Here is a 112611-nt window from a genome sequence, read left to right as displayed (position 1 = left end):
TCGCTGCCGGGCTATGCCGTGAACGGCTCGGGCGGGGTGCTGGCGCCGGCGCGCACCCCGGCCGCCACCATCGCCGCGTTGCATGAGGGCTTCGCCGCGGCCATGGCCGATGCCACGGTGCGGGCCCGCGTCACCGAAGCCGGGACCATCCCGCTGGCGGAGGGGCCGGAAGCCTTCGGCCGCTTCATCCGCGACGAGCGCCGCAAATGGGCGGAGGTCGCGCGGCGGGGCGCCATCCGCATCGAGTAGCGCCGGTCGGGGCCGGGCTATTTGAGCGCCCCTGTCGGGATCGCGGATCGTGGCCCGCGCGGCTCTTCCGCCGTCGTGATGACGTGTGTCCCGAGCAGGATGGCGAAGACCAACATCGGGATGGCCCAGAACTGCAACGGCAGACCCCAGAAGGAGTGCCGTGCGGGCTCGCTGGGCTTGCCGCCGCGGTTCCAACGAAGGCCGAGCCAGGCAATGACGAGAGCCGCGAGCCCCACGGCCAGGCCGACGCCCCGGTCCACCTCGGGCCCGTCGATCTGGCGAAGGACGATCATCGGCAGGAACATGCCGAGCGCCAGCAGGCAAGGCGCGCACCAGCCGCGGCCCGCCCAGAAGATCCATATCATCGCTGCCTCCGGCGCGCACCGTCCTGCCTTATGGTTCGGTACACGCAGCCTGTCGAGGGATCGGCGATCCGATCTAGCCGGCCTCGGGCTGCGCCAGCAGGTGGTTGAGCAGCAGCCGGGCCGCTGCCGGCAGGCCGGGCGCGGGCCGCGCCACGATCCGCAGCCGGCGCCGCGCCCAGTCCTCGGCGAGCGGCACACCCGCGAGGCCGAGTGCCGCCAGATAGGGCCGCGCCACCCCATCCGGCATCACCGTCGCGCCGAGGCCCGCGGCGGCGAGGCGGCGCGCGGAATCGGTGGTGGCGACGCGGAAGCGGTACTGCGGCGCGCGGCCGAGGCGCCGCGCCTCTTCCTCGAGCAGGATCGCCAGCGCGCCGCCGGCCTGCACGCCGATCAGCGGCTCGTCGAGCAGCGCCGCATAGCGGAGCGAGGCGCGGTCGGCCAGGCGATGGCCGGCCGGCATCACCGCCAGCAGCGCGTCGCCGTGCCAGCCATGCGCCTCCAGCTCCGTCGGCAGCGCGGCGGCGCTGGTGACGATGCCGAGATCGACGCGCCCTTCCAGCACCTCGTGCAGGATGGCGAGGCTGGTCTCCTCCTGCAGGGTCACGGCGATGCCGGGCTGCGCCTGCGCGAAGCCGGCCAGCGCTTCGGCCAGGCGGTGGCCGCTGAGCGCCGAGGTGGTGGCGCCGAGCCGGACGCTGCCGGTGCCGCCGGCGGCGAAGGCGCGGAGGTCGTCCTCCATCCGGCTGCCGAGCTCGAACAGCGCCCGTGCGTGCCGGATCAGCCGCTCGCCGGCCGCCGTCGCGCGTACGCCCTTGGCGCCGCGATCGAGAAGCTGCACGCCGTGCTGCTGCTCCAGATCCTGGATCCGCTTGGCGGCGGCGGAGATCGCGATGCCGCAATGCTCCGCCGCGCGCGACAGGCTGCCGAGCGCGTCGGCCGCGAGCAGGATCCGGAGCGTCACCCAGTCCGGCGGCGATGGCATGGCGGCGGTGTGTCCTTCCCGGCGTGGCCTCCGTCGGGCCGGCGCCATTCTAGGCCGAACCAGCATTTGGCGCGGGGAGGCGTGTGGCGGGGTTTTTTCGTCCCTGGCGTGTCGGTCGACGCAGCCGATGCTGGTGGCATCGGCGAGGAGATCGGCGCGCCAGGGGCGGAAAAGACCCGCTACACGGCGGGCAGGATCTGCGCGCGGCACTCGCCGAAGCCAATGCTGACCGCACCGGGCCGCGCCGCGCGGGCGCGCAGGATCACCGCGTCGCCATCCTCCAGGAAACGGCGGGTCTCGCCACCCGGCAGCACCACCGGTGCCTGGCCGCCGCGCGTCGTCTCCAGGAGGCTGCCGAGGCCCGCCGGATCGGGCGCGGAGAGGGTGCCGGAGCCGAGGAGGTCGCCGGGGTTCAGGTCGCAGCCGCCGCTGGTGTGGTGCGCGACCATCTGCGCCACGGTCCAGTACATGTGCCGCGTGCCGGAGAGCGACAGGCGATGCGGCGGCAACCCTGCCGCCCGCATCGCGGCGGTCTCGATCAGCACCTCGAGCGCGATGTCAAAGGCGCCGCCCCGCTGGTCGGCAGCGTCGAGCAGGTAGGGCAGCGGCGCCGGATCGCCTTCCGGCCGCGGCGGCTGCGCGATGCGGAAGGGCGCCAGCGCCTCCGGCGTGATCACCCAGGGGGAGATGGTGCTGCCGAAGCTCTTCGAGAGGAAGGGGCCGAGCGGCTGGTATTCCCAGGCCTGGATGTCGCGCGCCGACCAGTCGTTGAGCAGGCAGAAGCCGGCGACATGCGTCTCCGCCGCGCCGACCGGCACCGGCTCGCCAAGCGCATTGCCGGGGCCGATCCAGATGCCGAGCTCCAGCTCGTAATCGAGCTTCTCGCAGGGGCCGAAGCGCGGCGCCGCGGCGTCCGGCGCCTTGAGCTGCCCCTTCGGCCGCCGCAGATCGGTGCCACTCACGCGCACCGAGGACGCACGGCCGTGATAGCCGATCGGCACGTGCTTGTAGTTCGGCAGCAGCGGATTGTCCGGGCGGAACACCCGGCCGACATTGGTCGCGTGGTGGATGCCGACATAGAAGTCGGTGTAGTCGCCGATGCGTGCCGGCAGATGCAGGGTGCAGCCGGCGGCAGGGTGCAGGCAGGCTGCGGCCGCGTCGCGCTCGGCGCTGCCCTCCGCGAGCAGTGCGGAGAGCCGTGCCCGCAGTGCCCGGCGTGGCCCCGCACCCAGGGCGAAGAAGCCGTTCAGCGTGTCGGATGCCGCTGCCTCCGCGGCCTCCGCCGCCGCGCCGGCGAAGAGCCCGGCGGCGAGCGCCGCCTTCAGGTCGAGGATGCCGTCGCCGATCGCGACGCCGCTGCGCCGATCGCCGCCGGGCGGCGAGACGATGCCGAAGGGCAGGTTCTGGATCGGGAAATCCGGATGTCCGTCGGCACCGGGCACCCAGGAGCGGAGGGCGGGATCATGAGTGGCGTCGATCTGGGTCATCGGGTCGGTGCCGGTCCTGCTCATGGCCGCGACGGGTCGAAATGCTTCCGCAGGCCCTGGCCGTATTCGGGGTAGTCGGCCTGGAGCTGCGGCGCCTCGGCGGCGAAGCGGGTGACGCGTTGCGGGAAGCGGGTCTCGAACATGAAGGCCAAAGTCCCTTCCAGCTTGTGGGGCTTGAGCACGGCATGGCTTGCGGCTTCGAAGGAAGCGGGGTCGGGGCCGTGCGGCAGCATGGTGTTGTGCAGGCTGAAGCCGCCGGGCACGAAGCCGCCGCCGGTCTTGGCGTCGTAGACGCCGTAGATCAGGCCCATGAACTCGCTCATGACGTTCATGTGGTACCAGGGCGGGCGGAAGGTGTTTTCCGCGACCAGCCAGCGGTCGGGGAAGATCACGAAATCCACATTGGCGGTGCCGGGTGTTTCCGAGGGCGCGGTCAGCACCGTGAAGATCGACGGGTCCGCATGGTCGAAGAGCACCGGCCCGACCGGTGAGTAGCGCCGGAGGTCGTATTTGTAGGGCGCGTAATTGCCGTGCCAGGCGACGACATCGAGCGGCGAATGGCCGATCGCCGCGCGCCAGAGATTGCCGCCCCATTTCACCGTCAGGGTCGATGACGCGTCGCGGTCTTCGTAGGCGGCGACCGGCGTCTGGAAGTCGCGCGGGTTCGCCAGGCAATTGGCGCCGATCGGGCCGCGCTCCGGCAGGGTGAAGGCGCCGCCGTAATTCTCGCAGAGATAGCCGCGCGCCGGCTGTTCCTCCGGCAGCTCGACGCGCAGCTTCACGCCGCGCGGGATGACCGCGATCTCGCCCGGCTCGATGTCGATGATGCCGAACTCGGTCCAGAGCCGGAGCGCGCCCTGCTGCGGCACGAAGAGCATCTCGGCATCGGCGTTGTAGAAATACTCGTCGCGCATCGAGCGGGTGGCGAGATAGATGTGCGAGCCCATGCCGGCCATGGCGCCGGCATCACCCGCCGTGGTGACGGTGCGGATGCCGTCCAGGAAGCTCAGCGGCGCCTCCGGCAGCGGGATCGGGTCCCAGCGCAGCGGCGCCAGCGGCATGTCGACCTCGGCCGCGGGCGCGGTGCGCCAGAGCCCGGCATCGACCTTCTCGAAACGGCCCCAATGCCCGACGGTCGGGCGGATGCGGTAGAGCCAGGAGCGTTCGTTGCTGGCGCGCGGGGCGGTGAAGGGGGACCCGCTGAGCTGTTCGGCATAGAGGCCATAGGCGCAGCGCTGCGGGGAGTTGCGCCCGACCGGCAGGGCGCCGGGCAGGGCCTCCGTTTCGAAGCCATTGCCGAAGCCCGACATATAGGCGGCGGCGTTGCGCGCCTCGGCCGGCGCGGCGGCGGGGCCGGGTCTGACGGAGAGGTTCATCGGCGGTGCTCCCGTGGACGAGGGCTCTGGATCGTCGGGCGTCCGCGCCGATCATATATCGTCTCATCTGAGATGAAAAGTGGCACTGACACCGACTTGCAGCGGCCATTCGCGTCACGACATCGTGGCGCGCGCTGGCTATGCTGCAGGCCAGGATCGAACGGGAATCGAGAAGGACGCCCATGCACCTGCCCGCGACGCGCAAGACCATCGAGGGGCGTGGGGTCCAGTCGATCGAGGTCGGGGGCCGCCTGCTGCAGGCGATGGTGGAGCTGGCGCAGCCTTCCATGCTGCGCGACCTGGCAGCAGCGGCGAAGGTCACGCCGGCGCAGGCGCATGCCTATCTCGTCAGCTTCCGCAAGCTTGGGCTGGTGGAGCAGGATGCGGCCAGCGGCCGCTACCTGCTGGGCCCCTTCGCGTTGCAGCTCGGCCTGGCGCGCATGCGCGGCTTCGACCCGCTGCGGCTCGCGAGTGCCGCGGCGATGGAGCTGGCGCTCGAGATGGGGCTGATGGTTACGATCTCCGTCTGGGGCACCCATGGCCCGACGGTGATCCAGGTGACCGAGGCGGTGCAGCCGGTGCATGTCAATCTCCGCGCCGGCGCGGTGTTCACGATCACCGGCACCGCGACGGGGCGGCTCTTCGGCGCGCTGCTGCCGGAGGCGCTGGTGCGCCCGCTGGTCGAGGCCGAGACGCGCGCCGGCGGCAGGTCCCAGGCGATCGGGCGCGGCACCTCGCTGGAAGCGCATCGCCTCTCCGTCGCCGAGGTCCGCCGCCTCGGCCACGCGACCACCGAAGGCGTGCCGGTGCCGGGCGTGAACGCGGTCGCCGTGCCGGTGCTGGACCACAGCCGGCAACTGCAGTTCGCGCTGACGGCGATCGGCCATGCGGAAGCGCTGGACGTCGCCGAGGGTAGCGCGCAACTGGCGCAGGTCGTGGGTTTCGGCCGGAAGGTCTCCGCGCAGCTCGGCTACCAGGCGCCGCCGGCCGCGGCCGGCACGGTCACGCCGCTCCGCCGCGCCGCGCGGCGTAGCCGGGCCGGCTGACGCGTTGGGTAGAGGCTTTGTTTGGCGCGCAGCCGCCACACCAACCCTGCGCGCTGATGCCCGGCTCCGAAAGCCAGGGCTTTCTCCACCGGGCATCAATGCCCACCGCCGAGATAGGCCGCCCGCACCCGGGGATGCTGCAGCAGCTCGGCGCCGCTGCCTTCGAGCGTGACGCGCCCGGTCTCCAGCACATAGGCGCGGTCGGCGACGCCGAGCGCGAGATTGGCCATCTGCTCGACCAGCAGCACGGTCACGCCGCGGGCGCGCAGCGCGGTGATGATGCCGAAGATCTCCCGGATGATCAGCGGCGCGAGGCCGAGCGAGGGCTCGTCGAGCAGCAGCAGCCGCGGCTCGCCCATCAGGGCGCGGGCGATCGCCAGCATCTGCTGCTCGCCACCCGAGAGGGTGACCGCGGGCTGGTCCTGCCTTTCCCTGAGGCGCGGGAAGAGTTCGTATTGCGCCGCCATCGCGCGGGCGAGATCGGCCTGGCCCAGCCGCCGCGAATAGGCGCCGAGCTCGAGGTTGTCGCGCACGGTCTGGTCGGGAAACACCTGCCGCCCCTCCGGTGAGAGGGCGATGCCGGCGGCGACGCGGCGATGCGCGGGCAGGGCGGCGATGTCGCGCCCTTCGAAGCGGATGCCGCCGGCGGCGAGCGGCACCAGCCCGGCGATGGCTTTCAGCAGCGTGCTCTTGCCGGCGCCATTGGCGCCGACGATGGCGACGATCTGCCCCGGCTCCACCGCGATGGTGGCATCGGCGACCGCCTGGATCGGCCCATAGGCGATATGCACGGCGTCGAGCTGCAGCATGGCCATGGCCTCAGCCCCCCGCCGCCGCCGGCAGACCGGCCGCCCGCGGCGCTGCGTCCGGCTCCGTGCCGAGATAGGCGGTCATGACGCGCGGGTCGCGCTGGATCGCGGCCGGCGCGCCCTCCGCGATCTTCTCGCCGTAGTCGAGCACGATGACGTGGTCGGAGATCGCCATCACCAGGTCCATGTGGTGCTCGACCAGCAGGATGGTGATGCCCTGATCGCGGATGCGCCGCAGCAGCCCGCCGAGCTCCGCCGTCTCCTGCGGGTTGAGGCCCGCCGCGGGTTCGTCGAGCAGCAGCAGATGCGGCTCGGTCGCCAGCGCGCGGGCCAGCTCCACCCGCCGCTGCAGCCCATAGGCCAGGCTGCCGGCGGGCAGCGCCGCGAGGTGCGACAGGCCGAGGAAGGCGAGGATGGCGTCCACGCGCTGCCGCGCCTTCCGCTCCTCCCGCCGGGCGGCGGGCAGGCCGAGCAGCGAGGTGAGGACGCCGTTCCGCATCCGCGCGTGCTGGCCGAGCAGCACGTTGTCGAGCACCGAGAGCTCGCGGAACAGCCGCAGGTTCTGGAAGGTGCGGGCGATGCCCTTGCCGCAGATCGCGTGCACCGCGGCACCGCTGAGATCCTCGCCGAGGAAGGCGATGCGGCCGGCATCCGGGCGCACGATGCCGGAGAGCATGTTGATGAAGGTGCTCTTGCCGGCGCCGTTGGGGCCGATCAGCGCATGGATGTGCCCGGGGACGAGGCGGGCCGCCACGTCGCGCGCCGGCTGCACGCCGCCATAGGATTTGCAGACCCCTTCGGCGGTCAGCAGCGGTGCTTCCCCCGGCTGGCCCTCGCGCACCGGCAGCGCGACCGCGGCCGATGCCGCCGGCGCCGCGCCCTGCGGCCGATCCGGCCTGCGCCGGAGCCGGGCGGCCGCGCCGGCGATGGCACCGGCCAGGCCCTTCGGCATGGCGTAGAGTGCGAAGAGCAGCAGCGCGCCGTTGACGAAATGCTCGATCCAGGTCCAGCGCGCGACGAGGGCGGAGATGACGGTGAGCGTCACCGCGCCGAGCAGCGGCCCGGCCAGCGATCCGCTGCCGCCGAACAGCACCAGCAGCAGGATGAAGACCGAGAGGTGGAAGGTGATGAAGTCGGAATTGATGTACTGGTTCTGCTGTGCCACCAGCGCGCCGGCCAGGCCGCAGGTCACGGCGGCGATGACGAAGGCCAGCACCTTGGTGCGCAGCACCGGCACGCCGACCGCCCCGGCCGCGACCTCATCGGCCTGCAGCGACAGGAAGGCGCGGCCGTGTCGGCCGGTGAGCAGGTTGGCGAGCAGCAACTGCGTGACCAGGCAGAGCGCGATGCCGAGCCAGACCCATTGCGCCATGCTCAGCGGCTCGCCCCAGATGGTGAGCGGCTTGATGGCGTAGATCCCCATCGCCCCACCGAAGGGCTCCGCCTCCGTCACCAGCTTCTCGACGACGATGCCGAAGGCGAGCGTCACCATGGCGAGGCTCGGCCCCCGCACCCGGAGCGAGGGGGCTGCGATCAGCACGCCGCAGACGCCGGCGATCCCGACCGCGAGGATCAGCGCCAGCCAGGGGTCGAGGTCCCATCGCGTGGTCAGCAGTGCCGCGCCATAGGCGCCGGCCGCGAAGAGCCCGGCCTGGCCCAGCGATTTCTGGCCGGCATAGCCGAGCAGCACGTTCATCCCCTGCGCGCAGAGCAGGTAGACGCAGATGTTGAAGAGGATGCGCAGGTGGAAGTCGTTGCCCGCCGCCAGCACCAGCAGGGCGGCGGCGAGGGCGATGCCGGTCGCGATCAGGGCGTGGCGCATGTGACGCATGGCGTCAGACCTTGTCGAGCGCGCGTGCGCCGAAGAGGCCGTTGGGCCGGATCGCCAGCACCAGGATGATGAGCAGGAAGATGACGATCTCCCGCCACTGCGCCTCCCACAGCGCGACGCCGGCTTCCAGCAGTCCGAGCGCGAAGCCGCCGAAGATGCAGCCGCGCGGGTTGTCGAGCCCGCCCATGATCGCGCCCGAGAAGGCCTTGAGCGCGATGCCCATGCCCATGAAGAGCGAGGCCGAGGCGATCGGCGCCACCAGCAGCCCGCCGACCCCGGCGAGTGCGCTCGACAGCGCGAAGGCGCCGAGCATCACCGCGGCGACGTTGATGCCCATCAGCGCCGCGACCTGCGGGTTGTGCGCCACCGCGCGCATCGCCTTGCCGAGCCGGGTGCGGCGCATCAGCAGGTCGAGCGCCGCCATCAGCACGACCGCCACCGCCAGCACCAGGATCTCCTGCGGCCGCACCCCGGCGCCGGCTAGGCGCATGACGTCGTCGCCGAAGGGGGAGGGCATGTTGACCGGCGCCGGCCCCCAGACCGCGAGGCCGAGGCTCTGCAGGATGATGCCGAAGCCGATCGTGCTCATCACCCAGGACATGCCGGGCTTGCCGGCGAAGGGGCGGATGGCGGCGAGGAAGAGCAGGATGCCGAGTGCGCCGAGCACCGCGCCGACCACGGCGGCCGCCAGCGGATAGCGGGCGCCGCCCGCGGCCGCAGGGGCGAGGGCCGCGAAGCTGCCCTCGCCCGAGACCAGGTAGAGCACGGTGACGCCGAGAAAGGCGCCGACGCCGATGAACTCGCCCTGCGCGAAGTTCAGCGTCTTCGTGGTGGTGAAGGTGATGCTGAAGCTCAGCGCGATCAGCGCATAGACCCCGCCGATGGCGAGGCCGCTGACCAGCACCTGGAGATAGGTCGCGAGCACCTGGTTCCCTCCGCGATCGGGCCGGCGGATGCCGGGATCAGCCCCGGAAATCCTCGGGCCGGAGGCCTGCGACCACCGCGTCGTCGAAGGCCGCGAGCCGGCCGCCGCGCCAGCAGGTCCAGCGCTGGTCCGCCGCGGTCAGCGCCTCGTGCTGGTCGCGGGTGAAGGGGCGCTCATAGGTCTTGGCATAGCCATCGAGGCGGCCCTGCAGATCCTCGAGCGCCGCGCGCACCGCGGGCCCTTCGGTGTTGCCGGCCTGCTGCATGGCGCGCGCGAGCAGCATGGTGCCGTCATACCCATGCACCGCGAAGGAATAGGCGGAATCCGCGTCGAGCTGCGGGCGGATGCGGTCGAAGAAGGCCTGCTGGCGCGGCGTGCGGTCTTCCGAGACGGTGCGCAGGAAAATCGGCCGTTCGGCGAGGGTCGGGCCGGCGGCGTTGATGAAGCTGAGATTGTCCGCGGCCCAGCTCGTCAGCACGGTCGGGAAATAGCCGATCTTGTCCATGCTGCGCATGAGCTGGCCGATCGGCGTGCCCTGCGCCCAGACCAGCGCCGTCTCGACGCCGGCGGTCCGGAGCTTGGCGAGCTGGGAGGTCATGTCGGTGTCATTGACGTTGAAGCGCTCATTGGCCGCGGCCGTCAGGCCCTGTGCCTGCGCGACCTCCTGCAGGTCGCGCAGCCCGGCCTGGCCATAGCCGGTGGTCTCGGTCAGGAAGCCGATGCGGCCGCTGCGCGGGTTCTTCTTCGCATAGGCCATCAGGGCGATGACCTGGGTGCGGTCGACGCTGCCGACGCGGAACATGTAGTTGTCGGCGCCGGCGCGGATCGGCCGGGTGATGTCGGTCGCCGAGCCGATGCAGCCCATCACCGGGACGCGCTTCTGGTTCGGGATATGGCGCCAGGCCAGCGCATTGCCGGAATTGGTCGGGCCGAGCACCGCGACCACGCGTTCGTTGTCGATCAGGTCGCTCATGTTCTGGATGGATTTGGGCGGCTGCGACAGGTCGTCCCGCACGATCAGGGAGAAGGCGCGGCCGAGCACGCCGCCTTCGCGGTTCAGATCCTCGATCGCCGCCCGGATGCCGACCACCGCGGCGCGGCCGGACTGGGCGGAAGGCGAGGCGGCGAGGTCGCCGTTGAAGCCGAGGCGGATCTCCTCGCGGGGTTGCGCGCGGGCGATCGCCGGCGCCGCCAGCAGGGCGGCCAGCGTGCCGCGGCCGAAGCCGCGCCGTGTGATGTCGTCGCTGATGCTGGGCACCTTGTCCTCCTCCCCAGTCGTCGCCGTTACGGCTCTTGTCGGCCTTGGGTGCCGATGGCGCGGAGCCTAGGATTCGACGAAGTGATATGCAATCAGCAAAATGTCTCATCGGAGATGATTTGGTTCTTGCGAACGAGTTCGTCCTATGATTGGCTCCGCGCCATTCGACGACCCGCGCCCAAGCGGGCTGCCCGTGACCCGGGCTTCAGGAGGAATGACCGCCAGATGCTGCTGCACGGACGCCTCGCGCTCGTCACCGGTGCCGGACAGGGCAATGGCGCGGCGATCGCGCTCGGCCTGGCGCGGGAAGGCGCACGGGTGGTCGCGACCGACATCGCGCAGGACGGCGCGGCGCGTACCGCGGCCGCGATCCGTGCGGCGGGTGGTGAGGCTTTCGCCCATGTGCTGGATGTCGCCGATGCCGAAGCCACGCGCGCGCTGGCGGCTGACATCGCGGCGGAGGCCGGCGCGGTCTCGGTGCTGGTCAACAATGCCGGCATCTGCCCGCGCCACACGATCGACAGCCCGGATCTGATGCGGGCCTGGGACGCCGCCATGGACGTCAACTTGCGCGGCACGCTGAACGTCTCGCTGGCCTTCCTGCCGGCGCTGCGCGAGACCAAGGGCAGCATCGTCAACATCGCCTCGATCGCGGCTTTCGTCTCGACCGCGACCTCGGTCAGCTACCCGACATCGAAGGCCGGAGTGCGCGCGCTGACCCAGAGCATGGCGCATGAGCTCGCGAAGGACGGCGTGCGGGTCAACGCCATCGCGCCCGGCACCTTCGCCACCGCCATGACCGAGGCGACGCGGCTCGACCCCGAGCGCTCGGCGCGCTTCCTCGCCCGCATCCCGATGGGCCGCTACGGCGAGCCGGAGGAGCTGGTCGGGCCGGTCGTCTTCCTCGCTTCCGCCATGTCCAGCTACGTCACCGGCACCACGCTCGTGGTGGACGGCGGCTATCTGGCTCTCTGAGGAGACCGCCATGATCCTCCGCATGGGTCTTCTGACCCGCCGGCCGGACCTCACCCAAGCCGCCTTCCGCACGCATTGGCGCGAGGTGCACGGGCCGCTCGCTGCTGATCTGCCGGGGCTGCTCGCCTATCACCAGAACCCTGTCGTCGATGCCGCGCAGCGCGGCATCGATCATGCGCGCGGCGCCTGGACCTTCGACGGCATCTCCCAGCTCTGGTTCGCGGATGTGGCGGCGATGCGGGCCGCCATCGCCTCCGGCCGCTATGATGCGGTGGCGGCGGATTCCCCGGGCTTCGTCGCCGACACCAGGGTGGTCGCGGCGGAGCAGCATGTGGTGGTGCCGCTGCCCGCCGACCCCGGCCCCTGCATCAAGCGCATGTCGATCCTGACGCGGCTGCCCGGCATGTCCGCCGAGGATTTCTCCCGCGAATGGCGGGAGGTGCACGGGCCGCTGGTGCGGCGCTTCCCGCATCTGCTCGGCTATACCCAGAACCACGTCGTCCTGCGGGAATCTGCGCCGGGCACCGCGGCCACGCATGCGGCGCTGCCGATCGATGGCGTCGTCGAGATGTGGTTCCGCGACCTGGACGGGCTCGGCGCCGCCTTCGCCTCGGAGGCCGGCGTCGCCGCCATGGCGCATGCGCAGCGCTTCATCGCTGAGATCACGACCTTCCTGGTCGAGCCGCATGTGGTCCGCTGAACAGCACGGGATGGAGCAGCCTGCATGACCGAGAGCCTGACCTGCGACGTGCTGGTGGTGGGATCCGGGGCCGGCGGGCTGGCGGCGGCGGTGGCCGCGGCGGCGCGCGGCCTCTCCGTCATTGTCGCCGAGAAGGACCGCCATGTCGGCGGCACCACCGCGCTTTCCGGCGGCTTCCTCTGGGTGCCGAACAACCCCGTCTCCCGCCGCGACGGCATTGAGGACAGCGCCGATGCCGTGCGCACCTATCTGCGGCATGAGGCGGGCAACCACTACAACCCCGAGACCGTCGAGGCCTTCATCGCCGCGGGACCGGAGGCGGTGGAGTTCTTCGAGACGAAGACCGCCGTACAGTTCGAGCCGGCCTCGGCCTTTTCCGACTACCACCCCGATGCGCCGGGCGGCAGGCCCGGCGGCCGCTCGATCAAGGCGCAGCCCTATCGCGCACAGGGGCTGGGGGCGGAGCTGAAGCGGCTGCGCCCGCCACTGCCGGAGCTGACCTTCGTCGGGCTGATGATCGGCTCCGGCCCCGAGCTGAAGCATTTCTTCAACGTGACGCGCTCCGTCACGTCAGCCGCCTATGTCGCCGGGCGGCTCGCCGCGCATGCGCGCGACCTGCTGCTGAACGGGCGCGGCATGCTGCTGACCAATGGCAATGCCCTCGCCGCGCGGCTGTTCCGCAGCGCGCTCGACCTCGGCGTCGACGTCCGCACCGAAGCGCCGGCGCTGCGGCTGCTGCGGGACGGCGCCGCGGTCACCGGGGCGATGCTCGGCGCCGGGGCCGGCGAGGTCGCGGTGCAGGCGCGGTGCGGCGTGGTGCTCGCCGCCGGCGGCTTCCCGCAGGACAAGGCGCGGCGCCGGCGGATGTTCCCGCATGACCACGACAATGCCGGCCATTTCTCGCCCGCACCCGCCGGCAATACCGGCGACGGGCTGCGGCTGGGCGAGGCGGTCGGCGCCGCGGTGGAGGATGGCTATCCCAATGCCGCGGCCTGGGTCCCGGTCTCCCGCGTGCCGCGCAAGGATGGAAGCTGGGGCGTCTTCCCGCACTTCATCGACCGCGCCAAGCCCGGCCTGATCGCGGTGCTGGAGAATGGCCGGCGCTTCGTGAACGAGGCGAATTCCTATCACGACTTCATCCAGGCGCTGTTCGCCGCGACCGGCAAGGGCAAGCCGGCGAAGGCCTGGCTGGTGGTCGACCAGCCCTTCCTGCGCCGCTTCGGCCTCGGCTTCGTGAAGCCTTTCCCGGTGCCGGTCGGGCCGCAGATCCGCTCCGGCTACCTCAAGAGCGGCCAGACGCTCGCGGCGCTGGCGCATGCCGCCGGCATCGATGCAGGGGGGCTGGAGGAGACGGTCGCGGCCTGGAACCGCGACATGGCGGCCGGCGAGGACCGCGCCTTCGGCAAGGGTTCGACCGCTTATAACCGCTTCAACGGCGACCCGGAGTTCCAGCCCAACCCATGCCTCGCACCCATCGCGCAGGGGCCCTATTATGCGGTCGAGGTGGTGGTGGGCGATCTCGGCACCTTCGCCGGGCTGCGCTGCGACGGCCATGCCCGCGTGCTGGACGCGCAGGGCGCGCCGATCCCCGGCCTTTACGCCGCGGGGAATGACGCGGCGAGCATCATGGGCGGCAATTATCCCGGCGGCGGCATCACGCTCGGGCCCGCCCTGACCTTTGGCTACATCGCGGCGCGGCACATGGCCGGCGCCGCGCAGCGGACGCCGCATCCGGCGGAAGCGGCCTGAACGAACAGGGAAGGGGAGGTCCATGCGCCTGCACGGCTATTTCCGTTCCTCCGCCGCCTGGCGCGTGCGGATCGCGCTCCATCTCAAGGGCGTCGCCGCGGATCCCGTGCCGCATCACCTGCGCCATGGCGGGCAGCGTGCGCCGGATTATCTCCGCCTCAACCCGCAGGGCCTGGTGCCGACCTTGGAGACCGACGACGGCGCGGTGCTGACGCAGTCGCTGGCCATCATTGAATGGCTGGAGGAGACGTATCCTTCACCGGCGCTGCTGCCGGGCGATGCGCTGATGCGGGCGCGCATCCGCGGCTTCGCCCAGGCGATCGCCTGCGACATCCACCCGGTGCAGAACCTGCGCGTGCTGGCGCGGCTGCGCCAACTCGCCTTGCCGGAAGAGGCGGTCACCGGCTGGGCGCGCTGGGCGATCGAGGAGGGGTTGGCGGCCTGCGAGGCCCTGGTCGCGGATACGCCCGGCCCCTTCTGCTTCGGCGCGGCGCCGACGCTCGCCGATCTCTGCCTGGTGCCGCAGCTCGGCAATGCCAGGCGCTTCGGGGTGGATCTCGGCGCCGTGCCGCGGCTGTTACAGGCGGAGGCCGCCTGCCTGGCACTGCCGGCCTTCATCGACGCCGCCCCCGAGCGGCAGGGCGACGCCGAATGAGCGCAGCATCCGCGGACCTCATGGAGCCGGACTACCAGCGCCTGGACTTCGCCTATCGCCGCAGCCGGGATCAGGATGCACCGGAGCCGCCGCGGCATCCCGTGGTCATCGCGGGCGCGGGGCCGGTCGGGCTCGCCGCCGCCATCGACCTGGCGCAGCGCGGCATTCCCGTGGTGCTGCTCGATGACGACAACCGCCTCTCCACGGGATCGCGCGCCATCTGCTTCGCCAAGCGCACCTTGGAGATTTTCGACCGGCTGGGCCTCGGCGAGCTGGTGGCCGCCAAGGGCGTGCGCTGGAACCTCGGCAAGGTCTTCCTGCGGGACGCGCTGCTCTACCAGTTCGACCTGCTGCCGGAGCCAGCGCATCACCGGCCCGCCTTCGTGAACATCCAGCAGTATTATGTCGAAGGCTACCTGGCGGAGCGCGCGCTGGCGCTGCGGGGTCTCGATCTCCGCTGGAGCAACCGCGTGATCGGCCTCGAACAGGCAGGCGACGGGGTGCTGCTGGCGGTGGAGACGCCGGAGGGCAGCTATCGGCTGCGGGCGGACTGGGTGATCGCCGCCGATGGCGGGCGCAGCCCGATCCGCGCCATGATGGGGCTGGAGAGCAAGGGCCGCGTCTTCCGCGACCGCTTCCTGATCGCCGATGTGCGCATGGCGGCGGACTTCCCGGCCGAGCGCTGGTTCTGGTTCGACCCGCCCTTCCATCCCGGACAGTCGGTGCTGCTGCACCGGCAACCGGACAATGTCTGGCGCATCGACTTCCAGCTCGGCTGGGATGCCGATCCGGCACTGGAGACGGCGCCGGAGCGCGTGCTGCCGCGCATCCGTGCGCTGCTCGGCCAGGATGCGCGGTTCGAATTGGAATGGGTGAGCATCTACACCTTCGCCTGCCGGCGCATGGAGCACTTCCGCCATGGCCGGGTGCTGTTCGCCGGTGACGCCGCGCATGGCGTCTCCCCCTTTGGCGCGCGCGGTGCCAATAGCGGCGTGCAGGATGCGGACAACCTCGCCTGGAAGCTCGCCGCCGTGCTGCGCGGCGAGGCGCCGGAGGCGCTGCTCGACAGCTACGCCGCGGAACGGGAAGCGGCGGCGGATGAGAACCTGCTGAACTCCACCCGCGCCACCGATTTCATCACGCCGAAGAGCGAGATCAGCCGCCTGTTCCGCGACGCGGTGCTGGACCTCGCGCGCGAGGCGCCCTTCGCCCGGGCGCTGGTGAACAGCGGCCGGCTATCGACGCCGACGGTGCTGCGGGATTCCGCGCTGAACACGCCGGATGCCGATGGCTTCGAAGGATCGATGGTGCCCGGTGCGCCGGCGACCGATGCACCGATCCGCATCGATGGCGCGCCAGGATGGCTGCTGGAGCAGATCGGTCAGGGCTTCACCCTGCTCTGCTTCGGGGTGCCGCCGGATGCGGTGCCGGAGGAGGCGAGGACCCTGCTGGTCGATCCCGCCGGCGCCGTGCCGGAAGGCGTCATCGCGATCGAGGACAGTGAGGGCCTGCTCGCCCGGCGCTACGACGCGCGCCCCGGCACTGGCTACCTGCTGCGCCCCGACCAGCATGTCTGCGCCCGCTGGCGCGCGCCTTGCCTGGCCGGCATCCGCCACGCCATGGCGACCGCGCTGGGCTGGGAGATGGCGTCATGACTGCGACCCTGAATCTCGCGCCGAACCTCGATGCCCCCGACGCCTTCTACGAGGCGCTGATCGAAGCGCATCGCGACCTGACGCCCGAGCAGAGCCATCGGCTGAACGCGCGGCTGATCCTGCTGCTGGCCAACCAGGTCGGCGACCTCGCCGTGCTGCGCGAGGCGCTCGCGCAGGCGCGCGCCGGCCTCGCCGCCGCCTGACCCATCACGACGGAGAACAAGAGCATGTCCGGTTTCGCGAGCACCAAGGATCTCACGGAGAAGACGATCTCCTTCGACGAGCTGGGGCCGGGGCTCTACGGCTATACGGCAGAGGGCGATCCGAATTCCGGCGTGGTCATCGGCGATGACAGCGTCCTCGTCGTCGATGCACAGGCCACGCCGATCATGGCGCAGGACGTCATCGCCCGCATTCGCGCGGTGACCGACAAGCCGATCCGCCATGTCGTGCTGAGCCACTACCACGCCGTCCGGGTGCTCGGCGCCTCCGCCTATGAGGGCGCCGAGATCATCGCGAGCGATGCGACCCGTGACCTGATCGTCGAGCGCGGCCAGCAGGACATGGACAGCGAGATCGGCCGCTTCCCGCGCCTGTTCCGCGGCAGGGAGAGCATCCCCGGCCTGACCTGGCCCCATATCGTCTTCCACAAGCGGATGACGCTCTGGCTCGGCCGCCGCGAGGTGCAGATTATCCATATCGGCCGCAGCCACAGCGCCGGCGACACCGTGGTCTGGCTGCCCAAGGAGAAGGTGCTCTTCGCCGGTGACACCGTGGAATTCGGCGCCACGCCCTATTGCGGCGATGCGCATTTCACGGACTGGCCCGGCACGCTCGACGCGCTGCGCGCGCTGGGTGCCGAGAAGCTGGTGCCGGGACGCGGGCGCAGCCTGGTGAACGCGAAGGAGGTGGAGGACGGCATCGCCGGCACCGCCGCCTTCACCTCGGACCTTTTCGCCCTGGCGAAACAGGCGGTCGCGAAGGGGCAGGAGCTCGGCGCCTTCTACCGCGACGCCATGGCCGCGATGGCGCCGAAATACGGGCACTGGGTCATCTTCGAGCATTGCATGCCCTTCAACGCCTCTCGCGCCTATGACGAAGCGAAGGGGCTCGACCGGCCGCAGATCTGGACCGCCGAGCGCGACCTCGCGATGTGGCGCGCGCTGGAAGGCCAGCAGCCGATGAAATCCGCCGAGGTGCATGGCTGATACCAGCGGCCAGTGAGAGAACGTCCAGGAGAAGCAGGAAATGCCCGTCACCACCCTGAAGCGGCGACCCTTGCTGGCCGCACTCGGCCTCTCGGCCCTGCCCGTGGGGAAGGCGCTGGCCGCCTTCCCGGAGCGGCCGATCAAATGGATCGTCGCCTATGCGCCGGGCGGCGGCACCGACACCCTGGCGCGGCTGATCGGCGCCTCGCTCGGCGCGCGGCTCGGCCAGCCGGTGGTGGTCGACAACCGCCCGGGTGCGGCCACCAATATCGGCGCCGAGGCCGCGGCCAAGTCGCCCGCCGATGGCTATACGGTCTTCACCGCGGATAATGGCACGCTGGTCTTCAATCCCGCGCTGTTCCGACGCCTGCCCTATGACCCCGATCGCGACTTCCGCCCCTTGGGTCTTTTCGCGCGCTTCCATCTGGTGCTGACGGTGAAGGCCAATTCCACCTTCACCACCGCCCGCGCGCTGATCGAGCGCGTGCGCGCCGCGCCGGACAGCGTGGATTATGCCTCGCCCGGCGTCGGCTCCCCGCATCACCTCGCGATGGAGCGGCTGCTGCGGGAAGCGGGAGGCCGGATGAGCCACGTGCCCTATCGCGGCGCGGCGCCGGCGCTGAACGACCTGCTGGCCGGCACCGTCGAGGCGATGGTGCTCGATTTCGCCTCCGGCGCCGAATACCTCCGCGCCGGCCGGGTGCGGCCGCTGGCGGTGCTCTCCGCCGCGCGGCTCGAGGCGCTGCCGAACGTGCCGACCCTGCAGCAGGCGCTCGGCCTCGATGGCTTCGAGGCCTATGCCTGGCAGGGGCTGGTGGCACCGAAGGCGACGCCCGATCCGGTCGCCGAGCGGCTGACGACCGAGTTGCTCGCGGTGATGGGCGAGCCCGCCGTGCGCAGTCGCATGCAGGAGATCGGGCTGGAGCCGCTCCGCGGTAGCCCGGCCGAGATGCAACGGCTGATCGAGGCGGAGCGGGCGATCTGGGTGCCGCTGATCCAGGCGCTGAACGTGCGGCTGGATTGAGTGGGGCGGCTTGCCGAGGGGAGCAGCGTGGCCCTAGGGAGAGAGCATGCCGCCCAAAAAGCCCGATGCCGACGCCGCGCCGCTGATCCTGCAGGAGTTCCTGCCCTATCGCCTGTCCGTCGTCACCGAAGGGGTCAGCAGCCTCTTCGCCACGCGCTACCAGGAACGCTTCGGCCTCAGCATCCCGGAATGGCGGGTGGTCGCGGTGGTGGGACAGCAGGGCACGCCCACGACGCAGGAGGTGATCGAGCGCACCGGCATGGATCGCGTGCGGGTCAGCCGCGCGGTGATCCGCCTGGCGGACAAGGGGCTGCTCGACCGTCTCGCGCATCCGCGCGACCAGCGCGCGCAGATCCTGCGCCTCACCCGCAAGGGGCGGGACGTCTACGCGAAGATCGTGCCGCTGGCGCGCACGCTGCAGGCCTCGCTCGCCAGCGCGCTGAGCGAGGCGGAGCAGCGCCAGCTCTCCACCATCCTCGAGAAGATCGGCGCCCGCACCCAGGAGCTCATGGCCGAGGGCGACGACGCAAGCGGCTGACGCGCTCACGTCTGATCGCGTGATTCAGACTTTTCGGCCGAGCCGGCCTCAAGTCATCACGCTCATTTCGCCGGCTGTGCCGCGCCTTGCTTCGCGCCGCCGATGACGCCGCGGCGGAGCTGGTCTTCCTCGATGCTCTCGAAAAGGGCGCGGAAATTGCCCTCGCCGAAGCCGTCATCGCCCTTGCGCTCGATGAACTCGAAGAAGACCGGACCGATGACGTTGCCGGAGAAGATCTGCAGCAGCAGCCGCGCCTTGCGGTCCTCCACCACGCCTTCGCCATCGACCAGGATGCCGTTCCTCTTCAGCCGTGCCAGATCCTCGCCATGGCCGGGCAGGCGGGCATCGACGCGCGCGTAGTAGGTGTCGGGCGGCGCCGGCATGAAGGCGAGGCCGGCTTCGCGCAGGCCTTCGATGGTGGCGTAGATGTCGGTGCAGCCGCAGGCGATGTGCTGGATGCCCTCGCCCTTGTAGGCGCGCAGGTATTCCTCGATCTGGCTCTCATCGTCAGCGGATTCATTGAGCGGGATGCGGATGCGGCCATCGGGGCTGGTCAGCGCGCGGGAGAACAGGCCCGTGTACTCGCCCTTGATGTCGAAGTAGCGGATCTGCCGGAAGTTGAAGATCTTGTTGTAGAATGCGTACCAGGTGTCCATGCGGCCGCGGAACACGTTGTGCGTCAGGTGGTCGATGTAGAAGAGGCCGGCGCCTTTGGGTGCGGGATCGCGCTCGCCAAGCCACTCGAACTCCGGCTCGAAGGCCGAACCGGTCTCGCCGTAACGGTCGATGAAATAGAGCAGGCTGCCGCCGATGCCCTTGATGGCGGGGATATCGAGCACCGGGCGTCCCTCCGCCGGGTCCGCGGGCTCGGCGCCGAGTTCCAGCGCGCGGCGCCAGGCATGGGCGGCGTCCGCGACCCGGAAACCCATCGAGGGCACGCTCGGCCCGTGGCGCTCCGCAAAGCGGACGGCCTGGCTCTCCGGATCCTCGTTCAGCAGGTAGTTGATGTCGCCCTGGCGATAGAGGGTGACGGCGCGGCTGCGATGCCGGGCGACCGCGGTGAAGCCCATCTGCCGGAACAGCGCGTGCAGCTTCTTGGGCTCCGGATGGGCGTATTCGACGAAGCCGAAGCCGTCGGTGCCCATAGGGTTGTGGTCGCTGATGACAGCGCGCGGCGCGTCATGCGGGTAGGGTCCCATCGGATGCCATCCTCCTGCTCTGGCCTGCAGGATAGGCGGCGTGCGGCGCAGCATGTGTGCAAAGCGCGCGCGTTTTCCGGCTAGGATGCACGGACCATGCATGGAGTGGCGGTTCGATGCACAATGCAGCTTCGCTCGACAGCTTCGACCTGCGCCTGCTCATGGCGCTGCAGGAGGATGGGCGGCTGACCAATCAGCAGCTCGGGGACCGCATCGGCCTCTCCGCCTCGCAATGCTCGCGCCGGCGCTCGGCGCTGGAGGCGGCGGGGCTGATCAGCGGCTACCGAGCGGAGCTGGCGGCGGAGGCGCTTGGCCTCAGCGTGCTCGCCTTCATCCAGGTCACGCTGGCCGCGCATAGCGGCGACAATTCCCGCCGTTTCCGGGAAATGCTGGCCGGCGTCGACGCGATCCAGGAAGCCTATGCCATGACCGGCGACACGGATTACCTGCTCAAGGCCCGGGTGCCGGACCTGAAAGGGCTGTCGCGGCTGGTGAATGACACGCTGCTGGCGCATGCGACGGTCGCCCGCGTCCGGTCGTCGATCGTGCTGGAGCGGCTGAAGGATACCGGCCGGTTGCCGCTGGCGGGGCTAGAGCAGATCGCCGGAGGGCGGAATCGCCCGGAGGCGTGAATCTGCTCGCCAAAACAAAATGCTCTAACGGTGGCCGGCTGAGCGGGCGGCGGCGTCAGAGCAGGAATTTCAGCCGCGGCCCCACTTCGGTAAAGCCTTCGCGCAGGTAGAATCGGAAGCTGCGCTCCCAGGCGGGCTGGTGCGGCGCGCCGACCTCGACGCGGCCCCAGGACCGGCTGCGGCCGAAATCCAGCGCCGCCGCGACCAGGCGCTTGGCGACGCCGGCGGAGCGCTGTTCCGGCACCACATAGAGCTCGGTGATGACGCCGAAGGCGCCCCCCGCATAGATCGCGACACTCTCCGCCAGCATGATGACGCCGACCGGCGCTTCGCCTGCGAAGGCGAGGAAGCCGAAGACGCGGTCATCCCCGGCGAGCAACTCGGCGGCCATGCGGAGCCGCGCCTCGGGGCGCGACGGCGCGCCGCTGAGCTCGACGAGCAGGGCATCGACGAAGCCGGCAACGATGCCGGCATCCGCGGCGCTGGCTGGACGGATGATCATGGCGGTTCCCCTCATGCCGCAACGCAGCCTAGGCAGGGCGCCCCGATAGCGATATGGCTGGCTTGATATGCGCATCGAGAATGCGCATCAATGACCCCATCTAAAATGGGGATAAACATGCCCAGGAACCCAGCTTCCCACATCCCAGATCCACCCGCGCCACCGCGGCGGGCGACGAATGTCACGCTGCCGGAGGCGCTGCTGCGGGAAGCCAGGGAACTGGGCATCAACCTGTCCCAGGCTTGCGAGCGCGGCCTGGTCTCGGCCGTGGCGGAGGTGAAGGCCGAGCGCTGGCTGCGGGAGAACCGCGCCGCCATCGATGCCTGGAACGACCATGTCGAGCGGCATGGCATGCCGCTGTCCGAGTTCCGTCAGTTCTGATGCCGCGCTTCGACGTTCATCCGATGCCCAGCGAGGGCCGGCGCGGCTATGTCCTCGACGTGCAGGCGGATCTGCTGGCGCCGCTCGCCAGCCGCGTCGTGGTGCCGCTCATCCCTCAGGCCGTGGCCCCGCCGCCGATCAGGGACCTCAACCCGGTCTTCGACATCGGCGGCGAGCCGCATCTCATGCTGACGCAGGCGATCGCCGCCATCCCGGGCAAGGAACTGCGGCGACCGGTGGCGTCGCTCGCCAGCCGGCATGACGAGATCACGCGGGCGCTCGACATCCTGCTGGTCGGCTACTGACCGCCTTCGGGACCCCAGCCTGCCCCTTTTGGGACATGCCATCCGCCCAAATTCGCCCTTCATGCCCCGTATGCGGATGGATCGGCGCCAGCTTCGGCTGACGAACCGGGCGCTTGCTGCCTGCAAAGCTGGGAAGGGTTGAACATGATCGGGTTGCGGACGTCGCTTTGGATCGGGCGTCTTGGTGCCGCTGCTCTGCTCGTCGCCGGGAGCGTTCTGGTGCCGCTGCCGGCATCGGCACAGGCCCCGGACCTGCCAGGGATCGTGGGCCAGGCATTGGACCAGATGCAGCGCCGGGACGACGACCAGCGCGACGAGCGCCAGTGGCGCGACGACCGGCGTGAAGAGCGCCAGTGGCGCAATGCCGAGGAGCGTCGCCGTTGGGAGGCGCGGGAACGCGAGCGCATCCGGATGGAGGAGCGTCAGCGCCTCGAGGCCGAGCGGCGGCATCGCTGGGAGGAGCGCCGGCACCGCGCGGAAGAGCGTCGCCGGCATGAGGAGGAGGAGCGTCGCCGCCGCGCCGAGTGGCGCCACCGTCACGGCGATGGCCGGCGGGGCGACGACGACCGCCATCGGCGTTGAGTTCAGTTCGCGAATCGCGGCGGCCAGCCGAGGCCGCCGCGTGAGGCCGCTGACCTGCTGTCATGGGCCTGGCGGCCTGATGGCGCGCTGGCTGGGGAACCTGGATTCGAACCAAGACTGCCCGAGTCAGAGTCGGGAGTTCTACCGTTAAACTATTCCCCATCGCGCCGGCGCTCCGGAGAGCGACCCTTGCGGGAGGCGCGTGCTAGCATGGCGCGCGAAGCGGGGCAACCGCTCCCATATGAGTGATCGCGGATAATCTCCTTGCCCCCCAGGCAGGGATCACCGGATCATCTTTTTTGGCCCTTTGGACTGGGCCGCACGGACCCGTCATGCCAGAGGATGCCGCCTTCGCCCTGGGGCCCAGCCCCCCCGCCGCCGCCGCGCCGTCGTCGCGCGGCGATTGGCCATCCCTGACCTATGCGGCGCTCGATCTCGGCACCAACAACTGTCGGTTGCTGGTCGGCTCGCCCGCCAATTGCGGGCAGGGCTTCCGGGTGATCGACAGCTTCTCCCGCATCGTGCGGCTGGGCGAGGGGCTGGCCGGCTCCGGCAACCTCTCGGATGCCGCCATGGACCGTGCCCTCGGCGCGCTTCGCGCCTGCGCCGACAAGCTCTCCCGCCGCCCGGTGCGCCATGTCCAGGCGATCGCCACCGAGGCCTGCCGCCGCGCCACCAATGGCGCCGCCTTCCTGGCCCGCGTCGAGGCCGAGATCGGCCTCAGGCTCCGCATCATCACCGCGCGGGAGGAGGCGGAGCTCGCCATGGAGGCCTGCGGCCCGCTGCTCGGGCGCGAGGACCGGCGCGTCCTGCTCTTCGACATCGGCGGCGGCAGCACCGAGATCGCGTGGATCCGCGTCCGGCCGGACGCGGCGCCGGAGATGATCGGCTACACCTCCCTGCCGCTCGGCGTCGTGACGCTCGCCGAGCGCGCCGGCGATGACTGCTTCACCGAAGCCGGCTTCTCCGCCGTGGTGGATGAGGTCGCGGCCCGGCTCGCTTGTTTCGATTCCGTGCACAGCATCGGGCGGGAGATCCGCTTCGGCGGCGTGCGGCTTATGGGCACCTCCGGCACCGTCACCACGCTGGCGGGCGTCGCACTCGCCCTGCCGCGCTACCGCCGTCCGCTGGTCGATGGCCAGACGCTCGATTGCCACACCGCCGATGCGGCGCTCGGTGACCTGTTCGCGCTGGGGCGGGAGGGGCTCGCCGCGCACCCCTGCGTCGGGCCGGACCGGGTGGATTTCGTGCTGCCCGGCTGCGCCGTCTATGCCGCAATCCGCCGGGTCTGGCCGGCGCCGAGGCTGACCGTTGCCGACCGGGGGCTGCGCGAGGGCATGCTTCTGCGCATGATGCGCGCCGACCGCACGGCGCTCCGCCGCCGCGAATCACGGCAGCACCACGCGACGCACGCCTGAAGGACCAAGTTTTCCATGGCCACCAAGACGCCCCCGGGTTCGGGGCGCTCCCTGACCACGCGCCTGAAGACCGCCAAGGGCCGCACCACCGCGAGCCAGCTCTGGCTGCAGCGCCAGCTCAATGATCCTTACGTGAAGGCGGCGCGAGAGCGCGGCCTCCGTTCCCGCGCCGCCTTCAAGCTGATCGAGCTCGATGACCGCTTCAAGCTGATCCGGCCGCGGATGCGGGTGGTCGACCTCGGCGCCGCGCCCGGCGGCTGGACCCAGGTGGCGCTGGAGCGCGGCGCGTCGCATGTCGTCGGCATCGACCTGCTGCCGATCGATCCGATCGCGGGCTCGACCCTGCTGCAGGGCGATTTCCAGGACCCGGAGGCCGAGCGTGCGGTGCTGGACGCGCTCGACGGTCAGGCCGACCTGGTGCTGTCGGACATGGCGCCCAACACCACCGGCCACAACGCGACCGACCACCTGCGCATCGTGGCCCTCGCGGAGTTGTCGCTCGACTTCGCGCAGAAGGTTCTGGCGCCCGGCGGCGGCTTCGTCGCCAAGCTGTTCCAGGGCGGCACCGAGAAGACCATGCTGGACGCGCTGAAGCGCGATTTTGCCGTGGTCCGCCACGCCAAGCCCCCCGCGAGCCGGAAGGACTCGGCGGAGCTGTATGTGGTCGCCACGGGATTTAGGGGCGGGAAGGCCGGCTGATCCGCGGCCGCAGGCCGCCACTGGAAAGGCTGGACTGCGAGGCGCCAGCCGATGCAGGCCGAGGCCGCGAATGCGGCCCGCGCGCGACCGACCGTCGCGTCGGGCGCGCCCCGACAGCGCGAAAGCCAAGCGACCGGAGGTCGCGCCGGCGATTGAGGCCAAGGACAGACTCGGCGCCGGCGCTTGAGGCCTGCACATACAACATAGCTGCGCGCTGGACGCGCAGCGCCAAAAGGGTTTAAGGGGGCGCGCCAAGGTCGCCTCACGGCGACAGCAGACGCGAAGGGATCCCCCGCATGCCGTCCGACTTGGCCCCCCCCAATCCGCGCAGCCGTTTCGAGGAGGCCTTCACCTTCGACGACGTGCTGCTGGTCCCCGCCTATTCCACCGTCCTGCCCAACGCGACCGACACCCGCACCCGCATGACGCGGGAGATCGCGCTGAACATCCCGCTGATCTCGGCGGCCATGGACACCGTCACCGAGGCGAACATGGCGATCGCCATGGCCCAGGCCGGCGGCATCGGCGTGATCCACAAGAACTTCACGATCGAGGAGCAGGCCGCCCAGGTCCGCCGGGTGAAGAAGTTCGAAAGCGGCATGGTGGTGAACCCCGTCACCATCCACCCCGACCAGACGCTGGCAGATGTGCGCATGCTGCAGCAGCAGCACCGGATCAGCGGCATTCCGGTGGTGGAGCGCGACAGCGGCCGCCTGGTCGGCATCATCACCAGCCGCGACGTGCGCTTCGCGACCGATCCCACGCTCCGCGTCTATGAGCTGATGACGCGGGAGAACCTGGTCACCGTGAAGGGCGACGACGTCCGCCCCGACGAAGCCCGCGCGCTGCTGCACAAGCACCGCATCGAGAAGCTGCTGGTGGTCGACGAGACCTATCGCTGCGTCGGCCTCGTCACCGTCAAGGACATGGACAAGGCGGAGACCAACCCGAACGCGGTGAAGGATGCGATGGGGCGGCTGCGCTGCGCCGCCGCGACCGGCGTCGGCGATGACGGGCTGAAGCGGGCGGAGGCGCTGGTCGCCGCCGATGTCGATGTCGTCGTCGTCGATACCGCGCATGGCCATTCCGGCGGCGTGCTGCTGGCGGTCGAGCGCATCAAGCGCCTGTCGAATTCCGTGCAGGTGGTCGCCGGCAACGTCGCGACCCCGGAAGGCGCGCTGGCGCTGATCGAGGCCGGCGCCGATGCGGTGAAGATCGGCATCGGCCCGGGCTCGATCTGCACGACGCGCATCGTCGCCGGCGTCGGCATGCCGCAGCTCACCGCGGTGATGGAAAGCGCGCTGGCTGCCAAGGAGAAGGGCGTGCCGGTGATCGCCGATGGCGGCATCCGCGCCTCCGGCGACCTCGCCAAAGCGATCGCCGCCGGCGCCGATTGCGCCATGATGGGCAGCGTCTTCGCCGGCACCGATGAGGCGCCGGGCGAGGTCTTCCTCTACCAGGGCCGGTCCTACAAGTCGTATCGCGGCATGGGCAGCCTGGGCGCCATGGCGCGCGGTTCGGCCGACCGCTACTTCCAGGCCGAGGTGCAGGACAGCCTGAAGCTGGTGCCGGAAGGCATCGAAGGCCGGGTCGGCTACAAGGGCCCGGTCGGCACCGTGGTGCACCAGATGGTGGGCGGTCTCCGCGCCGCCATGGGCTACACCGGCAACGCGACCATCCCGGAGATGCAGACCAACGCGCGCTTCCGCCGCATCACCAATGCGGGCCTGCGCGAGAGCCATGTGCATGACGTGGCGATCACCCGCGAGGCGCCGAACTACCGGCAGGAATAGCCTGCCGGTGTGTGATGACTTGAGGCGGAACCGCCGAAAGTCTGAATCACGCGATCAGAGAATGGGGCGGTGCGCCGCGCCGCCCCGCTTCACGCGCCGCCACAGCGCAGCCCTCCTCCCTCGAGGCCTTCATGACCCAGGCGCGCTTCGACGCGGTCGTCTTCGACGCTTACGGCACGCTGCTCGACGTGCAGGCCGCCATGGCCCGGCACGCGCCGCGCCTCGGTGAGGGCTGGCGGGCGCTCGCCGCCGAGTGGCGGGTGAAGCAGCTCGAGTATTCCTGGATCGGCAGCCTGACCGCGCAGGGCACGCGGCGGGACTTCGCCGCCTGCACCGCCGATGCGCTGGACTACGTCCTGGCGCGGCACGCGATCGGCGACGCCGGCCTGCGCGCCGATCTGCTCGCCGCCTATCAGCGGCTGGATGCCTATCCGGAGGTGCGGGCGATGCTGGCGGCGCTGCGTGCGCATGACCTTCGCCTCGCGATCCTCTCGAACGGCACGCCGGCGATGCTGGCCGCGGCCTGTGCGGCCGGCGGCATCGTGGACGCGCTCGATGCCGTGATCAGCGTCGAGCAGGCCGGGATCTTCAAGCCGGCGCCGGCGGTCTACGCGCTGGTGCAGGAAGCGCTTGGCGTCCCGCCCGCCCGCTGCCTCTTTGTCTCCGGCAATCCCTGGGACAGCCAGGCGGCGCTGGCGAACGGCTTCGCGGTGCTGCGGGTCAATCGCCAGGGCGATCCCGACGAATACGGCCTGCGCCCGCATCTGGTGGCCGAGCTTTCCGACCTCGCGACCCTGCCGGCGCTGCTGGCATGACCCCCGCCGCCCGCCTCGCTGCCGTCGCCGAGCTGATCCAGGCGATCGAGGAGACGCCGCGCCGCCCGGCCGACGCCACCGCCAACGATTTCTTCCGTGCCCGCCGCTTCATCGGCGGCGGCGACCGGCGCGTGGTCGCCGACACGCTCTGGGCCATCATCCGCCAGCGGATTCGCCTCGACTGGCATCTGCGCCACGCCGGCGCCGCGCCCTCCGCCCGCTTGCTGTTGGCCGCCCACCTGGCGCTCGCCGAGGGTCGCACGCTGCCCGCGATCGAGGAGGTCTTCGCCGGCGGCCGCTTCGCGCTGGAGCCGCTGGACGCGAAGGAGCGGCGGACGGTCGCGGCGCTGACCGGCAAGCCGCTTCGCGACCCCGCGATGCCGGAGGATGTCGCCCTCAATATCCCCGGCTGGGCGCTGCCGCTGTTCCGCGAGCGCTTCGGCGCCGCGCTGGAGCGGGAGGCGGCCGCGATGGAACGCGCCGCGCCGCTCGACCTTCGCGCCAACCTGCTGCGCACGACGCGCGACGCCGCCGCCATCGCCTTGGCGGGCGAGGGGGTGGCGACCGCGCCGATGCCGTTCTCGCCCTGGGGCCTGCGCGCCGAGGGCCGCAGGCCGGTCACCGGCACCGAGGCCTTCAAGGCCGGGCTGATCGAGGTGCAGGACGAGGGCAGCCAGCTCATTGCGCTGCTGACCGATGCGCAGCCGGGGATGCGGGTCGCGGATTACTGCGCGGGGGCGGCGGGCAAGACGCTGGCGATCGCCGCGGTCATGCAGAACAAGGGCCGCATCACCGCCTGCGACACCTCCGCCACGCGGCTCGAGGGCGCGGTGAAGCGGCTGCGCCGGGCCGGCGTCGACAATGCCGAGCGGCATTTGCTGGCGCCGGGCGACAAATGGACCAAGCGCCGCGCCGGCAGCTTCGACCGGGTGCTGGTGGATGCGCCTTGCACCGGCAGCGGCACCTGGCGGCGCAACCCGGATGCGCGGCTGCGCACCCAGGCGAGCGACCTTGCCGAGTTGACGCAGTTGCAATCTGAAATCCTTGGGAGGGCGGCGGAACTGGTGCGCCCGGGCGGCAGGCTGGTCTACGCTACCTGTTCTCTGTTCAGCGCCGAGAATGAGGGCCAGATGGACCGCTTCCTCGAACGCCACCCGGACTTCGAGCCACTCCCGCTCGCCACGCTGTGGCCGGCGCTGCGCCCCGGTGCCGAGGCGCCGGGCGAGGGACCCTGGCTCGCCACCAGCCCGGCCAGGCACGGCACCGATGGCTTTTTCGCCGCGGTCCTGGTGCGACGGCCAGCATGATCAGCATCCGCCGCGCCCGGCCTTCGGATGCCGGCGCCATCGGCAGTGTCCATGCCGAGGTGTGGCGGAGCACCTATCCCGGCATCCTGCCCGACGACTACCTGGCCGGCCTCTCCTCCTGGCGACTCGGGCTCGGCTACGAGCGCAGCATCCTCGACCGGCGGGAGGGGCATGCGGTCTTCGTCGCGGTCGCGGGCGGTCCCGACCTGCCCTCCAGCCTGGCGACCGAGTCCGGCCAGCAGGTGATCGGCTTCGCCTCCGGCGGCCGCGCCCGCCGCAAGGGCCTGGCGGATGGCGAGGTAGAGACCCTCTATCTGCAGGAGGATTGGCGGGACCGCGGCGTCGGGCGCCGGCTGATGCGGGCGATGGGCGCGCATCTCCGGGTGGTCGGCTGCCGCTCGGCCATGCTCTGGGTGCTGAAGGACAACCCGACCCGGTGGTTCTACGAGCGGCTGGGCGGCCGCCCGGCGGCGCATGAGACGGTGCGCGTCGCGGGCCAGACGCTGGAGCAGATGGCCTATCTCTGGGACCCGATCGAGGCGCTGCTGGCCGCGACCGCGCCGGCGCCGGAGCGCTGAGGCCAACGGACCGGCTTGCCGGTCCGAGGCCGCGAATGCGGCCCGCCGGTAGTCCGGCGAAGCCAAGGGCGGCGGATGCCGCCCGCCCGGCGTCTGAGGGGGCCTTGATCAACGATCAAGGCCATTCGCCCGAAACTTGCAGGCTGCGATCAGCCAGCGCCGGAAGGCGGCGAAGCCGGGCTCCGCCTCCCGTCCGGCGTGATGCACCAGGTACCAGCGCATGTCCTTGGAGACCGATCGGGGGAAAGGCGCGACCAGCCGCCCGGCGGCGAGGTCGTCGTCGATATAGGGCCTGACGCCCATGGCGACGCCGATGCCGTCGAGCGCCGCCTGCAGGGCCTGGCCGTAATAATCGAAGACCGGGCCGCCGGCGCGGATGCCCGCCGCGCCCATGGCGGCGAGCCAGCGCGACCAGTCATCGGGCGCGTGGGCGACGCGGATCAGCGTCTCCCGCGCGAGGGCAGGGATGTCGCCGATCCGCGCCGCCATGGCCGGCGCGCAGACCGGCAGCAGGTCCGCGGGGAAGAGGGGCGTCGCCTCCAGCCCCGGCCAGTTGCCGTCTCCCAGGCGGATGCCGCAGCTCCAGCCGTCGCTGAAGGGCACGGTCTGGCCGCCGGTGACCACGCGGACCTCGATCTCCGGCTCCTGCCGCTGCAGGTCCAGCAGGCGCGGGATCAGCCAGCGCACCGCGAAGGTCGGGCCGACGCCGACGGTCACCACCTTGGCGCCGGCCATGGCCACCACCTGCCCGGTCAGGCGCGCGGCGTCGTCCAGGATGCGGGTGAGCCCCGCCTGGTAGGCGAGGCCGGCCGCGGTCGGCACCAGGCGATTGGCGTGGCGGGCAAAGAGCGCGATGCCGAGCCGGAGTTCCAGGAGCCGCACCAGCCGGCTGATCGCGGCCGGGGTGACGTTCAGCTCGGCCGCCGCCGCGACGAAGCTGCCGGTGCGGGCGGCGGCTTCGAAGGCGCGGATGCCGTTCAGCGAGGGCAGGCGGCGGGGCGCGAGCATGTTCGGGAGCATCAGGAAAACTCAGGCTGAGGCTGAGCTAACGCCGTTTGATGGCGGTGCGCAACGGGCGCAGACATCCCGCAGGAGAACCCTGCATGCCGCCGCTGCTGTTCCTCGCCATCTGCGCCACCATGGTGGGCACTGCCTTCCTGTCCGGGATCTTCGGCATGGCGGGCGGGCTGATCCTGGTGGGCGTGCTGCTGGTCATCATGCCCTTGCCGGACGCGATGGCGCTGCATGCGATCACCCAGATGGCGTCGAATGGCTGGCGGGCGCTGCTCTGGCGGCGGCACATCCGCTGGCGGCCGATCGGCGCCTATGCGGTCGGCTGCTTCCTGGCGCTCGGCCTCTGGTCCGTGTTCGTCTTCGTGCCGCCGACCCCGGTCGCGCTGCTGTTGCTCGGCATCAGCCCCTTCCTGGTGCAGATTCTGCCCAAGGATTTCCGGCCGGACCCGAACAGCGCGCTGCAGGCCGCGAGCTACGGCGCCGCCTGCATGTCGCTGATGGTGCTGACCGGCGTCGCCGGCCCCTTGCTGGACCGCTTCTTCCTGGGCGGCGGGTTCGAGCGGCGGGAGATCGTGGCCACCAAGGCGGCCTGCCAGGTGCTCGGGCACCTGCTGAAGCTGGTCTATTTCAGCGGCTTGGCCGCGGCAGTGGTGGACCCCTGGCTCGCCGGCGCCGCGATCCTCGCCAGCATGCTGGGCACCACGCTGGCGAAGCGGGTGTTGGAGGCGATGAGCGACCTTCAGTACCGGGTCTGGGCCGGCCGGCTGATCACCGTGATCGCGCTGGTCTATGTGGCCCGCGGCGGCTGGATGCTGGTGACGACGGGATGGGAGGGTACGCCATGACGACCGCCTTGATCCTCGACCTCGTGCAATGGGTGGCGGATGCGCCGCGCCCCTATGGCCCCGCCCAGGAGGCCTGGCGCACGAGCTGCCCGCGCCTGACCATCTGGGAGGATGCGGTGGATGGCGGGCTGATCGGCTTCCGCAAGGATGGCGACGGGGAGGTGGAGGTGGTGGCCACGCAACGTGGTCTGGCTGCATTGGCCGAAGCTGGCAGGGTGGCGCAGCCAGCAGGGTAGTTCTGCCTTTCCTACGCTTGCTTCGCACCACAGTCTGTGGTGGATGCACCCGGCATGGACAAGCCCATGCACGACCGCATCCTGATTCTCGACTTCGGCAGCCAGGTGACGCAGCTCATTGCGCGGCGCCTCAGGGAATCCGGGGTCTATTGCGAGGTCTGGCCGTTCACGGCCTCGGCCCAGCGCATCGCGGCATTCGCCCCCAAGGGCATCATCTTCTCGGGTGGTCCGGCCAGCGTGACGGAGGGCGCATCGCCCCGCGCGCCGGACGCGGTCTTCGGCATGGGCCTGCCGATCCTCGGCATCTGCTACGGCCAGCAGACGCTCGCGGCGCAGTTGGGCGGCACGGTCGAGGGCGGGCATGCGCGGGAATTCGGCCGCGCCTTCGTCGATGTCACCGCCGAATGCGCGATCACCCAGGGCGTCTGGGCCAAGGGTGCCCGCGAAGAGGTGTGGATGAGCCATGGGGACCGCATCACGGTGCTGCCGCCGGGCTTCCGCGTGGTTGCCGAGAGCGAGGGTGCGCCCTTCGCGCTGATCGCCAATGACGAGCGCCGCTACTACGGCACCATGTTCCATCCGGAGGTGGTGCACACGCCGCATGGCGCGGCGCTCCTGAAGAACTTCACCCACGGGATCTGCGGCTGCACCGGCGACTGGACCATGGGCGCCTTCCGCGCCGAGGCGATCCAGCGCATCCGCGACCAGGTGGGCAGCGGGCGGGTGATCTGCGGGCTGTCGGGGGGCGTCGATTCCTCTGTCGTCGCGGTGCTGCTGCATGAGGCGATCGGCGACCAGCTCACCTGCATCTATGTCGACCACGGGCTGATGCGCGCCGGCGAGAGCGACCAGGTGGTCACGACCTTCCGCGACCGCTTCAACATCCGCCTCGTGCATCGCGATGCGTCGGACCTGTTCCTCGGCCAGCTCGCGGGCGTGACCGATCCGGAGGTGAAGCGCAAGACGATCGGGCGGTTGTTCATTGAGGTGTTCGAGGAGGAGCAGCGGAAGATCGGCGGCGCCGATTTCCTGGCCCAGGGCACGCTCTATCCGGACGTGATCGAGAGCGTCTCCGCGACCGGCGGGCCGTCGGTCACCATCAAGTCGCACCACAATGTCGGCGGCCTGCCGAAGGAGATGCGGATGCGGCTGGTGGAGCCGCTGCGCGACTTGTTCAAGGACGAGGTGCGGGCGCTGGGGCGCGAGCTCGGCATGCCGGAGGCGATCGTCGGCCGGCACCCGTTCCCGGGGCCGGGCCTCGCGATCCGCATCCCCGGCGACGTGACGCGGGAGAAGGCGGACCTGCTGCGGCTGGTGGACACCATCTACCTCGACGAGATCCGCAAGGCCGGCCTCTACGACAAGATCTGGCAGGCCTTCGCGGTGCTGCTGCCGGTGCGCACGGTCGGCGTGATGGGCGATGGCCGCACCTATGACCAGGCCTGCGCGCTGCGCGCGGTGACCTCGACCGACGGCATGACGGCGGATGTCTATCCCTTCGAGATGAGCTTTCTCACCCGCGTGGCGAACCGCATCGTGAACGAGGTGCGCGGCATCAACCGCGTGACCTACGACATCACCAGCAAGCCGCCGGGCACGATCGAGTGGGAATGATTTTCGCCTATCCCGCAGTATCCGTTTGTACGCTCCGGTGCGACATAACCGACTGAAATATAAAGATAACTGTATCGGCGTCTATCGTCGGCTATCGAGGGGTAGTGCTCCAATTTGACGGTATAGCAGACGGTATGGGGGAACTTGTTCGATCGGCGATTTCGCTATACCGTCAAGGCTAAGAGAGCTGCTGACGGTATCGTTTTTGGCCGTAACTGACTGTATAAAAAAGGGAATTTCGCTTCCAGCGCCCCCTGTTTTGGCCTGACGGTATAATCGGTGCCTCTCTGCTGTTTTTAAACGGCTTTGGAGGCCCCCATGCTTACTGACACGGCGATTAAGGCGCTGAAATCACAAAAGAAATTGTACAAGGTGAGCGATCGTGACGGTATGTACGTGGTGGTGCAGCCGTCGGGCGCCATCGTGTTCCGGTACGACTACCGCCTCAACGGACGTCGCGAGACTCTGACGCTCGGCCGATACGGCCCAGACGGCCTCTCGCTTGCCAGGGCTCGGGAGAAGCTGATCGATGCAAAGCGGGCCATTTCAGAGGGACGTTCGCCTGCTCAACAGAAGCAGCACGACAAGCGACGATTGAAGGAGGCGAAGAGGTTCGGCGAGCTCGGCGAGAAGTGGTTCCAGGAGTCGCGCATGGCCGACAGCACGCGCGCCATGCGGCGCTCGATCTATGAGCGCGACATCCTGCCAACGTTTCGAAATAGGCTTCTGACGGAGATCACGCCTGACGATCTCCGCATGATGTGCGGGAAGGTGAAGGATCGCGGCGCTCCAGCGACGGCCGTGCATGTACGGGATATCGTGAAGCTGATCTTTGCGTTCGCGATCTTGCACGGCGAAAAGGTCGCCAACCCAGCGGATGAAGTTGGGCCCGCGTCTATCGCGACCTTCGTCCCGAAGGATCGTTCGCTGTCACCTGCGGAGATCCGCGTTATGCTTGGGCAGCTCGAGCATGTACCGACCCTGCCGACTATACGGCTGGGAATGAAGCTCTTCCTCCTAACCATGGTCAGGAAAAGCGAGCTGCAGGACGCGACGTGGGATGAAGTCGATTTCGAGAACGCCGTCTGGTCGATACCCAAGGAGCGGATGAAGCGGTCGAAGGCACACAACGTCTATCTGTCACAGCAGGCCGTCGACATCTTCATCGCGCTAAAAACCTGCGCAGGTAACTCGCGCTATGTCCTCCCGTCTCGATATGACGCTGACGCGCCGATGTCGCGGGCGACGTTCAACCGGATTACGACCGCAGTCGTTGTCAGAGCGAAAAAGGAGGGGCTACCACTCGAACCCTTCACTGTTCACGATCTTCGACGCACAGGCTCGACCCTGTTGAATGAGCTCGGCTTCAACAGTGATTGGATCGAGAAGTGCTTGGCGCATGAGGGCGGACGGTCATCGCGTGGTGTCTACAACAAGGCGGAGTACGAGCATCAACGCCGCCATATGATGCAGGAGTGGTCCAATCTGGTGGACGCGTGGGTCACCGGACGAAAGTATGTACCGACGTTGCTTCCGCCAACGATGGAGCTGCTTGAGCTGGAGCCTAGTGTTTGACGGGCCGCGAACGGCGAAGCCTTACATCGGGGCTGGGAGCACGCTTGATCACATTGGCTCGCGAATTACGCCGTCGAGCATCCAGCCAGGCTTCGACCTCGGCCAAGTCCCAAACGACGCAACGTGTCGTCAAATAGAATCGCTGCGGGAATTCACCGCGCTGTTCCATTTCATAAATGGTACTGTCGGCCAGCGGGACCATCTCGCGCAACTGTTGGCGTCGAATGGTCCGCCGCATTGCGACGTCAGACGATACTACTGTCATGCTCTGCCTCCTATCGCTTTGATGTCCCGAGATAGAAAGCGATAGGTCCGGAAAGATGGAAGACCTCCGATGTCTGCGGGCGGGAATATCGCAGCATAGCGTGCAGATCGGAGGGTTGATGTGCTGCGGTGCGTGTTGGAATGACTCGGGGGAACGGGCCGAGTACTGCACTCAGCCAGCGAACCGCCTCAGCTGGGTGACAGCCGCAATTCCGAGGGCATGACCGCGCTCACAGCCCCGGCATAGCGCCGGTATGACCGACGCCACGAAGACAAAATGCCACGATGGACCTCGCATGGGATTCGCGTTCGGCATCGGTTCGATGACCATTGAGCGCGAGTGGACCGACGAGTCCCTCGAAAAGCGAACCGACGATGCAAGCGGCGGAGGCCTGCGCATCTTGCGGCGGAAAGTCCTCGTCCCGGATACCTTGGTCGATGACCGTCTCAAAGACGCGAGCAAGCTTGCGCCGATAGGCTAGGCGCGCTGTCTCGATTTCGGGTTCAACAGGCTCTGCCACCAGAGCATGCGCAAGCCGGCGCCCGCGGAGTGCTCGGCTGGCAAAGGTCCACGCCGAGGCCCAGAGACGGTCCGCCGCTGACCCATCACTGACAGCCATTCCGGCGGCCGCGTCGACTTCGCGTTGAGATACGAGGCCGACGACCTCGACCATGAGCTCGGCCTTCGACGAGAAGTTCCGGTAGAGCGTCGCGAGCGCGACGCCGGCTTCCTCGGCAACCGCATTCATCTGCGCCTCTCGAAACCCGACCCTCGTCACCAGGTCGCGGGCGGCGCGCAGTATCGCGAGGCGCCTGTCGTTCGCGACCTGCGCGCTCCGACCTTTTCGTTCGGTCTGCGAAATAGCCATCTGTCGCCCGCCGGTCAGTTTGGCGTCAAAGCTCCGTCCGAAGAGCTCAACCTGATTTCGTTTCTATCGGCAGTGCCCGTCAGAATCCAGGCGCCCAGAGAGCCTCAACTCCCCGAATCGAGGGTTGGGGTAGCTTGACATAAGTAGAATCAAGATTCTACATTGCCGCCCAACAAACATGAGAAGAGCGCGCGAACGTCAGCCGTTTGTTGGGCAGATGGCGCGATTAGGGGAGAATTATGATTATGCTATCAGCTCGATCGTGCCAGATTTATGGGTCGCCACGCCTTGGTGCGCGGGCCTGACGTCGGCGCTCTTCCGCCCGGTTGAGCGGTGGGCTTCTCAAAAAAAAACAGATCACAGGGAGTGACCGAGATGGCAGTTGAATACGCGTCGGCGCTCGTGCGCGTGCAGCAGCTCGTGGACCTGTATAGTGCTCCCGACCTAAGCGTCGCGACACAGCTTTGCGACAGGCGACCGGCGGGGGCCGTCGCCTACAAGGTCGTCTCCGGCGATCTGACGTCCGTCGATTTGACCTATGGCGAGCTGCGGCAGCGCTCTGAGCAATTCGCGGCGTCGCTCTACGACCTCGGCGTGAGGCCGGGTGACTGCGTTGCGACGCTGATGGGAAAGAGCGTCGAATACCTCGTTGCCCTGATGGGGATTTGGAGATTGGGCGCCGTTCATGTGCCGATCTTCACCGCCTTCGCCCCGCCGGCGATCGCATTCAGGCTCAGGGGCAGCGAAGCCAAGATCGTCATCTGCGACGAGTCACAGCAGGCGAAGCTGGCGCCGGGTGACGACGTTCCGTTCGGTGCGCCGTGGCAGGTGATCAGCACGGCGCCTGCCGAAAAGCTGCCGCTCGGCGCGCTCAAGTTCTCCGCGGTTCTCGACGCCTCGCGTCCGGGGTTCGAGGCGGCGGCGCTGGGCGGTGACGCGCCGATCATCCAGATTTTCACCTCGGGCACGACAGGCACGCCGAAGGGCGTCGCCGTGCCGGCCAAGGCGCTCGCCGGCTTCCAGGTTTATGCCGAGTACGGGCTCGGGCTCACGAAGGACGATCTCTACTGGTGCGCGGCCGATCCCGGTTGGGCATACGGGCTGTATTTCGGCATCCTGGGATCGTTCACGACCGGCGTGCCCAGCCTTCTGCTGCAGGCGAATTTCGATCCTGCCACGACGTTTGCGGTGCTCGCCAAATTCGCCGTCACGAATTTTACGGCAGCACCGACCGTCTATCGATCGCTCCGCGCCTTTGCCGGCCCGATTCCTCCGATCACCAAGCTGCGTTGTGCTTCCAGCGCAGGTGAGCCGCTGACCCCGGAGGTCAACGAGTGGGCCGGCGGCGTCCTGGGCGTCGCCGTCCACGACCACTTCGGTCAAACCGAGGCGGGCATGCTGTTCAACAACCACCATCATCCCGATCTCGCATGCAGCCTGAAGCCCGGATCGATGGGCATTCCCTTGCCGGGTTGGTCCGCCCTCATCCTGAAGGAGCGCGACGACGAGCCAGCCGAGATCGGCGAGCTCGGCCGGGTCGCGATCGAGCTCAAGGACAGCCCGCTCGCGTGGTTCAGCGGCTATCTGAACGATTCGAAGAAGAGCGCCGAGAAATTCGCCGGAAACGGGCGCTGGTATCTGACCGGTGATGCCGGGCGGAGAGATCAGGACGGCTACTACTTCTTCTCCTCGCGCGATGACGACGTCATCATCATGGCCGGCTACCGGATCGGCCCGTTCGAAATCGAGTCGGTCATCGTCACCCATCCGGCGGTGAGCGAATGCGCCGTCATCGCGGTGCCGGATCCGACCCGCGGCGAAGTTCTGGAAGCCTATGTCGTCCTGAAGAGCGGCCAAGCTCCGTCCGCGGAGCAAACCAAGGACATTCAGAACTGGGTCAAGGTGCGATACGCGGCGCACGCTTACCCACGCGCCATCCACTACGTCGGTGAACTGCCGAAAACCGCGAGCGGCAAGATCCAGCGGTTCGTCCTGCGGCAGGAGCGCCGCGCGCAGCCGTCCGTCGCTGCCGTGGAGTGACCAGGCATGTCAGATAATCGACTCGCCGTTCAGCTCCTGACGGGCCCGGAAGCGCCCGAGCCGAATGGCGTCGGCGAACCCGGGCTGTCGGTCCTCGACGCGGTCGAGAGCCGGCGATCCATTCGCCGGTTTTTGCCAGATCCGGTCTCCAACGACACCATTACGCGGATCCTGACCGCTGCGGCCAGGGCTCCGTCGGGCACCAACTTCCAGCCCTGGAACGTGCATGTCGTCGTCGGCGAGGCCCGTGATCGCCTGTCACGGGCCGTGATCGCTGCCGCTGAAGCCGGTGAGCGGTCGGACGAGTATGCCTACGCACCGGCGCCCATACCGGAACCCTATCTGTCGCGTCGTCGGCAGGTCGGATACGCGCTGTACAATCTCTACGGCATCGAGCGTACCGACTACGAGAGCCGCAAGCGCGCAATGCTCCGGAATTTCGAGTTCTTCGGAGCGCCGATGGGCCTGTTCTTCACGATGGAGAACAGCCTGCTTCATGGCTCATGGCTCGACTGCGGCATGTTCATGCAGAACGTCATGATCCTGGCGCGTGCATTCGGCCTGGAGACTTGCCCCCAGCAGGCCTGGTGCGAGTACGGCCGGGTTGTCCATGAGCAACTCAATATTCCGGACACGCATGTCGTTCTGTCCGGAATGGCGATCGGCAAGTCCGATCCGAGCGCTCCCGAGAATTCGCTGATCAGCGAACGGGTCGAGGTTTCTCAATTCACTCAGTTTCACGAGTGAATTCATCAGCCCCTCCAGCGAACAGAGGCTTTCGAGATGACCATTGATGGCGGCGTCTTTCTCGTCACCGGCGCCGGCTCTGGCCTCGGGGAATCTGTGGCGCGTACCTTGGTCGAGCGAGGGGCGCGGGTCGTCGCCGCCGACGTAAACGCCGAGGCTGGCGACGCCGTAGCGCGCGACCTTGGAGCAAACGCGAAATTCGTCCGCACCGACGTCGCGAAGGCTGACGATGCCGCCAGTGCCGTGAGCGAGACGCTGGCTCAGTTCGGACGGCTGGATGGGCTTGTGAACTGCGCTGGCGTCGCGCCTGGGGAGCGCATCCTCTCGAGGAGCGGGCCTCATCGCCTGGAAAGCTTCGCCCGGGCCGTGGAGATCAACCTCGTCGGCACGTTCAACATGCTGCGCCTGGCTGCGGAGGCGATGGCGACGAACGAGCCTGCCGGGGCAGACGGCGAGCGCGGGGTTATCGTCAACACCGCGTCCATCGCCGCCTTCGATGGCCAGATCGGACAGGCTGCCTATGCCGCTTCGAAAGGAGCGGTCGCGGCGCTGACGCTGCCCGCCGCTAGGGAACTCGCGCAATTCGGGATCAGGGTCGTCACGATCGCACCCGGCATCTTCGAGACGCCGATGATGGCCGGGATGCCCGAGACGGTGCAGGCCGCGCTAAGCGCAAACATGCCGTTTCCCAAGCGCCTCGGGCGCCCGGGCGAGTACGCCGCTCTGGTCGCCCACGTTTGCGAGAACGCGATGCTCAACGGCGAAGTCATTCGCCTCGACGGAGCGTTGCGCATGGCCCCTCGGTAAGCAGTTCCACAGGAAAGCGGGTTCGATGTCCAAAGATCCGATCGTCATCGTCGGTGCTGCCAGGACGCCGATGGGCGCCTTCCAGGGCAGCCTGAGCAAGCTCACCGCGGCGGAACTCGGTGCTCACGCCATCGCAGCGGCAATCGCACGATCCGGCCTCGACCCAGAGAGCGTCGAGGAAACGGTCTTCGGATGCGTTCTGACGGCGGGGCAGGGACAGGCACCGGCGCGCCAGGCTGCCATCAAGGCGAACATCCCCGTCCGATCGGGAGCGACAACCGTGAACAAGATGTGCGGGTCCGGCATGAAGGCGGCAATGCTGGCGAACGATCTGCTCGTAGCCGGCAGCGTGGATGTCGCTGTGGCCGGCGGCATGGAAAGCATGAGCAATGCCCCATACCTGCTCGATCGTGCGCGGTCCGGCTATCGCATGGGGCACGGTCGGACCATCGATCATATGTTCATAGACGGCCTCGAGGACGCCTACGAGAAAGGCAGCCTCATGGGCGTCTTCGCCGAACAGTGCGCCGAGGAATTTCAGTTCAGCCGCGAACACCAGGACGAATACGCGATCCGATCTCTTGTCCGGGCTCAGAGCGCGATCGCCGAAGGCCGTTTCGCTGCCGAGATCGCTTCGATCACGCTGCCCGACGACAAAAGCGCTTCGCAGGTCATCTCGATCGATGAGCAGCCCGGCAAGGCACGGCTGGAGAAGATCCCGACGTTGCGCCCTGCGTTTCGCGCGGGAGGAACGGTCACCGCCGCCAACGCATCGTCGATTTCGGACGGAGCGGCCGCTTTGGTTCTCATGCGCCGATCCGAGGCCGACAGACGCGGGCTGGCGCCGCTGGCCGCCATTGTCGGGCACGCGACCCATGGCGACGCTCCCGATCGCTTCCCCACGGCTCCCGTTCAAGCCATTCGCGACCTTCTCGGGAAGGTCGATTGGCAGGTCGACGATGTCGATCTCTTTGAGATCAACGAGGCCTTCGCAGTCGTTCCGATGGCCGCGATGCGCGAACTGGGACTGCAAGCGGAGCGTGTGAACGTCAACGGCGGTGCCTGTGCCCTTGGGCATCCGATCGGTGCTTCCGGCGCGCGCATCATGGTGACCCTTTTGTCTGCCCTTCGAGAAGCGAAGCTGAGCCGCGGCATCGCTTCGGTCTGCATCGGTGGAGGTGAGGCCACTGCTGTTGCCATCGAGATTTGCCAGTAAAGGCGGGATCGCGTGGCTATCCGCGAATACAGAGCAAATAATGATCGCAGCGAACGTCACAAAAAAATGACGTCGTAATTCTTTAACAAGGTGGGGGAACGCATGACCGCTTTAGAAGCTGTGACAACAAAGCGAAGAATATCGGCGAGAGATAAGCAGGTCATCGTCGCCGCGTCTCTCGGGACGGTTTTCGAGTTTTATGATTTCTTCCTGATCGGACTCTTGGCGTCCGAGATCGCGAAAGCGTTCTTCTCAGGCGTCAACCCAACGGCCGGGTTCATTTTCACGCTGCTGGGCTTCGCTGCGGGCTTCATGCTGCGCCCGTTCGGAGCCCTGGTGTTCGGTCGTCTCGGCGACCTCGTCGGTCGCAAGTACACGTTCCTCATCACGATCCTGCTGATGGGACTTTCGACCTTCATCATCGGTCTGTTGCCTGCCTACGCAACCATCGGCATGGGAGCGCCCATCCTGTTCATCTCGATGCGAATGTTGCAGGGGTTGGCACTCGGCGGAGAATTCGGCGGCGCCATGATCTACGTGGCCGAGCATGCGCCCATGGGGAAACGTGCGACCTGGACCGCCTACGTCATCCTGACGGCCGCGTTAGGCTTCCTGCTTGCGGTTGCCGTCATCATCCCGCTTCGGCTGTCGATCGGCGCGGATGCCTTTACTAACTGGGGATGGCGCGTCCCGTTCCTGATCTCCATTGCACTACTGGGTATTTCCCTCTGGATTCGGCTGAAGCTTGACGAATCGCCCGAGTTCAAGCGCATGAAGACCGAGGGCAAGGCCTCCAAGGCTCCCTTGGCGGAGGCCTTCGGCAACTGGAAGAACGTCCGGTACATTATCATCGGCGCCTTGTGCATTCTGCCTGCCCAGGCCGTTATTTGGTACACGGGCCAGTTCTATTCGCTGTTCTTTCTGACCAAGGTCCTGCGAATAGAGGCGCTGACCGCGAATACCATGCTAATCGTCGCCACAGTCCTGACCGTTCCTCTATACGTCGTGTTCGGAAGCCTGTCGGATCGCATAGGGCGAAAGCCGGTCTATATTGCAGGTTACTTGGCGGCGGCCCTGCTCACGATTCCAGTCTTTCAGGGCCTGACGCATTACGGCAACCCGGCCCTCGAGCGGGCGCAGCAGAACCATCCCATCTCGATTTCGGCAAACAGCAACGACTGCTCGCTTCAGTTCAATCCGCTCGGAACGTCGAGGTTCACCTCTTCCTGCGACGTCGTCAGCGACTCCCTGGCTAAGCTCGGCCTGAACTACTCGACCATGAGGTCGAGCGATGCGGCTATTGCGCAGGTTAGGGTCGGCGACCGCGTTATTGTCGGCTATGTCGGCGATGCTCCGGATGCGGCGGCTCACAAGGCGCGCTTCGACAGGGAGTTGATGGCGGCGCTGACCGAGAAGCTGTACCCCCTCGGTAATGCAGCCGCTGCAGATATCAACGCACCCGTGATCGTGCTGCTGCTTTCGCTCCTGTTGACCTTCGGTGCGATGACGTTCGCTCCGACAACGACCTCGCTGATGGAGATGTTTCCGTCCCGGATTCGTTACACGGCCATGTCGTTTCCCTATCACATGAGCGCGGCGTGGTTCGGAGGGTTCCTGCCAGCGACGGCGTTCGCGATCGTCGCGGCCACAGGCAACATCTACTCCGGTCTCTACTACCCGGTCGGGATCGCCGCTGCATGCCTCGTGTTGAGCCTTATCTTCGCCCGGGAGACATACAAGGTCGATTTGTCCCAGGCCTAGTCGAGTAAGATAATCTTCAGGAGCGCGCGCTCGGCCATTAGGCGGGCGCGCGCTTGCCACGTTGATGGTCCAGCCATGGAAATCGCCATGTGACCAACAACCTGGTCGGGAGCGCCGGCTGACCCTTCTGCTCTTATTGAAGCGCTGTCGCCCTTGGAATCTCAGCCCTGTGGACACCTTTCGCCGTAGCGCGCAGGCGTCCGTCCTCGATTGGTGTAGTCCAGTTTATCAGGCGTTATTGCAGGGCGCCGCGCCCAGGGGGAAGGTCAAAATCGCGATCGGGGCCGATGGGGACGATGCGGTTTGGATTGAGCCAAGGATGGCTACCGTAATAATGGCCTTTGATATGAGTGAAATCGACCGTCGGGCGGACAGCGGCATGCTGATAGATATCGCGCGTATAAGCCCAGAGTGCCGGGTACTCGGCGAGCGCCTGGCGGTTGCACTTGAAGTGCCCGTAATAGACTGGGTCGAAGCGCACGAGCGTCGTGAACAGCCGGATGTCGGCCTCGGTCAACCTTCCACCGATGAGATAGCGCTGGTGCGCCAGGCGTTGCTCAAGCCAGTCGAGCGCCTCGAATACCTCGCGCACGGCCGTCTCGTACGCCGCCTGGGTCGTGGCGAATCCGGAGCGATAGACGCCATTGTTGAGGGTGGGGTACACGCGTTCGTTGACGGCATCGATGTCGTCGCGATGCTCTGCAGGATAATAGTCGCCAGCCGTCGCGCCGCAGCCATCGAAGGCGGTGTTGAACATGCGCAGGATATCGGCGGATTCGTTGGAGACGATCCGGGAGGTCGCCTTGTCCCAGAGCACGGGCACGGTGACGCGGGTGGTGCAGGTCGGATCGGCGATGGTGTAAAGCTCGTGCAGGAACGTGGAGCCGTTGACGCTGTCCGGGATCACGCCGGGGGCGGGATCGAAGGACCAGCCATCCTCACCCATCAGCCAATGAACCACCGAGATGTCGATCAGATCGGTAAGGCCCTTCAGGTTGCGCATGATTAGTGTGCGGTGCGCCCAGGGGCAGGCGAGCGAAACATAAAGGTGATAGCGGTTCCGCTCCGCCTGGAACGGGCCGTCGCCGTTCGCGGTGATCCAGTTGCGGAAGATGGACGGCGGGCGGCGCAGTTCGCCCTCGGCCAGCACGTTCTCGAGGCCGCCTCGTCGCCAGGCGCCGGCGATCAGCTCACCCATGACGGGATGCCTTGCCAAGCGCCGCCTTGACGGCGGGGGCGACTTTCGTGCCGAGCAGTTCGATTGATCGTCGCATGGCCTCCGTTTCAAGTGCGGCGGTGCTCATCTGGAACGTGATGCGGGACACGCCGCCCAATGCCTTGCTGGCGGCCAGCATCTTGGCGGCGACCGTCTGCGGGGTGCCTATCAGGAAAGCTCCACCAGGGCCGCACATCGCTTCGAATTGCGCCCGCGACGGTGGCAGCCAGCCTCGCTCTTTGCCAGCGACCGACATCATCTGGTGCCAGCCCGGAAAGAACGCCTCTCGAGCCGCTTCATCGGTATCGCCGACGAAACCCATGGCGTGGACACCGACCCGCTGTTTCACCAGTGGATGACCTGCAACCTGCCAGGCGCGCCGGTAGAGTTCCACAAGAGGCCGGAAGCGATCGAAACTGCCTCCGATGATAGCGACCATCAGCGGCAAGCCGAGCGTACCGGCGCGGGCGAAGGATTCCGGCGTACCGCCGACACCGAGCCAGACCGGTAACCGGTCCTGATGCGGGCGAGGATAAACACCTTCACCATTCAGCGGCGGGCGGAAACGGCCTTGCCATTTGATATGAGGCGCGTCGTTAAGCTTGAGCAGGAGGTCGAGCTTTTCGACGAATAGTGCATCATAGTCGCGCAGGTCGTAACCAAATAGAGGATAGGCTTCGGTGAAAGATCCCCGACCAACCACCAGTTCCGCCCTACCTTTGGAGATAAGGTCAAGCGTCGCGAACTCCTGAAAGATGCGCACCGGGTCGGCGGCGCTGATAACCGCCACAGCGCTTGTCAGCCTGATTGTCTTCGTGCGCGCCGCCGCGGCGGCGAGGATAACGGCCGGAGCTGAATCGAGCGCATTCTCCCGATGATGCTCTCCCATGCCGAAGACGTCGAGGCCGACGCTGTCAGCCAGTTCCACTTCGGCAAGCACGCTTGTCATGCGATCGGTGGCGGACTGCAGATGGCCGGTCTTCGGGTCGATCACAAGCATCGCAAAACTGTCGATACCGATTTCCAATGCTCATTCCTTTCGAAGCGCGCCGCTAGGAACTCGCGCCACTAGTGTCAATTGCTCGGATAACTACGCTGCGGTTCGGGGAAGCCGATCGACTGGCCGAGCTTTGTGGTATGACATCCGGCGAGAGCCAGCGAGATAGCGAAGAAGGTGGCGAAACGAATCATCTGTAACCTCGACAGGTGCGGTGCCGATTTCCATCGGCATTCAGGAAGTGCCCGTGATGAACCCGAAGCCGGTTTCAGCCGAAGCTCTGGACGAAGGCGGACAGAGTGCGGCGGTGCAGCCATGCGACCGTCGAGGTGATTGCCAGCAGGACGATAGCCGGAAGCGGGCTTCCGCCGATCAGCGCCAGATGGGTCAGTACGGCGCACACCATGGTTGCGGACAGCAGGACGGCGCCGAACGCCGCTGTCACCGGGACCAGAATGGCGATACCCCCGACGACCTCGACGGCGCCGGTGAAGAGCCTGAACCACTGGCCCGCCCCGATCTGGTCGAAGATCGCGACCATCATCGGCACACCCGCAAGCTTGGCGCCCCCGGCGGCCAGAAAGGCGGCGGCAGCAAGGATACGCAGCGTCCATGAGACAACGGTGATAGTTCTGCTGTGTTCGGTTCGAGAGGACTGCGAGAGATTTTGCATAGAGCACCTTGTAATTGAGCGTTGAAATATCGGTCGTGCGCAGGCCGACCCGACGACTTGTTTGCGCGTTTTCGAAGTCTGTGATTTCCGGCGAAGCACTTCACCGGTGCGGATGCCGCCCTTGCCGAAGCGAGTCGCGTGGGCGTTTGAGCGAGGTGGGGGGATGGCGTGAGCAACCCGTGAGCTCTACGCGATCGAAGCCGACGCCAGATCAGGCCGCCAGTGCCTCAATCTCCGTCTTCGCGGACGCGATCGCGGAGGCCTTCGCCTCGTCGCTGATCGCGAGGCCTTCCGCACGGATGATGCTGACATCGGTCAGCCCGATGAAAGCGAGCGCCGCCTTCAGATAGCTTTCCTGGAAATCGAGCGACGCGGCGGGGCTGTCTCCGGTGTAGATGCCGCCACGCGTCGAAACGACATAGACCTTCTTGTCGGCGGGCAGCAGGCCCTCTGGGCCTTTCTCGGTGTAGCGGAACGTCCGCCCGGCCACGAGCACGCGGTCGATCCAGCCTTTCAACTGCGACGGAATGGTGAAGTTGTACATCGGAGCGCCGATGACGATCACGTCGGCCGTGAAAAGATCGTCGATATAGGCGGCACCTTGTGCAATATCGGCGCCTAGCGCAGAGCTTTCCGGTGTTGCGCCCTGGAAGGCGGCAAGGTGCTGGCCAGACAAATGGAAGGCCGGATCGGCGGCGAGATCGCGGTGAACGACGTTCGCACCTGGATGCAGCTTGAGCTGGCGCGCGACAATGTCGGCCGTCAGCGCGCGGCTGGCTGAATTCGCGCCGAGAATACTTGAATCGATTTGTAGGATTGTCGTCACAGGGGGCCTCCAATCGAATTTGCGAGCACATGCCACTCGCCTTTCCTCAAGTCTGTCGCGCCCCTTGCCATCTGAATAGACGTTATTATACGATACAATCCATCTGAAATGGCGATGGGCTGTATCTGATGCTGGATGGCTTATCGCTGGACCAAGTCCGCACCTTCATTGCCGCGGTCGACGAGGGAAGTTTTTCCGCTGCCGCGCGCAAGCTCGGCCGCGCCCAGTCGGCCGTCAGCGAACTCGTGCGCGGTCTTGAGCATCAGCTTGGCGTGGAACTCTTCGACCGGACCGGTCGCTACCCGCAACTGACGCCGGCCGGAAGCATGCTGCTCACCGGCGCGCGCGAGGTGATCGCCAAAGTCGATGCGTTCAAATCGCATGCGAAAGGCATGGCGTCCGGGCTCGAGCCCGAGCTTTCCGTCGTCATCGACGTCTTCTTCCCCATCAGCGTCATCGCCGAGGCCGCACGTGAGTTTCGGGAGCACTTCCCAACGGTGCCGCTTCGGCTCTTCGTCGAAGCTCTGGGAGGCACGGTGCAGCCCATTCTTCATCGCCGCGCCAATGTCGGCATCGTGGGCACCTTGCCCGTAATGCCCCCCGGCATTCGCACCGAGCCGCTCGGCACCGTGGATTTTGAAATCGTGGCAGCTGCGCATCATCCGCTGGCAGCGTTCACCGCACCAATCCCCCGCAGCGAACTCAGCAACCATGTCCAGCTTGTCCTTACCGATCGCACCGATCTTTCGCAGGGGCGGGAGTTCGGCGTGATGTCGTCGCAGACCTGGCGGCTGGCCGATCTCTTCGCCAAGCAGACGTTCCTACTTAATGGCCTCGGCTGGGGAGGTATGCCTGGCCACGCCGTCAGAGCAGATATCGATGAAGGACGATTGGTCTCGCTGCGCATCGAAGGCGTCCCCGCCAGCGATCTCAAACTGCCGATGTCCATCGCCTACCGCGCCGATGACCCCCCAGGACCGGCCGGCCGATGGCTCATTCAGAGACTGGGAACGTGCGCGAGCCACTCCCGCCCGCGGGATTTGGAGGTGCTAGGCAATCCGAACTGATCTCCGTGCATTCAGCATCTAGAGACATAACTGCGAAGAGACCAAAAAATATTCAAGCTTGCTGGAAACATTCCATTCAAACTTCCATCAGCGTGGACGACAGAAAGTCGATGAACCGCTGTGTTTTGGCTGGAACAAGGCGAGTCTCAGTGACGGCGTAAATGCTGACCGGTGAACCTTGCCATTCGGGCAGGACACGGCGGAGCCGGCCGGTGGCCAAGTCCTCGGCGACGATCTTCTCAGGAAGTAGGCCGATGCCCTGATGGTTGACTGCCAGGGTGCGGATCATCCCGACGCTGTTGAGCGTGAAGCGGCCGTGAACGTCGACATCGACCTTGTTCATCTCCTGGTGCAAAGTCCAGCTCGGGGTCCGTGGCATGCAGAGGCATTCATGCTCCGCCAGTTCCGCCGGTGTGGCGGGCTCGCCTGACGCCTCGATGTATCCAGGCGAGGCATAGAGATGGCGCGAATGTCCCCCGATGAGTCGGGCGATCAGAGTGGAATCCTGCAGTTTGCCGATGCGGATCGCCACATCGAACGGCTCGGTGACCAGATCGACACGGCGTGGGGTCAGGTCGAATTCGAACGTGATGCCGGGGTAGTGCCGCGCAAAATCGACGATGATCGGCGTGAGATAAAGCGTCGCCAAGTCGACAGGGAGCGAAACCCGCAGGACACCGCTCGGCTGCTCTAACATCGCGCCGAGCTGCTCGTGCGCCAGCCGCGCCTCATCTACGATCCTCTTGCTTCGTTCAAAATAGATCTGGCCGGCCTCTGTGAGCTCGATCTTGCGCGTCGTACGATGCAGCAGTCTCAGGCCGATCGCCTTCTCCAGCTCGCCGATACGTCGCGACAGAGTGGAATTGGGCATGCCGAGAGCCTCCGCAGCCTTTCGAAAGCTCCTGGCTTTGGCGACCTCCACGAACAGCGCCATGTCGTTCAAATGGCTCAACGGATTGCTCCACCAGTGGAATTCTCATTCCAATTTCGCAGTATTTATCCCGAAAGTGGGCAGTGGTAAACAAGCGCGCACCGACGAGCGGCTGCAGCGCGTGATCCCTGATCAGGTCGCGGCGCGCATGCACCGCCAAGGATAAAGCCAACGAGCTAGCGGCTTAGCCGACTGAGATAGCACCCGCTCGACAAGCGCGCTCTTGTCGGCCGGCGCTCGTCGCGGACGGCTGCTCCTGTTCGAGGTGCTCAGCATGGAGCTGACCGTTCACAAGGTGATGCGAGCCTCTGGCTGGTTGATCGTTGTTGATGAACGTTGCGCAGGAGGCAAATCGTGAGTTTAGAAATCAAACCCGACCAATCGGTCCTTGTTCTGATCGACCATCAAGATGGCGTGGTGAGGCAGATCAAGACGGCCTCCGAGGCTGATGTCCGCCGTGCGGTATTGGCGCTCGCGAAAGCAGCGAACATCCTGAAGCTACCAGTCGTCATATCGTCCAGCATGGAAGACGGTCTGACAGGTCGGATCTTCTCGGAACTGGCAGAGGCTCTTCCCGAGGCGTACGAGCGTCGGATCAAGCGGCCCGGCCTCGTGAACGCTTGGCATCAGCCGGAGTTCAAGCGCGCCATCGAGAAGATCGGGCGCAAGCAGGTCATCATGGCCGGCTTGACGGCCGACGTCTGCCTTGTCTTCGCCGCGACGAGCATGGCCGAGGCCGGGTATCAGGTTCATGCGGTCATGGACGCTACCGGCGCCTGGTCCGACATCTCCGAAGAGATGGCCCGTCGCCGCATGGAGAAGGCAGGCGTGGTGCTCACAGCAGCAGTATCGGTGATAGCAGAAGCGATTTATGACTTCTCTACGCCGACCGGCGCCGCGCTACAGGAGCTGATGATCAAGGATCTGGTATCGACGATCGCCATCCCGCCTCTGTCCGTGGTCAAGAACCTGGTTGCCAAGGCCCTCACGCCGGACAGCTGAAGGCGGTCGTCGGAACCGTCGCTGATCGTTATCAGTGAGGGCGCGACACGGTGGCCATGCTTCCGGCGGGCTTCGATCGCGAGACATGAGCAGGGCGGTGTTATCCCATCGCTGGTGCGCGGACAGCCCGGGCCGACCGGTCTAGGCGAGACTGTGCCGATCGTGTGGTGAGCAGAAGTCTCAAGCCGATCGCTTCTCCAGTCCGGAGATACGTCGCCACGGGGAGTTTGGTTCGTCGAGAGCCTCCGTCTCCTGCAGCCGGTTCATTTTCCTCCAGATCGCGCCGGCCATCCGACGGACCTCCTATTGATCCACCAGTGGAATACTGATTCCAGCATAACGGGATTTATCCCGACAGCGGGATAGTCGATATTGGGGCGAATGGAGAACCTGATGACTTCAATATTCGCCCCTGTCCGCGTCGGCCGCTATTCTCTGCCGAACCGCCTTGTCATGGCTCCAATGACCCGCAGCCGTGCCGCCTTCGACGGCACGCCGGGCGAGCTGGCCGCCGACTATTACTCCCAGCGCGCCGGCCTCGGACTGGTCGTCACAGAGGGCACTCAGCCCTCCGACGACGGGCAGGGCTATCTCACCACTCCCGGCATCTACACGCCCGCTCACGTCGCCGGCTGGCGGAAGATCACTTCCGTCGTACACGAAAAGGGCGGCCACATTTTCATCCAGCTCATGCATGTCGGGCGCATGTCGCATCCCGACAATACGCCGCATCACCGCCAGGGCGTCGCACCGTCCGCGATCGCGCCGGGAACGGGGATGTTCACGGCGGCAGGGATGCAGGACATTCCCACGCCGCGCGCGCTGACGACTGAAGAGGTCCGCCAGACCGTCACCGACTTCCGCCATGCGGCGCGTTCGGCGATCGAGGCCGGAGCCGACGGCATCGAGATTCATGGGGCGAACGCCTACCTCGTCCAGCAGTTCTTCGCGCCGAGCGCAAACACGCGCACGGACGAATATGGCGGCTCCATCGAGAACCGCGCCCGCTTCGCCATCGAGGTCCTCACGGCGATCGCCGCGGAGATCGGCACGGACCGAACCGCGGTCCGCCTGTCTCCCGGAACGGCAATGTGGGGGATCGATGAAGGCCCCGAAGGGCCGGACCTCTATCGCTATCTCGTCGCCGAGCTCGACAAGCTCGGCCTCGCCTATGTGCACATCATGCACCAGGGCAACGAGGCGTTACTGGCCGATATCCGCAAGCTCTGGCGCCAACCGCTGATCCTCAACCGGCCAGGTCGTCCGCGTGACCAGATCGGTGCCGATGTGGCGTCGGGGCTGGCCGATCTTGAGGCATATGGCCAGATGGTCCTGGCCAATCCGGACTTCGTCGTTCGGCTGAAGACCAATGCAGCGATGAACGAGGCAGACCCCAAAACCTTCTACGGCGGAGCTGCGAAGGGTTACATCGACTACCCCGTCCTGAGCGCCAAAGGCGACACCAGTTCATGACGGGAGATCTTAAGTTGACCCAATCACCCCATCCTTCGACGGCCAAAAAGAAGGTCCTTGTCGTCGGCGCCACAGGATTCCTCGGAGCCAAGATCCTCCGCAATCTGGCGCAGGATGCGAACGCAGACGTCGTTGCGATGTCGCGTAAGGGCGCGCCACCGAATGACAGCACCGGCGTCGAATGGGTGCGCGGCGACATGATGGATCCGGCGTCGCTGGATCGCGCCCTGAGGGGCGTCGACGTCGTCGTCAGTTCGGCGAACGGCTATATGAAGGGAAGCATCGACACCGACTTTCAGGGCAACAAGAATCTCGTTGAAGCGGCGGCAAGAGCCAATGTCGGCAGATTTGTCTTCCTCAGCATCGTCAGCAGCGAGGCAGCGTCAGCAGTCCCCCATTTCCACGCCAAGAAGGTGGCGGAGGACCTGATCAAGGCCTCTGGCGTGCCGTACGTATTCATACGCGCGCCCACGTTTCTCGATCAGAGCGCCGACTTCATTGTGAAGGGCGTGAAAGCTGGCCGGTTCCTGGCGCTGGGCGATAAGACCACAAAGTGGTCCTATGTGCTGACGGATGATCTGGCCTCGTATCTCGCCAAGGCCGCCATGTTTCCCGGCAGTGAGATCGATAATCAAACGATTGATGTCGGCTGGCGCGAAGGCCCGAAAAGCCAGGAAGAGATCGCCGATCTCATATCCCAAGTGACGAAGAAGCCGCTCAAGGTGCGGGTTATACCGTGGCTGCTTTTCCGCCTGCTCGCACGTCCGGTAAAGCTGTTTTCCGAGCTTGGCTACGACATGATCCAGATGTTCCTGTTCTTCAGGACGGGGGTCTATGTCTCGAACATCTCTAAGCAAGAGCACTTCTTCGGACCCGCGCCGACGCCCCGAGATGCGATCAAGCGATGGGCGAGAAGCAATCAGCTGATTTCGTGAAGCAGAGGGGGCCAGCATCTCAGGGCTAGCGAGATGAGCCCTGTCTTCCGATTAGGTCAGAGAACTAGGAGGATGAACATATGGCAAGTGAAACGACAGCGCTTAACAGGCCGGAGCAGCTGATCCCGGTGCCGACGAGTTTAAGTTCGCAAGCCCAAGCCTATCTGGCGCGGAGAACGGCTCAGCTGGTGGCCTCCGGCCAGACGCACGTAGAGCCAGAAGCGCTCTCTGATTTTATGGATCCCATGCTCGACATGATGCGGTCGCTCGCAGCCGGGTTTCAGGGTTCGGCGACGGTGATCACGTTGCCGAGCGGCGCAGAACTGCACCGCGCGAAGCCGGAAGGCGCTACCGGGCGCCTCGGGGAAGTGGCCTATTTCGACATCCATGGCGGCGGCTTCGCCGTCGGCGGTGGCGAGATGTGCGCTCTGGCCGCGAAGCTAAAGGCTGCCGACTATGGCGCCGAAGTCTTCTCGGTCGACTATCGGATGCTCCCCGAATATCCCTATCCGGCTGCCCTGGACGATTGCCTCGAAGCCTACGCCGAGATCCTGAAGAGCTATTCGCCGTCGGCATTGGTCGTGGCGGGCACCTCGGCGGGAGGGAATCTCGCCGCGGCCCTGATGCTGCGCGCCCGCGACGAGGGCCTGCCGCTTCCCGCGGGCCTGTTCCTGTTCACCCCTGCGCTTGATCTCACGCTCGCAGGCGACAGCCACCAGGCCAACCGCTTCCTCGACGTGAACCTCTACGGTGGCATCGACTATATCCGCAGCTACGCCGGCGCTGAGGACCTCAAGCACCCCTACGTCTCGCCGCTGTTCGGAAACATCGATTCAAACTGGCCACGGACGCTTCTGGCGACGGGAACACGCGACCTGCTTCTGTCCGATACGGTGCGCATGCACCGGGCCCTCAGGAATGCCGGCGTGGCGGCCGAACTCCACGTTATCGAAGCCGGTCCTCACGGCGGGTTTTTGGGAGCCTCGCCCGAAGACGCCGAGATCATGGCGGAGGCTCGTCGGTTCACCTATTCGGCCTGGGACGTTCCGGCGTCATGTAGGAGCGCATAACTTCTTTCAATAGCAAATGGCCTCGTTATGGCGCTGAAACTAAATATTATCATTGCTTCAACACGCCCCGGTCGCGGCGGTCCGACGGTTGCAGAATGGGTCCACCGATACGCAAAGGAAAACAGTTCATTTGACGTGGATCTGATAGATCTCGTCGATTTTGAACTTCCGCTCCTCGATGAACCTGCACACCCTGCTGCGCGCAAGTATGAGCATGAACACACGAAGCGGTGGAGCGAGAGCGTGGGTTCCGCAGATGCTTTTCTGTTTGTGACGCCCGAATATGATTACTTTGTTCCAGCGTCTCTCGTTAATGCCATTCAGTGCCTCTTTCACGAATGGTCATACAAGCCAGCTGCAATTGTCAGCTACGGTGGAGTGTCAGGTGGCCTGCGCGGTTCTCAGGAACTTCGTCAGCTCCTTGGCAACCTGAACGTCGTGGCCATAAATCAACCGGTTCCTGTCCCGTTCTATTCGCAGTTCATCGGCGATGACGGTGTTTTCGGTCCGAATGATGCAATTTCTTCTGGAACGAACACGCTGCTAGGTGAGCTGCATAAATGGGCACTTGCTTTGAGGCCTATGCGGACGCCCGTAGCGTCAGCCGTCTAGAAAAGTCGGTGATCGCGCCCCGGCGGCGTCGACCTCGTCTGAAATGCCGGCTGGTGGTCGTCTGTGGCGGCAAGGGGAAGCCCGCCACAGGTTCTCCGCGACCAGATGCAGAGCAGCGCATTACTAACCCAGACCAACAATACGCTCGAAAGACACATCGGAGTGCCCGATCTCGCATTCGATCTTCGTTATCTGAAATATGCGATGCTCGTCGCCGAGCACGGAAGCTTTCGCCGCGCTGCCGAGAGTCTTAGCCTCTCGCAATCGACCGTCAGCCGACGGATTAAGTTGCTCGAACGTAGACTCGGGGCGCCGCTATTCGAGCGGAAACGGACTGGCGCCAAACCAACGGTGATGGGGGAAAGGTTTATGCGGGCCGCTGCGGTGGGCGCGGAACATCTTCGCCAGGCGGTCAACGAAATGGCGCTTGTCCAGCGCGGCGACGCAGGAGAATTGAGAATCGGCTTGGTCGCCTCTCTCGCGCAGGGGGGGCTGGGCGATATTCTCGAGGCCTTCCGATGCAAGTTCCCGAAAGTCGAGGTTAGACTGCAGGAGGCCACTTCGCAGGCGAACGCCGCGTGCGTATTGAGCGGTCGTCTCGACATCGCTTTTATTCCAGGCGAGCCTCGTCTTCCCGGTTGCGAGGCCAAACACGTCTGGGACGAAGAGCTGTTCGTCGCGATGTCGACACAACACCGACTGGCGACCCGCGAAGGGGTAACCTGGAATGACCTTCGCAACGAGACGTTCCTCATTTGCTCGGATGTTCACGGACCGGAGGTCGATGACATCATCGTACGGAACGTCTCTGCTCTTGGTTTTCACCCGAAAATTTCGGTACATAGTGTCGGTCGCGAAAACCTCATCAACTTGGTGGGCAGGAAGTACGGCCTGACTCTGGCGGCGAGTTCAACATTAGGCGCCACTTATCCTGGCGTTACGTTTGTCCCCATCTTCCCGCGTAATGAGAGCATTCGCTGGAGCGCTGTCTGGTCCTCGGATAATCAGAACCCAGTGCTGAAGCGGCTGCTGGATTTGAGCACGACCCCTGCGCGCCGTGTTTAAGGGGCAGAGGGGCACAGCGGGATGCATCGACGGCGTGCCGCAGGAAGTCGACTGGTAGAATCTTGCCGCGTTATGACGGTGTGCGCTTCGCCTTTGCGAAGCCTCGATCTGATGCGATGAATCGCTCGAGCATCGGCACGATCAGTCTCACCGGATCCGCGATCGGGCGCCCCTGCTCACGGCCCAGTGCCTCGGCATAGGCGGCAAGGTCTCGATGAAGCGACGCTGGCAGGTCGAGCGTGACTTTCAAGGGCTTGTCATCGACGATTGGACCGAGCCTGAGCTTCGGCATCACGAGCCTCCATATGGTTCGAGTACGAGATCTCTGGTGACGATCACGCGGACTGGAAATCCGGGCCGGATCGTCAGGGTCGGCGCGACATTGAGCTGGCGGCGGACGATCTGCTGACCGGCGTCATTGATCGTGTCCTGACCGCCATTGCGGATCGCCTGGATCAGGCGATCGTCGTCATTGGTGGCGAGCTCGGCGCCGACGCTGAGCAGCGTCGACAGGCCCGCCGCCTTGGCGAGATCCCACCAGTGATAGTCGACGCCGTCCTGGAGCCCCGCATAGCCTTCGGAGTCGGCGCCCGGCTGGCGCTCGAGCACGATCGAGCGTCCGTTCGGCATGATGAGCCGGTTCCAGACGAGCAGCACCCGGCTCTGACCGAACTGAACGTTGTTGTCGTATTGGCCGATGACGCGCGTGCCCTGCGGGACGAGCAGGATGCGGCCGGTCGGACTATCATAGATGTTCTCTGTCACCTGAGCGGTAATCTGGCCTGGGAGGTCGGAGCGGATCCCAGTGATCAGCGCGGCGGAAATCACGGCGCCAGCCTGCAGAATGTTTGGCGAGGCCGGCGCTGCGACGCGATCGGGCGCAACGGTGCGGCGGTCAGCGGCGGCGTTGAGGAAGGCGTTCTGGCGATCCTGAGCTGTGGGCGTCGCTGGCGTCGGCGCCAGACCGAGGCCGGTGAGATCCGGTATGGGCGGGGTTGCCGTGCCGGTCGGCGCCGCCGGCGCCTGATTGGCTGTTCTGGTCTCTGTCGGAGCGAACAGACGCGCGGTTCGTGCCGATTCCAGCTCCTGAAGCCGGCGCTGCTCCTCTGCGCTGATGCCAGGATTGGGGGCGGCGGCCCCGGGCGCCGGCACGGGCTGACCTCGGTTTTGCGCCTCGAGCATCGGCCGGCCGAGATCACCGGGCAGCGGTGGCCCGAGCTGAGGCACGCCGGAGTAGTCGCGCGGCAGTCCGGCGATGCCGTCGGCGGTCGGACGGTTCTCGGTCGAATAGAGTTCCTCGTTCGACCGACCGCCATCGCGGGTCTGAAGCGCGTAGACGAGGGCGCCGCCGATCCCGACGCTAGCGACCAGGCCGAGGCCTGCCAGCACCTTTCGCGACAGGCGGGTGACCCGGGGTGGCTCCGCGCGCAGGCGCATGGCCGCGGGACTGACCGGCTCTCCGGTCAGCGGCCGGGCATCGTCATCCGGCTCTTCTTTCCGGGGATTCGTCTCGCTCACGACGCCGGCCTCCCGTCGGTACGCACGATCCGGACGCGCTTCTGGTGGTCACCGGAGCCAAAGCGCAGTTCGGCGGCGGCGAAGAGCCGGTCGACGATCATGTAGTTGCCGCGGACACGGTAGTTGACGAGCTCCGACGTGTTGCCCTCGGGCCCGACCACGAACAGCGGCGGCATCTCGCCTTGGGCGATCCCGCGCGGGAATTCGATGAACACCTGACGGCCGTCATCATAAGCACGCAGCGGACGCCAGGGCGCGCGGTCGCCGGTCACCTCGTAGCGGAAATTGATGTTGGCGAGATCAATCCCGGTGGCGACGGGTTGTGCGGCCTGTGCCTCCTGGTTTTGCCTGCGCAACGCGATGAGCTGGTCCTGCGGATATTGCCAGGAGACCGAAGCCATGTAGGTGCGCTCCGTCGAGCGCAGCTCCATGTGATAGGTGCGAAGATTGGTGTTGATGACGAGATTGGTCATCAGCTCCGGGCGGGTCGGCTTGACCAGGATATGGACCTGTTGGGTGGCTCCCGCGCCGCTCTGCGTGTCGCCGATGATCCAGCGCACCGTGTCGCCCGCGGCGACCGGGCCGGAGCCGACGAGCTGCTCGCCCGGCTGCAGCGCGATGTCGGTGATCTGACCGACAGCGGTGTAGACCTGATAGAGTGCGCCCTGGACGAACGGATAGACTTGCATCGAGTTGATGAAGCCGTTTCGCACGGGCTGCATGCGGGCGGCGGCGTTGGCCTGGTTGACACGTGCGGTCGGATCGGCCGGCTCGGGTGTCGATCGGGAGCGCTCGACGCGCTGCATCTGCCCGGGCAGCGGAAGCGGTCGCGGCACCTCGACGACGGTGACCGGCGCGGGCGGGTCGACCGTCAGCATGGCAGGCGCGGCGGCGTCGTAGGAGATTTCCGGCGGCGGATTGGTGGTGGCGCAGCCGGCGAGCGCCGTCGTCGCCAGCATCAGAATCGGCAATGCGCCTCTGCGCAATGTCGGGACGGCGGAAAAGTGCGAAGCCGGGTTTCCGGCTTTACGGAAAGACGGCTTCATTGACCAAGCTCCCGTGACCAGTTGATGGCGTTGACGTAGATGCCGAGCGGGTTCGCCCTGAGCCGGTCGGCGTTGCGCGGGACCTGCACCACGATCGTAAGGATCGCGGTCCAGCGCTCGGTCGTGGCGAGCTGCCCGTTCTCGTAGCGGCGCTCGACCCAGGCGACACGGAAGCTGTCCGGAGAGGCGCGGATGACGCTGGAGACCTCGACGGCGACCTGCTGGCGGCCGACCTTGGTGAAGGGGTCGTTGGCCCGCGCATAGTCGTTGAGCGCCGCCGCGCCACGGTCGGTCGTGAAGTCGTAGGCGCGCAGCCAGTTCTGCCGCACGATGATGGCGTCGGCCGGAATCGAGCGGACCTGCTCGATGAAGCGCGCCAGGTGGAAGGCGACCTGCGGGTCGGTCGGGCGATAGTCGGCGACGGCGGGCGCCACGGCCTGCGCTTGGCCGAGCCGGTCGACCTGCACCACCCAAGGCACGATCGTCCCGCGCGCCGACTGCCAGACCAGGGCGGCTGCGAAGCCCGCCGACAGGATCAGCGACCCGAAGGCCATCAGCCGCCAGTTCTTCGCCTGAACACGGGAGGCGCCGATACGCTCGTCCCAGACCTGTGCAGCGCGTTGATAGGGCGTTTCGGGTTCGGTGACTTTGCCATAGTGAGTGGAGGGTCGTTTGAACATCAGCGGTCGCCTTCGGAGAGATTGACGGAGGAGCCGCCGCCATGGGCATCACCGGACCGGACAGCATGCGCGGTGGCCTGGACGGCGTGGGTCATGCGTTGCGTACGGCGCATGCGCTTCGCCCATTCGGGTGGCCCGCCGGCCGGCGCGGGGTTGGGTGCGCCGGCGTCGTCTGCGGCCGCCTCACCGCCGGTCGTGCCCATCGTCGAGGAGCCGCCCGTCGCTTCGAACGCGGCCTTGCCGCCCGCCTCGAAGCTCGATCGCATGCTCTCGGCAGCGCGCGAGGCGGCGCGACGGAGCGGCGAGGTGGCGGCGCTACCGCCCGCGCGGGCCACACCTCCAAGGCCCGACGCCACGCCAGCCGCGCCCGACTGCCCGGCTGCGCCGAGGCTGTAAGCGGTGGAGGCTCCGCCGGCGACCGCCGCACCGCCGCGGGCAGCGGCGGCAGCGCCACCGGCAAGTGCGGCGCCGCCGGACGCGACCGCGCCAACCGCTCCGACGCCGGCGGCGATCATGCCGCCTGCCGCCATACCCGTGCCGACGGCCGCACCCGCGCTGAGCTGCGGGCCGCCAGAGACGAGACCGTTGGCGATGCCAGGGCCGAAGATGCCAAGGCCGAGGAGCGAGAGCGCGGCGAGCACGATCGCCATGGCTTGGTCGATTGACGGCGTTGCGCCGCCGAAGCCCGCGGTGAACTCGGAAAACAGCGTCGAGCCGATGCCGATAATGACGGCGAGGACGAGCACCTTGATGCCCGAGGAGATGACGTTGCCCAGCACCCGCTCGGCCATGAAGGCGGACTTGCCGAACAGGCCGAACGGAATGAGCACGAAGCCGGCGAGCGTCGTCAGCTTGAATTCGATGAGCGTAACGAAGAGCTGGATGGCGAGGATGAAGAAGGCGAGCAGCACCAGCGCCCAGGCGAGGAACATGCAGGCGATTTGGATGAAGTTCTCGAAGAAGGACCAGTAGCCCATCAGGCCGGAGATCGAATCCAGGAGCGGGCGGCCAGCGTCGAGGCCAGTTTGCGCCACCTTGCCCGGGCGAAGCAGGTCGGCGGTGGTGAAGCCGGTGCCGCTGGCCTTGAGGCCGAGGCCGGCAAAGCTCTCGAAGACGATGCGAGCGAGGTTATTCCAGTTGCCGATGATGTAGGCGAACACGCCGACGAACAGCGTCTTCTTCACCAGCCGCGCGATGATGTCGTCGTCCGCTCCCCAAGACCAGAACAGCGCGGCGAGCGTCACATCGATCACGATCAGCGTCGTGGCGATGAACGCGACTTCGCCGCCGAGCAGGCCGAAGCCGGAATCGATGTAGCGGGTGAAGACCTCGAGGAAATGGTCGATGACGCCGGTGTTGCCCATGACTCTACCGCGTCTCGGTCGGCGGGACCGGAGCTGGCTCGGCGGGGGCCGCTGCTTCCGCTGGCGGATGCGGAGCCGGCGCGGCGTCCGGCAGGCGTTCGGCGGGGCGAGCGTCGGGGGCGAGAAAGCGACGCCGGTTCTCCGCCCAGGCCCGCAGGCAGGCCGCGTCGCGCGGCCCGGCCTCGCCGAGGGCTTGGCAGCGGAACAGCTCGTCGCGCAACGGGTCGAACGGAGCCGTGTTCGGCCGTGACGAAGCCCAGCTCTCCGCCGGCTCCTCTTTCCGGGTTATCTCGATCGCGGTCGCAGTGATCGCGACCCCAGCGAACACCACGGCCCCGAGGCGCGCGAGCATCTTGCCGTCCATCGGCGCGCCCTCAATTGCCGCTGTTGGAGAACATGCGGGCGTTGCCAGCCTGATAGCCGGAGCCCGGCGTCAGGAAGCGGCGGCGTTGCTCGCGACCCTGTTCAGCGGCCGCGGCGCGCTCCGCATCGGCTAGCGCCTGCGCGCGGCCATTGGCGGAGACAACGGCGGTGAGATCAGCAAGCTGCTGCGCCTGAAGCGCGAGGAGCTGGTTGCCGGCCTGCATCGCCTGCAGCGCGCCGGGCGCGCCCTGGCTCTGGCCGACCAGCGCCGACATTTGGGTGCGGTTGGTGTCGATGTTGCCGATCACGCCGGCCTGGACGCGCATCGCGTCCTGAAGCCCGCCAACCGTGTTCTGCCAACGCTCGCGCGCCTGGGTGACGAGTTGTTGATCGGAGGCCGACATCGACGCGTTGCCGTAGGTGGTCTGGAACGCCTGATCGATGTTCTGGACGTCATAGGCGATGCGCTGCGCTTGGCTCAGAAGCTGCTGGGTGCGCTGGACCGATTGCTGGAGCTGCTGGAGTGAGGAATAGGGCAGGCTTGCGAGATTGCGCGCCTGGTTGATCAGCATTGTCGCTTCGTTCTGCAACGAAGTGATCTGGTTGTTGATCTGCTGAAGCGCTCGGGCGGCCGACAGGACGTTCTGAACGTAGTTGGTCGGGTCATAAACGATCCACTGCGCCGCGGCCGGGGTGCTGAGGATCGGCGACAGCGCCACCGGCGTGGCGAGCAGAGCTGCGGCGACGCGCATGGCGCGGGACCGGGAATGAACGGAACGGGTCATGAGCGTACCTCCGGGTCGGTTTGGGGGATGACGTTGGTGAGATCGGCGATGAGATCGGCCGCCCAGGCGAGACGGTTTTCGGCGAGCCATTCACGCAGGAAGCCGTCGGTGCCGCTGCGGGCATGCACCTCTGCAATCAGCGCTTGGTGCTGCTTCGATGAGGCGGCGCAGAGCGCGAGCGCGACGTCCGAGAGCCCCAACTCGAACAGGCGATTGCCGCGTCGTGATTGGCAGTAATAGTCGCGCTTCGGTATGGCGCGGGCGAGGATCTCGATCTGGCGATCGTTCAATCCGAACCGGCGATAGATCGCGGTGATCTGCGGCTCGATCGCGCGTTCGTTCGGCAACAGGATGCGAGTGAGGCAGCTCTCGATGATGGCCGGCGCGATCGCCGAGCCGTCGATGTCCGACAGCGACTGGGTGGCGAAGATCACGCTGGCGTTCTTCTTGCGCAGAGTCTTTAGCCATTCGCGGAGCTGACCCGCGAAGCCCTCGTCATCGAGTGCGAGCCAGCCTTCATCGACGATCAGCAGCGTGGGCCGGCCGTCGAGCCGGTCTTCGATGCGGTGGAAGAGATAGGCGAGGACCGCAGCAGCGGCGCCGGTCCCGATCAAGCCCTCGGTCTCGAACACCTGGATTGAGGCTTCGCCGAGATGCTCGGTTTCGGCGTCGAGCAGCCGGCCGTAGGGGCCGCCGACGCAGAAGGGCTGCATCGCTTGTTTGAGGTCGTTCGACTGGAGCAGAACCGATAGGCCGGTCAGCGTGCGTTCGCCGACCGGCGCTGAGGCGAGCGAGGTGAGCGCCGACCACAGATGCTCCTTTACCTCGGGAGTGATGGTGACGCTCTCGCGCCCGAGGATCGCTGTCAGCCAGTCGGCCGTCCAGGCGCGCTCCGCGACATCGTCGATCCGGGCCAGCGGTTGGAGCGAGACGCTGTCCTCGGCGCCTTCGGTGAACCCGCCGCCGAGATCGTGCCAGTCGCCGCGCATGGCGAGCGCCGCGGCGCGGATCGAGCCGCCGAAATCGAAGGCGAAGACCTGAGACCGCTCGTAGCGGCGGAACTGCAGCGCCATCAGGGCCAGCAGCACGGATTTTCCGGCGCCGGTCGGGCCGACAATCAGCGTGTGACCAACGTCGCCGACGTGAATGGAAAGCCGGAACGGGGTCGAGCCTTCGGTCTTGCCGAAGAGCAGTGGGGGCCCTGCCAGATGCTCGTCCCGCTCCGGTCCCGCCCATACCGCCGACAGCGGGATCATGTGGGCGAGATTGAGCGTGTTGATTGGGGGCTGGCGGACATTGGCGTAGACGTGGCCCGGCAGCGAGCCGAGCCAGGCGTCGACCGCGTTGATGGTCTCGGGCATGGCGGTGAAGTCGCGGCCCTGGATGACCTTCTCGACGAGACGCAGCTTCTCGGCGGCAATGCGCGGATCGTCGTCCCAGACGGTGATCGTCGCCGTGACATAGGCTTGGCCGGCATAGTCCGCGCCGAGCTCCTGCAGCGCCATGTCGGCGTCCGCGGCCTTATTGGCGGCGTCGGTATCGACCAGCACGCTGGCCTCGTTGGTCATCACCTCCTTGAGGATGGCGGCGATCGACTTGCGCTTGGCGAACCATTGCCGGCGGATCTTGGTCAGCAGCTTGATGCCGTCGGTCTTGTCGAGGAGAACGGCCCTGGTCGACCAGCGGTAGGGAAAAGCCAAGCGGTTCAGCTCGTCGAGAATGCCAGGCGTGGTCGCCGTCGGAAAGCCAACGACGGTGAGGATACGCAGATGCGCGTCGCCGAGGCGCGGCTCGAGGCCGCCGGTGAGCGGCTGGTCGGCGAGCAGCGCGTCGAGATACATCGGCGTCTCGGGCACGCGGACGCGATGGCGTTTGGTCGAGACCGTCGAATGCAGGAAGGTCAGCGTCTCAGCGTCATCAAGCCAGGCGCATTCCGGCATGAACGCGTCGATGAGCTGGAGGATGCGATCGGTGCGATCGACGAAGCCGCGCAGGATCTCGTGGGCGTCGATGCCCGCATGATCGCGGCCCTCATAGAGCCAGCTCTCGGCGCGCGCGGCGTCCTCGGCCGGCGGAAGGTAGAGGAAGGTCAGGAAGTAGCTCGACTCGAAATGCGCTCCCGCTTCCTCAAAGTCTGCCTTGCGTTCGGCGTCGACCAGCGCGGAGGCGCTGTCGGCGAACACGCTGGCGGGATAGGTGGCGGCGCCATGCCGCTGCGCCTCGATGAAGATCGCCCAGCCGGAGCCGAGGCGGCGGAAGGCGTTGTTGAGCCGTCCGGCGACCGCGATCAACTCGGCCGGCACGGCGCTGTCGAGGTCGGGGCCGCGAAACCGGGCGGTGCGCTGCAGGCTGCCGTCCTTGTTGAGGACGACGCCTTCGCCGACCAGCGCGACCCAGGGAAGGAAGTCGGCAAGCCGGGTGTTGCGGTTGCGATATTCGGCAAGGTTCATCATGGCCGCGAGCCCTCAAACCGACAGATGCCCGGGAATGCGCAGATGGCGGCGCACCACGTCGACGAACTGCGGATCGCGCTTGGCGGCCCAGACGGCGGCGAAGTGACCGATCGCCCAGAGACCGAGGCCGACCAGCCAGAGGCGCAGGCCTAGGCCGAGCGCCGCCGCCAGCGTCCCGTTCAGAATGGCGATCGAGCGCGGCGCGCCGCCGAGCAGGATGTGCTCGGTCAGCGCGCGATGGACCGGAACCGAGAAGCCCGGCACCTCGCTCGCGGCGTCGACCGAGGTCGCCATTAGACCAGCGCTCCGCCGCCGAACGAGAAGAAGGACAGGAAGAAGCTCGACGCGGCGAAGGCGATCGACAGGCCGAAGACGATCTGGATCAGGCGCCGAAAGCCGCCCGAGGTGTCGCCGAAGGCGAGCGTGAGCCCGGTCACGATGATGATGATCACAGCGACGATCTTGGCCACCGGCCCCTCGATCGACTGCAGGATCTGCTGCAGCGGCTGCTCCCAAGGCATCGACGAACCGGACGCATGGGCCGCCGGCGCGAGCGCAAGGGTTAGGAAGGTGACGGACGCCGCCGTCGCGACGTGACGGCGGATGGCTATGGCGCGATGGATCATAACAGATCTCCTGTGAGGGGCTGGCGGGCGGGAAGGACGCGATAATCGCCGTCGGGACCGAGCCCTTCGACGCGGGCGAGCTCGGCGAGTCGGCGCGACGCGCCGCGGCCGGAGAGCACGGCGACGAGGTCGATCGTCTCGGCGATAAGGGCGCGCGGGACGGTGACGACAGCTTCCTGGATGAGCTGCTCGAGGCGGCGCAGCGCACCGATCGCGGTGCCGGCATGGATGGTGCCGATGCCGCCGGGGTGACCGGTGCCCCACGCTTTCAGAAGGTCGAGAGCCTCGGCGCCGCGTACCTCGCCGATCGGGATGCGATCAGGGCGGAGGCGCAGGGAAGATCGGACGAGTTCGGACAGCGAAACCACGCCATCCTTCGTCCGCATGGCGACGAGGTTCGGGGCGGCGCATTGGAGCTCGCGCGTGTCTTCGATCAGGACCACGCGATCGGACGTCTTTGACACCTCGGCAAGCAGTGCGTTGGTGAGCGTGGTCTTGCCGGTCGACGTGCCGCCGGCGACCAGGATATTGCGACGCTCGGCGACGGCGACCCGCAGCGCTTCAGCCTGGGCGGCCGCCATGATGCCGGCCGCGACATAGTCATCGAGCGTGAACACGGCGACGGCGGGTTTGCGGATGGCGAAAGCCGGTGCGGCAACGACCGGCGGAAGCAGCCCCTCGAACCGCTCCCCTGTTTCGGGCAACTCGGCGGAGACGCGCGGGCTGCCTGGATGCACCTCGGCGCCGACATGGTGCGCGACGAGGCGAACGATGCGTTCGCCATCGGCTGGCGACAGCCGTTCACCCGTGTCGGAGAGTCCCTCGGAAAGGCGGTCGATCCAGAGCCGCCCATCGGGGTTGAGCATCACCTCGACGATCGCGGGATCTTCCAGAAATTGGGCGATCGCCGGCCCGAGGGCCGTGCGCAGCATGCGTGCGCCGCGAAGGATCGCCTCCGATTTCTGGTGAGTGGCCGCCACGTCGCCCCCGTTCTCGTGCGGGCCCGCGAAGTGCGGCCCTGGATCGGGGATGAGTAGAAGAGGCAGAAATCAGGGCATGACAACAACCGAAATGTGGTCGGCGTACTGTGGCGTACAAAGACAGGGAAACGGCGGAACCACTCTATACTTGTGATATCCTTTCAGACGATTATTCCGCGACGCGCGCGGAATCGATGTCTTCCGAAATTTCCTGCCTGAGCTTCGGCCCGCTTGCGAGTCGACGACCCAGAGCCGCGATGAACGCCTCGTACCGCTCGCCGGCTTTCGCACGAGCAGCCTGAGCCGCGGGCTCGGGCAACGCCGGCGTCGTGGTCAGCCAGAAGCGCACGAAGATCGCCAGCGTCTCGACGGAGATACCGACGTCGCGCTCCACGCGGGTCATGCGCCGGTCGATCTGGTCGAGGCGCTTGGTGATCGACGCCTCCTGACGTTCCGCAGCGTCGGGCGACAGGAAGGATGCAATGCCGGCCTCTGCGATCAGTGACAGCGAGTGGCCACGGCGGGCCGCGTGCGCAGCGAGAGCTTTCATGACATCGGGCTCGAGATAGACGGAGAGCCGCTGCTTCTTCGGGGATTTCGTCATCGCGGCTCTCCTAAAGCTCGATGCCGTCGCCGGGATCGAGCGAGGCCTGACGCGCGACCTGCCGCATCGTGTCCCGCATGCGGCTGGTGCGGGCGACGTCTTCGTCGGTGTCGTCGGCCGGATCGATCTCGAACTCGTTCTCGATCGGCGCCTTCTTCTCGATCGGCTGCACGCGGTTCAACTCGGGCTGGCGGCGACGCTCGGATTCGGTGGTGTCCTCGTCATCTGGGCTGGCTGCCGGCGCCGCCGACAGGATCTCCGGCATGCGCGGCAGGGCCAGATTGCTCCAGTCGTCTGTCGACGCCTGTTTCGGTTTGGCGTGCGCGGGCGGCGGAAGGATCCGCTCCTGGAATCGGCGGTCCTCATAGTAGCGCGCCTTCTTCGCGCGGATCGGCGGCGTGCCGGCGACCATGACGATTTCGTCGGACGGCGGGAGCTGCATGATCTCGCCGGGCGTGAGCAGTTGGCGGGCCGTCTCCGAACGCGACACCATCATGTGGCCGAGCCACGGGGAGAGCCGGTGACCGGCATAGTTCTTCATCGCCTTCATCTCGGTGGCGGTGCCGAGCGCGTCCGAGACGCGCTTGGCGGTGCGCTCGTCGTTGGTGGCGAAGCTCACCCGCACATGGCAGTTGTCGAGGATCGAATTGTTCGGCCCATAGGCCTTCTCGATCTGGTTGAGCGACTGGGCGATCAGGAAGCTTTTGAGGCCATAGCCGGCCATGAACGCCAGAGCGCTTTCGAAAAAGTCGAGCCGGCCGAGCGCCGGGAATTCGTCCAGCATGAGGAGCAGCCGATGCCGGCCGCCCTTCGCCCGTAGGTCCTCAGTGAGGCGCCGCCCGATCTGGTTGAGGATGAGGCGCATCAGCGGCTTGGTGCGGTTGATGTCGGACGGTGGCACCACGAGGTAGAGCGTGGCCGGGTGCTTGGCTCCCACAATGTCGGCGATACGCCAGTCGCAGCGCCTCGTGACCTCGGCGACGACGGGATCGCGATAGAGGCCGAGGAACGACATGGCGGTCGACAGCACGCCGGACCGTTCGTTGTCCGATTTGTTGAGCAGCTCGCGCGCGGCGCTGGCGATCACGGGGTGCGGCCCGGCTTCGCCGAGATGCGCGGTCTTCATCATGGCGGCCAGGGTCGACTCGATCGGCCGTTTCGGATCGGAGAGGAAGGCGGCGACGCCGGCCAGCGTCTTGTCGGCCTCGGCATAGAGGACATGGAGGATCGCGCCGACCAGCAGCGCGTGACTGGTTTTTTCCCAGTGATTGCGCTTCTCGAGGCTCCCCTCGGGGTCGACCAGAATGTCAGCGATGTTCTGAACGTCGCGGACCTCCCATTCCCCTTTGCGGACCTCCAGCAGCGGATTGTAGGCGGCGGACTTCGGATTGGTCGGATCGAACAGCAGCACGCGCCCGTGCCGCGATCGGAAGCCCGCTGTCAGCGTCCAGTTCTCGCCCTTGATGTCATGAACGATCGCCGAGCCCGGCCAGGTCAGCAGCGAGGGCACGACGAGGCCAACGCCCTTGCCGGAGCGGGTCGGCGCGAAGCACAGCACATGCTCTGGCCCATCATGGCGCAGATAATCGCGATCGAGCTTGCCGAGCACGACACCGTCAGCGCCGAGCAAGCCGGCCGCTCGAACTTCCTCAGCCCGAGCCCAGCGCGCCGATCCATAGGTTTCGACATTCTTCGCTTCACGTGCCCGCCAGACCGACATGCCGATGGCCACGGCGATCGAGATGAAGCCGCCCGACGCCGCGATGTAGGCGCCCTCGACGAAGATTGGTGGCGCATAGGCGTCGTAGAAGTACCACCAGGGGAAGAAGCACCACGGATAATAGATCGGCCAGCCGGCCAGCTCGAACCACGCCGGCCCGAGCTGTGCCTGGAAGCCGAGACGCCACGCCGTCCACTCTGTCGCCGCCCAGGTCGTGAAGAGCACGATCATGATGACGGTGAGGATCTGGCCCCAGAGGATTTTGGTCGCTGACATGGCGGGGTCCTTTCCTGCGGGCTACAGTCCGAGGCCGCGCTTGCGGCCAAAACTCCAGTCGACCGCGCCATCGCCGCGGGCGACGCCGGAGACGTGCTGGCCAAGGTGCTTTTCGAGCGAGGGCGACCAGGGCACGAGCTGGAAGCCGAGACCGTCGTCGATCATCGCGAAGCGGCCGGAAGCGAGGGCGATGCGCTGCCGATAGGCGCCGGCGACATATTCCCCGATCCCGGCCTTGGTGAAGGGACGCCCGGTCTCGGCTGCAAGCTTTTCGCCCAGCGCCTCGACCTCACGCTGACGCAGCGTGTCGATGAGGTTGCGAGAGAAGATGACGCTGCGGCCATGGCGCTCAGCCAGACGCTGCTCAATCAGATGTTCGGCGCGGCGGTCCATCGCGTCCCGCACCTCGGCGCCGAACCCGCCACCGCCAAGGGCCACGGGCTCGCGGGCGATCGCCTGCCGGTCGAGCCAGGTCGCGCCGGTCGCGGTGACCTGGGCAGAAATGTCGAGATCGGAGCGCACGGCGAGTGCGACGCGCCGCTGGCCTTTCGCATCATCGAACTTGCGCAGCTCGACGATCGAACCCGGCGCGCTGTCACCGGCGGCCTCGAGATCGGGCAGCTTGATGTGATGGGTGCGGCCGTCCACACCATCGACCACGGCGAAGGCCGTGCCCTTGAGCTCGTCGTCGAGGCCTCGTGTCACCAGCCGGCCGACGACGGGGTCGTTCAGGCTTTCGCTGGCGAGCACATAGCCCGCCGCGCCGCGCTCGATCCCACGGTCGGTCAGCGCGCGATGCATGCGCTTGATGATGTCGCCGCGCTCGCCGAGCTCGCGCAGGGTCGCCTCCGCCTTCTCGGAGATCGTCCATTGGCCGGGCCCGACCTGGTCGGCGAGTCCCATCGTTTCCAGCTTGCGCAGGCGCCCGACCTTCAGGGCGTGGAATTCGTCGGGCTGTCGATCGGGCTGCGGGGCGAGATCAACGACCCCGGTTCTGTAAGCGTCGCGCGTGAGCTGGCGATCGAGATGGGTCCAGCGCTCGGACTCGACCTGGCGCTCGAGGGTGCGACGGATCTCTTGGTCAGTGCGCGGTCCGAGCTCCTGGGTGATGAGGTCGCGCGCGCGGTCGCGCATGCCCTCCTTGATGTAGTCGCGGGAGATGACGAGGTTCTCGCCATCGTCGCGGACGCCGCGCACGATCAGATGGACATGAGGATGCTCGGTGTTCCAGTGATCGACCGCCACCCAGTCGAGCCGGGTGCCGAGATCCTTCTCCATCTGGCCGACCAGCTCTCGGGCGAATCCCTTGAGGTCGGCCATCTCCAGCGCGTCGTCGGGCGAGACGATGAAGCGGAAATGATGCCGGTCATCCTCGCACCGCTCCGCGAACGCCTTGGGATCGGCATCATCGCCGCCGGGGCCGAACAGCCGGGCCTTCTCTCCATCCCGGGTCACGCCCTCTCGACGCAGATAGTTGAGGTGCGTGCCGAGCGGCGCGTTGCGTCCGCCGTGGCGCACGACGCGGGCCTTAACGACGGCTCCGCGCGAACGGGCGGTTAGGACCCGGTTGGCCTGCACCGCCGCGCGCTGGCCGCGGCCGAAGCGCGAGCGGTTGCCAGGACCGATCCTTCCTGGCTGGGAGACGGCGCCGCCGGCCTTCTGGGCGGCGGCGAGCGCCTGCGCGATGAAGGGTCGGACCTGTTGCGCGCGGGTCGAGCGGATGCGGCCTGGCCGAATGCGGAAATCGTCCTCGGCGCTCATGGCCGCTGCTCCGCACATCGCGCAAAGCCGAGGAAATCATTGGGAAAGCGCCGTGCGCGCAGGCTGTGCCGATCAGGCGCACCTCGCGCAAACGGGCCATAACCCGTTGAAAAAGCACAACCGCACAGAGCCGCACGTCGCGGCCCTTTATCCTGCCATCGTGCGGTTGTGGTGCCTGCGCTGCCCCGCTCTCCGGTCAATCCTACGCCAGAGCCCGACAACGCCGCATGGAGTGCGAAAGCGCTCATCGCGGCCCCGCACTGGCTGCGCGCGCCACGAAGAGCCCGTCAGATGGTGGTGACGACGGCGTGCGATCGCGCTCGGATGCGTGCGGTGACGGTGCGGTCGGATCGTGCGCGCTCGGCCGCTGATCTGCAGTCGCGCTGCTGTCGGCCTGCGCGATGAAGAGCGGCGCACGCGTCCAGGCGAGCGGATCGGCGGCCGCCACCGTGACGGAGGCGGCGACATCGCCGCTGCCGATCATCGGTGCGAGGACGGCAACATAGGCGCGCGTTTCGTCCGGCAACGGGCGGCCGCTGTCGCGATATTCCTCATAGCGGCTGGGACCGGCATTGTACGCCGCCAGGAAACCCGGCGAGCCGTAGCGGTCGTGCATTTCGCGCAGATAGGCGGCGCCCGCCAGGATGTTATCGCGCGGATCATAGGGATCGTTGCCGAGACCGTGGCGGGCACTCAGATCCGTCCAGGTCGCGGGCATGATCTGCATCAGGCCGATCGCGCCCTTGGTCGAGATCGCGCGCACATTGCCGCGGCTCTCGACACGCATGACGGCTCGGATCCAAGCCTCCGGAATACCGAAGCGCCGCGCGGCTTCGGCGATCTGGCCGGCGTAGGGATCGGCGGGAGACGGGCGCGCGGTCGGCGCATCCTGTGCCTGGGCGAGGGCCGCCGCCGGTATCACGAGAGTGAGGCCGGAAAGGAGAAGGAGCGCAGTGGGCCGGACGATGGTGAACCGTCCGGCGGCAGTGCGATGGCGACGGGCCGGCATCGCTCAGTCCCGCTCGCTGCGCTTGGGCGGGCGGGTCCAGTGCAGGCCCCAGGCGGATTTGTCGTCGGCCGACTGGAACAGGTTGGCGCGGATCGGATGACTGAGCGTTGGATCGTCGAGCTGCAGCGAGACGTAATCGCCAGCCTTCTCGCCGGTCCGTTTCCAGCCGGCCCCGACCTCCGGGCCATCGTCGTCAGACCCGAGATGGACGCGATAGTCGGGAGCGTTCTCGGCATCGGAGTGCTCGGCGGGCACGAGCACCAGCTCGGCGTCGAGGCCAAGCGTTCTGATGCGCCCGGCATAGCCCGTCTTGGTGCGGCTAAATTGACCGATCAGGGACATGATTTGCCTCCGTAGGATTGCGGCGAGGAAGGGCATGGGCGCGCCGTCACCGCGTCGGCGCGCGCCAGACGAAGCGGCCATCGCCGTCCTCGTCGGTGTAGAGAGGGGTCGCCCTGCCGATCACAGCGGAGGCGGGTAGCGGCCCGACGTAGCGGCCGTCGAGGCTGTCGCGGACCTGCCAGTTCATCAGGAACAGTTCGCCTTCGGCGACGACGCGGCACCCCTGCCAAATCGGCAGCGGATTGCCACGGCGATCATGCTCGAGCGCTTCACCCATCGGCACGGCGTCGACGGTGATGGCGACGCCCGTCCGGCAGACGCGCTGCCCGGGAAGGGCTGCGATGCGCTTCATCAGCGGTACGCCGCGTGGCAGGTAGCCGCCCTCGGCGAGGAAGCTCGCCAGCGGCTCGGGCGCGCGGACGGCGACCAGATCGGTGACCTCCGAGGAGCGCTCGGGCTCGATCGCATAGAGGCCGATCGGCGTGCTCGCCGACGCGTTCCAGATCAGCTTCGGCGTGAAGGAGACGAGCGACAGGACACCCAGCAGCGACACGGCGGCGGTCGTGGTGATGGCGTAGCCGAGCCGGGTCATGCGTCGATCTCCCGGCGCAGGAGGAAGGCCCGATGGCGCTGCATCGTGTACGCGCGCGGCGTCTCGCCGGCGGCCAGGCGGTTGTGGACGTGCCGCCAATGATCGGGCGAGACCTCCGCTGGATCGATGCCGATCGCCTCGATCGCATCGATGAGCTGGAGCACGCGGTCGACCTTCGGCCATCCGCCGACGCGCAGCAGGATGTCACCGCCGGGCGTCACCGTCGGGATCGTCTGGCAGAACGCGCCGCAAGGAACGGCGCGCAGGATGTCAAGTCGCGAGAGCACGGTGCCGTGCTCGTTCGCGGCCCAGCGTACGAGCGCGAAGATGCTGCCGGGAGGGAAGAAGAGGATGCGGCGGCGGCGATCGAGATCCTGTTCGCAAACCTCGCGGCCGAAGCGGATCCAGTGCTCGATCTGCTTCTCGATCCAGACGAGTTCGACCTGGGTGAGATCGTCTGGCGGCGCGGCGGCGGCGCGGCCGACGCGCGCGGATGCGGCGGCGAGGCCGGTCATGATTCTTCTCCTGATGGGGGCGGGAATTCGCGCTCGAACAGCGCGCGCAGCATGTCCGCAACCGTCTGGCCGCGCTGGAAGGCCGCGATCTTGATCCGGCCGCGCATCTCGGCGGTGACGTCGATCGTCAGCCGGGCCGAGAACTCCTCGGCAGGGTGGACGCGCTGCGCCTGGCGATCGGGCGCCTTGATCCAGCTCTCGGGATCGGCAGGCCGGGACGCGAAGCTGCGCTTCGGGGACCGATCGCTCATCCGCCGATCCTCGCCACTTCGGCCGCCAGCGCGGCGATCTCGCGCGCGCCAGGACAATCCTGATCCTGCTCGGCGGCTAGCCGGCCAGTCTGCACGACGTCGGCGAAGACGATGCGCTGGCCGATGGTGGTCGCAAGCAGCGGCGGATCGTGGTCCGCGAGCGTTTCGGCCGTCTCGCGCGCCAGCACGGTGCGGGCCGCGCAGCGGTTCAGCACGAAGCGGGCAGCGAGCTGAGGGCGATAGATGCGCGCCTCGCCGAGCAAGGTCAGCATCTCGGCCGAGGCCCAGCCATCGAGCGGTGACGGCTGCACGGGGATCAACACCAGGTCGGCGGCAAGGAGCGCCGAGCGCATCAGCCCCGCGACGCGCGGCGGCCCATCGATGACGATGTGGTCGGCGTCGCGGGCGAGCTCCGGCGCTTCGCGATGCAGCGTATCGCGGGCGAGCCCCACGACTCCGAACAGCCGCTCCAACCCCTCCCGGCTGCGCTGCTGCGACCAGTCGAGCGCCGAGCCCTGCGGGTCGGCGTCGATCAGCGTGACGCGCTTGCCACGGCGAGCCCATTCGCCGGCGAGATGCAGTGCGAGCGTGGTCTTGCCAACGCCGCCCTTCTGGTTGAGCAGCGCGACGATCATGGCGCGCTCCTCCTTGCCGGCGGATGGTTATCCGCAGGCGTGGAAAAGCGCGGGTCCGTTAGAAAGATTCCGAAGGAATCTAGGTTAGATAAGTTACGGGGTTCGCAAGCTGCTGATTCAGCGCGACGAATCGGCGATTTCGGTCCCCGATAGCACGAGACTCCGGTCCCCGATGGCACGATAGTGCCGGTCCCTGATAGCACGAGACGATTCACAGCTTATCCCCAGGGCGAGTTGTCGAGCGGCGACGGCGGCGTGGGATGCCGAGCGCGTCGGGATCGGTGGGTACGAAGGACAGGATTTCGGGACCGGCGAGGCACTGCTCGATGGTGAGCCGGTAACCGGGCAGCGGCTGGCGACGGACGATGTCGCGCAGGTCGTAGGCGAAGTGTTTGAGCGGCGAGAGGCTGCCGGACTTGGCGTGGAGGTGCGGGAAGTCGAAGCTCCAGCCGAACTCCTGTTTGCCGCCGTGCTTGCGCACGAGGCGATACAGCCAGCGCTCCAGGCCGCCCGTGAGACCGAAATAGTTTCGGTCGATCGTGAGGACGAGCGCGTCGTCGAGAACGGCGCCGTAGAACCAGTCGGGGACGATCAGCTCCAGGCCGAGCGGACGGCCGCGGTGATCGGCGCGCTCCTTCCATTCGTTGATCCAGGAGAAGCGGTGCATCCGCCGCTCGGTGGGCTGGCGGATCGAGGTCGCGACGGTGGTCGATTGCAGCCGGTCGAGCGCGGCCTTCAGGCGGTCGTAATCGCGCAAGCTGACGCCGCGGCCGATGAAGTTCAGAATCTCATAGGGTGTGGTGGCCATCAGCCGCGACGGCCGCAAACCGACGTCGCGGGCCTCGACGATCTGCGAGGCGGCCCAGATCAGGACGTCTGCATCCCAGATCGTGGCCATGCCATGCTCGGATACGGCCTCGACGCGGATCTTCACCGAGCCCGCCGTGAAGTCGATCGGCGCCAGGCGCTTCGACTTGGCGAGCGAGAAGAACGGATAGGCCATGAGGTCCTGCGCATCGCGGGGCGCAAGATCGCCGGGCAGCGCCCGGAACAGATCGAGCTGCGCGCGCTCGTCGCGATGATGATGGCGGGACGACATGGACGGCCCACCTCAGCGCGGAAAGCGGCCGCCGGCGGTAGCGGGCGAGGGCTGGCGCTTGGCCGGCAGCACAGAGCCGCCGCGAGGATCGGAGGTCGAGGTGACGAGGCCGCGATCCGCCCAGCTCTGCAGGTCCTCGACGGAGTAGACGACGCGACCGCCGAGCTTGCGGTAGATCGGGCCGGTGCCGTAGGTGCGGTGCTTCTCGAGGGTGCGTTCGGAGAGGCCGAGGAAGCGCGCGGCTTCCTGAGTTCTCAGGTAGCGTGGCGGTAGGTTGGCGGCTTTTTCGGCCATGATCGAACCTCCGTGGTCTCGCGGGAGGCCGCTGCGAACGAGCGGCGGGTTGCGAGCACGGTGGCGCGAAGACGGCGCCTCGGACGATGTCGAAGTAAGGCGGCTAAGATCGACACGCTGCGGGTGTCAGCGGTCGCGGCGTGGTCGGCGCAGCAATGTGCGGTAGCCGCCGCGCACGAGCTTCATGCCGTCGCGGGCGAGACGGATGGTGATCTCGCGGATCGGATCGCCGACCCAGGACGCTGTGTCGATCTTGTGTTGGGGAAAGAGATACTCGGCGACGACGCGGTAAATGGCGCCGCTCTGGCGCGCGTCGACCGCGCGCAGCATCTGGCGGGCTCGCTCGCGGCGTTGCGGGGTCATGCGTGGGTCGGGAGGAACACGCCTTCCCGTCACGGCCGCCCAGAACCGTCCGAGAGCGGTGAGGCGGTCTAGTGTGAGCTCGTCCAGCGGGATGACGGCCGCAAGCGGCTCGTTCCCATCAAGCGCGGTCAGGCCGACGTCGTAGCGCTCGCCACGTAGCTGAAGCTGGATCAGCGTGGCATCCCGGTCGAGCCTCGCTTGCCCTCGCAGTTCATCAGCGGTGAGGTGAAAGCCTTCGGACGGCGAGGGGCTGGCTTCGAGCAGGATCGCGGCTGGATCGACTTGCGGGGTCCAGAATATCGGCCGGGCGAGAGCCGTGGATTGCGGGTCGGCTACGAAATCGCAACCCCCATTGCTGCGCAAAGTCCCGAGCTGTCTCGTCCGTCAGTCGGCCGCTGGACAACAGCTGGTAATAGGATTGTCTGTAATCGGGGTTCCGCCGCAGGAATTCCCAGGCGAGCTCGCTGGGCGTCAGATCATCAATATACTCGTAGGCGGCCTCCGACCGCCAATTTTCATCCTCCGACATCCTCCACCGCCTCTGCGTAATGTTGATCCAACGCGAGTTGCGCGGGCGTCACGATTCCAAGTTGAATTTCGGCTGGGAAGAACGAAGTCGGATCAACGTGATGCAGGTTCTGCATCACCTCAATGCAAACGGGGCCCCAACAGCTCGGAGAAGCCGTTCTCGGTCATCCATTTTGCACGGGCGAGATGGGTGGTGTGGACGCGCGCGGCGCGCTCCGGTTCGGCTTTGGCACAGATTCCAAACAGCACTTCGACGACTTCTTTCCAGTCCGCGCCTTCGGCGTCCGCGTCGAGGAGGCGCAGATACAGCTTCAGATGCGCCCGATCATAGGCGGTGAGGGCGGTGCCCCCAGGCGGCTGGTCCAGAAAGTCTTCCTTGGTCACGGCATCCCCCGAGCAAGGATGTATCCATTTTGAAGGGAATTGTTAACGCTGTTTTGAAGGTGTTGGCTATCCGCGATGCCGTCGCAGGGCGATCGGGCGGTCGGAACCTGCGCCGATGCGTCAGCTCTTCTTCTTCCTGTCGACAAGCATCACTCCCACGCCCTGGTCGGAGTTCAGGAAGACGATCCCGCCCCGCTCGAACGCACGCCGGACCTCATCGCGTGTGCTCTCAAAGACCTCGAGACCGCTTGCGGATTCAAGGCGCTTGAGCGCGGTCAGCGATACTCGGGCCTTGTCAGCGAGCGTCTCCTGCGTCCAACCCAGCAACGCGCGTGCGGCCCGCGATTGTCGGGCGGTGATCATGCATGATCACCTCCCATTCGGACCCACGCGTACGCCAGAACTACGACTATAATAGTCGCTTTAGCGCGACGAATCCAGCCACAAGCTCCTTATGCGCTGCCACTTCGTTCCTGATTGCTGTGACTGATTCGGTCGTCTCATGGGCGAAGGCCCCGACCTTTCGGCCGGGGCCTTGCGATGGGTCTCAGTCGCCGCGCCGGCCGTTGGGGCGGGACCAGATCAGCGAGAAGGTCTCGGCTTCCTCGTCGTCGAAGAGGTTGGCGTAGATCGGGGCGTTGAAGCTCGGATCGTCGAGCTTGAGGCCCAGATAATCGCGGCCCTCGTTTGAGCGCTTGGACCAGGCGGCGCCGATCTCGGCGCGGCCGACCAGGACCCGGTGGCTGGGGGCGTTCTCGCCAGTGGCGCGGGTGTCGGGGACGATGCGCACGTTTTTGGCCTGGACGCTGAGGGTGACGATTTCGCCGGTGAACTCGTTCGAGCCGGACTTCTTGAAGGTGCCGATGGTCGCCATGGTAAGTCTCCGTTCTCCGTTCCCGAGCCCGCACCATTGCGGCCTCGATGGCGATCGGCAGGCCGGAGGCGATCGACGGCGCACCCCGAAGGGGCTCGACAGCTAAGGAGGACTTTCTTGTCTCGCGAGGAATGGCGGCGCAGCCGGCAGGGGAAGAAAGTCTGACGCGGCTGTTGCGTCATAGGCGATCGAGGCGAAGCCGGCCTTCGGCCAGATCAAGCCATTGAAGAGGCCGTGTGGAGCGGTCTCTGGACGGCCAGATGACGGAGACCATGGCGGCTCTGCGCTACCGGCAAGACACCGCGATCGATGCTCACCGCTTCGTCTCCTCCCGTCAGGCTGCCGCTGCTGCATCCTGACCTTCCACCGCGCTCAAGGTGATCGCCGCGCCGAATGTCCGGTGCGCCGCCGAGGCATCGCTCTGCCTCTGCAGCGCTCGAACGACGACCGCTTCTCCGGGCCGAGCCTCGATCCGCGCCGCACCCGCCGTCGCAACGCCATGAGGCGGCAGGGCCGCTACGCCCACCGCTAGTCTGACCCTCTGATGGTGATGACGAAGATCAGGCCTGGACAAGATCCCGGTCGGACGGGCTCGGTGCCGCCGCGATGCCAGCGATCCGAACGAAGGCGGTGATGCCGATTGCGATGGCGCCAATGATCGAGAAGGCGATCTGCCACGCTTCCGAGGGCATCAGGTGCTTCACGATGCCATGGGTGGCGTGGAATCCGGCGATCGCCGCCGGGGCGACAAAGGCGATGGCCACGACGAGCTTGAGCCACATCAGTCGGACGAAGAGGAGCAGGAACTGGCCGATGCCCAGCGTGGCGCCGGCGGCGACGGCGCCGACGACGATCGCGCCGACGATGCCCGCGCCGGTGCCATACGCCCAGGCGCCGGTGGTCACGCCGGCGAACGCCGGCAGCGCGAACACGGCCAGCGTGAACAGCAGCCAGCAGAGTAGGCCGATGGCGGCCAGCGATACGAGGATGGCGAGGATGATCATGATGGTGGCCTCCGTGAGAAAAGGTCTGACGGTTGCGCCTCCACCACCACCACCACGGCGCGATCGAAATATAGTCGAAAACCGGCTGCGCCGGGAGCGGAAATCGCATGTGATCTCCGCTCGGCCGCGCCGGCTCGCCCCGGTCAGGGGGCGAAGGGATCGATTTCGTGGACGATGGCGGCGGGGTCGCCGTCGTACTCGCAGGCGGGCGTAACTGAGAGGGTGCCGTCACCAGCCTGGAAGATGATGATGGTCGCCATCAACGTGGTGGCGAGGCTGAAGGCGAAGGCGTGAGCGTCGTTGACGGACATCGATCCGGCTCCTGTTCGAGCGGAGGACCATCCCCCTCTGACAGGCGCCCGGAGTGTCGGAGTGAGCGCTGCAATCATCGCGCAGGCGCAGCCGAAGTGGCGGCGTGCTCGCATAGCCGACCCTTTACGGGTTGATGGCGTCAAGCGATCAATCCGACCAAGGATCAGCGCAGATAAGCGGGGGTGCTTTGCTCTACGTGGAGGCACTAATCAGTCCAGAGACCTCATGTGCTTCACCGTGCGAATTCACTCCGTGTCGGCTATTCTTGCACTGGGTGACTCGCCGTCTGTGACTTGAGCTCCGAGGTGGTCGGCGGAGACCCACGCGTCAGCAGGAGAACGAGGATACACGGCATGGGAGAGATCAACATCCCCCGAGATCAGCAGGTTGCCATCGTGGCCCTCGACGCCAGCGAGGTGGACAGGCTCATCGAGGAGGCGATCCGGGAGGAACGGTCGGGTGATTTGCACCGTCTCGCTCTGGCGAACTGCGGCTCCTACATCGCAACGAAGCTTCATTCATTCGATCAGAGCTTGGCGAAACACCGCAAGGCTAAGGCGCCGAAAAAGCGGGCGGAAACAGGAGACGCACTTCGACGCGCAGGACGTGATTTGTCCTTCGCCGTCGGCGCTATGAAGCGACGACTGGAAACCGAACAGAAGGACGCGCAGCTTTTCATAGTCGATGACCAGATCATGCCGCCGCATCGCTTCAGCAAACATCTGAGTGTCAGGGTGAGCTATCGGTGGCGCGGGACGGTCGACGACGAGTGGAAGTTCAGCCACATAACCTTCGTCCATGACGTCGATCTGCGTCCGGACTATACGAGGCCGATCCCCAAGCGGAAGCCGAGCGCCGCCAAGCAAGAGCAGGAACTGCAAAACACGCTCTATCAAACCTGGGAGCACCTCATGAGAGGCGCGCTCTATTCGGTCAGGGATTATTTCAGGGAAGGTGGTGAGGGGGACAAGATCCCGGACACCTTCCAAGCGACAGTCGATTCTCATAGCCGCGGGCTGAACAATTACAGCACGCAGTTTTGGCGCCAGCAGCCTTGAACGCCTTCGTCTGTCGGGGCGGGAACGTGAAAGATGGCGGCGCTTACGCGCCGTCGAACTTCCAGACCGGGATGCCGAGCTTCTTGGCCTTGTCGGCGAGGTTGTCGTTGATGCCCGTGCCGGGGAAGTGCATCACGCCCTTCGGCACGATCTGCAGCATCTCGTCATTGCGCTTGAACGGCGCTGCCCGGCCGTGCTTCGTCCAGTCGGGCGCGAAGCCGATCTGCGGGACATTGCGGTTCTTCGCCCAGAGCGATGCAATTTTTTCGGCGCCCTTCGGCGACTTGCCGTGGACCAGCACCATGTCCGGGTGCTTCTCATGCACTTGGTCGAGCTTGGCCCAGATCAGGCGGTGGTCGTCGTAGTCCAGCCCGCCGGTGACGACGATCTTCGGACCCGGCGGCAGCAGCACCTCTTGCTCGGCGCGCTTCTTCGCCATGAGGAAGTCGCGGCTGTCGATCATCGCCGAGGTGAGATTGCGGTGGTTGACCTTCGACCCGCTGCGGGGGAGCCACGCCTTGCCGACCTGGCGCTCATAGTGCTCGGCGGCCTGGTCGCGCATCAACTCGAAGACGTTCTGACGTTCGATCAGCGTCATGCCCTCGGCGATCTGGCGCTCCAGCTCGACCGACTTCACCTCGCTGCCGTCCTGTTCGCGCTGGGAACGCTTCTGGGCCTGCTCGTTGTCATCGAGCTCGCGGGCGATCCGCTCGGTGGCGCGGTGGAAGACGTTGACGGTTGACCAGAGGAGATCGTCGAGGTCGGGCTCAAGACGGGTGTCCTCCAGCGTTCCGATCAGCGCGTTGAAGACGTCGGCGACGGCGCCCGAGACCGCGTTGCCATCGGGCAGAAGCCGCTGGTCGGGTTCGTCGGCGAAGGGGCGGTAGCCGTGGAGCTGGAGTTCGTTGAGGACATGGTCGGTGGGTGAGGATGCGTGGTGCGGTTCGTAGTCGTCGTGCTCGCGCATGGGATGCTCCGTCGGTTGGACCGCGACCGTCGCGGCCTTCATGGCGACGAAGCCCACGGGCCGGACGGATGGGCACCCGGAGCGCAAGCGCAGGGCTCGATGGCTAAGGCCGGCTATTTTGTCTCGCGATGGAAAGGCGCGGCACGCGCCGCCGGAAAATAGTCGGCCGCCGCCATTGCCCGGCTGGCCGGCTTGTGGGCCGATCGCCCTCTCGAAGGCCGAGGCGCGGTCCCCCTCCGATGGATTGACGCATCCGCCGAGCACGACGGCGTCCCGCAGCCCCGTTCCCCTGCCGGCTAGGCCGGCAGCGCCATGAAACGGGCCACGTCCTGCGGTGCGACCTGCAACCGGGCTTCCATCCGCAGGGCGTCCAGGCCAAGCGTGCGGAGATCCTCGTTGAAGTCGCCCAGCTCGGGCGAGATGACGATCGCCTCGATCCCGGCCGCGTTCGCCCGCTCGATCAGGCTGTCGCGCGCCCCGTCGCCGGCCGGATCGTTGTCGCGGACGATGTAGAGTCGCCGTAGCGTGTCCGGGAACAGGGTGGCGGTGAGATGGGCCGCGGAGAGCGCCGCCAGCATCGGCATGTCAGGAAGGACTTGCCGGAGCGACAGAACGGTCTCGATGCCTTCGCCGGCCGCCATCACCTCGCCGCCGATGCCGAAGCGGACTGCATGCCCAAGAAGATCGCCCATCGCCCGCCTCGGCGTGTCGATCGGCGCCTTGTCGCGGCGGCCTGGATCGAGCCAGGTGCGATGGGCCCCTGTGATCTTGCCGTCGAGATCGGTGACGGCCGCGATCATCGCCGGCCATGTCTCGGTCGGCGAATGCTCGTCGGGACGATAATAGCAACGGGGGTGGTAATGTAGGCTTCCGGCTCCGCGTAAATCCGTAATGCCGCGTTCCCGAAGATACGCCTGTACGAGCGTGCCGTAGATCGGCTGTGAGATGCGAATCAGCCGTCGGGCCGCCTCGGGTGAACCGTGCGGCGCCGGGCTCTGGCGCTGCTGCTGGCGCGGTTCCGGCTCCGGTGGAGGCATGCTGAGGAAGACCCGGGCCTCGTCGGCGACGTCCTTGAAGTCGATGAGGCCGCAGCTCTCGCGGATGACGTCGAGGAGATCGCCATGCTCGCCCGTTGCCGCGTCGGTCCATTTGCCGGCAGGGCCCTTCGGCGAATCCTTGAGCCGGACATACATCGACCGACCAGGCGTGTTGCGCACGTCGCCCACCAGCCAGTAGCGGCCTTCGCGCCGACCGCTGGATAGATAGTGGCGGCACACCGCCTCGGCTTGATCGGAGAGACGGCGGGCCAAGTCATGCGGGCTCTCCGCCATGATGGCCTCCTTCATGCGAAAAGGCCCGCCGTCGCCGGCGGGCCAGTCTCGCAAGTCGTTGACGGGTTATTCGGCCGCGATCGCGTGGGAAACGTCGTCGGCCAATTCATTCTCGTGCGACGTCATCTGATCGCCCATAGCCGTTTCGCCGCCTTCCGCCGTCGTTTGTTCGCCGGCCGCACCGGTAGGCGCGGTATCGGCCGATCCGTTGCCTGGCGTGCGCAGCGGCTCGGGCAGCCAGCCGGTGTCGGCGAGCAGCGTTTCCGCTTCGGTGGCCATGTCGCCCTTCTTCAGGTGCGCGATGCGATCCGCCGCGCGCGGGCCCTTCGCCTCGGCCACGGCCTGAAGAATCCTGGCCTTGGTCACGCGGCCGAGGAAATTGACCACGGTCGGCTTCCACCCAGCCGCCGCCATGTCGAGCTCGACCGCCTGGGCGAGACGATCGGCATGGGCGAAGGCGCGGGGCCGCCGGTTCCAGGCCTCATGCACTGCGTTGACCGACAGGCTGACGACATGGGCAAAGAGACTTTCCCGGCTGTCGCCGTCCCATTCCTGAAGCACTGCCCAGAGATCAGCGGACTCCTTCGGAAGCGCCTTTGCCCAGCTCTCATGCCGAGCGCGGATCGCCTCGGCCGAGGCGCTGTCGTTGAGGCCCGGCGCCTGCGTGCCGAAGGTGACGCTCTTGAGGTCCAGCTCGAGGCAGCTATCAGAGCCATAGTGGTAGAAGGTCTTGAGCGTCATGACATGCAAGGCCGCGAGGAAGGCGACATCCGGCCGCTCCCCGAGCGCCTGACGCAGGCCAAGCGTGCGATGGGATGTCAGCTCCGTCATCAGCCGGTCGGAGATTGGCGAAAGGCCCTCGTCTTCCTCCGGTTCTGCCATCGGCTCGTGTGCGACGACTTCAACTCCCGCAGAATCGAAGCTCTCCGCGGCGGCGCGAGGCGCCTCTTCCTCTGCTGCATCGGTTTCCGGCTCCACAGGCAGTTCGTCTTCAGGCCGCACATAGCCGCGCTCGATGCGAAGCTGGCCGTCATGCGCGATGCTGACGAAGGCACCGGCGCGTCCGATTTCGGCTTGGTCGAAGACAACCGGCAGTGACTGGAATCCCTCCAGCGCCGTTTCAAGCTCCGACAGGCGCTCGTCGACCGCGTCGGGCAGGTCGTCCGCGTCCTGGTATTCCTCGGACAGGCGATCGAACTCCGCCTGGAAGGCGTCGCGCGTCGCTTCCTCCTCGGCCGTGAGCGGCACGGTCTCGCCGCGCAGTTGGCGCAGGCCGAAGGTGTGGCCATAGGCGAAGTCGGGCGCGACCTCGATCCACCTCCAGCCTTCCGCGGCGATCGCGTCGGATTCGGCCTTCAGCTTGTCGGTCACCATCTGATCCACCAGAGCCACATCCTGCAGCCAGCCGCCGTCATCGCCCTGGAACAGGTCGCGCAGCACCGTGCCGCCCGCCGCGACATAAGCGTCTATGCCGATGAACTGCGCGCGTTTCTCGGACGCGCGCACGGCGCCCTCTGTCAGCATGCGGCGGATGGCATAGGGCTGCTTGTCGTAGGCGTGCTGCAACCTCTCGAACACCTGCTCCTGGCGTTCGTGGTCGCCGGAGACCGTGAACGCCATGAGCTGGTCGAGCGTCATACCGTCCTCGGCATAGACGTCGAGCAGCGTCGGCGAGACCGAGGCGAGCTTCAGCCGCTGCTTCACGACGTTGACCGAGACGAAGAAGGCGGCGGCGATCTCCTCCTCGGACTGGCCCTTCTCGCGCAATGCCAGGAAGGCCCGGAACTGGTCGAGCGGATGCAATGGAGCGCGCTGGACGTTCTCGGCGAGCGAGTCTTCCTCGGCGATCCCGCTTTCGCGGACGACGCAGGGCACCGGCGCCGTCTTGGCGAGGCGCTTCTGCTTTACCAGCAGCTCCAGTGCTCGGTAGCGCCGGCCGCCGGCGGGGATCTCGAACATGCCGGTCTCGATACCGGCCTGGTCGATGACGGGACGGACGCTGAGGCCTTGAAGCAGGCCGCGCCGGGCGATGTCCTCCGCCAGCTCCTCAACCGAAACGCCAGCCTTGACGCGCCGGACGTTCGATTGGCTTAGCACGAGCTGATTGAAGGGAATGTCGCGCGAGGGCGAGAGGGTGATCTTCTTCTTCGCAATTGCCATCGGGATGTACTCCGCGACGGGCGACTGAGAGCCTCTCTCTCAGCCTCCAACCCGTCACGAAGCGCAGCGCCGCCCTCTCACTCTGAGGGCAGCGCCGCAAAACCGACGACCAGGAAAGACGGAAAGGCACGGAGCCGGAGACACGCCGATCCGCATCTCCGGCTTTCCGGGAGTCAGGCTGCCCGGTCGAGCAGCTTCTTCGCCCGCCCCTCCAAATCGAGCCGCGCGTCCTGATGGGTCTTGTCGCGGGCGAGGGCGGTGATGCCCTGTACGAAGTCGAATACGCTCTCGGGCTTGCGTCCTTCCTCAGCCAGCACTGTCTCGATGATCTTCGTGGTCTCGGTCTTGGAGAAGCCGCGCTTGCGCAGGAACTCGCTGCGATCGTCGTCGGTGCGGGCGACGATCTTCTCCCGCGCTGCCTTGACGCCGTTGACGAAGGGCAGCGGCGAAGAGTTGGCGAAGCGGGTCAGCGCCGGCGCCGCCTCATGGGCGAAGCGCGAGGCGGCGTATTTGGAATGGCGGATGGTGATCTCCTCGAAGTCTTCGACACCCCAGAGATTGCGGTTCTGGCAGACGGCGCGGAGATAGAAGCTCGCCATGCCGAGCGTCTTGGCGCCGACCTCGGAATTCCAGCAGTAAAAGCCGCGGAAGTAGAGGTCTGGCGAGCCGTCGGGGAGCCGGCCGGCTTCGATCGGGTTGAGGTCATCGACCAGGAAGAGGAAGACGTCGCGGTCGGAAGCGTAGAGCGTCGTCGTGTCCTGGGTGATGTCAACGCGCGGATTGTAGACGCCGGTTGACCAGTCGAGGACGCCCGGCACCTTCCAGCGCGTGTCGCCCGTGCCGTTGCCCGCGATGCGCTGCACCGCCGCGACCAGCTCATGGTCGAAGATACGGCCATAGTCGGGGCCGGTGACGGCGCGCAGTTCGACGCGGCCGTCTTCGATCTCGAGCGTCTTCACCTGCTCGGCGCGATGCGATGCGAGGCCATATTGCAGGTTGATGCCGGCGAGCGGCGCCGGGAGCTGGCGGAGGTAGGCGGCCGGCGCCCCGACCAGGCTCGCGAGCTGGCCGAAGCTCCAATGGGTTGGGGCGATCGGCGCATCGGAGCCAGGCAACAGCAGCGCCAGGAGCTCCGCGTCGTTACGGCTGGCCTCCACCCGGATTGTCGCGCTTTCCACGGTCCGGGTCCGGCTGCGCTCGGTCCGGCCGCGCACGGCGGCGTAGAGGTTGGACAGGGACAGGTAACGCTCGTCCGCAGGCCGCGAGAACCACTCCGAGGACACCCGGCCGATCCGCTGGCCGCGATTGACGTCCACTTTGTAGCCCTGCCGCCCATCGCGATCGGCGTCCAGAATTTCCACCTGAGTCATGGGTCGTCTCCATGACGGGCGCCGGAAGCCTCTCTCCCAGCCCTCAACCCGTCACGGAAACCCGGTCCGCACTCTCACTCTCTTGCGGGGCGTTGCGGGGCGGCAGGCCCTGCAGAAGGGGTCGGCCGAGACCGCAGGGCTTGGACGCAGGGGAAGGCTTTCCCCTCAAAGCCGTAGAAACGCAAATGCGTAAATCAGGATGTCAGAATGCGAGCGCCGCTTGGGCTTCGTGATCTCGAAGACGCACGATCCTAAAGCTGCCCGCCGGCAACGGCTGCAAAAGCTGATTCTCTGGCACCGTCAGGTCGAGCCACGCCATTCGCTGCTCGCGACGCAATACTGCCATCTGGCGCTCGTGATAGGGCGAGACGTCATCGTTCGCCGCGGTCGTCAGGATTGCGTAGGCTTCAGGCCAGTCTCGCGTCGCCGGTCGCCAAATGCCCGCGAAATAGAACCAGTCGCCGTTTGCCAGCGAAAACCCGTAATGTTTGCCGTGGCTGCGATGCCGAAACTCAGACGCGGGAACGAGGCAGCGATGGTTCGGGAAGGTTCGACCTTCGGCGCGCACGACCGTGAAGGGGCGGCCGCCGGGCTCGCGGGGCTGAAGGCCCCAGGGCAGCTCCACCATCTCAACATCGCCGCCGTCGCGCCTTATGATGGTCCGGCGTTCGTCGAGCGATGCTTCGGAATCGAATACCTTCGCGCTCATAGCATGCGAACATAACAAGAACGATGTCGCGAGGCAATGGCGATCGAGACGGAGGACCGATGTGCAATGATTATCGACTGAAGGTGGATTTCGCTTCCATCATGGACGACTTCGCCGACCTGAAGATCAAGATCCGCTTCGGTGAGGGCGCACCGAACATCGAGGCGCGCGACGACATCAAGATCACCGATCTCGCGCCGATCATCCGCACGGCTGACGGCGTGCGCGGCGAGGGCGACCTGGTGCAGCGGCGCTGGAGTTGGCCGGGACCAAACAAGCGGCCCGTCTATAATTTCCGCTCGGAAGGGCGCGAGTTCACGTCGAACCGATGCCTGATCGTCGCCGACGGATTCTACGAGTTCACCGATCCGACCGAGAAGGGCAAGAAGCGCAAGGATAAGTGGCTGTTCACGAAGCGCGACGAGCCGATCTTCTGCATCGCCGGCATCTGGCGCGAGACCAAGGACGTCGGTGAGGCGTTCACGATGCTGACCATGGAGCCCGGTCCCGACATCGCGCCATATCATGATCGGCAGATCGTAATTCTCGAACGCGCCGTCTGGGCCGATTGGCTCGATCCATCGGTGTCGGCGCAGACATTGATTAAACCGCTTGCTGCTGGGACGCTGCAGGTAGAGCAGGTCGGCTAAGCAGGCTGTCCGGAACTTTCCGGGACGCGAGCTGCCGCCTGATCCTCGTTGCTGTCGCCGGCTTCCTCGACAATAACACCCTCTAGGTATTGGCTGTGCTTCTCCTGGAGATACTTGATAGCGGCACCCTCATCGGCTGAATGCTGCAGATGCTCTTGAAAGAACTGAAGGCGAGCGCGGTTATCCTCAATGAGTTCACCCCAGGTTTTTATTCCGACGATATGTCGAGGCCCTTTTGCAATTAGGCGTCGCTCGCGATCCGGGCCGCTGTCGATTTCGTGCCTAGCAAAGTCGTCATAGGCGTTCGACACGAGCCAGAAGTGCCAGCGCACGCCCTCGACGGTCGAAAATCGCTCATCCGATGTGACGGCGATCGCATACTGCTTCGCCTGGGTGATTTCCTTGGCGCCGATCTTCACCTTTGGAGCCTTGAGTTCGACGATCATGTGTTCGATGTCGTTGGCCCGGTGTCGGCGGGTGGAACGAGAGAACATCAGATCGATGATGCCTCGCGTCTTGCCGATCACTTTCACCGGGTCGTCAATCGAGATGTCCGGGGCGAGGTGGTCTCGATGCTTTTCGAGGACACGGCGAAGATCCTTGTCGCTGACCCACAGGTTATACTCTTCGCCGAAAATCCAAGTGTTTTCGGCGAGGATCTTATGGAGTTGTGTCCGCTCCTTCAGCCGGCCCTTGGTTTCGGGATCAAAGACGATCGACTCGAGGGCAGAGATGAACTTCAGCCGGTCGGCAACCGTCTTGGCCGCGGTGATGATTGCGGAAAGCGTCGTCTCCTGTAGGAGCGTGGCGAGCTCTTTCTGCTTACGGGCCGGCAAGTCGAGAACTTCCTTCAAGATCAGTTGCAACTCCTCCGGTCCGCGCTCGATCGCGTTGCGAAGCATGCGAAGGTGCAGCGCCTTAGCTTTTGCCGAGCTAAGGCCGAGGTCCGGCGCTAGCTCCTGAACCTGAACCGCAACGATATCGAAGACTTGACGCTCCACCTTTTCGACGGCGTTTTGCGGTTCGCCCCGATATGGATAGACGTCCTCGGCGATCCATTCGTCGACGAGCGATCGCGCCTTTTCCGCCGCCTTCTCTCGGAAGTAATCCTTGATCGCGGCTCGCGCGTTTTCGACCGCCGAGGTGAGCAGAGGGTCCATCTCCGAGAGCGCGACCCGCTCCTCGTTGTGAAGCTCCTCTACGTAGCTCGATTTCAGGTAGGCCGAGAACGAGAAGCCAGGGACGTGAAAGCGAGTCTCGAGCTGATCAAACGGAAATCCGTTTGCGGAGCAAAGGTACAGCGCGCGGCGCGCATCCGTTCTCCATTCGATTACCTCCAACTCGACGCTATGTTGGGTGCCGTCCGTGGTTACGATCGGCGGAAGGGGGGCTTTGTGATGGCTGGCTATCGCCTTCTCTGGATCAAGCCTTTGGCCGGCGATCGATACTGATACGCCGCGATAGTTCATGAGGTAGAGAGCGAAAATCTCGTTCAGGTCCTGGAGACCTTCCTCGCTCTCGAAGGTCCTGAAATCCCGCCGAAGATCGTCGATTTCGACGATGACGCCTGTTCCGCGATCGGGCGCGGAGATCTCCTCCGTGATGGTTACGTCCGTGAGATCAGACTCCAGGACTTTGACGTCAAACGCCTTGCGCCCATCTGAGTCCTCGTAACACACCTTCCAGGTGGCAGACTGACCGAGAGCGAATGCCTTGTAGCGCCCGCGGCCCTCCTGGCCGTGGATCATGCGGTGGGTGCGTTTCGTCTGACGAGTATGGCGCTTCCAGGAACCACCTAGATTGCCAAACAGCGCCCGTGCATCGGTGCGGGAGAATCCGTCTCCATTATCATAGACGACGATCTTGGACATTCCTCCGGCGAGATCGTTGTGCACGAACTCCACTGAGACCTCGCTAGCATCACCGTCGAGGCTGTTCCAAAGCAGCTCAGCAAGCGCAGGAATTGGCTTGGCCTTCGTCTGGCGCGCCAGAAAATCATCTCTTACCGCAACGGAGACATGTTCTTCGCCTGCCATAGCCCCTCCCGCCCGCACGCGGGCCCGCATACCTTATCTACTTGGCACGCGCCGGTCGATGCAATCGGCGACGTTTCTACTATCAAGCCCGCCTGCCTGGCGTCCTGGCAAGAGATGAGACCGCTTTCTCCGGGGTGGATGAGCTCGTCAACGGAAATCGCGGCCCTTCACCTTGATCGTGTCGATGTGCAGGTCGGGAATGTAGATGTCGCGCGTGCGCAAACCCTTGGGCGGCAATTCGCGCGCGTCGGGCCCGGACCCACCACTGCGCACTTGGTCACCGCGGCCGTGCGGGAGAGGAAACGCCGCGTCGCGGCTGCCCACGCTGGCGAGCTCGGCCGAAAGGTCCGTGATGCGCTGCGCGACCAGGTGAACGACCTCGCCCTCGCGCTGAATCCGACCCCGTACCGCCATCATGCTGGCGGACAGGACGGCGCGCCGGTTCGCCTCGAACACCTTTGCCCAGACCACGAGGTTGGCGATGCCGCTCTCATCCTCCAACGTGATGAACATGACGCCTTTCGCGCTGCCCGGGCGCTGGCGAACGAGGACGATGCCTGCCGCCTCGACCCAGCGCCCGTCGCGCGTCGCCATGGCCTCGGCGCAGCTGATGATGCGCCGGCGCCGGAGATCCTCACGGAGGAAGCTGAGGGGATGCGCCCTCAGTGTCAGGCCGACATGCCCGTAATCCTCGACGACCTCGCTGCCCGTCGTCATCGGCCGCAGCGACACCATCGGCTCATTCACCTCGGATACGATGGCGGCTTCGCGTGCGGACGCCGCTGCGAACAGCGGAAGCGGTTCGTCGCGCAGCGCCTTGATTGCCCATAGAGCCTCGCGGCGGGCGAGCTGCAAGCCCGGACGGAAGGCGTCGGCCTCGGCGAGCTGGACGAGGGCGGCGGACGGGACGCTGGCGCGCCGCCAGAGATCGTCGGTCGAGGCATATTGCTGATCAGCCCGCGCGGCGACGATCGCGGCCCCGTGTGCGTTGGCGAGTCCTTTGACCATCCGCAAGCCCAGACGCACGGCGAAGCGGCTGTCGTCTTCGGTCGACTCCAAGGTGCAGTCCCAGCGCGAGGCGTTCGCGCAGACGGGCCGGACGTCGACGCCGTGCTCGATCGCGTCCCTGACGATCTGGGCGGGGGCATAGAAGCCCATGGGTTGTGAATTCAGCAATGCCGCGCAGAAGACGTCGGGATGCCAGCACTTCAACCAGGCGCTGGCATAGGCGATAAGCGCAAAAGAGGCTGCGTGGCTTTCCGGAAATCCGTATGAGCCGAACCCCTCCAGTTGCTTAAAGGTCTGTTCGGCGAACTCGCGCTCGTATCCGTTGGCAACCATGCCGTCGATCAGCTTCATCTTGAATGACGAAACGCCTCCGGTGAACTTGAAGGTCGCCATCGACTTGCGAAGCATGTCGGCTTCGCCCGGCGTGAAGCCCGCGCATTCGATGGCCACACGCATCGCCTGTTCCTGGAAGAGGGGGACCCCAAGGGTTTTGCCCAGCACCTTCTCCAGCTCCGGCTTTGGATAATGGACCGGCTCAATCCCTTCGCGGCGGCGCAGATACGGGTGGACCATGTCGCCCTGGATCGGCCCGGGCCGGACGATCGCGACTTGGACGACGAGGTCGTAGTAGGTGCGCGGCTTGAGCCTCGGCAGCATCGACATCTGCGCGCGGGATTCGATCTGGAAGGTGCCGAGCGTGTCGGCCTTCCGGATCATCGCGTAGGTGCGTGGATCCTCCGCGGGGATGGTCGCGAGGTCGAGCGTGATCCCTTTGTGCTCGGTCAGAAGATCGAGACCCTTCTTCATGCAGGTCAGCATGCCAAGCGCCAGCACGTCGACCTTCATGAATTTCAGCGCGTCGATGTCGTCCTTGTCCCACTCGATCACCTGCCGATTCTTCATGGCGGCCGGCTCGATCGGCACCAGATCATCAAGCCGATCATGGGTCAGGACGAAGCCGCCGGGATGCTGGCTGAGGTGTCGCGGTGTGCCCATGAGCTGTCGGGCGAGATCGAGCACCAGACCAAGGCGTCGGTCGGCGAGGTTGAGATTTAGCTCCTGAACGTGCCGATCCTCGACGCCTTCTTCGGACCAGCCCCAGACCTGGCCGGACAAGGTGCGGATGAGATCTTCCGGCAGACCGAGCGCCTTGCCGACATCGCGTAGGGCGCCCTTGGTGCGATAGCGGATCACGGTCGAGCAGAGCGCGGCGTGATCACGACCATAAGTGTCGAACACCCACTGCATGACGATCTCACGTCGCTCGTGCTCGAAATCGACATCAATGTCCGGCGGCTCGCGCCGCTCCTCGGAGACGAAGCGCTCGAACAGGAGGTCGTTGCGGCCCGGGTCGATCGATGTGATGCCCAGGACATAGCAGACGGCCGAATTGGCGGCTGAGCCGCGCCCCTGGCAGAGAATGTCCTTCGACCGCGCGAAGCGGACGATCGAATTGACGGTCAGGAAGTAGGGGGCGTAGCCGAGCTTCTCGATCAGCGCCAGTTCGTGGCTGATGGTCGCTCGCACCCTATCGGGCAGGCCTTCGGGATAGCGCTGAGCAGCGCCTTCCCAGGTGAGCGTCGCCAGCGTCTCCTGCGGTGTGAGCGCCGGGTCGTCACGTTCCTCCGGATATTGATAGGCGAGCTCGTCGAGATTGAAGCGACAGCGATCGGCGATCTGCAGCGTTCTGGCGAGCGCCTCGGGATATCGGCTGAACAGCCGATGCATCTCCTCAGGCGGCTTGATGTAGCGGTCCGCGTGACGCTCGCGACGATCGCCGAGCTGGTCGATCGTGACGTTGTGTCGGATGCAGGTCACCACGTCTTGCAGGATGCGGCGACCCGGCTCGTGAAACAGCACGTCGTTCGTGACCACGGTCGGCACGCGCATCTGCGCGGCGAGGTTCGACAGCTCGTGGAGCCGCAGCTGGTCGTTCGGCCGGCGGCGCAGGGTCAACGCCAGATAGGCGCGGTCGCCGAATGCGTCGCGCAGGCGCCGCAGACGGAACGCGCACTCGTCGTCCGCCAGGTCGGGCACGAGGACCACGATGAGGCCTTCGCCGTAGGCGACGAGGTCCGGCCACTCGAGATGGCACTTGGCCTTGCCGGCGCGCTGTTTCCCGAGCGAGAGCAGCCGGCAGAGACGCGAATAGGCGGGCCGGTCGGTCGGGTAGACGAGCACTGACGTGCCATCGACAAGGTCGAGCCGGCAGCCGACGACGAGACGGACGCCTGTGGTCTTGGCGGCCTCATGAGCGCGGACGATCCCAGCCAGCGAGTTTCGATCGACGACGGCGAGCACCTCGATTCCGGCGAGCGCCGCCTGGGAAAACAGTTCCTCACAGGAGGACGCGCCCCGCAGAAAGCTGAAGTGCGAGGTGACCTGCAGCTCGGGATAGCGGAGGCAGCTCATCCGAACACCCCATGCAGGAACCATCGATGCGAGCCGGTGGCGGCGTCCTCGCCGTCGCCCGCGCGGTATAGCCAATAGCGCTCGCCGGCGTCGTCCTCGACCCGGAAATAGTCGCGCACGGCAGCGAGCTCGGCGTCTCGCTTCCACCATTCGCCGAACACGCGCTCTGGACCGTCGGCGCGCTTCACGCGCCTACGCACACCGCGCCAGGTGAAGGACACCGGCGGATGATCCGGCAGAAGGGCGACGGTCTCGACAGGCTCGGGTTGGGCGAGCAGGCGGGAGGGCCGCGGCCAATGGCCGGGCCAACTCGCCCCCGTATCGGCCGCCATCGCTGGGATGCGGCACACCGAGCGCTCGGCCACGTCGCTCGCGACCGGCGCGAGTCGATAGATCGCGCGCTCGCCGACCCGGTTCATCAGCGTGTCGATCAGGTCGGACACGTCCGGTACGCTCTCCTCGACAAGCGAGTTGACGATCTGCTTGCGATCGAGCCGCTCGGCGGCCGTGGCACTGAGTGTCATCACCTCGATGCCGAAGCCGGGCGAAATGGTCTCGATCTTATCGCAGAGCAGCCGCGTCAGCCGTTTGACGTCGCGGACCGGCGTCGCCGTTCCGACGCGAACTGCCTGAGCCTGGTTATCGACGCGGTGACAGATGAGATCGAGGCGGCGAGCGCCGAGGCCACGTTCCTCTAGCAGCTCACAGAGCTGGACCACCAGCTTGCCGATATAGTGGGCGATGGTCTCGGCCGCGCCGATTGGTTCCGCGAAGGCACGACGAACCTCGATGAGATCGGCTGGCCGGATCGGCTCGATCAGTTCCGCCGTATCGCCAAGCGCCTGATCGATCCGTCGGCCGATCTCCGGCCCGAACCGCAACGCCAAAGGCGCGCGCGGCTGCTCGAGGAGATCGCCGATCCGCTCGAAGCCGAGTGTCCGCAGGCCCGCAACGGTCGCCGCGGTGATCCGGAGGGCATCAAGCGGCAACGGTTCGAGAATGGCTTGCCTATGACCTGAACCGGCGATGATTGTCGGCCAAGCGGCATAGCGCGCCAGCGCGTGTGCCGCGCCCCAGGTGTCGGCGATAGCCGCTCGCGCGACGATACCGGACATTGCGAGGCGCCCGAGTAAACCCTCAAGCATAGCGGGCTCGCCGCCATGGAGATGGTCAGCGCCAGTCGTATCGATGACGATGCCGTCGGGAGGATCGGAAGCGACGATCGGCGCAAAGCGGAGGAGCCAAACCGCCAGTCTATCCAGCGCCTCGGCGTCGGCCGCCGGATCGGCATCGCGCACGATCAGGCCCGGCACCAGCACCTGCGCTTTCGTCACTGGCATTCCGCGACGCAGGCCGGCGGCCTGGGCCGCGGCGTCCGCCGCCAACACCACCCGCCGGTTCCCGTCGCGGCCTATCAGGACGAGCGGCGCCTCAGCCGGAGGCGCCGCGTCGCCAGCCTTCCGCCGCAGCCGGTCGGTGGACCAGCTCGGGAGGAAGAGCGAGACGACCCGTGTCATCGCACGCCTCCAACTCAAAATCTGCACTTTCACCCGCGCGAGCGCGGATGAGTTCAACAAGCCAGCGATGGCGACCGACGCCCGGGACGGGCAGCGGCGTCGACGGCAGCGCTGAAACGCGCCAGCGCGTCGTGGCCGCCGTGGGCTGGCCGAAGTCGATCGCTTCGGTCTGCCGGCGCCAGCGGCGCAGCGCGATCGCGATCGTGCCGGTCCCTTCGGCCGCGAGCTGCAGGCGTCGCGACGCGGTCATGGAGAGTCGAGCGATTTCGCCCACGACCGCACCGAGTCCGCCGTGTCGCAGACCTTCCTCCATGCAGGCGAGGACCGTCTTGTCGTCGCCGGTTTCGACATAGATGACGCGGTCCGCCACAAGTCCGGCCTGCGCGATGGCGGGCGCAAACAGATCCGCGCGCGTGATGCACCACAGGATCTTGCCCTTGGTACGGGCGGCGATGCCGGCACCGAAGAGCGCTGCGGCGGCGCCATCGATCGCGCCGTTGCCGCCTCCGGCTACTTCATGCAGTGCGCCAAGCGCGAGGCCGCCGCCGGGGAGTCGCGAGTCCACATCGGCGATTCCGAAGGGAAGCACCGATTTCACGCGTCGATCCCTGCCTTCGATTTTGGCGATCTGCACGCGCAACGACTCTATGGCGGGCTCGGGCCGCAAGCTCCTTCTTGACCTCCGGGAACGGGTTCAGCATCATGTTCTCCATTTGTTCTATTTCTCGGCAATTGAGTCAAGCCGGATTCGTCCTAGAGACACACGCGCTCGAGCGGCCGGGGAGAACCTGCGCAATCTGGAACGTGACGGCCTGATCGCGGGAGGGGCTTGGATCAGCGCGCCTGCTTCGCAGCTATCCTTGAAAACTGTCAGAAAACTGCGTATGTTTCTGACAGGAGAATGGCCATGCGACGCTTGACCGAACAAATTCTTGCGCACGCGAAAGGGCTGCCAGAGGGCACACCGGTCGCGGCTAAAAGCTTGCTCCACCTTGGCAATCGCGCCGCGGTGGACCAGGCATTGTCGCGCCTGACCGAGAGGGGGCAACTGCTCCGGGCGGGTCGCGGTGTCTATCTGCTCCCGGTCACGAGCCGGTTCGGCACCCGCGCTCCGTCCGTTGAACAGGCGGTTGGGGCGTTGGCCAGCCAGCGGGGAGAGACCATCGTCCCGAGCGGCGCTGCTGCGGCCAACACCTTGGGCCTAACGACCCAGGTCCCGGTCCGGTCGGTCTATCTGACCTCGGGCCGCAGCAGGAAGATGAATCTCGGCAAGCAGGTGGTCGAGCTTCGCCATGCGCCGCGTTGGCAGCTCGCCATGGCGGATCGGCCGGCTGGCGAGGCGGTGCGCGCGCTGGCCTGGCTTGGGCCCGAGAAGGCCGAGGCCGCCCTCCAGACCTTGAAGCGGAAACTTCCGCCGGGCGCATTCAGCGAGCTGGTCGCGGTAGCGCCGCAGCTTCCGACCTGGCTGGCGCGCAGCGTGGGCAAGGCCGCCCATGGCTGATCCCTTTCTCCACCTCCCGGTTGAGGATCGGCGGGAGGCGCTGGGAGTCGCGGCCGATCGGTCCGGCCGGCCGGCGCACCTCCTGGAGAAGGACGTCTGGTTGGTCTGGGCGCTCGCCACCCTTTACGGCTCGGCGCTCGGCGAACATCTGGTGTTCAAGGGCGGCACGTCGCTGTCCAAAGCTTATCAGGTCATCCGGCGGTTTTCCGAGGACGTCGACCTGACCTACGACATTCGGGCGATCGCACCTGATCTCGTCGGCGACAACGGCGAAGCGCTGCCGAAGACCCGTAGCGAGGAAAAGCGGTGGTCCAGCGAGGTGCGCAAGCGCCTGCCCGAGTGGGTTGAAGGCAGCGTTCAGCCGATCATCGCGAATACGTTGGCTGGTGAAGCCTTGGCGGCCACAATCCGCGTCGACGGCGAGAGGCTGTTCATCGACTACGAGGCCGCCACGGCCGGCTCCGGCTATGTGGCGCCGAGCGTGATGCTCGAATTCGGAGCGCGATCGACGGGTGAGCCCGCGAGCTCGCGCGACATCGTTTGCGACGCGTCCGGCCTGATCGAGGGCGTGACCTTTCCCAAGGCTCGTCCACGCGTGATGCATGCGGAGCGAACCTTCTGGGAGAAGGCGACGGCCATCCATGTCTTCTGCCTGCAGGAGCGGCTGCGCGGCGATCGCTTCGCGCGTCACTGGCACGATGTCGCGCGGTTGGACGAAGCCAATTTTGCCGCGTCCGCTGTCGCCGATCGCGACCTGGCGAACGCGGTGGCGCGCCACAAGAGCATGTTCTTCGCCGAGAAGGCGTCCGATCGGACGCCCATCGACTACGCAGCGGCGGTCAACGGCGGGCTGCGGCTTGTGCCCGCAGGCGATGGTCTGAAGGCGCTGGAAGAGGATTACGCCCGCATGGTCGACGACGGGCTTCTTCTGGAAGACGCCGAGCCTTTCGAGGCGCTCATGGCGCGCTGCGCCGACATTACCACGCGTGCGAACAACGCGGCTGCATAAGAAATGGCTTAGGGGGAAGCATGTTGAGTCGGGGATCGGAGTGGCGGAGGTGGGAGCCTCATATTCACGCGCCAGGCACGGTGATGAACAATCAGTTCAGCGGCCCCACGGCGTGGAACGATTACCTTGCCGCGCTTGAGCAAGCCACGCCGCTCATCGAGGCGATCGCCGTCACGGATTACTACGTGACGGACACCTACGAAGAGGTGCTCAAGCATAGGGCGGCCGGCCGACTGCCTCACGCCAAGCTGGTGTTTCCGAATGTAGAGCTTCGACTGGACGTGGCGACCGCCAAGGGCGGCTTCGTCAACCTCCATCTGTTTGTCAGCCCGGAAGACCCAAAACATATCGAGGAATTGCAGCGTTTGTTGTCGCGCCTGCAATTCAACGTCATGCAGGACCGGTTCGATTGCACCAGGGCGGACCTCATCAGGCTCGGCAAGAAGGCCGATGCGAGCATCACCGACGATCGCGCTGCGCTGGCGTATGGGGCCAACCAATTCAAGGTGAACTTCCAGAAGTTGCGGGAGGTGTTCTCCGAGAGCGGATGGGCGAAGAAGAACATCGTCATCGCCGTCGCGGGCGGCGCGACCGACGGCACGTCAGGAGTAAGGGAGGCGGCGGACCAGACGATCCGGCGCGAGATCGAGGGTTTCGCGGATGTGATATTCGCCAGCAGCTCGGCACAACGCGAGTTCTGGTTGGGCCAAAGGGATCTCGCCCCCGCCGCGGTCCGGGCCCGATATGGCGGCTTGAAGCCGTGCCTCCATGGCAGCGACGCGCATAAGCTGGAGGACGTCGCGACCCCGTTCGGCGACCGATTTTCATGGATCAAGGGCGACCTCGAGTTCGACGCGCTGCGGCAGGCGTGCATCGATCCTGGCGGGCGAGCCCACGTCGGTGCAGAGCCGCCAGCGTCGGCCACGCCTTCGCAAGTGATTTCGCAAATCGAGGTGCTCGATGCCCCCTGGTTGACCACCCCGGTCATTCCGCTCAATCCCGGTCTGGTGGCCATCATCGGCGCGCGAGGGTCCGGCAAGACCGCGCTGGCCGATATGATCGCGGCCGGCTGTGACTCGATTTCGGAGGCAGCGTGGAATGCGGAGGAATGGGCCAACCCTTCCTTCCTCGTCCGGGCTCGGCCGTTGATCGGAGATGGCAAAGTGCGGGTGAGCTGGGCCGCGGGCGAGCCGAGCGTTCGTGCGCTCGATGGTTCGGACGCAAATGGGCCATTCGCCTATGAGCGGATACGCTACCTCTCCCAACAGTTCGTCGAGGAGCTTTGCTCGTCGAGTGGCCTGACGGATGGCCTGCTCCGCGAGATTGAGCGCGTGATCTTCGAAGCCCATCCCGACGATGATCGCGATGGGGCGCTGGATTTTGAGGAGCTGCTTGAACATCGCGCGTCGCGGCATCGTCTGGCTCGCGAGCGAGAGGCTGAAGCCGTTGCGCAGATTTCCGATCGAATCAGCACCGAACTGGAGAAGGAAAAGCTGGTCGCGAGCTACGAAGGCCAGGTCGCGCAGAAAAAGAAGCTGGTCGACGCTTACACGGCCGATCGAGCCAAACTCGTCTCGGCGGGTAGCGAACAACGGGCCCAGCGGCATACTGACCTGGCCGGTGCGGCGAACCAGGTTCGAACGAAGTTGCGGCGGTTCGCCGGGCAACGTCAGACCTTCCTTGCGATGCAGGACGAAGTGAAGGATCTGAGGCGCAATCAAGCCCCCGAGACGCTGCGGCAAGCGCAGACCCGACATCCGCACAGCGGCATGTCGGACGAGCAGTGGGCGGCGTTCCTGCTGGATTATACTGGTCCGGTCGACGACAACCTTGTCGGCTACGTGAAATGGGTGGACGGCGAGATCACAAAGCTCAAGGGCACTGCGCCCACAACGAGCGATCCGAACAAGCCCTTCTTTCCGGACGACACCGACCTGAACACCCTGTCGCAGGCGATGCTCGACGCGGAGATGGGACGGCTTGAAAAGCTGGTCAGCGCGGACAAGGAAACGCAGAAGCGATACACAGCCCTATCGGGCAACATCACGACCGAGACGGCGGCGCTACAGACTCTTACCGATAAACTGAAGGACGCGCAGGGCGCCAAGGATCGTGCGCGGGCGCTGCAGACCGAGCGCGAGGAGGCCTATGGCAGGGCCTTTGACGCGTTGGTCGCCGAGCAATCGGTGCTGGAAGCGCTCTACGCACCGCTGATGGCAAGGCTCGCCGCTTCATCCGGCACGCTGAAGAAGCTCTCATTCTCGGTCGCGCGGATCGCCAATGTCGAGCAGTGGGCGTCAGAGGCGGAAGAGGGGCTGGTCGACCTGAGGAAGGCCGGCGCGTTCCGTGGCAAGGGTACCTTGCTGCAAAAGGCGAACGAGGTGCTGAAGACAGCTTGGGAAACGGGTGACTCCACCGCTGTCCGTGCAGCAATGGCGGAGTTCCGTCGTTTTTATCAGAAGGACCTGTTGGACCACTCGCCGGTTGCCCATACCGATCAGGTCGAGTTCCGGGCGTGGTCAAAGCGCTTCGCGCAATGGCTCTTCAGCACCGACCACATCTCGATCCGCTACGGCATCGACTATGATGGCGTCGATATCCGCAAGCTGTCACCGGGCACGCGCGGCATCGTGCTCCTGCTCCTCTACCTTGCCCTAGATGACAGTGACAATCGGCCGCTGGTGATCGATCAGCCGGAAGAGAACCTCGATCCGAAATCGGTCTTCGATGAACTGGTGCATCTGTTCGTCGAGGCGAAGTCCCATCGTCAGGTGATCATGGTCACGCACAACGCCAACCTGGTCATCAATACTGACGCCGACCAGATCATTATCGCCGAGTCCGGGCCGCATCCGCACGGAGCCCTGCCGCCGATCACATACCGCTCTGGCGGATTGGAGAGTGCGGAGATCAGGAAGGCCGTATGCGACATCCTTGAAGGTGGCGAAGGCGCATTTCAGGAACGAGCGCGGAGACTGCGCGTGCGATTGGATCGGTAATTAGTCAAAGAGAAGAATAAATAAACTGAGGCTACGGACCTACATAATGTAGGCAATTGGGGGGATCATGTTTTTGAACGATCAGGAGACGGCAACCGATCTCCTATATTATGAAGCGATCGCGAAGACCGTCGTCACGCTGATCCGTAAGACGCCTGATGCGCCGGTAACGATCGGGGTCCACGGCGATTGGGGCGCCGGCAAGTCAAGCGTTCTTAAAATGCTCGAGGGCGCCTTCGCGGAGGACGATCGTGTCCTCTGCCTCTGGTTCAACGGCTGGACGTTCGAGGGCTTCGAGGACGCAAAAACGGTCGTCATCGAGACCATTGTCGACGAACTTCGTCGCGCCCGTCCGACGTCGACGAAGGTGGCCGACGCCGCGAAGAAGGTTCTGAAGCGGGTAGACTGGCTGAAGCTTGCTCGCAAGGCTGGCGGTTTCGCGTTTACGGCGACGACCGGTATCCCGACCTTCGATCAGGTCAAGGGCCTCTATGATGTTGCCACCTCGTTCCTGGCCAAACCCCAGGACCATGTCTCGATCGAGGATCTGAAGGGGGTCGCCGAAAAGGCGGGCGAGTTCCTGAAGGAAGCTCCGGACGAGAGCGATAACCTTCCCGAGCACATTCATGCCTTCCGTAAGGAGTTCAAGGAGCTGCTCGACGCCGCCGACATCGACCAACTCGTCGTCATCGTCGACGATCTCGACCGGTGCTTGCCGAAGACGGCGATCGCGACGCTCGAAGCGATCCGTCTTTTCCTTTTTGTCGAACGCACCGCCTTTGTCATCGGCGCCGATGAACTGATGATTGAGTATGCAGTGCGCGAGCACTTCCCCGACTTGCCGCCCAGCTCCGGCCCGGTCAGCTACGCGCGCAACTACCTGGAAAAGTTGATTCAGGTCCCGTTCCGCATTCCTGCGCTCGGCGTCGCCGAAACACGCGTGTATGTGACCCTTCTGCTGGCGGAGAACGCGCTCGGTCCTAAGGACCCGCGGTTCCTCAGCCTGCTCGCATCGGCGCGGGAGGATATGCGACGGCCGTGGAAGAGCCGTGGCCTCGACCGAAGGACCGTTGAGCTGGCCATGGCAGGCAAAATGCCGCCCGAGGTTGACCAGGCGCTTGTGATCAGTGCCCACGTGACGAAGATTCTGAGCGAGGGCACCCGCGGCAATCCGCGCCAGATCAAACGTTTCCTCAATTCCATGATGTTGCGACACGCCATTGCCGAGGAGCGGGGTTTCGGTGCCGATATTCAGCGTCCGGTTTTGGCCAAGATCATGCTCGCCGAGCGATTTTATCCGGACTTCTACGAACAGATCGCACGGCTCGCGGCCAATCACTCTGACGGTCAACCCGAGGCGCTTCGTCGTTTCGAGGAGCATGTCCAGGCACCAGCGCCGGAGGACGATGACGAGAAGCCCGCCGGCAAGGGCGGACGCAAAGCTGCGCGCTCCGCACCTGCACCGCTCCCGGCCGAAGCCGTGGAATGGGAGAAGAACGAGTGGGCGAAGGGGTGGGCGGCGATCGACCCGCCGCTGACGGGCGTCGACCTACGGCCATATGTGTTCGTCACACGTGACAAGCGCAGCTCGCTGGGCGGGCTGGCCGCAGCAAGCCACCTCGAGGGCCTCGTCGAGAAGCTGATGGGCCCGACGATGATGGTCCGCGGGGCCGCCGGCGAGATCGCAAAGCTCACGGGCCCAGAGCCCGAGGAGGTATTCGAAGCGATCCGTGGCCGGATTCTCCAGGAGGACAACTTCACAGCCAAGCCAAAGGGGGCGGACGGCCTCGTCCGTCTGGTCGAGGCGCATCCGGCGCTGCAGCGTCGCCTGCTGGAGTTCATCCGCGAGTTGCCCGTGACAAAGGTCGGGAGCTGGGCGGCTTCCAGTTGGGGGGCCTGCTTCACGGACACGGGCATCGCGGCGGAGTACCAGACGACGCTGCAGTCATGGGCCGAGCAGACGGAAAACGCGATCCTGCAAAAGGCCGCGCATGGCATCAGCAGACTGCAGCGGGGTTGATCGGATGGGCACCTCAAAACGCTACGGCGGACCCGCAAGCGGCCTCGTTCCATCCTTCGTCGATGACCCGACGCCGCCGACCCAGCCGCGACCTTCGGCCCCCGTGCCGCCCACTCCTGGCGCGCCAGGTATGCCGGCCGGGCCGTCATCCCCGCCGACGCAGCCGGCGACTCCTACCGTGCCGGGCGTTCCGCGCACGCCGCCACGTCCGGATACGCAAGGCACCGGCAGCCTGGGTGGCGCGCGGGGCAGTTTCACGCGCTTCGCAAGGACTGGCAGCCGTAGTGCGCTTGGGAGTGCGCTGTCGGGTTATGTACGCGGCAGCACCGGCGGCGCCCGACGGGCGGCGCGGCGCATGGGCTCATCCCGCGCCACGGCCAGCGGATTGTTGGGCGTCGTTCGTGACTTCCAGCGTCTCGGACCGACCGAAACGCTTCGTCAGCTCAACCTTGCCGGATTGGCAACACAGCCGGCGGCAGATGTGTTCGTCGCGATCCTGGAATTTATCTGCCCGCCTGGCGGCGCGGTGGACGACGCGATCGCGCGGCAGGCGATGCTGGAGACGATAGGTGATCTCGCGGAAGCGGGCGTGGGTAGCTTCGATACCCTTACACCGGAGCAGCTCCAGGACGTCTTCCTGGACTTCATTTCCCGTTCGATCGAAGGGCGGGTGATGGCAGACCTTGGCGGGCGGGGTATCACCTTCCCCGATGACATCGCTGCCGTGGAAAGCGCCCAGGCGCAGCTTCATGATTTTGTCGAGGGCGCAACGCGCGGCCAGCTCGCCGGAAGGCTCGAAAGCCTGGAGCGCCTGTCTGACCGCGATATCGAGAATGTCGTCAACCAGATTTACGAGACCGCTTTCGAGCTGGTTGCCGTCGCCGGGGAGGCCGCCGCATGAGGCACCATACGATCATTGCCCGGCTCGGTCCGGGCGACCGCACAGGTGTTTCGCCGAGCCGTGTGGACACACAAGAGACGGAGATCAACTTCGTCGATGGCGAGTTCCGTTTGGGCTATGGGCTGGGCCAGGCGTTGGATCAACTCTGTGAGCTCGGCCTTCGCCCCTCCGAAACGGCGGTCGATCTGGCGCTGTTGGCGGCGGCCATCACTGCCGCCGACACGCGTATCTCGCGTGCGGCTGACGCGCAGGACGCCTGGACCCGCGAGATCGACCTCCACTTGCCGGTACATGACGCCGCTCGCTGGCAAGGGCTGGCGTCATTGATCGCGACAACGTTGAACTTCCTGACCGGCGACCGCTGGGGCGTCTATTTTCGTGCTCGCGCTGCCGGCGCTCGCGATCTGGCGCCCAGACCGACGAAGCTGCGCACGGCTAGTCCGACAACGGTCTGCCTGTTTTCGGGCGGGCTGGACAGTTTCATTGGTGCGATCGATCTGCTCGCGCGGGGTGAGGCGCCGATTTTGGTGAGCCACTATTGGGACGGCATCACCAGCACGCACCAAGCCTATTGCGCCGAGGTGATGAAGCGTCGCTTCGGCGGAACAACTCTTCATCACATTCGGGCAAGAGTGGGATTCCCGACCGATACGGTGGAGCATTCTGCGGTCGAAGACACGCTGAGGGGGCGTTCATTTTTGTTCTTCTCGCTGGCGGTCATGGCGGCCGACGCGATCGGCGGCGACATGGTCGTGCATGTGCCAGAGAATGGCCTGATCTCGCTGAACGTGCCCCTGGATCCGCTCCGCCTCGGAGCACTTAGCACTCGCACGACACATCCGTTCTACATGGCGCGTTTCGAGGATCTACTCAAAGGCCTCGGCCTGAGCGTCCGATTGGAAAATCCCTACGCATTCATGACGAAGGGCCAAATGGCGAAGGGATGCGCCGACATCCCGTTCCTCCGGAAAGAAGCGAAGCACACGATGTCGTGCTCGTCGCCCGGAAGTCGCCGCTACGATCCGGATCCGAATGAGAGGACGCCCAAACATTGCGGACGTTGTGTGCCGTGTCTCATCCGGCGCGCTTCGATCCTCGAGGGCTGGGGCATCGACGATACGTCGTATCGCATTCCCGATCTTCGTGCGCAGGTCCTCGACACAAACAAGGCGGAGGGCGAGCATGTGCGCTCCTTCCAGCTTGCGCTATCGCGCCTAGCACGAAAGCCTGGACGAGCCCGTTTCGATATTCATCGACCCGGCCCATTGATCGATCATCCTGACAAGCTCTCCGACTATGAGGCCGTCTACGTCGCCGGCCTACAGGAGGTCGGCAGACTGTTGCACGGCGTTCAGGCCCGTCCGCTATGATAGAGACATCCAGCCAATCGGCCGCGCGCTGGGTCGATTTGCACTGCCACGTCGATCTCTACAAAGACCATTCGGCTCTTATTGCCGAATGCGATCGAGAGCGCGTGGCGACGCTTGCGGTCACGACCACGCCGAAGGCCTGGCCGCGAAACCGTGAGCTGGCGGCGAAGTCGGCGCTTGTGCGGATCGCCTTGGGGCTACATCCGCAGCTCGTCGCCGAACGTGAGAATGAGTTGCCGATCTTCGAGCGCTACCTCTCGGATGCACGCTATGTCGGCGAGGTTGGCCTGGACGCCGGCCCTCGCTTCTATCGCAGTTTTCCGGCCCAGGAGCGGGTGTTCGAGCGCATCCTGCGCGCCTGCGCTGAACAGGGCGGGAAGATACTAACCGTCCATAGTGTCCGCGCGGTTGGCAAAGTGCTGAATCATATTGAAAGCTCTCTCCCGCAGGACCGGGGACGCGTTGTCCTCCACTGGTTCACCGGCACGTCGGCCGAAGCCCGTCGGGCGGTCGCGCTCGGCTGCTATTTCTCGATCAACGGAGAGATGCTGCGCTCACCCAAGCACCGACAGCTGGTTGGGAGTCTTCCGCTCGACCGTTTGCTGACTGAAACCGACGGGCCGTTTGTGGAAAGGGATGGGCAGCCGCTCAGGCCACGCGATGTCGGCCACACGGTCGTCGAACTGGCGGAAGCTCGGAACGTTTCGGCGAAGGCCGTGGAAGACGCGATTCTCCAGAACCTAAAACGCTTGGTGAGTGCGTGAATTGCGCATGGTAGTCACACCCTCAGACAAAGCGGCAAGTTCAACCTTGGGATCGGCAGAGCCGATGTTCCTGACACTCCATGGCGTGCCGCAGCAGGATCCACCGCCTGAAGGGCAACCCGCATACTGTCTTGATCCGCAAGGCGCTTGGCGTCCGGTGCATGGCGATCTGCTTTATGAGATCGAGGCGGAATGCATCCGGCTCCACGATGGATTCGCGTCAGCGCTCTTTGGCGGAATTGCTGCCTACTATGCGCTTTTGCCGGTTGTTCCGCCGTTCCTCTACGAGGCCGGCTTGAATTCGGAATCAACTTTGTCACGATCTGATTTCGAGCAAGCACTTATTGCGCTACGGGAAATGCCCCACCTGTATAAGCTACTGTATCTGTATGATTGCAGGAAACTAGTATCGGGTATCCAGGAGTGTACGAAGGAGGTCTGCTTTCTGGTTGGGGAGTTCTATCGCTCGCTCAATCTGGATCACCTCTTCTATCCGCCTTTGGCTGAACCAGACGGCGTGCGGTGGGTAACGTCTCCGGTCGTAACCAGCCTAACCGCAACGCTCAACGTGATCTTCATCCGCCTACACAGCCTTCTCGACTACACGACGAAGCTGGTCCACGAGATCGAACATCTGCGCAGCGATTTCGCGACCTACCCCAAGCTGTCGTCATCCAGCATCCAGTTCGGTGACCGCAGACGCACCGGCTGGGGTGAAGCGCCAGGATCGCTGTTCGAGCTCAGTGAGCCGATACGAGAGATAGAGTTGGTGAGGAATCTCGTCATCCATGACGGGCTCCTTGATGACATGCCCAAGGTTTATAAGGTTGTGAAGGACGGGCGCGCAGTCGAGAAGTTCGTACTTATGCCCGACCGAACTGATGGCAGGCTCGATCGTCACAAGAATCGCGCGCTATTCTATAGTGGCGATGACAGGATCAATCTTCGCCTTCCCACGCTAGTATCCAAATTCCAGGCAAGGCAGCTTGCGACCTTAGCGCGCGCAGCCGTTCGCCTAGCCGAAATTAGCGAGGATCGCTCGCGTGCCAAGCCTCAGCGTCGCGGCGCTTAGATTGCATGAACCCACCGGCGCGAGCCGACGCTCTCGCGGCAGAGTTCATTTTGTTTCGCAAGCGGCTTCGATGGATGTAGTTGTGACGGTATAATTCGTCGCAACGTCCGTCACTTTGGCCAGATCCGGCGGACGAGGCGCATTGACTTTAAGACGGTCCGTGCGGCCGTGCATCCCGATAGATGGCGGAATGTGCTTTTCCGGAATCTGGCCAGAAAAGCCAATGTTTTCAGGAGCACGGATTTCTGACGGTGTGCTTGACGGTATAGCGTCCCGCGAAATTTTTTTTGACATGAGAAATCAATGACTTATAACTCTAGGAAATAATCGAGTGGGAGTGAAGGGGAGTACCGTGGAGCAGTTGGCCTTCCAATAACCGGTCGCGCGCTGCTCGAAGACGTCGGCGCGCGCGACCAGTTCTCGGCGTCGATCACACGGTCACATAAATCGATTACTGCTCCTTCTTGAACAGGTCCTGGAAGATCAGCGGGCCCCAAGTGCGGCCGCGTGCGTGCACCAGCGCGCCACCCTCGTTGAGCTTTCCCAGCTTGACGGGTGCGAACCCGAGTTGTTTGGCCAGGGCCGCCACGGGAGCGATCGCGTCCTCGTCGTCACCAGACAGAAAGACGACCCGGTGCCCGCCCTCGACGATCGGATCGGCAGCCAGGGTGGCCGCAATCAGGTGATTGAACCCTTTGACGAGCTTGGCGCCGGCGAACGCCTTCGCGACGAAGGCGGAGGACGGGAGCCCGTCCAGCTCTTCAGGCACTGGGAACGCGTTCGTCGCGTCGATGATTGTCTTGCCTTCCCAGCTCGGCAGGGCCTTCGCGACCTCGCGATGCTCCCCGAACGGGACCGCCAAGATGATCGTATCGGCCTCGAGTGCATCCCGCAGCGACTTGGCGACGACCGTGTGCCCGATCGCCCCAGCCTGCGGCGCCAACGCCTCGGGCGGACGGCGGCTCGCGACGGTCACGTCGATGTTTCTGCGGGCGAAGGCGTGAGCGAGGGCCTGGCCAATCTTACCGAATCCTACGATCGCATAACTCATAGTGCGTCTCCGATCTGTTGCTATTGATGCCCGGCCTTCAACGGCGCTGGGTTATCCGTTCCGATGTGTGGTGACCTTCGAGTAGTCGTCCTGCCGTGGACAACTTCGGCGCGGCCGGACCGTCAGCCACTTCCGGCGATCCGGCGCGAATTCAGATGGCCGAGAAGCCGCCGTCGACGGACAGCTCCACCCCATTCACGAAGCTCGAATCGTCGGAAGCGAGGAACAGCGCGACCGCCGCAATTTCCTCAGGGCGACCCATCTTTCCCCGCGGGATCAGGGATTCGAACATCTGCTTCGCCTCCTCGGTGAGGACCTGGTCCTGCATCGGTGTGGCGATCGGCCCCGGGTGCAGCACGTTCACCCGGATATTCCTGCCCTTCAGTTCATTGAGCCAACCGCGTGCGAATGCGTGCAGCGCCGCCTTGCTCGCCGCATACACGCTGTAACCAGGAAAGCCTTTGATCGAAGCAACTGACCCGGTCATGAAAATCGATCCGCCATCGTTGAACAGCGGCAACGCCTTCTGGACCGTAAACAGCGTGCCGCGCGCATTCAGGTTGAAGGCCGCATCGAAGTGCTGCTCGGTAATCTCGCCCAGTGGGGCGGCTTCGCCCGTGCCGGCGCTCGCATACAGGACGTCGATCTTGCCCTTTTCCCGCTTGACCGTATCGAACAGGCGGTCGAGGTCGTCGAGATTGGACGCGTCGCCGCGCAGGCCGGTCACGTTCCGGCCGATCAGCTTGACGGCCTCGTCCAGCGCCTCCTGCCTCCGACCCGTGATGAAAACATAGGCGCCTTCTTCAACGAACCGCTTGGCGCTCGCCAGCGCCATGCCGCTCGATCCGCCCGTGATGACTGCAACCTTACCCTCAAGCTTTCCCATGACTTCCTTCAGACTCCGTTTGGTCGTTCGGAGGGGCCCCCGAGAACCTCGAGATGGGTCCGCCAGGCCGGGCATTGAGTGCGGAAGTGCGCACACCGGTGGTGCGAAATCGATCCGGCTGGAGGACTGACGCCAGCCGCGACGATCGGTGTCCGCCGTTTGGAATGGGCCGCGCGCGTCGGCATAGGCTATGACGACCGCCCGTGCTGCTGTTCGATGGGTTAGATTCGGGCTTTGGAAGGCGCACCGCGCGGTGCCGGATTGCACCATGATCGACTGGGATGACGTCCGCTATTTTCTGGCCGTGGCGCGCGGAGGCTCACTGCGGGCCGCTGCCGAGCGCCTCGGGGTGAACCACTCGACGGTGCTGCGACGCATCGCCCAGCTCGAGGAACACCTCGGGGCGCACATGTTCGAAAAGCTGCCTTCCGGCTACCGCCTGACGGCGGCGGGCGAGGAGGTCCTCGAGCTCGCGAACCAGATGGAAGCGTCGTCGCACCAGCTGGAGACGCGCGTCTTCGGGCGCGACCAGAGCGTGCGCGGGCGTCTGCGGGTAACGATGGCACCGCCGCTTGCGACACATCTCCTCATGCCGGACTTCGCCGATTTCGCGCGTCTGCATCCGGACATCGAGATCGAAATCCTGTCGTCCGGCGAGCTGGCAAATCTGACCAACCGAGAGGCCGACGTGGCGATCCGCGTCGTCTACGACCGCAAGACCCTGCCGCTCAATCTTCACGGCCTGAAGGGACCGGAGCTGTTCGGCGGCGTCTACATGTCCCGCGATCGACTAGCCGCATGGCGTGCGGGCGCGCCTGATCCCATCCGGTGGATCGTCATAAGCATTCATGGAATCCCGGATTGGGCCAGCGAGGGTGAGGTTCGCACCACGGGGGTTCCATTCAGGACCACGGACGCCGGGGCGCAGATCGCTGCTGTGCGGCGAGGGCTCGGGATCACGACACTGCCCTGCTTCGTCGGAGATGCCGACCCCCTGCTGGTGAGGGTGCCGGGCACCGAGCTGCACATGTACGGAACGGTCTGGCTTCTCACGCAGGGGGAGACACGCACGACGAAGCGCGTGCGGCTCTTCACGGAGTTCATGTCCCGCAGGCTCGCCGCCTACGCTCCGCTTCTCGCGGGGCTGTCCATATCGCGCGACTGACGCTTGGCTGGCCGAGCTGCGACCATCAGTCCTCTCGCTACGCGTGGCCAGCGGCTTGCTCGCGCGCCAGCACTCTCTGCACCGCCGGATCGGCTGCGATCCTGTCATGCAGCGCCTGGACATTGGGGTACGCGTTCAGTTGGTGAGGCAGCAGCTTCGTTGCCCAGCGGATCATGGGAAACGCATAGGCATCGATGATCGAGCGTCCGCCGTCGAGGATATAGTCGCGTCCGTCGAGGTGCCGGTCGAGGATGGCAAATTGCCTCGCCACCAGTTGCTGCCCCGCTTCCGTCACGGCCTTGCGCGCGGCATCACGCGCGTCGGTCGTGTAGCGGGACGGCATGAAGATCGGCCAGAAGGCGGCGTGAATGTCCGACGTGAAGAATGCGGACCAGCGATGCGCTTCGGCTTTGGCGCGCAGGCCGTTGCCGCCGGCAAGCATGGCCTCGGGGTGCTTGTGCGCGAGATAGTCCAGGATGGCGCCGGCTTGAGTCAGAAGCCAGCCATCATCCTCACGAAGAGTGGGCACCGCGCCCGCGGGGTTCACCGCAAGCAGTGCGTCGGAGCCGTATTGCACCTTGACCGCTTCGTACGGCCTGCCGATCCATTCAAGTGTGATGTTGGGCGCCAGCGAGCAGGCACCGGGTGCATAGTACAGCGTGGGCATTGATGTTTTGGACCTCCTTGATCCTGTTGCTGGCACGGTCAGCGCCAAGGCGGGCCGACACGCTCCCGTCGCATCCGGGGCGTCGTGCGGCATCGTCAGCTGTGAGGGGCACCTTGACGCGACGGTCCACTCAGCGGTTCCGGGACGGGCTGGAGGAAGAACCTGCCGCTGCCCGACATGGCGTCACCCTGGACCTGCTCGGCCAGCCTCTCCGTATCGCGCCGGCGGATGTCCTCGGCGGCTTCTTCGACGTCGATATCGGCAAAGCCCAGCGCCCGCAGGCCCTCCGCTCCCATCAGGTAGGCGGACTCGACCGTCTCGCGAATCTGATAGTCGACACCGGCGCGGATCAGATCCGCGGCATGTCCACGGTCATAGCTGCGCACCAGGAGCCTGGCCTGAGGAAATTCGTGCTGCCCCAGTTCCACGATCTGCAGCGCATCCTTGGGATCGTCGATGCAGATCATGATCGCATCGGCCACTCCGGCGCCGGAGTGGCGCAGGACGTCGAGCCGGGTGCCATCGCCGAAGTAGACCTTGAATCCATATCGTGCCGCATCGCGGATCCGGTTGGGATCCTTGTCGATGACGGCGAGGTCGGCGCCCTTCGACAGCAGCGCCTGCGAAGCGATCTGGCCGAAGCGGCCGAAGCCGATGAGGAGGATCCGCCCCTTCAGATCGCGGGCGGCGTCGACGCCCTCCATCGACGCTTCGGCACGAAGAAGCTTGTCCGCCGCGATCATGAACAGCGGGGTCAGGGCCATGGACAGGATCACGACGGTGGAGAATAGCGCGTTCTGCCGCGCATCGATCACGCCGCCTGACGCCGCCGCGGCGTAGAGCACGAAGGCGAACTCGCCGCCCTGCAGGAACATCGAGGTTCGGTGCAGCGCCTGGCGGCCGGAGCCGCCGAACAGCCGGGCGACCGCATAGACCACGCCCCCCTTCGCGACCATGAAGGCGGCCAGCAGGGACAGCAGGAGCCGCCATTCGGCCGCGACGACGGCGAGGTCGAGCGACATGCCGACGGCCAGGAAGAACAGCCCCATGAGCAGGCCGCGAAACGGCTCGATGTCACTTTCGATCTGGTGCCGGTAGCTCGAACTCGACAGCATCACCCCGGCGAGGAAGGCGCCCATCGCCATGGACAGCCCGGCGACCTCCATGAGCAGAGCCGCGCCGAGGACCACCAGCAGAGCGCCCGCCGTCAGCACCTCGCGCGTCCGCGCCCGCGCCAGAAGGGCGAAGAACGGGTTCAGACCCCAGCGCGACACTGCCAGGAGCACGGACAACGCGGCCACAGCCACCAGTATGCCTGTCCATCCCGTCTGCCCTTGCGCCAGAGGCGACAGGAAGGCGACCACCGCCAGAAGCGGCACGATCATCAGGTCCTCGAACAGGAGGATCGCAACCGACTTCTGGCCCTCCGCGTTCGACATCTCGCCGCGGTCCTGCAGCACCGACATGATGACGGCGGTCGAGGACAGGACGAAGCCCGCCCCCGCGATGAAGGCGACCGAACTCGACAGCCCGAACACCACCGCGCCCGTCAGCGCGAGGGCCGTGATTGCGCCGGCGACCTGGGCAAGCCCCAGCCCGAAGATCTGGCCACGCATGGCCCAGAGCTTGGGCGGGCGCAGTTCCAGTCCGATCACGAACAGGAACATCACCACCCCGAGCTCCGAGAAATGCAGGATAGACTGAGCATCGGTGAACAGGCCGAGCACCGATGGCCCCACCAGCACGCCGGCGGCGAAGTAGCCGAGGACCGACCCGAGGCCGATCCGCCGGAACAGCGGCACGGCAACCACCGCCGCTCCCATCAGGACAACCGCAGGCGCGATCGTCTGCCCCAAGCTCGCGTCAGCCATCAGATCGTCTTTCCGGTGCAGACGCCCGCGAAAGCGCCGGCTAGAGCAGATCCCGATCGGATGGAATCATCCGATCGGGATCTGCTCTGGATCGCCGGACCTTCTCGGCACCTGGTACAAAGGGGATGGCGAGCCGCGGCACCAGGTCCGTCGTCTCGCGACGCATCTCGCCGTTTCTCGCCATCCGGCTTGGTCAGCCAGCGGCGCTCGGCACCGGCGTGTTGAGCAACTGCTGCTCCCAGAGGTAGGCGATGCCGCTGCCGCCGAGGTGCGAGATCAGGATTTCAGTCAGCGCTTCGACGTGCTCGGTGCGCGCCCAGTCCCGCTGCCACTCGCCCGCAAGAGCCATCCAAGTCATCATGTTCACGCCGGCCGCGATCATGCGCTGGATGGCGACCTCGTGAGCCTCCTTCGTAACTCCGCCGGACGCGTCGGTGATCACGGTCACATCCCAGCCTTCGCCGGCGGCCTGGATCGCGGGCATCGCAACGCAGACTTCGGTCCACAGGCCTGCGATGATCAGTTGCTTGCGGCCGGTCGCCTTGACCAGGTCCACCACCTTCTTGTCCTCCCAGGTGTTCACCCAGGTCCGATCGATCACTTCCTGGTCCGGGAAGACGTCAGTGATCTGCTTGAAAAGAAGGCCACCGCGGGCCGCGAGCACGCTGGTAAGAATGGTCGGAACATTGAAAGCTTTCGCCAGCTTCGTCAGCGCGGCCGTGTTGTTGACCACCGTCTGGGGATCATGACTTCCCAGTCCCGCGAGCTGGAAGGCCTGATGATCGATCAGGACCAGGACTGAGTCCTCAGGACGCAGAAGCGACTTCAGGCCATTGCGAAAGGTCATTTTAAATCCTCCTCTGGATGTCGTCGGTAAGCGTGTGCCGGGTCGATCCGCCGCGGGACGCCGCCTTGTTTTGCCGTCCCTTCAAGCGATACGGTAGCGCCGCAGCGCGCGAAGCTGTGTCGCAGAATGAGGAACGCCGGATGGAGATCGAGGATCTGCAGACATTCGTCGAGGTTGCGGATGCCGGAGGCGTTTCCGCTGCCGCGCGCCGGCTCGGCATTTCCAAATCCATCGTCAGCCGACGACTGATCCGCCTCGAAGCGGATGTCGGCGTGCAGCTCGTCGCACGAACGACCCGCGGCGCCGCGCTGACGGAGGCCGGGGCGTTGTTCCGAGACTATGCAGCCAGAGCTTGCCTTGAGATCGACACGGCTCGGGAAACGATCCTGCCGGACGGCGACCTCCGCGGTCGTCTGCGGATCGCCATGCCGCTCACTTTCGGTCCGACGCACTTCACGCCCATGCTCGCGGAAATGTCGCGACGGCACCCGCAACTGCACATCCATGCGTCCTACAGCGATCGCTTCGTCGATCTCGTCGCGGAGGGCTTCGATTGCGCGATCCGGGTCGGCATCCTTCGGGATTCCAATCTGGTCGCACGGCGCGTCGGGCCGATCTACGGAACGCTGGTCGCGAGCCCGGACTATATCGCGGCCCACGGTTCACCTGAGACGCCGGAGGACCTCGTTTCCCATCAGGTCCTCATGCAGGGTACCGAAACCTGGCAGTTCATGGACGGCGACGAGATCGTCAAAATGCAGCCCCGAGGACAGTTCAAGGCCGATAACGGCACGGCGCTCGCCGTCGCCGCTGCGGCGGGACTAGGCATCGCCCGCCTTCCCAGCTGCATCATCCACGATTACCTGGCCTCCGGAGCGCTCGTTCCGATCATGCCTCGCTACCCGCTGCCCCGGGCAGGCGCCTTTGTCGTGCGCCCGCCGGGCCAGCATCCCGAAAGGAAGATCCGGGTCCTCACCGAGTTGCTGATCGAGTTATTCGAACGAGATCCGCACTTCAGGGAGCCCAGTCGCTAGCAGTAAGCCGCGGAGACCTCGCATCGGAACCGGCATTCTCCATCAAGCGTCCGTGCGGCTGAAGGCCGATGCAGCGATGAACGAGGCTGACCACAACACCTATTTCGGTGGCACCGCGCGAGGCTACATCGATTACCCCGCCCTGAGCGCCGGGGGTTAGCGGCCATGCCCGTCGTCGCGGCCCGCATGGGGTGAGGGGACCACTCCATGGTGGTGAAGACCGCGTCAGATCGGGGCCGGCCGCGAGGGCATGCCGGAATCCGTTCGCCACTCGCCATTCCGGCAGGTGGCCGTGGTTCGACGATAGTGGAGGCAGGAACCCTGGCGACGCCTCATGAATGCCCGCACCTCATCGAGCGGCGGGACAGCTTCGTCCGCCCTGGGCGGCTGCCCGTCCACCGCTGGATGAGCCGTGCCATCCGGACCATCATGGACGCGGCCGACCAGATGGACGAAGTGCAGGCTGTCCTCGCCGAAGCCCTGGAGTTGCGGATCGCAGAAATCCCCGCTCAGCCAGGCGAGCGAACCCGTATCCGCATCCAGGATGGCAACGCGGTGCGGGATGAGCGGCGGCGGCGCATAGGCGACGATCGCGGCGAAGCGGCCATCGGCGGATAGCCGATGGTCGAGCAGCCATTCGCCATCCAGGGGGCGGCCGTCGAGCGCACAGGCATAGACTTGGCGCGACAGCTCCTCATCCTTGCGCAGGAAGCGCCAGACGAGCCGTTTTCCATTCTTCAGCGACGCGCTTTCAAGACGTTCGTCGTCACGCCCGTCATCCGCCAGAGGCAGTAGCTGCTGGAACACCGGCGCGGGATGTGACCGGCGGCCGATCTCAAGGGGCGAATGCCCGTAGCCGCTGATTTGCCCGAAGCTGTCATGAGTGAGGATCGGCTGGAACAATTCCCAATCGGCCGTCAGGCAAGCGGCATCGACGCCGGAGAGCTTATCGCGATGGGCAGGCGGTGTGCTGTCATGGAGATCCCGGCCTTTCGGAAGGTTTCGCCATCCATTCTCGGCCGTCCACAGGCGATAGGCCTCTTCCCCGTCGCCGTCCTTGGCCTCCGCCTCGGAGACCAGGGCACGGCCATCACCGCGCCAGACGGCTTCAGGATAGTTCGTCGAGATCAGGAAGCCGCTTGCCACGCCATCCACGGCCAACTCGGCCTTCGGGTAGTAGATGGGATGCAGCGGCGCTTCGAGCGCCATGAGGCTCGGGGGAAGATGCGGCACCAAGGTGATCGCCGGGCCACCTTCGGGGGCTGCCGGGAAGGACCTGTCCCGCTGCCTCTGGATATGGTCCCAGTCCTTCTCGGGGATCCAGAGGTCGCGCACCGCGACCATGCCCTCCTTGCTGGAATGGGCGATCAGGTCCTCGATCCTGGCCGCATAGGCCTTGCTCCGGTCCGGCGGGCCGTTCCGCCCATACACCGTCGTGTCGTCCACGCGGTCGATTTCCCAGAAGTTGTTCGCCTCCTGGCAGCGGTAGAGAAGGCGATCGCGCCGGTCGTAGATCAGCAGGCCCCAGCCCTCCCGGGACGGGAGAGGTGCGACGAAATAGCGGCCATCGGGCGAGAAGCCCGTCGATGCGCCGGCGCCAAGGATGAGGCTGCCGTCGGGGAACAGGTACTCGCAGGAGACGGGACCGCCCATGGCGAACTCGCCATAGGAGAGTACGCGCAGTGTCTCGCCTTCCGGCGTCACGGGCGCCGGCCCGCCCCAGGCGCTGGCGCCGGTCACGGGGGCGGGCCCTGTTTCCCTGCAGAGCGGTGCCGAGGCCTCGCGATCGAATTTCAGCCCCGCCTGGACCTTCAGCCCCAGCAGCCTCTTCCAGAGGCTCTGCAGCCAGAGGAGGAAGCAGAAACAGGCGATGCCGGCACCGATGCCGGGGAGTGTCCCGGGCACCAGCTTCGCCACCGCCCAGCTCAGGCCGAAGCACGCCCCCAGCATCCAGGCATAG

General features: G+C 66.2%; 110 protein-coding genes, 1 tRNA gene and 2 pseudogenes (2 of these 113 only partly in view). 49 read left to right on the top strand and 64 right to left on the bottom strand.

Annotated elements, in window-relative coordinates; all coding sequences use genetic code 11:
• Positions 1–249, top strand: the end of a protein-coding gene (locus GXW71_RS11420) for a Bug family tripartite tricarboxylate transporter substrate binding protein (RefSeq protein ID WP_211852626.1). Its footprint begins 750 nt before the window's first position; the window shows 249 of its 999 coding nt (coding positions 751–999); its start codon lies beyond the left edge, outside the window; its stop codon occupies positions 247–249.
• A gap of 17 nt (positions 250–266) precedes the next feature.
• On the opposite strand, the gene GXW71_RS11415 is transcribed toward GXW71_RS11420, so the two are convergent.
• From GXW71_RS11415 to hmgA, 4 genes are all read right to left on the bottom strand, one after another.
• The gene (locus GXW71_RS11415; RefSeq protein ID WP_211852625.1) at positions 267–614 is read right to left on the bottom strand and encodes a hypothetical protein; all 348 of its coding nucleotides are present in this window, start codon (positions 612–614) and stop codon (positions 267–269) included.
• A 73-nt stretch (positions 615–687) separates the two neighbouring features.
• Positions 688–1596: a LysR substrate-binding domain-containing protein gene (locus GXW71_RS11410; RefSeq protein ID WP_211852624.1), complete on the bottom strand. Its 909-nt coding sequence runs from the start codon at positions 1594–1596 to the stop codon at positions 688–690.
• Between the two features lie 179 nt (positions 1597–1775).
• Entirely contained in the window at positions 1776–3107 is a 1332-nt protein-coding gene (fahA, locus tag GXW71_RS11405) for a fumarylacetoacetase (protein ID WP_246526477.1), read from the bottom strand.
• Positions 3104–4459, bottom strand: a complete 1356-nt coding sequence (gene hmgA, locus GXW71_RS11400) for a homogentisate 1,2-dioxygenase (protein ID WP_211852623.1) — start codon at positions 4457–4459, stop codon at positions 3104–3106. The genes fahA and hmgA overlap by 4 nt, the downstream gene beginning before the upstream one ends.
• Before the next feature lie 182 nt (positions 4460–4641).
• Between hmgA and GXW71_RS11395 the strand changes: the two genes are divergently transcribed.
• Positions 4642–5505 (top strand): IclR family transcriptional regulator, encoded by an 864-nt coding sequence (locus tag GXW71_RS11395; RefSeq protein WP_211852622.1) that lies wholly within the window; start codon positions 4642–4644, stop codon positions 5503–5505.
• Between the two features lie 95 nt (positions 5506–5600).
• On the opposite strand, the gene GXW71_RS11390 is transcribed toward GXW71_RS11395, so the two are convergent.
• Genes GXW71_RS11390 through GXW71_RS11375 form a run of 4 tightly spaced genes read right to left on the bottom strand, consistent with a single transcriptional unit; the run spans position 5601 to position 10328 of the window.
• Positions 5601–6320: an ABC transporter ATP-binding protein gene (locus tag GXW71_RS11390; protein WP_246526476.1), complete on the bottom strand. Its 720-nt coding sequence runs from the start codon at positions 6318–6320 to the stop codon at positions 5601–5603.
• 4 nt (positions 6321–6324) lie between these two features.
• Positions 6325–8136 (bottom strand): branched-chain amino acid ABC transporter ATP-binding protein/permease, encoded by a 1812-nt coding sequence (locus GXW71_RS11385; protein WP_211852621.1) that lies wholly within the window; start codon positions 8134–8136, stop codon positions 6325–6327.
• 13 nt (positions 8137–8149) lie between these two features.
• Entirely contained in the window at positions 8150–9070 is a 921-nt protein-coding gene (locus GXW71_RS11380; RefSeq protein ID WP_211852620.1) for a branched-chain amino acid ABC transporter permease, read from the bottom strand.
• A 37-nt stretch (positions 9071–9107) separates the two neighbouring features.
• Positions 9108–10328, bottom strand: coding sequence for an ABC transporter substrate-binding protein (locus GXW71_RS11375; protein WP_211852619.1), 1221 nt, complete (start codon positions 10326–10328; stop codon positions 9108–9110).
• Between the two features lie 225 nt (positions 10329–10553).
• On the opposite strand from GXW71_RS11375, the gene GXW71_RS11370 reads away from it, so the two are divergent.
• Genes GXW71_RS11370 through GXW71_RS11330 form a run of 9 tightly spaced genes read left to right on the top strand, consistent with a single transcriptional unit; the run spans position 10554 to position 18832 of the window.
• Positions 10554–11303 (top strand): SDR family NAD(P)-dependent oxidoreductase, encoded by a 750-nt coding sequence (locus tag GXW71_RS11370; protein ID WP_211852618.1) that lies wholly within the window; start codon positions 10554–10556, stop codon positions 11301–11303.
• Positions 11304–11313: 10 nt separating this feature from the next.
• Positions 11314–12003 carry an EthD domain-containing protein gene (locus GXW71_RS11365; protein ID WP_211852617.1) on the top strand — a complete coding sequence of 230 codons (690 nt, stop codon included), beginning with the start codon at positions 11314–11316 and terminating at the stop codon, positions 12001–12003.
• Between the two features lie 24 nt (positions 12004–12027).
• Positions 12028–13752 carry an FAD-dependent oxidoreductase gene (locus GXW71_RS11360; protein WP_211852616.1) on the top strand — a complete coding sequence of 575 codons (1725 nt, stop codon included), beginning with the start codon at positions 12028–12030 and terminating at the stop codon, positions 13750–13752.
• 22 nt (positions 13753–13774) lie between these two features.
• The gene (gene maiA / locus GXW71_RS11355) at positions 13775–14407 is read left to right on the top strand and encodes a maleylacetoacetate isomerase (RefSeq protein ID WP_211852615.1); all 633 of its coding nucleotides are present in this window, start codon (positions 13775–13777) and stop codon (positions 14405–14407) included.
• Positions 14404–16062, top strand: coding sequence for an FAD-dependent oxidoreductase (locus tag GXW71_RS11350; protein WP_246526475.1), 1659 nt, complete (start codon positions 14404–14406; stop codon positions 16060–16062). The genes maiA and GXW71_RS11350 overlap by 4 nt, the downstream gene beginning before the upstream one ends.
• The gene (locus GXW71_RS11345; RefSeq protein ID WP_211852614.1) at positions 16059–16265 is read left to right on the top strand and encodes a DUF2783 domain-containing protein; all 207 of its coding nucleotides are present in this window, start codon (positions 16059–16061) and stop codon (positions 16263–16265) included. The genes GXW71_RS11350 and GXW71_RS11345 overlap by 4 nt, the downstream gene beginning before the upstream one ends.
• 24 nt (positions 16266–16289) lie before the next feature.
• Positions 16290–17270: an MBL fold metallo-hydrolase gene (locus tag GXW71_RS11340; protein ID WP_211852613.1), complete on the top strand. Its 981-nt coding sequence runs from the start codon at positions 16290–16292 to the stop codon at positions 17268–17270.
• Positions 17271–17310: 40 nt separating this feature from the next.
• On the top strand, positions 17311–18294 hold the full coding sequence (locus tag GXW71_RS11335) for a Bug family tripartite tricarboxylate transporter substrate binding protein (RefSeq protein ID WP_211852612.1): 984 nt from the start codon (positions 17311–17313) through the stop codon (positions 18292–18294).
• A 46-nt stretch (positions 18295–18340) separates the two neighbouring features.
• Positions 18341–18832, top strand: a complete 492-nt coding sequence (locus GXW71_RS11330) for a MarR family winged helix-turn-helix transcriptional regulator (RefSeq protein ID WP_211852611.1) — start codon at positions 18341–18343, stop codon at positions 18830–18832.
• A gap of 62 nt (positions 18833–18894) precedes the next feature.
• Here the strand turns inward: GXW71_RS11330 and hppD are convergent, their stop codons facing one another.
• On the bottom strand, positions 18895–20031 hold the full coding sequence (hppD, locus tag GXW71_RS11325) for a 4-hydroxyphenylpyruvate dioxygenase (RefSeq protein ID WP_211852610.1): 1137 nt from the start codon (positions 20029–20031) through the stop codon (positions 18895–18897).
• 116 nt (positions 20032–20147) lie between these two features.
• On the opposite strand from hppD, the gene GXW71_RS11320 reads away from it, so the two are divergent.
• Complete coding sequence (locus tag GXW71_RS11320; RefSeq protein ID WP_211852609.1) at positions 20148–20663, top strand: Lrp/AsnC family transcriptional regulator; 516 nt, start codon at positions 20148–20150, stop codon at positions 20661–20663.
• A gap of 55 nt (positions 20664–20718) precedes the next feature.
• On the opposite strand, the gene GXW71_RS11315 is transcribed toward GXW71_RS11320, so the two are convergent.
• Positions 20719–21165 carry a GNAT family N-acetyltransferase gene (locus GXW71_RS11315; protein ID WP_211852608.1) on the bottom strand — a complete coding sequence of 149 codons (447 nt, stop codon included), beginning with the start codon at positions 21163–21165 and terminating at the stop codon, positions 20719–20721.
• A gap of 117 nt (positions 21166–21282) precedes the next feature.
• Here GXW71_RS11315 and GXW71_RS11310 point away from each other — a divergent pair, with 117 nt between their 5' ends.
• The 3 genes from GXW71_RS11310 to GXW71_RS11300 all read left to right on the top strand — a co-directional run bounded on the left by GXW71_RS11310 (position 21283) and on the right by GXW71_RS11300 (position 22433).
• Positions 21283–21546, top strand: a complete 264-nt coding sequence (locus tag GXW71_RS11310; protein WP_211852607.1) for a type II toxin-antitoxin system CcdA family antitoxin — start codon at positions 21283–21285, stop codon at positions 21544–21546.
• Positions 21546–21851 (top strand): CcdB family protein, encoded by a 306-nt coding sequence (locus tag GXW71_RS11305; protein ID WP_211852606.1) that lies wholly within the window; start codon positions 21546–21548, stop codon positions 21849–21851. Before GXW71_RS11310 ends, GXW71_RS11305 begins: the two co-directional genes overlap by 1 nt.
• A 144-nt stretch (positions 21852–21995) precedes the next feature.
• Positions 21996–22433 carry a hypothetical protein gene (locus GXW71_RS11300; RefSeq protein ID WP_211852605.1) on the top strand — a complete coding sequence of 146 codons (438 nt, stop codon included), beginning with the start codon at positions 21996–21998 and terminating at the stop codon, positions 22431–22433.
• 88 nt (positions 22434–22521) lie between these two features.
• Here the strand turns inward: GXW71_RS11300 and GXW71_RS11295 are convergent.
• Positions 22522–22595 (bottom strand) — tRNA-Gln (locus tag GXW71_RS11295).
• A 170-nt stretch (positions 22596–22765) separates the two neighbouring features.
• On the opposite strand from GXW71_RS11295, the gene GXW71_RS11290 reads away from it, so the two are divergent.
• The 6 genes from GXW71_RS11290 to GXW71_RS11265 all read left to right on the top strand — a co-directional run bounded on the left by GXW71_RS11290 (position 22766) and on the right by GXW71_RS11265 (position 29043).
• Entirely contained in the window at positions 22766–23851 is a 1086-nt protein-coding gene (locus GXW71_RS11290; RefSeq protein ID WP_211852604.1) for a Ppx/GppA phosphatase family protein, read from the top strand.
• A 15-nt stretch (positions 23852–23866) separates the two neighbouring features.
• Positions 23867–24550: an RlmE family RNA methyltransferase gene (locus GXW71_RS11285; protein WP_211852603.1), complete on the top strand. Its 684-nt coding sequence runs from the start codon at positions 23867–23869 to the stop codon at positions 24548–24550.
• 296 nt (positions 24551–24846) lie between these two features.
• The gene (guaB, locus tag GXW71_RS11280) at positions 24847–26343 is read left to right on the top strand and encodes an IMP dehydrogenase (protein ID WP_211852602.1); all 1497 of its coding nucleotides are present in this window, start codon (positions 24847–24849) and stop codon (positions 26341–26343) included.
• A gap of 131 nt (positions 26344–26474) precedes the next feature.
• Complete coding sequence (locus tag GXW71_RS11275; protein ID WP_211852601.1) at positions 26475–27158, top strand: haloacid dehalogenase type II; 684 nt, start codon at positions 26475–26477, stop codon at positions 27156–27158.
• Entirely contained in the window at positions 27155–28465 is a 1311-nt protein-coding gene (locus GXW71_RS11270) for an RsmB/NOP family class I SAM-dependent RNA methyltransferase (RefSeq protein ID WP_211852600.1), read from the top strand. Before GXW71_RS11275 ends, GXW71_RS11270 begins: the two co-directional genes overlap by 4 nt.
• The gene (locus GXW71_RS11265) at positions 28462–29043 is read left to right on the top strand and encodes a GNAT family N-acetyltransferase (protein ID WP_211852599.1); all 582 of its coding nucleotides are present in this window, start codon (positions 28462–28464) and stop codon (positions 29041–29043) included. The genes GXW71_RS11270 and GXW71_RS11265 overlap by 4 nt, the downstream gene beginning before the upstream one ends.
• A 108-nt stretch (positions 29044–29151) precedes the next feature.
• Here the strand turns inward: GXW71_RS11265 and GXW71_RS11260 are convergent, their stop codons facing one another.
• Positions 29152–30063 (bottom strand): LysR substrate-binding domain-containing protein, encoded by a 912-nt coding sequence (locus GXW71_RS11260; protein ID WP_246526473.1) that lies wholly within the window; start codon positions 30061–30063, stop codon positions 29152–29154.
• Positions 30064–30146: 83 nt separating this feature from the next.
• Between GXW71_RS11260 and GXW71_RS11255 the strand changes: the two genes are divergently transcribed.
• From GXW71_RS11255 to GXW71_RS11240, 4 genes are all read left to right on the top strand, one after another.
• Entirely contained in the window at positions 30147–30902 is a 756-nt protein-coding gene (locus tag GXW71_RS11255) for a sulfite exporter TauE/SafE family protein (RefSeq protein ID WP_211852598.1), read from the top strand.
• Positions 30899–31138, top strand: coding sequence for a hypothetical protein (locus GXW71_RS11250; protein ID WP_211852597.1), 240 nt, complete (start codon positions 30899–30901; stop codon positions 31136–31138). Before GXW71_RS11255 ends, GXW71_RS11250 begins: the two co-directional genes overlap by 4 nt.
• A 54-nt stretch (positions 31139–31192) precedes the next feature.
• The gene (gene guaA, locus GXW71_RS11245; RefSeq protein ID WP_246526472.1) at positions 31193–32752 is read left to right on the top strand and encodes a glutamine-hydrolyzing GMP synthase; all 1560 of its coding nucleotides are present in this window, start codon (positions 31193–31195) and stop codon (positions 32750–32752) included.
• 318 nt (positions 32753–33070) lie between these two features.
• On the top strand, positions 33071–34327 hold the full coding sequence (locus tag GXW71_RS11240; RefSeq protein ID WP_211852596.1) for a tyrosine-type recombinase/integrase: 1257 nt from the start codon (positions 33071–33073) through the stop codon (positions 34325–34327).
• On the opposite strand, the gene GXW71_RS11235 is transcribed toward GXW71_RS11240, so the two are convergent.
• Both GXW71_RS11235 and GXW71_RS11230 read right to left on the bottom strand, forming a co-directional pair.
• Positions 34317–34565: a helix-turn-helix transcriptional regulator gene (locus tag GXW71_RS11235; RefSeq protein ID WP_211852635.1), complete on the bottom strand. Its 249-nt coding sequence runs from the start codon at positions 34563–34565 to the stop codon at positions 34317–34319. The two genes, GXW71_RS11240 and GXW71_RS11235, sit on opposite strands and share 11 nt — an antisense overlap.
• A gap of 256 nt (positions 34566–34821) precedes the next feature.
• Entirely contained in the window at positions 34822–35460 is a 639-nt protein-coding gene (locus GXW71_RS11230) for a TetR/AcrR family transcriptional regulator (protein WP_211852595.1), read from the bottom strand.
• A gap of 375 nt (positions 35461–35835) precedes the next feature.
• Between GXW71_RS11230 and GXW71_RS11225 the strand changes: the two genes are divergently transcribed.
• The 5 genes from GXW71_RS11225 to GXW71_RS11205 all read left to right on the top strand — a co-directional run bounded on the left by GXW71_RS11225 (position 35836) and on the right by GXW71_RS11205 (position 42031).
• Positions 35836–37500: an AMP-binding protein gene (locus GXW71_RS11225; RefSeq protein WP_211852594.1), complete on the top strand. Its 1665-nt coding sequence runs from the start codon at positions 35836–35838 to the stop codon at positions 37498–37500.
• A gap of 6 nt (positions 37501–37506) precedes the next feature.
• The gene (locus tag GXW71_RS11220) at positions 37507–38247 is read left to right on the top strand and encodes a nitroreductase (protein ID WP_211852593.1); all 741 of its coding nucleotides are present in this window, start codon (positions 37507–37509) and stop codon (positions 38245–38247) included.
• 36 nt (positions 38248–38283) lie between these two features.
• A complete protein-coding gene (locus tag GXW71_RS11215) occupies positions 38284–39054 on the top strand; it encodes an SDR family NAD(P)-dependent oxidoreductase (protein WP_211852592.1) in 771 nt (256 codons plus the stop codon).
• Positions 39055–39079: 25 nt separating this feature from the next.
• Entirely contained in the window at positions 39080–40270 is a 1191-nt protein-coding gene (locus GXW71_RS11210; protein WP_211852591.1) for an acetyl-CoA C-acyltransferase, read from the top strand.
• Positions 40271–40372: 102 nt separating this feature from the next.
• Positions 40373–42031 (top strand): MFS transporter, encoded by a 1659-nt coding sequence (locus tag GXW71_RS11205; protein WP_211852590.1) that lies wholly within the window; start codon positions 40373–40375, stop codon positions 42029–42031.
• Positions 42032–42266: 235 nt separating this feature from the next.
• On the opposite strand, the gene GXW71_RS11200 is transcribed toward GXW71_RS11205, so the two are convergent.
• The 4 genes from GXW71_RS11200 to GXW71_RS11185 all read right to left on the bottom strand — a co-directional run bounded on the left by GXW71_RS11200 (position 42267) and on the right by GXW71_RS11185 (position 45743).
• Positions 42267–43229, bottom strand: a complete 963-nt coding sequence (locus GXW71_RS11200; RefSeq protein ID WP_211852589.1) for a glutathione S-transferase family protein — start codon at positions 43227–43229, stop codon at positions 42267–42269.
• Positions 43222–44274 (bottom strand): Atu2307/SP_0267 family LLM class monooxygenase, encoded by a 1053-nt coding sequence (locus GXW71_RS11195; RefSeq protein WP_211852588.1) that lies wholly within the window; start codon positions 44272–44274, stop codon positions 43222–43224. The genes GXW71_RS11200 and GXW71_RS11195 overlap by 8 nt, the downstream gene beginning before the upstream one ends.
• Positions 44275–44512: 238 nt before the next feature.
• Positions 44513–44917 (bottom strand): DoxX family protein, encoded by a 405-nt coding sequence (locus GXW71_RS11190; protein WP_211852587.1) that lies wholly within the window; start codon positions 44915–44917, stop codon positions 44513–44515.
• 211 nt (positions 44918–45128) lie between these two features.
• Positions 45129–45743, bottom strand: coding sequence for an FMN-dependent NADH-azoreductase (locus GXW71_RS11185; protein WP_211852586.1), 615 nt, complete (start codon positions 45741–45743; stop codon positions 45129–45131).
• Between the two features lie 128 nt (positions 45744–45871).
• Between GXW71_RS11185 and GXW71_RS11180 the strand changes: the two genes are divergently transcribed.
• Positions 45872–46810 carry a LysR family transcriptional regulator gene (locus GXW71_RS11180; RefSeq protein WP_211852585.1) on the top strand — a complete coding sequence of 313 codons (939 nt, stop codon included), beginning with the start codon at positions 45872–45874 and terminating at the stop codon, positions 46808–46810.
• Between the two features lie 76 nt (positions 46811–46886).
• On the opposite strand, the gene GXW71_RS11175 is transcribed toward GXW71_RS11180, so the two are convergent.
• Complete coding sequence (locus tag GXW71_RS11175) at positions 46887–47762, bottom strand: LysR family transcriptional regulator (protein WP_246526471.1); 876 nt, start codon at positions 47760–47762, stop codon at positions 46887–46889.
• 333 nt (positions 47763–48095) lie between these two features.
• On the opposite strand from GXW71_RS11175, the gene GXW71_RS11170 reads away from it, so the two are divergent.
• The 6 genes from GXW71_RS11170 (at position 48096) to GXW71_RS11145 (ending at position 53898) form a co-directional block, all read left to right on the top strand.
• Positions 48096–48743 carry an isochorismatase family protein gene (locus GXW71_RS11170; RefSeq protein WP_211852584.1) on the top strand — a complete coding sequence of 216 codons (648 nt, stop codon included), beginning with the start codon at positions 48096–48098 and terminating at the stop codon, positions 48741–48743.
• A 381-nt stretch (positions 48744–49124) separates the two neighbouring features.
• Entirely contained in the window at positions 49125–50216 is a 1092-nt protein-coding gene (locus GXW71_RS11165) for an alkene reductase (RefSeq protein WP_211852583.1), read from the top strand.
• A gap of 14 nt (positions 50217–50230) precedes the next feature.
• Entirely contained in the window at positions 50231–51151 is a 921-nt protein-coding gene (locus GXW71_RS11160) for an SDR family oxidoreductase (protein ID WP_211852582.1), read from the top strand.
• Positions 51152–51231: 80 nt separating this feature from the next.
• Complete coding sequence (locus GXW71_RS11155; protein WP_211852581.1) at positions 51232–52221, top strand: alpha/beta hydrolase; 990 nt, start codon at positions 51232–51234, stop codon at positions 52219–52221.
• 27 nt (positions 52222–52248) lie between these two features.
• Positions 52249–52833, top strand: a complete 585-nt coding sequence (locus GXW71_RS11150) for an NADPH-dependent FMN reductase (RefSeq protein WP_211852580.1) — start codon at positions 52249–52251, stop codon at positions 52831–52833.
• 105 nt (positions 52834–52938) lie between these two features.
• Positions 52939–53898 (top strand): LysR family transcriptional regulator, encoded by a 960-nt coding sequence (locus GXW71_RS11145; RefSeq protein WP_211852579.1) that lies wholly within the window; start codon positions 52939–52941, stop codon positions 53896–53898.
• 70 nt (positions 53899–53968) lie between these two features.
• Here GXW71_RS11145 and GXW71_RS11140 read toward each other — a convergent pair whose 3' ends face one another.
• The 29 genes and pseudogenes from GXW71_RS11140 to GXW71_RS11005 form a co-directional block, all read right to left on the bottom strand.
• On the bottom strand, positions 53969–54190 hold the full coding sequence (locus GXW71_RS11140; protein WP_211852578.1) for a DUF2274 domain-containing protein: 222 nt from the start codon (positions 54188–54190) through the stop codon (positions 53969–53971).
• Entirely contained in the window at positions 54190–55416 is a 1227-nt protein-coding gene (locus tag GXW71_RS11135) for a TrbI/VirB10 family protein (RefSeq protein WP_211852577.1), read from the bottom strand. Before GXW71_RS11135 ends, GXW71_RS11140 begins: the two co-directional genes overlap by 1 nt.
• Entirely contained in the window at positions 55413–56375 is a 963-nt protein-coding gene (gene trbG / locus GXW71_RS11130; protein WP_246526484.1) for a P-type conjugative transfer protein TrbG, read from the bottom strand. Before trbG ends, GXW71_RS11135 begins: the two co-directional genes overlap by 4 nt.
• A gap of 83 nt (positions 56376–56458) precedes the next feature.
• Positions 56459–57142 (bottom strand): conjugal transfer protein TrbF, encoded by a 684-nt coding sequence (gene trbF, locus GXW71_RS11125; protein WP_211852575.1) that lies wholly within the window; start codon positions 57140–57142, stop codon positions 56459–56461.
• Positions 57142–58506 carry a P-type conjugative transfer protein TrbL gene (gene trbL / locus GXW71_RS11120; protein ID WP_211852574.1) on the bottom strand — a complete coding sequence of 455 codons (1365 nt, stop codon included), beginning with the start codon at positions 58504–58506 and terminating at the stop codon, positions 57142–57144. The genes trbF and trbL overlap by 1 nt, the downstream gene beginning before the upstream one ends.
• Before the next feature lie 4 nt (positions 58507–58510).
• Positions 58511–58870, bottom strand: coding sequence for a putative entry exclusion protein TrbK-alt (gene trbK-alt, locus GXW71_RS11115; protein WP_211852573.1), 360 nt, complete (start codon positions 58868–58870; stop codon positions 58511–58513).
• A 10-nt stretch (positions 58871–58880) separates the two neighbouring features.
• Positions 58881–59654, bottom strand: coding sequence for a P-type conjugative transfer protein TrbJ (trbJ, locus tag GXW71_RS11110; protein ID WP_211852572.1), 774 nt, complete (start codon positions 59652–59654; stop codon positions 58881–58883).
• Entirely contained in the window at positions 59651–62107 is a 2457-nt protein-coding gene (gene trbE, locus GXW71_RS11105) for a conjugal transfer protein TrbE (protein WP_211852571.1), read from the bottom strand. Before trbE ends, trbJ begins: the two co-directional genes overlap by 4 nt.
• Before the next feature lie 12 nt (positions 62108–62119).
• The gene (locus GXW71_RS11100) at positions 62120–62401 is read right to left on the bottom strand and encodes a VirB3 family type IV secretion system protein (protein ID WP_211852570.1); all 282 of its coding nucleotides are present in this window, start codon (positions 62399–62401) and stop codon (positions 62120–62122) included.
• Entirely contained in the window at positions 62401–62733 is a 333-nt protein-coding gene (locus GXW71_RS11095) for a TrbC/VirB2 family protein (protein ID WP_211852569.1), read from the bottom strand. The genes GXW71_RS11100 and GXW71_RS11095 overlap by 1 nt, the downstream gene beginning before the upstream one ends.
• Complete coding sequence (gene trbB / locus GXW71_RS11090) at positions 62730–63665, bottom strand: P-type conjugative transfer ATPase TrbB (protein ID WP_246526483.1); 936 nt, start codon at positions 63663–63665, stop codon at positions 62730–62732. Before trbB ends, GXW71_RS11095 begins: the two co-directional genes overlap by 4 nt.
• Before the next feature lie 217 nt (positions 63666–63882).
• Complete coding sequence (locus tag GXW71_RS11085; RefSeq protein WP_211852567.1) at positions 63883–64317, bottom strand: CopG family transcriptional regulator; 435 nt, start codon at positions 64315–64317, stop codon at positions 63883–63885.
• Positions 64318–64327: 10 nt separating this feature from the next.
• The gene (locus GXW71_RS11080) at positions 64328–66313 is read right to left on the bottom strand and encodes a conjugal transfer protein TraG (RefSeq protein WP_211852566.1); all 1986 of its coding nucleotides are present in this window, start codon (positions 66311–66313) and stop codon (positions 64328–64330) included.
• A 21-nt stretch (positions 66314–66334) separates the two neighbouring features.
• Entirely contained in the window at positions 66335–68074 is a 1740-nt protein-coding gene (locus GXW71_RS11075; protein WP_211852565.1) for a relaxase/mobilization nuclease domain-containing protein, read from the bottom strand.
• 244 nt (positions 68075–68318) lie between these two features.
• A complete protein-coding gene (locus GXW71_RS11070) occupies positions 68319–69083 on the bottom strand; it encodes a lytic transglycosylase domain-containing protein (protein WP_211852564.1) in 765 nt (254 codons plus the stop codon).
• Positions 69084–69086: 3 nt separating this feature from the next.
• Positions 69087–69425, bottom strand: a complete 339-nt coding sequence (locus GXW71_RS11065) for a DUF736 domain-containing protein (protein ID WP_211852563.1) — start codon at positions 69423–69425, stop codon at positions 69087–69089.
• A gap of 46 nt (positions 69426–69471) precedes the next feature.
• Complete coding sequence (locus GXW71_RS11060; protein WP_211852562.1) at positions 69472–70017, bottom strand: S26 family signal peptidase; 546 nt, start codon at positions 70015–70017, stop codon at positions 69472–69474.
• Complete coding sequence (locus tag GXW71_RS11055) at positions 70014–70532, bottom strand: DUF2840 domain-containing protein (RefSeq protein ID WP_211852561.1); 519 nt, start codon at positions 70530–70532, stop codon at positions 70014–70016. The genes GXW71_RS11060 and GXW71_RS11055 overlap by 4 nt, the downstream gene beginning before the upstream one ends.
• Positions 70529–70783, bottom strand: a complete 255-nt coding sequence (locus GXW71_RS11050) for a ribbon-helix-helix protein (protein WP_211852560.1) — start codon at positions 70781–70783, stop codon at positions 70529–70531. The genes GXW71_RS11055 and GXW71_RS11050 overlap by 4 nt, the downstream gene beginning before the upstream one ends.
• Positions 70780–71418 (bottom strand): ParA family partition ATPase, encoded by a 639-nt coding sequence (gene parA / locus GXW71_RS11045; RefSeq protein ID WP_211852559.1) that lies wholly within the window; start codon positions 71416–71418, stop codon positions 70780–70782. Before parA ends, GXW71_RS11050 begins: the two co-directional genes overlap by 4 nt.
• A 211-nt stretch (positions 71419–71629) precedes the next feature.
• A complete protein-coding gene (locus tag GXW71_RS11040) occupies positions 71630–72517 on the bottom strand; it encodes a replication initiator protein A (RefSeq protein WP_211852558.1) in 888 nt (295 codons plus the stop codon).
• Between the two features lie 12 nt (positions 72518–72529).
• Positions 72530–72811, bottom strand: a complete 282-nt coding sequence (locus GXW71_RS11035; RefSeq protein WP_211852557.1) for a helix-turn-helix transcriptional regulator — start codon at positions 72809–72811, stop codon at positions 72530–72532.
• 126 nt (positions 72812–72937) lie between these two features.
• A complete protein-coding gene (locus GXW71_RS11030) occupies positions 72938–73537 on the bottom strand; it encodes a DUF2285 domain-containing protein (protein WP_211852556.1) in 600 nt (199 codons plus the stop codon).
• Positions 73538–73568: 31 nt separating this feature from the next.
• Positions 73569–73703, bottom strand: a pseudogene (locus GXW71_RS35435) (transcriptional regulator domain-containing protein); the annotation flags it as partial.
• A gap of 119 nt (positions 73704–73822) precedes the next feature.
• Positions 73823–74086, bottom strand: a complete 264-nt coding sequence (locus tag GXW71_RS11025; RefSeq protein ID WP_211852555.1) for a DNA -binding domain-containing protein — start codon at positions 74084–74086, stop codon at positions 73823–73825.
• 120 nt (positions 74087–74206) lie between these two features.
• Positions 74207–74449 (bottom strand): helix-turn-helix domain-containing protein, encoded by a 243-nt coding sequence (locus GXW71_RS11020; RefSeq protein WP_211852554.1) that lies wholly within the window; start codon positions 74447–74449, stop codon positions 74207–74209.
• Between the two features lie 184 nt (positions 74450–74633).
• The gene (locus tag GXW71_RS11015) at positions 74634–74960 is read right to left on the bottom strand and encodes a DUF736 domain-containing protein (RefSeq protein ID WP_211852553.1); all 327 of its coding nucleotides are present in this window, start codon (positions 74958–74960) and stop codon (positions 74634–74636) included.
• A gap of 560 nt (positions 74961–75520) precedes the next feature.
• Complete coding sequence (locus GXW71_RS11010) at positions 75521–75964, bottom strand: hypothetical protein (RefSeq protein ID WP_211852552.1); 444 nt, start codon at positions 75962–75964, stop codon at positions 75521–75523.
• A 143-nt stretch (positions 75965–76107) separates the two neighbouring features.
• Positions 76108–76275: a hypothetical protein gene (locus GXW71_RS11005; RefSeq protein ID WP_211852551.1), complete on the bottom strand. Its 168-nt coding sequence runs from the start codon at positions 76273–76275 to the stop codon at positions 76108–76110.
• A 354-nt stretch (positions 76276–76629) separates the two neighbouring features.
• On the opposite strand from GXW71_RS11005, the gene GXW71_RS11000 reads away from it, so the two are divergent.
• Positions 76630–77334, top strand: a complete 705-nt coding sequence (locus GXW71_RS11000; protein WP_211852550.1) for a hypothetical protein — start codon at positions 76630–76632, stop codon at positions 77332–77334.
• 43 nt (positions 77335–77377) lie between these two features.
• Here the strand turns inward: GXW71_RS11000 and GXW71_RS10995 are convergent, their stop codons facing one another.
• The 6 genes and pseudogenes from GXW71_RS10995 to GXW71_RS10975 all read right to left on the bottom strand — a co-directional run bounded on the left by GXW71_RS10995 (position 77378) and on the right by GXW71_RS10975 (position 83871).
• Complete coding sequence (locus GXW71_RS10995; RefSeq protein ID WP_211852549.1) at positions 77378–78301, bottom strand: DUF2493 domain-containing protein; 924 nt, start codon at positions 78299–78301, stop codon at positions 77378–77380.
• A gap of 296 nt (positions 78302–78597) precedes the next feature.
• Complete coding sequence (locus GXW71_RS10990) at positions 78598–79632, bottom strand: DUF7146 domain-containing protein (RefSeq protein WP_211852548.1); 1035 nt, start codon at positions 79630–79632, stop codon at positions 78598–78600.
• A 66-nt stretch (positions 79633–79698) separates the two neighbouring features.
• Positions 79699–81336, bottom strand: coding sequence for a DNA-binding protein (locus GXW71_RS10985; RefSeq protein WP_456315985.1), 1638 nt, complete (start codon positions 81334–81336; stop codon positions 79699–79701).
• Positions 81337–81504: 168 nt separating this feature from the next.
• Positions 81505–81792 (bottom strand): annotated as a pseudogene (locus GXW71_RS35610) (ParB/Srx family N-terminal domain-containing protein); the annotation flags it as partial.
• 173 nt (positions 81793–81965) lie between these two features.
• Complete coding sequence (locus GXW71_RS10980) at positions 81966–83162, bottom strand: DUF932 domain-containing protein (RefSeq protein WP_211852546.1); 1197 nt, start codon at positions 83160–83162, stop codon at positions 81966–81968.
• Between the two features lie 202 nt (positions 83163–83364).
• Positions 83365–83871, bottom strand: coding sequence for an SOS response-associated peptidase family protein (locus GXW71_RS10975; RefSeq protein WP_211852545.1), 507 nt, complete (start codon positions 83869–83871; stop codon positions 83365–83367).
• 101 nt (positions 83872–83972) lie between these two features.
• Between GXW71_RS10975 and GXW71_RS10970 the strand changes: the two genes are divergently transcribed.
• Positions 83973–84521, top strand: a complete 549-nt coding sequence (locus GXW71_RS10970) for an SOS response-associated peptidase (RefSeq protein WP_246526469.1) — start codon at positions 83973–83975, stop codon at positions 84519–84521.
• Here GXW71_RS10970 and GXW71_RS10965 read toward each other — a convergent pair.
• The 4 genes from GXW71_RS10965 to GXW71_RS10950 form a co-directional block, all read right to left on the bottom strand.
• Positions 84518–86557, bottom strand: coding sequence for an ATP-binding protein (locus GXW71_RS10965; RefSeq protein WP_211852543.1), 2040 nt, complete (start codon positions 86555–86557; stop codon positions 84518–84520). The two genes, GXW71_RS10970 and GXW71_RS10965, sit on opposite strands and share 4 nt — an antisense overlap.
• A 147-nt stretch (positions 86558–86704) precedes the next feature.
• Entirely contained in the window at positions 86705–89977 is a 3273-nt protein-coding gene (locus tag GXW71_RS10960; protein WP_211852542.1) for an error-prone DNA polymerase, read from the bottom strand.
• Positions 89974–91494 carry a DUF6504 family protein gene (locus tag GXW71_RS10955; RefSeq protein ID WP_211852541.1) on the bottom strand — a complete coding sequence of 507 codons (1521 nt, stop codon included), beginning with the start codon at positions 91492–91494 and terminating at the stop codon, positions 89974–89976. The genes GXW71_RS10960 and GXW71_RS10955 overlap by 4 nt, the downstream gene beginning before the upstream one ends.
• Positions 91409–92122 carry an ImuA family protein gene (locus tag GXW71_RS10950; RefSeq protein ID WP_408901993.1) on the bottom strand — a complete coding sequence of 238 codons (714 nt, stop codon included), beginning with the start codon at positions 92120–92122 and terminating at the stop codon, positions 91409–91411. The genes GXW71_RS10955 and GXW71_RS10950 overlap by 86 nt, the downstream gene beginning before the upstream one ends.
• Before the next feature lie 279 nt (positions 92123–92401).
• On the opposite strand from GXW71_RS10950, the gene GXW71_RS10945 reads away from it, so the two are divergent.
• From GXW71_RS10945 to GXW71_RS10910, 8 genes are all read left to right on the top strand, one after another.
• Positions 92402–92995, top strand: a complete 594-nt coding sequence (locus GXW71_RS10945; protein WP_211852539.1) for a DUF6088 family protein — start codon at positions 92402–92404, stop codon at positions 92993–92995.
• The gene (locus GXW71_RS10940; protein ID WP_211852538.1) at positions 92988–94004 is read left to right on the top strand and encodes a nucleotidyl transferase AbiEii/AbiGii toxin family protein; all 1017 of its coding nucleotides are present in this window, start codon (positions 92988–92990) and stop codon (positions 94002–94004) included. Before GXW71_RS10945 ends, GXW71_RS10940 begins: the two co-directional genes overlap by 8 nt.
• A gap of 20 nt (positions 94005–94024) precedes the next feature.
• A complete protein-coding gene (locus tag GXW71_RS10935) occupies positions 94025–97003 on the top strand; it encodes a TrlF family AAA-like ATPase (RefSeq protein WP_211852537.1) in 2979 nt (992 codons plus the stop codon).
• A gap of 67 nt (positions 97004–97070) precedes the next feature.
• Positions 97071–99023, top strand: coding sequence for a Qat anti-phage system ATPase QatA (gene qatA / locus GXW71_RS10930; protein WP_211852536.1), 1953 nt, complete (start codon positions 97071–97073; stop codon positions 99021–99023).
• Positions 98995–99924 carry a Qat anti-phage system associated protein QatB gene (qatB, locus tag GXW71_RS35430; RefSeq protein ID WP_367617285.1) on the top strand — a complete coding sequence of 310 codons (930 nt, stop codon included), beginning with the start codon at positions 98995–98997 and terminating at the stop codon, positions 99922–99924. Before qatA ends, qatB begins: the two co-directional genes overlap by 29 nt.
• Positions 99921–101294, top strand: coding sequence for a Qat anti-phage system QueC-like protein QatC (qatC, locus tag GXW71_RS10920; RefSeq protein ID WP_211852534.1), 1374 nt, complete (start codon positions 99921–99923; stop codon positions 101292–101294). The genes qatB and qatC overlap by 4 nt, the downstream gene beginning before the upstream one ends.
• Entirely contained in the window at positions 101291–102058 is a 768-nt protein-coding gene (qatD, locus tag GXW71_RS10915) for a Qat anti-phage system TatD family nuclease QatD (protein WP_211852533.1), read from the top strand. Before qatC ends, qatD begins: the two co-directional genes overlap by 4 nt.
• A 64-nt stretch (positions 102059–102122) precedes the next feature.
• A complete protein-coding gene (locus GXW71_RS10910) occupies positions 102123–103130 on the top strand; it encodes a hypothetical protein (RefSeq protein ID WP_211852532.1) in 1008 nt (335 codons plus the stop codon).
• 451 nt (positions 103131–103581) lie between these two features.
• On the opposite strand, the gene GXW71_RS10905 is transcribed toward GXW71_RS10910, so the two are convergent.
• Both GXW71_RS10905 and GXW71_RS10900 read right to left on the bottom strand, forming a co-directional pair.
• Positions 103582–104181 (bottom strand): NADPH-dependent F420 reductase, encoded by a 600-nt coding sequence (locus tag GXW71_RS10905; RefSeq protein ID WP_211852531.1) that lies wholly within the window; start codon positions 104179–104181, stop codon positions 103582–103584.
• A 151-nt stretch (positions 104182–104332) separates the two neighbouring features.
• Positions 104333–105067, bottom strand: coding sequence for an SDR family NAD(P)-dependent oxidoreductase (locus tag GXW71_RS10900; RefSeq protein WP_211852530.1), 735 nt, complete (start codon positions 105065–105067; stop codon positions 104333–104335).
• Positions 105068–105335: 268 nt separating this feature from the next.
• Between GXW71_RS10900 and GXW71_RS10895 the strand changes: the two genes are divergently transcribed.
• A complete protein-coding gene (locus GXW71_RS10895; protein ID WP_211852529.1) occupies positions 105336–106232 on the top strand; it encodes a LysR family transcriptional regulator in 897 nt (298 codons plus the stop codon).
• Between the two features lie 37 nt (positions 106233–106269).
• Here the strand turns inward: GXW71_RS10895 and GXW71_RS10890 are convergent, their stop codons facing one another.
• The 3 genes from GXW71_RS10890 to GXW71_RS10880 form a co-directional block, all read right to left on the bottom strand.
• Positions 106270–106899 carry a glutathione S-transferase family protein gene (locus tag GXW71_RS10890; protein WP_211852528.1) on the bottom strand — a complete coding sequence of 210 codons (630 nt, stop codon included), beginning with the start codon at positions 106897–106899 and terminating at the stop codon, positions 106270–106272.
• 95 nt (positions 106900–106994) lie between these two features.
• Positions 106995–108770: a monovalent cation:proton antiporter-2 (CPA2) family protein gene (locus tag GXW71_RS10885; RefSeq protein ID WP_211852527.1), complete on the bottom strand. Its 1776-nt coding sequence runs from the start codon at positions 108768–108770 to the stop codon at positions 106995–106997.
• 193 nt (positions 108771–108963) lie between these two features.
• Positions 108964–109617 (bottom strand): hydrolase, encoded by a 654-nt coding sequence (locus GXW71_RS10880; protein WP_211852526.1) that lies wholly within the window; start codon positions 109615–109617, stop codon positions 108964–108966.
• A gap of 140 nt (positions 109618–109757) precedes the next feature.
• Here GXW71_RS10880 and GXW71_RS10875 point away from each other — a divergent pair, with 140 nt between their 5' ends.
• Positions 109758–110651, top strand: a complete 894-nt coding sequence (locus GXW71_RS10875) for a LysR family transcriptional regulator (protein WP_211852525.1) — start codon at positions 109758–109760, stop codon at positions 110649–110651.
• Between the two features lie 225 nt (positions 110652–110876).
• On the opposite strand, the gene GXW71_RS10870 is transcribed toward GXW71_RS10875, so the two are convergent.
• Positions 110877–112611, bottom strand: partial view of a hypothetical protein gene (locus tag GXW71_RS10870; RefSeq protein ID WP_211852524.1) — the 3' portion only. 203 nt of this gene lie beyond the right edge of the window; 1735 of the gene's 1938 nt are visible here — the last part of the coding sequence; its start codon lies beyond the right edge, outside the window — the gene reads right to left on this strand; it ends in the stop codon at positions 110877–110879.

Origin of the sequence: Plastoroseomonas hellenica (genome assembly GCF_018129085.1) — a bacterium.
GTDB lineage: Bacteria > Pseudomonadota > Alphaproteobacteria > Acetobacterales > Acetobacteraceae > Plastoroseomonas > Plastoroseomonas hellenica.
This window is presented reverse-complemented; position numbering and strand designations above follow the sequence as displayed.

Coding starts and splice junctions, on each gene's coding strand:
- GXW71_RS11340 (WP_211852613.1), top strand. CDS start 16,290: ATGTCCGGTTTCGCGAGCACCAAGGATCTCACGGAGAAGACGATCTCC.
- GXW71_RS10965 (WP_211852543.1), bottom strand. CDS start 86,557: ATGGCAGGCGAAGAACATGTCTCCGTTGCGGTAAGAGATGATTTTCTG.
- GXW71_RS10970 (WP_246526469.1), top strand. CDS start 83,973: ATGGACGACTTCGCCGACCTGAAGATCAAGATCCGCTTCGGTGAGGGC.
- GXW71_RS11265 (WP_211852599.1), top strand. CDS start 28,462: ATGATCAGCATCCGCCGCGCCCGGCCTTCGGATGCCGGCGCCATCGGC.
- GXW71_RS11290 (WP_211852604.1), top strand. CDS start 22,766: ATGCCAGAGGATGCCGCCTTCGCCCTGGGGCCCAGCCCCCCCGCCGCC.
- trbB (WP_246526483.1), bottom strand. CDS start 63,665: ATGCTGCGCACGGCCCTCGGGCCGGCGATCGCCCAATTTCTGGAAGAT.
- GXW71_RS11035 (WP_211852557.1), bottom strand. CDS start 72,811: ATGGCCGAAAAAGCCGCCAACCTACCGCCACGCTACCTGAGAACTCAG.
- GXW71_RS11150 (WP_211852580.1), top strand. CDS start 52,249: ATGGCGCTGAAACTAAATATTATCATTGCTTCAACACGCCCCGGTCGC.
- GXW71_RS11275 (WP_211852601.1), top strand. CDS start 26,475: ATGACCCAGGCGCGCTTCGACGCGGTCGTCTTCGACGCTTACGGCACG.
- qatC (WP_211852534.1), top strand. CDS start 99,921: ATGAGGCACCATACGATCATTGCCCGGCTCGGTCCGGGCGACCGCACA.
- GXW71_RS11220 (WP_211852593.1), top strand. CDS start 37,507: ATGTCAGATAATCGACTCGCCGTTCAGCTCCTGACGGGCCCGGAAGCG.
- GXW71_RS11180 (WP_211852585.1), top strand. CDS start 45,872: ATGCTGGATGGCTTATCGCTGGACCAAGTCCGCACCTTCATTGCCGCG.
- trbE (WP_211852571.1), bottom strand. CDS start 62,107: ATGATGAACCTTGCCGAATATCGCAACCGCAACACCCGGCTTGCCGAC.
- GXW71_RS11270 (WP_211852600.1), top strand. CDS start 27,155: ATGACCCCCGCCGCCCGCCTCGCTGCCGTCGCCGAGCTGATCCAGGCG.
- GXW71_RS11235 (WP_211852635.1), bottom strand. CDS start 34,565: ATGCGGCGGACCATTCGACGCCAACAGTTGCGCGAGATGGTCCCGCTG.
- GXW71_RS11210 (WP_211852591.1), top strand. CDS start 39,080: ATGTCCAAAGATCCGATCGTCATCGTCGGTGCTGCCAGGACGCCGATG.
- GXW71_RS10990 (WP_211852548.1), bottom strand. CDS start 79,632: ATGGCGGAGAGCCCGCATGACTTGGCCCGCCGTCTCTCCGATCAAGCC.
- GXW71_RS11385 (WP_211852621.1), bottom strand. CDS start 8,136: ATGCGCCACGCCCTGATCGCGACCGGCATCGCCCTCGCCGCCGCCCTG.
- GXW71_RS10975 (WP_211852545.1), bottom strand. CDS start 83,871: ATGAGCGCGAAGGTATTCGATTCCGAAGCATCGCTCGACGAACGCCGG.
- GXW71_RS10900 (WP_211852530.1), bottom strand. CDS start 105,067: ATGGGAAAGCTTGAGGGTAAGGTTGCAGTCATCACGGGCGGATCGAGC.
- GXW71_RS11050 (WP_211852560.1), bottom strand. CDS start 70,783: ATGAGCGATCGGTCCCCGAAGCGCAGCTTCGCGTCCCGGCCTGCCGAT.
- GXW71_RS11145 (WP_211852579.1), top strand. CDS start 52,939: ATGCAGAGCAGCGCATTACTAACCCAGACCAACAATACGCTCGAAAGA.
- GXW71_RS11370 (WP_211852618.1), top strand. CDS start 10,554: ATGCTGCTGCACGGACGCCTCGCGCTCGTCACCGGTGCCGGACAGGGC.
- trbF (WP_211852575.1), bottom strand. CDS start 57,142: ATGTTCAAACGACCCTCCACTCACTATGGCAAAGTCACCGAACCCGAA.
- GXW71_RS10935 (WP_211852537.1), top strand. CDS start 94,025: ATGTTGAGTCGGGGATCGGAGTGGCGGAGGTGGGAGCCTCATATTCAC.
- GXW71_RS11060 (WP_211852562.1), bottom strand. CDS start 70,017: ATGACCCGGCTCGGCTACGCCATCACCACGACCGCCGCCGTGTCGCTG.
- GXW71_RS11310 (WP_211852607.1), top strand. CDS start 21,283: ATGCCCAGGAACCCAGCTTCCCACATCCCAGATCCACCCGCGCCACCG.
- GXW71_RS11080 (WP_211852566.1), bottom strand. CDS start 66,313: ATGTCAGCGACCAAAATCCTCTGGGGCCAGATCCTCACCGTCATCATG.
- GXW71_RS10940 (WP_211852538.1), top strand. CDS start 92,988: ATGGCTGATCCCTTTCTCCACCTCCCGGTTGAGGATCGGCGGGAGGCG.
- fahA (WP_246526477.1), bottom strand. CDS start 3,107: ATGAGCAGGACCGGCACCGACCCGATGACCCAGATCGACGCCACTCAT.
- GXW71_RS11320 (WP_211852609.1), top strand. CDS start 20,148: ATGCACAATGCAGCTTCGCTCGACAGCTTCGACCTGCGCCTGCTCATG.
- maiA (WP_211852615.1), top strand. CDS start 13,775: ATGCGCCTGCACGGCTATTTCCGTTCCTCCGCCGCCTGGCGCGTGCGG.
- GXW71_RS10955 (WP_211852541.1), bottom strand. CDS start 91,494: ATGACACGGGTCGTCTCGCTCTTCCTCCCGAGCTGGTCCACCGACCGG.
- GXW71_RS10875 (WP_211852525.1), top strand. CDS start 109,758: ATGGAGATCGAGGATCTGCAGACATTCGTCGAGGTTGCGGATGCCGGA.
- GXW71_RS11285 (WP_211852603.1), top strand. CDS start 23,867: ATGGCCACCAAGACGCCCCCGGGTTCGGGGCGCTCCCTGACCACGCGC.
- GXW71_RS11085 (WP_211852567.1), bottom strand. CDS start 64,317: ATGACGAAATCCCCGAAGAAGCAGCGGCTCTCCGTCTATCTCGAGCCC.
- GXW71_RS11345 (WP_211852614.1), top strand. CDS start 16,059: ATGACTGCGACCCTGAATCTCGCGCCGAACCTCGATGCCCCCGACGCC.
- GXW71_RS11240 (WP_211852596.1), top strand. CDS start 33,071: ATGCTTACTGACACGGCGATTAAGGCGCTGAAATCACAAAAGAAATTG.
- GXW71_RS11395 (WP_211852622.1), top strand. CDS start 4,642: ATGCACCTGCCCGCGACGCGCAAGACCATCGAGGGGCGTGGGGTCCAG.
- GXW71_RS11070 (WP_211852564.1), bottom strand. CDS start 69,083: ATGCCGGCCCGTCGCCATCGCACTGCCGCCGGACGGTTCACCATCGTC.
- guaA (WP_246526472.1), top strand. CDS start 31,193: ATGGACAAGCCCATGCACGACCGCATCCTGATTCTCGACTTCGGCAGC.
- GXW71_RS11215 (WP_211852592.1), top strand. CDS start 38,284: ATGACCATTGATGGCGGCGTCTTTCTCGTCACCGGCGCCGGCTCTGGC.
- GXW71_RS11415 (WP_211852625.1), bottom strand. CDS start 614: ATGATATGGATCTTCTGGGCGGGCCGCGGCTGGTGCGCGCCTTGCCTG.
- GXW71_RS11140 (WP_211852578.1), bottom strand. CDS start 54,190: ATGCCGAAGCTCAGGCTCGGTCCAATCGTCGATGACAAGCCCTTGAAA.
- GXW71_RS11065 (WP_211852563.1), bottom strand. CDS start 69,425: ATGTCCCTGATCGGTCAATTTAGCCGCACCAAGACGGGCTATGCCGGG.
- GXW71_RS11260 (WP_246526473.1), bottom strand. CDS start 30,063: ATGCTCCCGAACATGCTCGCGCCCCGCCGCCTGCCCTCGCTGAACGGC.
- GXW71_RS11100 (WP_211852570.1), bottom strand. CDS start 62,401: ATGGCGACCTCGGTCGACGCCGCGAGCGAGGTGCCGGGCTTCTCGGTT.
- GXW71_RS11410 (WP_211852624.1), bottom strand. CDS start 1,596: ATGCCATCGCCGCCGGACTGGGTGACGCTCCGGATCCTGCTCGCGGCC.
- hmgA (WP_211852623.1), bottom strand. CDS start 4,459: ATGAACCTCTCCGTCAGACCCGGCCCCGCCGCCGCGCCGGCCGAGGCG.
- GXW71_RS11165 (WP_211852583.1), top strand. CDS start 49,125: ATGGAGAACCTGATGACTTCAATATTCGCCCCTGTCCGCGTCGGCCGC.
- GXW71_RS11055 (WP_211852561.1), bottom strand. CDS start 70,532: ATGACCGGCCTCGCCGCCGCATCCGCGCGCGTCGGCCGCGCCGCCGCC.
- GXW71_RS10880 (WP_211852526.1), bottom strand. CDS start 109,617: ATGACCTTTCGCAATGGCCTGAAGTCGCTTCTGCGTCCTGAGGACTCA.
- GXW71_RS11250 (WP_211852597.1), top strand. CDS start 30,899: ATGACGACCGCCTTGATCCTCGACCTCGTGCAATGGGTGGCGGATGCG.
- parA (WP_211852559.1), bottom strand. CDS start 71,418: ATGATCGTCGCGCTGCTCAACCAGAAGGGCGGCGTTGGCAAGACCACG.
- GXW71_RS11020 (WP_211852554.1), bottom strand. CDS start 74,449: ATGATCACCGCCCGACAATCGCGGGCCGCACGCGCGTTGCTGGGTTGG.
- GXW71_RS10995 (WP_211852549.1), bottom strand. CDS start 78,301: ATGCGCGAGCACGACGACTACGAACCGCACCACGCATCCTCACCCACC.
- GXW71_RS11040 (WP_211852558.1), bottom strand. CDS start 72,517: ATGTCGTCCCGCCATCATCATCGCGACGAGCGCGCGCAGCTCGATCTG.
- GXW71_RS10945 (WP_211852539.1), top strand. CDS start 92,402: ATGCGACGCTTGACCGAACAAATTCTTGCGCACGCGAAAGGGCTGCCA.
- GXW71_RS11075 (WP_211852565.1), bottom strand. CDS start 68,074: ATGAGCGCCGAGGACGATTTCCGCATTCGGCCAGGCCGCATCCGCTCG.
- GXW71_RS11010 (WP_211852552.1), bottom strand. CDS start 75,964: ATGATCATCCTCGCCATCCTCGTATCGCTGGCCGCCATCGGCCTACTC.
- GXW71_RS10905 (WP_211852531.1), bottom strand. CDS start 104,181: ATGAGTTATGCGATCGTAGGATTCGGTAAGATTGGCCAGGCCCTCGCT.
- GXW71_RS10980 (WP_211852546.1), bottom strand. CDS start 83,162: ATGACTCAGGTGGAAATTCTGGACGCCGATCGCGATGGGCGGCAGGGC.
- GXW71_RS11360 (WP_211852616.1), top strand. CDS start 12,028: ATGACCGAGAGCCTGACCTGCGACGTGCTGGTGGTGGGATCCGGGGCC.
- GXW71_RS10960 (WP_211852542.1), bottom strand. CDS start 89,977: ATGAGCTGCCTCCGCTATCCCGAGCTGCAGGTCACCTCGCACTTCAGC.
- GXW71_RS11225 (WP_211852594.1), top strand. CDS start 35,836: ATGGCAGTTGAATACGCGTCGGCGCTCGTGCGCGTGCAGCAGCTCGTG.
- trbJ (WP_211852572.1), bottom strand. CDS start 59,654: ATGACCCGTTCCGTTCATTCCCGGTCCCGCGCCATGCGCGTCGCCGCA.
- GXW71_RS11305 (WP_211852606.1), top strand. CDS start 21,546: ATGCCGCGCTTCGACGTTCATCCGATGCCCAGCGAGGGCCGGCGCGGC.
- GXW71_RS10895 (WP_211852529.1), top strand. CDS start 105,336: ATGATCGACTGGGATGACGTCCGCTATTTTCTGGCCGTGGCGCGCGGA.
- GXW71_RS11335 (WP_211852612.1), top strand. CDS start 17,311: ATGCCCGTCACCACCCTGAAGCGGCGACCCTTGCTGGCCGCACTCGGC.
- GXW71_RS11330 (WP_211852611.1), top strand. CDS start 18,341: ATGCCGCCCAAAAAGCCCGATGCCGACGCCGCGCCGCTGATCCTGCAG.
- GXW71_RS11300 (WP_211852605.1), top strand. CDS start 21,996: ATGATCGGGTTGCGGACGTCGCTTTGGATCGGGCGTCTTGGTGCCGCT.
- GXW71_RS11390 (WP_246526476.1), bottom strand. CDS start 6,320: ATGGCCATGCTGCAGCTCGACGCCGTGCATATCGCCTATGGGCCGATC.
- GXW71_RS11315 (WP_211852608.1), bottom strand. CDS start 21,165: ATGATCATCCGTCCAGCCAGCGCCGCGGATGCCGGCATCGTTGCCGGC.
- GXW71_RS11095 (WP_211852569.1), bottom strand. CDS start 62,733: ATGATCCATCGCGCCATAGCCATCCGCCGTCACGTCGCGACGGCGGCG.
- GXW71_RS11000 (WP_211852550.1), top strand. CDS start 76,630: ATGGGAGAGATCAACATCCCCCGAGATCAGCAGGTTGCCATCGTGGCC.
- trbG (WP_246526484.1), bottom strand. CDS start 56,375: ATGCTGGCGACGACGGCGCTCGCCGGCTGCGCCACCACCAATCCGCCG.
- qatB (WP_367617285.1), top strand. CDS start 98,995: ATGGCATCAGCAGACTGCAGCGGGGTTGATCGGATGGGCACCTCAAAA.
- GXW71_RS10890 (WP_211852528.1), bottom strand. CDS start 106,899: ATGCCCACGCTGTACTATGCACCCGGTGCCTGCTCGCTGGCGCCCAAC.
- hppD (WP_211852610.1), bottom strand. CDS start 20,031: ATGGGACCCTACCCGCATGACGCGCCGCGCGCTGTCATCAGCGACCAC.
- GXW71_RS11155 (WP_211852581.1), top strand. CDS start 51,232: ATGGCAAGTGAAACGACAGCGCTTAACAGGCCGGAGCAGCTGATCCCG.
- GXW71_RS11350 (WP_246526475.1), top strand. CDS start 14,404: ATGAGCGCAGCATCCGCGGACCTCATGGAGCCGGACTACCAGCGCCTG.
- GXW71_RS11005 (WP_211852551.1), bottom strand. CDS start 76,275: ATGTCCGTCAACGACGCTCACGCCTTCGCCTTCAGCCTCGCCACCACG.
- trbK-alt (WP_211852573.1), bottom strand. CDS start 58,870: ATGGACGGCAAGATGCTCGCGCGCCTCGGGGCCGTGGTGTTCGCTGGG.
- guaB (WP_211852602.1), top strand. CDS start 24,847: ATGCCGTCCGACTTGGCCCCCCCCAATCCGCGCAGCCGTTTCGAGGAG.
- trbL (WP_211852574.1), bottom strand. CDS start 58,506: ATGGGCAACACCGGCGTCATCGACCATTTCCTCGAGGTCTTCACCCGC.
- qatA (WP_211852536.1), top strand. CDS start 97,071: ATGTTTTTGAACGATCAGGAGACGGCAACCGATCTCCTATATTATGAA.
- qatD (WP_211852533.1), top strand. CDS start 101,291: ATGATAGAGACATCCAGCCAATCGGCCGCGCGCTGGGTCGATTTGCAC.
- GXW71_RS11365 (WP_211852617.1), top strand. CDS start 11,314: ATGATCCTCCGCATGGGTCTTCTGACCCGCCGGCCGGACCTCACCCAA.
- GXW71_RS10885 (WP_211852527.1), bottom strand. CDS start 108,770: ATGGCTGACGCGAGCTTGGGGCAGACGATCGCGCCTGCGGTTGTCCTG.
- GXW71_RS11190 (WP_211852587.1), bottom strand. CDS start 44,917: ATGCAAAATCTCTCGCAGTCCTCTCGAACCGAACACAGCAGAACTATC.
- GXW71_RS11255 (WP_211852598.1), top strand. CDS start 30,147: ATGCCGCCGCTGCTGTTCCTCGCCATCTGCGCCACCATGGTGGGCACT.
- GXW71_RS11230 (WP_211852595.1), bottom strand. CDS start 35,460: ATGGCTATTTCGCAGACCGAACGAAAAGGTCGGAGCGCGCAGGTCGCG.
- GXW71_RS10910 (WP_211852532.1), top strand. CDS start 102,123: ATGTTCCTGACACTCCATGGCGTGCCGCAGCAGGATCCACCGCCTGAA.
- GXW71_RS11015 (WP_211852553.1), bottom strand. CDS start 74,960: ATGGCGACCATCGGCACCTTCAAGAAGTCCGGCTCGAACGAGTTCACC.
- GXW71_RS11200 (WP_211852589.1), bottom strand. CDS start 43,229: ATGGGTGAGCTGATCGCCGGCGCCTGGCGACGAGGCGGCCTCGAGAAC.
- GXW71_RS11205 (WP_211852590.1), top strand. CDS start 40,373: ATGACCGCTTTAGAAGCTGTGACAACAAAGCGAAGAATATCGGCGAGA.